The following is a 112,317-nucleotide window of genomic DNA, read 5'->3' on the forward strand; positions in this document are numbered from 1 at the left end:
GCCCATCAGGGCCCTGACCTACAGGCGGCAGCATGATCAACAGGCAAGCTTAGCACCGCCGCAAACCTGTCCGGGAAATGGGGGCCTCCTCAGTCTGAGCTTGCCCCCGGATCATCCGGCCCGCTGGCGCGGACCAGCTTGAACCCGAGATCGTGCCGGCTGTCTGTCGTCCGCGGAACGCGGCAGCCCCGGCCTGCTGCAGCCGGATCGCCCCGGCCGGGCCCGCGGCGGCGAGTTCGGGCCGCCAGCCCTTCAGCTGCGGCGGCGTCATGCCGAGCTCGCCTGCGACGCCGGCCTGGGTGGCGCCCGGCCCGGACAGGCAAGCGGCGGCCTGCTCCTTGAACCCGGCGGCGGAATGCCGGCGGGGCTGCCTGCACATGTGGGGTCCCTCTCTCTGGGAATAATGTAACGCCCAGTCCGGCGGTCGGGGGCAAGGGCACTAGAGACGCAACGGGAATTCCGGAACTGGCGCTTCAGTCGCAGCGCACTGACATGCCGCCGTCGACGACAATTTCCGTCCCGGTGACGAAGCGCGCCTCGTCCGAGGCAAGGAAAAGTGCAGCGTTGGCAGTGTCGCGGCCATCGCCCATCCAGCCCAGGGGAATGCGCGCCAGCCGCTGCGCCAATAGCGCATCCACGTCGCCGCCGGCGCGCTGGCGCGCCAGCCGGGCCTCGACCATCGGCGTGTGCAGCTGGCCAGGCACCACGGTATTCACCCGCACGCCGCGGGGCGCGTATTCCACCGCCGTGACCCTGCCGAACTGGATCACCGCCGCCTTCGCGGAAGCATAGGCCACCTGCGCGGCCCCGGTCCAGCGCAGGCCCGAGGTCGAGGCGGTGTTGACGATTGCGCCAGAGCGCTGTGCCGCCATCTGCGGCAGCACCGAACGGCAGGTCAGGTAGACGGATTTCAAGTTGAACGCCATCTGCCGGTCCCAGTCCTCCTCCGGCAGCTCTGCCGCCCCGCCCCGGACCGAACCGCCGACATTGTTGACGAGGATGTCGACCTTGCCGAAGCGGGCGATGCAGGCGGCCACCATGGCTTCGACGGCCGCGCCGTCGGTGACATCGCACAGATGCGGCTCCGCCTCGCCGCCTGCATCGCGGGTGCGGGCCAGGGTCTCGTCCATCGCGTCGGCGCGCAGATCGACCGCGAAGATCTTCGCGCCTTCTTCTGCGAAGCGGATGCAGGCGGCGCGGCCGTTGCCCCAGCCGGGTCCGACGCAGCCCGCTCCGGTGATGATGGCCACCTTGCCGTCGAGCCGCCCGGTCATGCAGCCGCCCCGAAGCCGTAGAGCCGCCCTGGATTGCCGACGAGCAGCCGCCCGAGGGCCTCCGGACCCGGAGCGATCGCGGCGAGCGTATCGACCAGCACGCCGTCATCAGGCGGTGCGGCGCGGAAATTCGGATGCGGCCAGTCGGTGCCCCAGATGGTGCGGTCCGGATAGAGCTCGACCAGCTTCGCGGCGAAGGGCGTGGCATCGGCATAGGGCGGCTCCCCGGCCGAGCAGCGCTCCGATCCCGAGACCTTCAGCCAGACATGATCCCTTTCTCCCAGCCGGACCAGCTCCCGGAAGGGCGCCTGGTCCATGCCGCGCCTCGCCTCGATCCGCCCCATGTGGTCGATCACCACCGGGCAGGGCAGCTCCGCCAGCACTGGCGCGAGTCCGGCAATCAGCCCTGGCTCCATGTGGATCAGAAGCTGCCAGCCGTGATCTGCCAGGCGCGGGGCCAGCGCCCGCAGCTGGTCCGGGCCGGCGCCGGGGGCGAGGTGGGACATGTAGTTGAAGCGCAGCCCGCGGAAGCCCTGCGCGTGCAGCCTCCGGATCGTGGCATCCGGGATCTCCGGCGGGGCCAGCGCGATGCCGAGACAGCGGCCGCGCCGGGCCGCCAGGGCATCGGCCACGGCCGAATTGTCATGGCCATGGCAGCCGGACTGCACGATCACGCAGCGCTCGAAGCCCAGCAGGTCATGCAGCCGGAACAGCTCTTCCTTGGGCGCGTCGCCGGGCTTGAAACCGCTTTCAGCCGCGTAGGGAAAGCGAGACACCGGGCCGAAGACATGCACATGGCAGTCGGTTGCCCCCTCCGGCAGCTCCAGCTCGGGCGCGCTGCGGTCCGGGTTCCAGGTGATCGGGGCGTCGTTCATGTCAGTTCCTTCGGAGCGTCGCGCGGCGGGGAGATGCGGAACACGTTCAGCGTGGCCGAGATCAGCGTGTAGTAGCCGATGACCCCCACCAGATCGACGAGCCGCCGGATCCCGAGCACCACTTCGGCCTCGGCATAGAGGTCGTCGGGCACGTTCCGCGTGGCCAGGACCGAGACGGCGACAGCGTGGGTCACGCGCTCCTCGGCATCGGCATAGGGCGGTTCGGCGCCGGTGCGCAGCGCCTCGACCAGTTCCGGCGAGAGACCGGCCTCCAGCGCGGGCGGCTTGTGGGCATGCCACTCGTATTCCGCGTTCCAGTGCCGTGCCATGGCAAGGATGGCCAGCTCGCTCAGCCGCGGCTCCAGCGAGCTGTCATAGCGGCAGTAGCGCCCCAGCTCCTGCGCCCTGGCGGCAAGCTCCGGGCGGTGCAGCCACACGGCAAGCGGACCGCGCACGCCGCCGCGCGGCCCCGAGGCGATGGCGTCGTGGATCTCGCGCTGGCGGGCATCGTAGCCCGCCGGATCGGGCGCGGCGAGACGCTGTTCGGGCCAGTCGGTCATGTCGGGGCCTCCGTTGCCTTGAATGCGGGTTCGGCATCGGCAAAGCGCGCGAGCCAATCGGCCAGGCCGGGGCAGCGGCCGCGCCAATCCACCGGCGCGCGCCAGTCCAGATAGCCGAGCGCACAGGCCAGCGAGATTGCGGCCGCATCGGTCCGGTCCGGGTCGGGCGGCCGCGCCGCAAGCGCCGAAAGCCCGCGCTCGACCTTGCCGCGCTGATGCGCCAGCCATTCCTCCGAGATCTTCTCCGCATTGCGGAAGCGCCCCTCGTAGACCATGAGCAGCGCCGCATCGGTGATGCCGTCGGCAAGGCAGGCCGCCGTCAGGCATCGGAAGCGGGCGCGCCCGGCGCGCGGGATGAGACAGCGGTCCCCGGAAAGCGCATCGAGGAATTCCAGGATCACCCGGCTGTCGTAGAAGGTCTCGCCATCGGCCATCAGGCAGGGCATCTTGCCCAGCGGGTTCTGCCCGCGCAGGTCGTCCGCAGGATCGCGGGTGTCGGCCGGAACCAGCTCGATACGGTCCGTCAGCCCCAGCACCTGTGCCGCCATGCGCACCTTGCGCCCGTAGGGAGAGGTCAGCGTGGTGCGCAGGACCGCACGCCCGCCCTGCCCTGCGCCACGGAGCGCTGGGGGCTGTTCCAGGGCCGCGCTCACAGCATCGTCTCCGGCAGGAAAAGGGCGATCTGCGGGACGAGGCAAAGCAGCACCAGCATGGCGAAGCCCGCCAGCACGAAAGGCAGCAGCCCGCGGAACACCTGCTCGAGCGACACCCGTCCGTTCGAGGCCGATTGCACCACGAAGCAGTTGATCCCGACCGGCGGCGTCACCGCGCCGATCTCGACCAGGAGCACGACGAAAATGCCGAACCAGATCGGGTCGAAGCCGAGATCCATCATTACCGGATGGGTGATCGGCAGGGTGATCGCAAGCAGCGCCGGCGCGTCCATCATCATGCCGAGCGCGAGGTAGATCAGCGAGACCAGCAGCACGATCACCCAGCGGTTCACCTCCAGGCCGGCCAGGGTGCCGCCGACCGCATTGGCGACGCCCGAGAGGGCGAGGAATTTCGAGAAGACCAGGGCGCAGATCAGGATGCCGAAGATCATCGCCGAGGTCTGGATGGTCTCAAGCAGGGTCCTGCGCAGCTCCACGCCTGCAAGCCCGCGATGGCGGATGACCGCCAGCAGGAAGGTGGCGAATGCGCCGATCCCGCCCGCCTCGGTCGGGGTGAAGATGCCGGCATAGAGTCCCGCCACGATCAGCAGGATGATCAGCACCAGCGGTCCGGCCAGCTTCAGCGAGGCCAGCTTTTCCCGCAGGGTGAAGCGATGGCTTTCGCGCGGCGCGAGGCCCGGATTGCGCAGCACTGTCAGCCAGATCGCGAGGCACAGCACAAGCGCGAAGACGATGCCCGGAAGGAAGCCCGCGATCAGCAGCGCGCCGATCGAGCTGTCGGTGAGGATGCCGTAGACCACGACCAGGGCCGAGGGCGGGATCATCACCGCCAGCGTGCCGGCGATGGCGATCGAGGCGGAGGCGAGGCTCTTGTCGTAGCCGCGGTCGAGCATCTGCGGCAGCGCCAGCTTGGTGAAGACGGTCGCCGTGCCCACCGAGGAGCCCGAGGCCGCGCCGAAGGCCGCCGCGCCGAGCGTCGTCGAGATGGCCAGGCCGCCGCGCAGGTTGCCGAGCCATTTCGTGGTGGCCTCGAACAGGTCCTCGCCCAGCCCCGCGCGCATGGCGAAGAAGCCCATCAGCAGGAAGAGCGGGATCACCGAGAAATGGAAGCTGTGGGTCGTGTCGAAGAACACCGTGCCGAGCATCGCCGTCGCTGCCTTGACGCCCACGATGGAGGCGAGGCCGAAGGCGCCCACGAGGCCCAGCACCACCATGACGTTGATTCCGAGGAGGATGCCGCCGAACAGCCCCGCCACGCCGATGCCGCCGATCAGGAGCGAACTCATTCCATCACCTCGCCGGAGCCGTCTCCGAACTTGCCGCCGAGCGCCGCCCAGACGGCGTCGAGCAGGTACTGGACCGCCAGCAGCGCGAGGCCGAAGCAGACGGCGAACTTGACCGGCCAGATGGGGAAGCGGATCGAGCCGCGCTCCAGCTCGCCGATGGCGAAGCTCTTGGCCGCCATCATCCAGCCTGCATGCGCGGCCCAGGCGAAAAGCACGAATCCCGCCAGCATCGCCAGCACGTTGGCCGCCCGCGCAAGGCGCTCCGGCAGGCGCCGGGTCAGCAGGACGACCTTGATATGGCCGCCATGCATCTGGGTCAGCGCGAGCGACATGAAGATGATCAGCGGCAGCGCGCTTTCGGTCAGTTCCAGCGTCCCGGTGACCGGCCGGTTGAAGAGGTAGCGCATCGCGACATTGGCCACGACCAGCAGCATGACCGCGAAGATCAGCACGCCGGCAGCTGTTCCGCATAGCGACAGGAACGCGCCGTAGCGGCGGCGCAGGGTTTCGAGCTTGTGCATCTCTGGGATTCTCGCGAGAGGGAGGGTCCGCGCCGTGACGGAGCACGGCACGGGACCGGTCCCGTCCGGATCAGGACGGCGTGTCGAAATCGAAGCTTTCCGCGATCTCCTCCGCAGGCACGCCGAGAGCATCGGCCTTGCCGATCCATTCCTGCCGCACCTCCTGCACCCCGGCATCGTCGAGCACGCCCAGCAGGTCTTCCTTCGGGAAGGGGATCACCTCGACGCCGAGTTCGCCTTTCCACAGCTCGCGCACCCGCGCTGCGTCCTCGTCCAGAACCCGGGCATATTCCACGAGATAGTCCTTGCCGAGCTGGTCGATGACTCCGCGGGTCTCGTCATCCATCGCGTTGTAGCTGTCGAGGTTCATCGCCAGCAGATGTCCGAAGGACGCCCCGAGCGGCACTTCGACATAGTACTTGGCCACCTCGTCGTATTTCCAGCCGCGCGCCAGCGCCGGGCCGATCGGCGTGCAGTCGATGATCGAGCGCTGCAGCGCCTCGTACGCCTCCGAGGTGGCGATCGAGACCGGCGACGCGCCGAGCGCCTCGATCAGCTTCGGATAGGCGAAGCCGTAGGACCGGATGCGCAGGCCCTTCATGTCCGCTGCGCTCTTCACGGGCTTGGTGCAGAGAAGGCCGTAATCCTCGAGCGGCCGGAAACCGAAGGCATGAAGGTTCTGGTTTTCGAGTTCCGCGGAAAATTGCGGATAGGTCGCATGCATCTTCTCCATGAACTGCCCGACCTCGAGCGAGTTCATCGGCTGCGGGATGAAGAACCCGACGGCGTTGTTCAGCGGCAGCAGATCGGGAAAATAGGGGGTGATGATGTCGCCGAAGTCGCCCACCCCAGCGGAGAGCGCCTCGGGGATCTCGCGGGTCTTCGCGACCGATCCGCCCCAGAACACCTCGATGGAATGCATGCCCTCCGTGCGCTTGGCAAACTCGTCGACGAGCCATTGGGTGGTAACCGCCTGCGCGTCGCCCGCTCCCTGCGGCTTGAAGGTGATCCACTTGTAGGTATCCGCCTGCGCGGCACCTGCGAGACCGGCAGCCGCCACGAGCGCAAGCGCCGACGACCGCAGAATTGCGTTCAGAGACATGGTTCCTCCCAGAAATGCGGGCCTTCCTCCGTGCCCGTCTGCCGCGATCCTGCGGAACCGCGAGACATAACGCAAATACCGTAATTAGATAATTCCGATGCCGTTGCGGCATGGCTCAGCGCCAGATGCCGGCCTCGACCAGCCCGCCGACGATGTCGCGCACCAGCGTTTCGACCACCTGGATCGCCTTCTTGCCCTGCTGGTCGGCCTTGGTCGCGGTGCAGAGCGTCCACGCCATCCGCGGCTTGGTGATCGGGCGGGCGTCGAGCGTGCCGTTCTGCACCTCGGACAGCACGCCGCCATAGGTCAGGATCGAAAAGCCATGCCCGTGCCGGACCAGAGATTTCAGGTGCCAGACCCCGTCGGCCCGCTGCACGATGTTCAGCCCGGCGCCGATCGCGTCGGCATGCTTGTCGACGAGGATGCGCAGGAAATTCGGCCGACTCGGCATGATCAGCGGCATCGCTGCCGCTTGGGCCAGGGTGTAGCTGTCCTGCCCCAGCGCGCCGCGCGGACCGATCAGGTAGAGATGCTCGACCAGCAATTCGCTGGTGGCGATGTCGCCCCGCAGCGGCGCGTCATGCATCACCGCAAGCCCGATCTCGCCCTGCGAGAGCTTGTGCTCGAGCGCGTTGGAGAACCCTTCGACGAAGCGCAGCTCGATTTCCGGGTATTCGGCCTTCACCCGCGACAGGAGCGGCGGCAGGATGAATTCGCCCGGCGTCGGCGGCATGCCGACCACCACTACGCCCTGCGGCCGCTCGGCATGGGCGGTAACGTCGTGATGCGCCTGGGCAATCTGCGCCATGACCGCATAGGCCCGGCGCTGCAGGATCTCGCCCGCATCCGTCAGTTCCATGCCGCGCGCCGTGCGGTTGAACACCTTCAGCCCAAGCTCGCTTTCCAGCCGGGCGATCTGCCGGCTGAGCGCGGGTTGGGCGACGCGCAGGCGTTCGGAGGCGCGGGTCATGTTCTTCTCCTCCGCTACGCAGAGGAAATAGCGCAGGGTGCGCAACTCGGGCTGCCAGTCGCGCAGCATGCTTCCGGTCTCGGCCATGTCCTCCTCCCGCCTTCCTGCTGCCCGGCCGGGTGCATTGCCGGCGGCGGACGGATCGCGGTCAGGTGTCTCTAGCATCCGGCCGCCGGCCATGGAACGGCAGATCGCCATCCTGCAGATGCGGCTCGCTTGCTCAGGGCCAGGCGGCGAAGGTCTGTCCCTGTGCCTCCGTCTTCCGCGCGGCCTTGCGGAAGGCGGCCGGGGTCTGGCCGGTCTCGCGCTTGAAGAACCGCGAGAAATAGGCCGGGTCGGCGAAGCCCAGGCGGAAGGCGACCCGCGACACCGGCATGCCGGTATTGGTCAGCAGTTCCGCCGCTTCGCGCAGCAGGATCCCGTGCAGGTAGGCACGCGGCGAGAGGCCGGTCGTCCGCTTCACCGCCGAGCCGAGCCGGTCCCGGCTGACCTGCAGTTCCCTGGCATAGGCCTCGACCGGCAGATGGTCCCGGGCGCGCTGCGCGGCGAGCCGGATGAAGCGTTCCGACAGCCCCTGCGGCGCGCCGCCGGGAGTGACGAGGTCCTTGCGCGCCAGGCGCCAGAGTTGGAGCAGCAGCAGCGACAGGTAGTGCGAGGCTGCGATTTCCGCGCCGGGCTCGGCGCTCTGACGTTCGCGGGAGAAGTCCTCGAGCAGGCCGGCCACGGCGCCGGACGGGTCCGCCGCGAGGTCGAGATCCTGCGACAGCGTGCGCTGGATCTGCCCGCCGATCGGCGTCGCCGGAAGGGCCTGCAGCAGGCTGGCGGACGGAATCGACAGCAGGCCGCCCCTGGCGCCGCTCTCGGCCACCAGTTCCCGGCCGGCCCGGCCTGCCCACCACAGCAGCCGCGGGCCGCTGTGTTCGGGCTCAGCGTCGCTGCCGGCGGCGCGCAGCCGGACCTGGCCGTAATCGAGCAGCAGCAGATGCGCCGCCCCTTCGGCCAGGCCGAAGGCGATGCGGGAGAGCGGGCTCCTGATCGGGTGCAGCCTCGGAGCCGGGCGGCGCGGCGGGGACAACCTTTCTGAGATCGGCATGATGCGCGGATGCTGGGCCGGCCAGCCGAAAAAATCAATCGCCAGTGCAAGAAATGGCCGCGCCAGTGCATTTATGCGGTCCGCCTCCCCGATCTAGGGTGAGAGCCAGCTTTGCAGGACCCCGGAACAAGGGGCCGCCGGAGCGGAGGAGGGCCGGGTGCAGCCGGCCGAAAGGGAGGATCAGATGACAGCCATTTCGCGGCGCGCAGCCCTGCGCGCAGTTCCCGTCGGCATGGCAGCGTGCCTGGTGCTGGGCACCGGTGCCGCGGCAGCGGACGACGCCACGGTGAAGATCGGCTACGCGGTGGCCCGGACGGGACCGAATGCGACCGGCGCGGGGATCACGACGATCCCCAATTACGAGCTGTGGGTCGACACGGTGAACAAGGCCGGCGGGCTCAAGATGCCCGATGGATCGCAGCGGATGATCGAGGTGGTGGAGTACGACAACCGCTCCTCCAACGAGGACCTGGTCCGCGCGATCGAGCGGCTCGCCTCGCAGGACAAGGTCGACCTGATCCTGCCGCCCTGGGGGACCGGCGCCAACCTTGCCATCGCGCCGCTCATGGCCCGTTTCGGCTATCCGCAGCTGGCCGTGACGGCGGTGACTGACAAGGCGCCGGACTTCGCCGCGCGCTGGGAGCGCAGCTTCTGGATGCTGGGCGGCGGGCATGACTACGCGGCCGGGCTGGTGGACGTGCTCAGCCAGGCGCGCGATGCCGGAACGATCAACGGCAAGATCGCGGTGGTTTCGGTCGCGGACGGGTTCGGCATCGACCTGATCACCGGCGCCCGGCCGGCCTTCGAGGAAGCCGGGTTCGAGCTGGCCTATGACAAGACCTATCCGCTGGGGACCTCGGATTTCGCCGCGATCATGAGCGAGGCGCAGGCCTCGGGCGCGGACAGCTTCGTCGCCTTTTCCTATCCGCCGGGCTCCTTCGGCATGACCAAGACGGCGCAGTCGATGGGCTACAATCCGAAGGTCTTCTACATCTCTGTCGGCGGCGCCTTCCCGATCTATCCCGGCGTTGCCGACGGCAAGGCCGAGGGGGTGATGGCGATCGGCGGCGTGGATGCGGACAGCCCGGCGATCATGGACTATTTCGCGCGGCACGAGGCCTTCGCCGGCAAAGCCCCGGACAGCTGGGCCTCGGCCATCACCTACGCCTCGCTGGAGATGCTGGCGCAGGCGGTCGAACGCGCCGGGCTCGATCATGCGGCGCTGGCCGGGGAGCTGTCCACCGGCAGCTTCGACACGGTGATCGGCGAGGTGAAGCTGGAGGACAACCAGCTGCGCGACCTCTGGTGGGTCGGCCAGTGGCAGGGCGGCGCCTTCCGCGCAGTGAACCCGGCCGGCAAGGAAGGCGCTTCGGTGCCGATGATCCCCAAGCCCGACTGGTGACCTCCCGCGGTCCGCATCGCCGGGCCGCCCCCGTCCTTCCAAGGTATCCCAATGCTGACGACCACGCTCATCCTCGGCCTCGTTCTGGGCGGCACCTATGCGCTGCTCGCCCTCGGGCTGACCCTGCAATACGGCATCGCCCGGATCATGAACCTCGCCTATGGCGAATTTGCCCTCGCCGCCGCCTTCCTCGCCGTCGCGCTGTTCCAGGGCATCGGCCTCTCGCCGCTCCTGTCTCTGCCCGGCATCGCGGCAGCGGGCTACGGCGCGGGCTGGCTGCTCTACCAGGTGATGATGCGGCCCCTGGTGGCGCGCTCGGGCGGCGGAGGGCGGCTGGAGACCGACAGCATCCTCGCCACGTTCGGCCTGCTCTTCCTGCTCCAGGGCGGGCTGCTCCTGGCCTTCGGCGCGGATTTCACCTCGATCTCCCATCTCGAGCGCGGGGTGGACGTCTTCGGCGTGCCGGTTGCGGCGAACCGGCTGATCGCCTTCGCCATCTGCGTGCTCGCCGGCGGAGCGCTGGTCGCGGCGCTGAGGTTCACGCGCTGGGGGCTGGCAATGCGCGCCGTGGCGCTGGCGCCCGGCTCGGCACCGCTCGTGGGCATCGACGTCAACCGCGTCGCGCGGCAGGGCTTCGCGCTCGGCGCCGCGCTGGCCGCGACCGCCGGGGCCTCGATCTCCATGTACCAGACCTTCTCCGCGACCGGCGGGGTGGTCTTCACGATGAAGGCGCTGGTGATCGTCATCATGGGCGGTGTAGGCAATGTGCCGGGCGCGCTGGCCGCGGGCTTCGCCCTGGGGCTGATCGAAACCTTCGTGGCCACCGCCATCGATCCCGGCCTGACCCTGGCCGCGACCTTCGCCCTCTTCCTCGGCGTGCTGCTCTGGCGGCCGCAGGGCCTGTTCGGAGCCCGCACATGATCCGCCTTCTCCTGCCCCCCGCCGCGCTCGCGCTGCTCGCCGTCTGGCCCATGATGGTCTCGGATTACGGCCTTGGCCTCCTGATCGGCGCGGCGACCTACGTGACGCTGGCCTCGGCCTGGGCGCTCTTCTCGGGACAGACGCATTACGTGTCGCTGGCCACCGTCGCCTTCTACGGCACCGGCGCCTATGCCGTCGCCGTGCTGAACGAGGCACTGCCCTACCCTGCCGTGCTCCTCTGCGCGGCGCTCGCGGGTGCAGCGATGGCTCTGGCGGTCGGGCTTTCCACGCTGCGGCTGCGCGGCGTCTATTTCGTGATCTTCAGCTTCGGGCTGGCCGAGCTCGTCCGCCAGCTGATCACTTGGTACGAGGTCAATGTCACCGGCACGCTCGGGCGCTACATCTTCCTCGATGTCACCGCCCGCGGCATCTACTGGCAGATGCTTGCCCTTGGCGCCGCCACCATCGCGCTCACCGCCTGGATCAACCGCAGCCGGCTCGGCATGGCGCTCCGGGTGATCGGCGACGACGAGGAGGTCGCGGCACATTCCGGAATCAACCTCGCGCGCACCAAGCTCGCGGCCTTCGTGCTTTCGGCGGTGATCCTGACGCTGGCCGGGGCGATCACCTCGCCGCGCTATGTCTATGTCGAGCCCTCGATTGTCTTCAATCCGACCGTCAGCTTCCTGACCGTGATCATGGCGCTGCTCGGCGGGGCGAACCGGCTCTGGGGCCCGGCGCTCGGGGCAGTGCCGCTGTTTCTCGCCTTCGAATGGCTCTCGGCGCATTTCCCCGACACCTATCCCGTGCTGCTCGGCCTCCTGTTCATCGGCGTCGTCTTCCTCGTGCCGCAGGGCATTCTGCCTGCCGCCGAAAGGCTCATGCGGCGGAGGGCCGGGGCATGAGCTTCCTCGAAATCATCGGAGCCGAAAAGCGCTTCGGCGGGTTGCGGGCAGTGGACGGCGTGTCCTTCGCGCTGGAACGCGGCGAGATTGCCGGGCTTCTCGGCCCGAACGGCTCGGGCAAGACGACGCTGATCAACCTGATCTCCGGCGCGCTGCCGATGAGCGCGGGCGAGATCCGGCTCGGCGGGCGGCGGATCAGCGGGCTCGGCCGCGACCGGATCGCAAGGGCGGGCGTCGCGCGGACCTTCCAACTGGTGCGCATCCTGCCCTCGCTGAGCCTGCGCGAGAACGTGATGATCCCCGCCGTCTTCGGCCGCAGGGCGCATTGGGGCCGCGAGGCGGAGCGGGTCGCGGCCGGGGCGCTGGACCTGGTCGGGCTTTCGGCACGCGCCTCCGCTTCCGCCGGGGATCTCACCTATATCGACCAGAAGCGGCTGGAACTGGCCCGCGCGCTCGCCGCCGAGCCGGAGCTGCTGCTGCTCGACGAATGGCTTGCCGGGCTGAACCCGACCGAGCTGGCCGAGGGCGTGGCGCTGATCCGGAGGCTGCAGGGCGAGGGGCTGGCGATCCTGATGGTGGAGCACATCCTCGACGCGGTCCGCGCGCTCTGCCCGCGGGTCGTGGTGATGAATTCCGGTCGGCTCATCGCCGACGAGGCGACGGCGGCCGCGCTGTCGGACCCCAAGGTGATCGCTGCCTATCTCGGGGAGGAGGCCGATGCTTGAGATCCGCGGGCTGACCGTCGCCTATGGCAAGCATGTCGCGCTGGAAGACGCCTCGCTAGACGTGGAACAGGGCCGCATGGTGGCCATCCTCGGCGCCAACGGGGCAGGCAAATCCTCGCTTCTCGGCGCGATCGGCGGCCGGGTGGTGCCGGTTTCGGGCAGCATCCGCTACCGCGGCCGTCCCCTGCTGGGCATGGCGCAGCACCGCCTCGTCGAGGAGGGCATCGCGCTGGTGCCGGAAGGGCGCGGCATCTTCCCGGCGCTGCGCGTCGAGGAGAACCTGCGCCTCGGCGCCTTCCCGGCCCGCGCCCGCCAATGCGCGGCCGAGCGGATGGAAGAGGTCTTCGCGCTCTTCCCGAAGCTCGCCGAGCGCCGCCGCCAGATCGCGGGCACGATGTCGGGGGGCGAGCAGCAGATGGTCGCCATCGGCCGCGCGCTGATGTCGAAGCCGGACCTGCTGCTTCTCGACGAGCCGTCGCTGGGCCTCGCGCCGATCGTCACCCGCGAGGTCTTCGCCGCGCTCGCGCGCATCCGCGCCACCGGCCTGACCATCCTGATCGTCGAGCAGAATGCCCGCGCCACGCTGGAGCTTGCCGACCATGCCTATCTCGTGGCGGCCGGCCGGATTGCCGGCTCCGGCCCCGCAGAACGCATCAAGTCCGACCCCGCAGTGATCCGCGCCTTTCTCGGCGGATCCCCCGCGGCGGCCGAATAGGAGAAGACCCCCGATGGAAAAGCTCGATCTCTATGTCAACGGGCGGCATGTCCCGGCCGAGGACGGCCGCAGCTTCGCGCGCGCCAACCCGGTGACCGGCGAGGTGGTGACCGAGGCTGCCGCCGCCTCCCTGGACGACGCCGCGCGGGCGGTCGATGCCGCCGCAGCGGCCTTCGCCGGCTGGTCCGCGACAACGCCGGGCGAGCGCCGCCGGATGCTGCTGGCAGCGGCGGACTCGCTGAAGGCGCGGGCCGACGGCATCGTGCTGGCGATGAAGGAGGAGATCGGCGCGACCGAGGCCTGGGCGCGGTTCAACTGCATGCTGGCTGCCGACATGCTGGTCGAGGCCGCCGCGCTGACCACCCAGATCAAGGGCGAGATCATCCCCTCGAACCGGCCCGGCTCCACCGCCATGGCGGTGCGCCAGCCTGCGGGCGTTGTTCTGGCCATGGCGCCCTGGAACGCGCCGGTGATCCTCGGCGTGCGCGCCATCGCCACGCCGCTTGCCTGCGGCAACACGGTGGTGATGAAGACCTCCGAGCTTTGCCCGCGCGTCCATGCGCTGGTGGTCGAGGCGGTGGCCGAAGCGGGCCTGCCGCCGGGGGTGCTGAACGCGGTCTCGAACGCGCCGGAGGAGGCTCCGGAGATCGTCGCCGCGCTGATCGCCCATCCGGCGGTGCGGCGGGTGAACTTCACCGGCTCCACCCGGGTCGGGCGCGTCATTGCCGAACTGGCCGGGCGGCACCTGAAGCCTGCGCTGCTGGAGCTCGGCGGCAAGGCGCCGATGATCGTTCTGGAGGATGCCGATATAGATGCCGCCGCCGCCGCCGCGGGCTTCGGCGCCTACATGAACCAAGGCCAGATCTGCATGTCGACCGAACGGATCATCGCCGTCGGAACTGCCGGGGACCGCTTCGCCCGTGCCTTCGCCGCGAAGGTGGAGAGCCTCCCGGCAGGCGATCCGCGCCAGGGCGACGCGCCGCTGGGCTCGCTTGTCAACCCCGAGGCAGCGGACCGGATCCGGTCGCTCGTCGCCGATGCCGTGGACAAGGGCGCGACCCTGATCGGCGGCGGCGGCCAGGGTCCGATGCTGAACGCCGCGGCGCTGGACCATGTCGGCCCGGACATGCGCCTCTACGGCGAGGAAAGCTTCGGTCCCGTCGTCGCCATCATCCGCGCCAGCTCCGTCGACGAGGCGGTGCGCATCGCGAATGAAAGCGAGTTCGGCCTCTCTGCCGCGGTCTTCGGGAAGGACATCATGGAGGCCCTGGCCGTCGCCCGGCGGATCGAGAGCGGCATTTGCCACGTCAACGGCCCGACGGTACATGACGAGGCGCAGATGCCCTTCGGCGGCGTGAAGGCCTCGGGCTACGGCCGGTTCGGAGGGACTTGGGGCATCGCCGAATTCACCGAACTGCGCTGGATCACCCTGCAGGACGGAGACCTGCACTACCCGATCTGACGGGCCGCCTGCCTAAGGGGGAGACCCTGCCGTCCGGAGCCCCCGCCCGGGCCTGCTGGTCGGCGCTGATGCAACCGTCTCCAAATTCGGATGGCTGCGATCCCACCTTGGCACCTCGATGCCCTCGGGGGGCGGTTGCATCATCAGCGCCCCGCCTGGTCCACGGCATCTTGCCCGCTGCCGATAGGGGCGACGGAGAGGACGTGATCGCCGGCAATCTCGGAGTGCCGCAAATGCAGGTGGCCGCCGCGATCGCAGCGGCCCGGGAGCGCATGGCATCGAAGACGCCCAAGCAGGGCACGGGCAGGATCGCGGCCCCTGGCGGTGGCGGCCTGATGCCGATGGCACGCTTCATCCAGCAGGAGGCGGTGTTCCTCGGACACTTGCTGCGCGGCGCTGGAGAGCTGCCCGCCGACGCCCGGCACGCCTGGGCGGCAACGACGCTCGGCCGGTCCGGCCGCCACCGCCAGCAGCTGTAGTTCTCCGGCAACGGGCCGGCGGACGACTGGCTCCGCGTGTTTCCCGCGGCGATGCCTGCCTGCCCGCTGTTCGTCACGACCTCCTGTCCACAGGACCTCGGTCCCGAGGTCGCCCTTGCCGCGTGGCGCGGGGAACTCGGACCGGACCCCGACGCCCGGATCGTCTGCACCAAGCCCGCCACGTCCCGTTCGGCGTCGGCCCGCGGGACAGTGGCGATACACGGGACCGGAAACTGGGGCCAGCCACGCGTTCGTTCGCTGCGCTGCGGTTCGCAGCGTTCTGCATCGCTGCCGCCGGGGCTGCCAGGGGCAAGGCTCCAGGCTGGCGCCCTGCCTGATCACGACCTGCGGGAACCCAAGGCGGATCGTCTTGGAACGACCGCCCGCGAGGCGCCGCGGCCGGAAAATTCCTGAAACTGCGGCGGCGCCGGAGATTGGAAGAGGGCGACGTCCCTGATCGACACGAATTTCAGCATCGTGTCAACGCTGACCGGGATGCGCGCCTGCGTCACCGTCTTGCAGCAGCTCCAAGGCCCGGAGCGCAAGCGCCCCGACATCCGAGCCGAATTCGGGATTCGATCGCATGAGTGCTGCTGCGCGGCGGTAGCCGTCGAGCGCGCGGATCCGGAGCTCCATCGCCTGGACGTCCGAGGCACTGCGAGTCCGAGACCCGAATTCCTCCCCGCCCCGGACGATCCTGCCGCGGGCAAGCGCCGGAGCGACGCGGCGTTCGCAGCGGCAGGCTCCCCTCGCTCCGGCAAGACCGCAATGCGACGAGACGAAGGCGGTCACCCGGTCGCGCGCCCGCTTCAGGCGCTGCCGGTGGGTAGCGGGCGGAACCTCCGACACGGCGGCGGCCTCGGTCTCGTTCATTTCGAACACCTCCGCGAGAAGATAGGCCATGCGCTGCTCGCGGCCTAGACAGGACAGCATGGCCAGTGTGCAGCCGATCTTGACCTCCTTGATCGCCAAGGCCTGCTCGGCCTCGCTCAGACCGGCCTCTTCGAGCGGGGCAGCCCCGTCGGCCAGATCCGCGGCGAAGGAATCGAAGGTGAGCCGCATCGCCTCCACCCGTCCGCGGCGGCGCTCGTGCACGAGATGGCGGACGGCCACCCTCATGGCCCAGCCGCCGGCCGCTCCGGGCTCGCGCAGCGTGCCCAGGTGAGTGACGATCTTGATCAAGATTTCCTGCGCAGCGTCTTCGGCATCCGTGTGGTTCGCGAGCATGCGCAAGGCAAGGTTGTAGACCGGCCGCTCGGCGGCGCGGACGATGCCCTCGAGGGCGGCGCGGTTTCCCTCCCGCGCCGCCAGCACCTGTGCCGGATCAAGCGTGATCATGCCTCCAGGAGCTCCTTCAGTCCGGCCAGTTCGCCCGCGAGGATCGCCATCTGTTCGGACAGCGCGCCCTCCAGCGCCTCCAGCGGCACGGGCGGGGCCATCAGCACGAAGGAATACACCGCCCTGTCCGGCCCGTCGGCGGTGACCCGTGAATAGGCGGCTCCTTCCGACCCGTCCGGGAAGGTCATGTGCCAATCGACCGTGCCGCTTCCGCGGCTGGCGACCGTTCTCAGCCGGATCGGCACTTCGCCCGCAGGAGTCGCAAGATCGGCGCTCTCGCCGTCCGCCCGGCGGAAGGCGTTGGTCCATTCCGGCAGGTTTTCCGGCCGGGCAAGGAAATCGAACACGGCGGCGGCGGGGCGGCCGATGGAAACGGATTGCACGTCGAAGGTCTTCATTTCTTCATCCTGTCTGGTCGCAGACATCCACTCGGTCTGCAGATAGGCAAGAGGCGCGCGGCCCGAAACCGTGACAGGATTTCTGCCTTCCTCCCGAAGTCAGCCGGGCAGCTTTTCCTTCAGCAGCGCGATGAAGGCGCGCAGCCCTGCCGGGACGTGGCGGCGGCCGGGATAGTAGATGCACAGGCCCGGTTCCGGCGGGCAGAACTCTTCCAGGACCAGCCGCAGGCGGTCGGCATCCAGCGCCTCGCGGACCACGGTCTCGGGCAGGAAGGCGATGCCGAGCCCAGCCATGGCTGCCTCGGCCATCACGGCATTGTTGTTGAGCGTCAGGACGCCCGGCACGTCCACCGTCTCCGCCCGGCCGTGCCGCTCGAACTCCCACTGGTAGAACGACCCGCCGGGCAGCCTCTGGCGGATGCAGCGATGCGCGGAGAGATCCGCCGGAACCTGCGGCGCCGGGTGCTGCGCGAGATACCCCGGCGCGGCCACCGCGACGAAGCGCAGGGGCCCGGCGAAAGGCACCGCGATCATGTCCTGCGGCACCGCCTCTGCGAGGCGGACGCCCGCGTCGAAGCCCTGCGTCACGATATCGACGAAACGCCCGTCGATCGCCAGGTCGAGCTGCATGCGCGGATAGCGCTCGAGGAAGTCCGGCACGACATGGCGCAGCAGGATCCGCGCGGCCTGCTCGGATGCGTTGATCCTCAGCGTGCCGCCGGGCTCGCCGCGCCTTTCCGCGAGGTCGGCGAAGATCTCGTCGAGATCGCCCAGCACCGGCAGGATCCGCGACAGCAGGTCGGCCCCCTCGCCGGTCAGCGCGACGCTGCGCGTGGTCCGGTTCAGCAGGCGGATGCCAAGGCGCTGTTCCAGCGTCCGCAGCGTATGGCTGAGCGCCGAGCGCGAGACGCCGATCTCTTCGGCGGCACGGCTGAAGCTGCGGTGCCGGGCCACCGCGGCAAAGGCGAGAAGATCGGGAAGGGGCGGGCTATTTGTCAAATTTTCTTCACCAGGCAATGCAATTCATGAACCATACCGGCATGAGCTGGCGGGCACCAGATGGAGAGGACCGACAAGCAAAAGAGGTTCGACATGAAAACCTGGCTCATCACCGGCGCGGCAAGCGGTTTCGGGCGCGCCATGACGGAACAGCTGCTGGAACGCGGCGACCGCGTGATCGCTACCGTGCGGCGCCCCGGCTCCCTGGCTCTCGGACACCGCAACCTGACAGTGCTGCATCTCGACCTGACGGATGCCGCGTCTATCGAGGCAGCCGTCGCGGCCGCCTTTGCAACCGGGCGGATCGACGTGGTGGTCGGCAATGCCGGCTACGGGATCTTCGGGGCCGCCGAAGAACTGGACGCGGCTGCCATCGACCGCCAGATCGCCACCAACCTGACCGGCGCAATCGCCTTCATCCGGGCCGTGCTGCCGCATCTGCGCGCCCAGGGCGGGGGGCGCTTGCTTCAGGTCTCCTCCGAGGGCGGCCAGGTCGCCTATCCGGGCTTTTCCGCCTATCACGCATCAAAATGGGGGATCGAGGGCTTTGTCGAGGCAGTCTCCCAGGAGGTCGCCTCCTTCGGGATCGAGACCCTGATCGTCGAGCCGGGCCCGACGCCGACCGAGTTCATCGGCGCGATCGACATGGCCCCCACGCTGACGGAATATGACGCCACGGCGGTGGGCATGGTGCGCAGCTCGCTGCGCAATCTTGCGGACGGCAACAGCAGCGAGAGCTTCGCGCGTCTCGCCGATCTGGGGCGCAGCGTCGGGGCGATCATCGCCGCCGCAGATGCCGCCGCGATGCCCCGCCGCCTGGCGCTCGGCAGCACCGCCTACGGCAATATCCGCGCAGCTCTGGCCGCCCGGCTGGAAGAGCTGGACGCCTACCGCGAGGCGGCGCTCGCCGCCGATTGACCCGACAAGCGGCGCTGCCTCCGGAGGCGGCGCCGCAAATGGCGCGCACCTGACGCGAACGTCATGGGCTGAAACCATTTCCGCCCTGTTGCGCGGCAGCCTGGGCCCCAAGTCTTCCGCAACGGACCATGACCCGGAGCGTTGCCAATGAAAATGGACAAGACTGCCCTGCCCTGCCCCGCCTTCGATGCCAGTGCCGCAGGACGCCCGATCAGGCGCCGCCGCCTGCTTTCGGCAGCGGCAGCCGCCGCGGCATGGGCCGTGCTGCCGGTCTCCGTCGGCGCGCAGTCCGCGATTCAAATCCGCTTCGGCGACGGCTGGCAGCGGCTGGATTTTCCTGGCCTGAAACCGACGCGCTACGAGTTCGGCGGAACGGCGCTGTCGATCGCGGGCGATGCCTCTTCCTCGCTGATCTACCTGGCCGCTCCGGAGTCCGCCCGGACTGCAAGCCGCGCAAGCTGGTCGTGGTCGGTCAGCCGCAGCGTGCCGCCGACGGATCTGGGCCGGAAGGGCGGCGACGACCGCAACATCTCGCTCTATTTCGTCTTCATGGATGCGGCCTCCGCGGAGCGGCTCGGCCCCGGCACGCCGCCGCAGCGGCTGCTGCGCAACCGTTCGGCGCGCGTGCTCCTCTATGTCTGGGGCGGCAGCCATCCGCCGGGCAGCCGCCTGCCCAGCCCGTATCTGCGCGGCCGCGGCGTCACCATCGTCCTGCGCCCGGCCGGCGCGGGGCAGGCCATCGAACAGGTCGACCTGGCCGGCGATCATGCGGCGGCCTTCGGCACGGTGCCGGAACGGCTGGTCGGCCTCGCGGTTTCGGCCGACAGCGACGACACCGGCACAGCGCTGCGCGCGCGGCTCTCGGTCCTGTCGCTCAGCTGAGCGACAGGACCGGCCCGCCCGCGGCCACGGCATCCTCGCGGTCATGGCTCACGAGCAGCGCGGGGATTGCGGCCCTGCGTATGGTCTCGAAGGTGAATTGCCGGATCGCATGGCGCCGCTCGGGATCGAGCGCGGAAAACGGCTCGTCGAGCAGGACCGCCCCCGGTTCGGCCAGAAGCGTCTGCATCAGAGCCGCCCGCGCGCGCTGTCCGCCTGACAGGGTCGCCGGATCGCGGCCGCCCAGTCCGCCGAGGCCGGCCTGCTCCAGCGCTTCGGCAACCGCCGCGCGGCGCGCCTTGCGCCCGCGGAGGCGCGGGGCGAGCCCGAAGGCGAGATTGTCCGCGACCGAGAGATGAGGGAAGAGCACCGCTTCCTGGAACATCATGCCAATGCCGCGCCGTTCGGCAGGCAGGCCGGAAAGGTCGCGCCCGCCGAGGATGATCCGGCCGGAAAGGCGGAAGCCGCGCTCCATATGGCCGCCGGCCGCTGCAAGCAGCGTCGATTTTCCCGCACCGGAGGGTCCCGTGATGCAGGCGGTTTCGCCCGGGGCGACCTCGAGATCCAGCGGTCCGAAGAGCCTGCGCCCGCCGGGTGCGGCCACGGCAAGAGATGCCAGGACGAGGCTCATGCCGCGCCTCCGAGACCGCGCCGTTCGCGGTGCAGGATCGCCGGGACGGCCAGAGCGGCGAGAAACGCGCCCCAGGGCAGCAACGCCTGCAGCACCGCATGGACCGCGGCCACGCGCCGGTCGGAGCCCGAGGCGAGCGCGACCGCTTCGGTGGTCAGGGTCTCGATCCTGCCGCCGCCCAGGAAGAGCGTCGGCAGGTATTGCGCGACCGAGACGGCGAAACCGACGGCTGCGGCGGTCAGGAGCGGCGCCAGAAGGACCGGCAGCTTGACCCGCCAGAGCCTCCGCCACGACCCTGCGCCGAGCGCCGCGGCGCTGCACTCGAGCCGTGGATCGGCCGCCTCCCAAGGACCCTTGAGAGCGATCATCAGATAGGGGAAGACGAACAGCCAGTGCCCCCATATCACGGCTGCCAGCGGCGGCAGCGGCGCGCGGATCATCAGACCCGAAAGGCCCGTCAGGAAGGACAGCTGCGGCAGGAGGAGCGGCACATGGATCGCCGCGGCGAGCCAGCGGTCCCGTCCGCGGCGTCCCAGCCTGTCCGCGCTTTCCAGCCAGGCGACCGCCGCCGCCAGCGCCAGCCCGGTCGAAGCGAGGGCGATCAGCGCCGAGGCCCCCGCCGGCCAGCCCCATCGCCCGGCATCCAGCCAGTGGCGCCAGGTCAGCTGCGCGGGAAAGAGTTCCGGCCAGCGCCAGGAGAAGGCTGCGGACCAGACCAGCAGGGCGGCCAGCGCAAGGAAGGCCATGAGGACGATGCCGGCAGACGCAGCCGGCAGCAGGGCCAGGGTCCGGCCGGTCCCGCGCAGCCGGTGGCCCCGCCGCAGGAACGCCCTGCCCGCGGCCCCCGCGATCCGTGCCAGGACCGCAGCTGCCGCGAAAGTGCCAGCCAGCAGGACCAGCTGCAGAACACCGCCCGCAGAGGCTGGCAGCAGCGCCTGCAAATCCGGGTCCGAGGAAAGGCGGGCGATCATCACCGGCAGGGTCGGCGGTGCGGAAGGTCCGAGGATCAGCGCCATGTCGACCACCGAGACCGAGAAGGCCAGCACCACCATGACCGGCAGCCGGATCTGGGGCCAGAACTGCGGCAGCAACACCCAGAGCCAGACCGCCGTCCGCCCGTATCCCAGCGCCCGCCCCGCCGCCATCTGCGCGCCAACCGGGATCCGGGTCAGCGCCGCGGAGAACATCAGCAGCAGGAAGGGCAGCTCCTTTGCCGTCAGCCCGAGGATCAGGGCGAGGCCGAGCGGATCGCCGGTCGTGGCGATGTCCGGCGGCCGCGCCCAGCCGAGGAGCGGGGCCAGCGCACGGGCGATCCAGCCCGAGGGCGCCAGCACGAAAGCCAGCCCGATGGCGATGGCGGCATGCGGCGCGGCAAGCAGCGGCGCGAGGACCCGGCGCAGCCCGCGCGCCGCACCCCTGCCATGGAGCGCGGCCAAAGTGCCGGTGGCGAGCAGAAATGAAAGCCCGGTCGCCGCCATGCCCGTCCACAGCGCCAGCAGCACGGCCCGGCCGAGACCCGGCATCTCCAGCAGCTCCCGCCAGGGCCGGAGATCGGGACCGTGTGCGCCGATCGCCGGGAAATGCCCGAAAGCGGCGGCAATGCCATGGCCGAGCCCGAGCAGGACCGGCAGGCCGAGACCGCCGAGAATGGCCGTTCCGGCAACCGCGCGCAGCAGGCCGCCGGAGGTCATCGCGCGTAGCGCCGCTGCCATTCCGCTTCCAGCTGCGTCATCCAGCCGGGCGCGGGCTCCGGCAGGACCGGGCCGAGGTCTTCGAGCCGCGGCAGGGCCGGGCCGGAGGGCAGCGCCGCGAAGTCCGCGCGGGCCTGCGGGGCAAGCTTGCCGGGATCGAGCACCGAAAAGGCGCCCAAAACGCGGATATCCTGCATATGCGCCTGCACCTCCGGATCGAGCAGGGCATCGGCGACGACCTTGGCGCCTTCGGGATTGGCGGCGTTGAAGGGAATGACGACGAAGCTGACATTGCCGATGCTGCCCTTCGCGGGAACATGGACGCGCACGCTTGGCGGCAGCAGCCCGTCGCGGATCGCTGCCGCCGCCGAAGCCGGGTCGAAGGACATCGACAGGTCGATCTCGCCGTCATTCAAGAGCTGCCGCTGGGCGAACTGGCTGGCCGGAAAGGACGTGCCGCCGCGCCACAGATGCGGGCGCAGCGCATCGTACCAGTCCCAGAGCGGGGCCGTGGCCGCGGCGAAGGTGGCATCCGTCGGCGGAACCGACAGGTCGGTGCCCTCCGGCGCCAGCTCGGCCAGCGCCTGCTTGAGGAAGGTCGCGCCCATGAAATTCGCCGGGTCGGGATGGGTGATCCGCCCCGGATGGGCCGCCGCCCAGTCCGGCCAGCCCGCCATCTCCGCAGGCGGCGGGCCGATCCGCGCCGTGTCATGGAGGAAGACGAACTTGGCCAGCCGCCAGGGCGCCTCCAGCCCCTCCACCGGGACCGTGAAATCCGTGACATTGGCCGATCCCGGCGACAGATCCAGCCAGCGCGCATTCGGCAGGCTGCCGGCGAAGGGCCCGTAGAGCAGCCCCTGTTCCTTCATCGCCGCGAAATTCGGGCCGTTGATCCAGATGAGGTCGACCGAGCCGCCGCTGCCGCGCCCGGCTGCCTTCTCGGCCAGCACGCGGGCCACCGCCTCGGCCGTGTCGCCCAGCTTGACATGGCGCAGCGTCACGCCATGCGCCGCCTCCACCCGGTCGCCCACCCAGGAAATGAAGGCATTGGTGCGCTCGTCCCCGCCCCAGGCATGGAAGTGGACCGTCCGGCCGCGCGCCGCCTCCAAAGTGGCGTCCCAGTCATCCGCGCTGGCAATGGCCGGAATCAGCGCAAGAAACGCGGCCGTGATGAAGCTCTTCATGGAAATCTCCTTGGCAAGGGGTCAGCGGAAGGCCGTCCAGCCCATCCGCCAGCGCAGCAGCGTCGTGATGGCGCAGGCGGCGGCGAAGCTCCAGGCGAGCACCGGGAACGCCTGCGGCAGCAGGCACATGGCAAGAAAGACCGCGATGGTCTCGAATCCCTCGGTCAGCCCGCCGAGATAGTAGATGCCCTTCTGCGGAAAGGCGGGCGACGCCCCGCCGCGGCGCGCGGCGATGGCGGCGAAGGCGAGAAAGGATGATCCCGTCCCCGAGAAGGAGGCGATCAGCGCGGCCGCGGGCAGCGCGTTGGCGGCCGGATCCTGGATGGCGAAACCGAGCGGGACCAGTGCGTAGAACAGGAAGTCGAGCGAGATGTCGAGAAAGGCGCCGCGGTCGGTCGGGCCATGGATCCGCGCCACCGCTCCGTCGAGACCGTCCAGCAGCCGGTTGGCCGCAATCAGCAGCGCAGCCGCCGTCCAGGCCCCGCAGGCCAGCGCCGGAACGGCGAGCAGCCCGACGAGGAACCCGGCGATGCTGACTGCATCGGCACCGGTTCCGCGGGCGGCCAGCCATTGCGCCGGAGAGCGCAGCACCGCCCGCTGCAGCGGAAGGAGACGTGCATCGATCATCCGCGCCTCCAGCGGTGGAACCGCTCCAGCAGCGCCAGGGCCCGCGGGTCGACATGGCCGCGCCGCCAGCGGCCTGCCGCCGCCTTGTTGGCCTCGGTCCAGGTCGGATAGACGTGGATCGTGCCGAGGATCCTGTTCAAGCCAAGCCCGTGCTTCATGGCTGTGAAGAATTCGACGATCAGCTCGCCTGCATGCGCGCCGGCGATCGTCGCGCCGAGGATGCGGTCCCTGCCCGGCACGGTCAGCACCTTGACGAATCCCTGTGCAGCCCCGTCGGTGATCGCACGGTCGAGCCCCGCCAGGTCGTAGCGCGTGACCTCATGGGGGATACCCTGCTCCGCCGCCTCGGTCTCCGACAGCCCGACCCGCGCGACCTCGGGGCTGGTGAAGGTGGCCCGGGGAATGACCCGGCAATCCGCCTTGAACCGCTTCAGCCCGCCGAACAGCGCATTGACTGCGGCGAACCAGGCCTGGTGCGAGGCCGCATGGGTGAACTGGTACGGCCCTGCGACGTCGCCCGCCGCGAGGATGTTTGGATAGCGGGTTTCCAGATAGGCATTCGTCCCGATGGTGCGGCCGGCCGGGATGCCCAGCTCCTCGAGGCCGAAACCGGACAGGCGTGCGCTGCGGCCGACGGCGACGATGATCTCGTCGAAGCCGATCCGCCGGGTGCCGCCGCCGTGCTCCACCTCTATCCATTTGCCGCCGTCGATGCCGCAGGCGGTCGCCTTGCATCCGGTCAGGACCGCGACTCCATCCGCCTCCAGGGACGCCGCCACCAGGTCGGATACCTCCGGGTCCTCGCGGCCCATCAGGCGCGGGGCCATCTCGATCTGGGTGACGTCCGACCCGAGCCGGGCGAAGGCCTGGGCCAGCTCGCAGCCGATAGGTCCGCCGCCCAGAACCACCAGCCGGCGCGGGGCCGCGGGTCGGTGACGCAGGCGGGACCAGAGCGTGTCGGATGTCAGCGGATCCACGCGCTCCAGTCCCGGGAGCGGCGGCAGCACCGGCGCGGCCCCCGTGGCGATGATGATGGCGCGGCTGGTGATGCTCCGGCGCCGGCCGTCATTGCCCGCGATCTCGACGGTCCAGGGATCGGCAAGCCTGGCGCGGCCCTTGATCACCTCGACCCCCAGACCGGCATAGCGCTCGGCGCTGTCATGCGGCGCGATGGCCGCAACGGACGCATGGACCCGCTCCATCACTTTGTCGAAGGGCACCTTCGGTTCCGCATCGGCGAGGCCCCAATCCGAGGCATGGCGCATCTGATGGGCGAGATCCGCGCTGCGGATCAGGGTTTTGGACGGAACGCAGCCGTAATTCAGGCAGTCGCCGCCCATTTCCCCGGCCTCGACCAGGGTGACACGAGCCTTCGTGGCCGCCGCGACATAGGCCGAGACAAGGCCGGCGGAACCGGCGCCGATCACGACGAGATTGCGGTCGAAGCGCTTGGGCCGCGTCCATCCGGCGTAGATCCGGCGGCGGCGCCAGACGCCGAGCGCGCCGCGGGCGGCCCAGGGAAACAGCGCCAGGGAGGCGAAGGAGGCCAGCATCGGCGCGGAGACGATGCCCGACAGGCTTTCCAGATCTGCCAGCTGCATGCCGGCATTGACGTAGACCGCCGTGCCCGCGAGCATGCCCGCCTGGCTGACCCAATAATAGGTCCAGGCGCGGATCGGGGTCAGTCCCATCAGCAGGTTCAGCGCGAAGAAGGGCACGACCGGCACCAGCCGCAGCGAGAAGAGATAGAAGGCCCCGTCCCGGGCCAGCCCGGCCTCGATCCCGTCCGCGCGCCGGCCGAGCTTCGCCCGCACCCAGTCCCGCGCAAGGTAGCGCGCGGCGAGAAAGGCGAGCGTCGCGCCGACGGCCGAAGCGAAAGAAACCAGAACCAGCCCCTGCCAGAACCCGAAGAGCGCGCCGGCGGCCAGCGTCATCCAGACCGCCAGCGGCAGAGACACAGCGGTGGTGGCGACATAGGCCAGCAGGAACAGACCGGCCGTGGCAAGCGGGTGCGGCTGCCGCATGGCGGCGATGCCTTCGAGCCGGACGCGCAGACCGGCCAGATCCAGCTCCTGGCCCGGCAGGAGCCACAGCAGGACTGCAACGATCCCGGCAAGCAGGAGAAAGAGAACCGGCTTCGTCATTCGCGCAATCCTTGCAGGCACATCCGTCTGCGAAGGTCTGGCAGCGCGGAGCTGCAATCTCAAATGACGCGGAATTACATGGCCGTCAGAAATGCTACAGGCCGGCCGGCGCCCGTGCCCGGCGCCGGGTTCCGGATGCCTGCCCCGGCCGGCTCATGGCGAGGGCAGACCTGGACGCCCGGGAGGAATGCGCCGCTTGCCTTCCGGGAACGGCTGCCCCCGGAAACAGGGCTGTTGCCTCGCAGTTTCCGGACCGCGGCAAGGCGGCGGATCCCGCGCAGGCGATCAGGTGACGGGCTTTGTGAACAGGATCCATTCGGAAGCATCGACCTCCCAGTCGCCCTTCACGACCGGACGCCGCGCCACCTCGCGATAGCCTTTCGCGGAATAGAGCCGGAGCGCATCGTGATGCGTGTCTTCGGCGATCAGGCTGACCGCAGCGTGCCCCGACGCTGCCGCGACTGCCTCCGCAAGGGCCAGAAGCGCGCTGCCCAGTCCGCGGCCGCGGAATGCCTCGTACGTGGCCAGCACGTTCAGGTACCACGACCCCGGCGCCAGCGCCTCCAGTTCCAGCAACGGCACGAAGATCGGCGGCGTGTCCGGGTCGATCGGCCCGGGCGTCTCCTCGGCCGGGTAGCCCAGAAGACAGGCAGCGGCTTCGCCGCCGATCTCCGCAATCCAGGCATTGCGGAAGGAGAAATTGCCGCTCTCCCGTGCCGCCCGCTCCCTGCCGAAGGCCCAAGGGTCGCCATCCGGGCCAGCCGACTTGCGCCAGAAATGCAGCGGCAGGTTGTCAGCTGCCATGTTGATGAATCGCGTCAGATCGTCCGCATCCGATGCCGTGGCTTCCCGGATCAGCATTCCCGTCCATTCCCTGTCCATGGCGGCGCGCTCCGCGCTGCCGGAGCCCCTGCATCGGTCATTTCCCGCAGCGCCGCCAGCCCCCTTTTCGGATGCGCGCCGCCGGGCCGATGGTCGGCCTTGCCAGCTTCGCGGCGCCGCCATAGGACGGAGCGACGATCCCAGAGCACTCTTGGAGGAGTGACATGAGCGACATGGTTTTCCGCTTTCCCGAACCCGGCCCGGAGCCGATGACGGCCGATCTCGACGGCTGGACCAAGGTGGAGGGCGAGCCCGGCATGAAGACCTGGGTCCAGCATACCTCGATCGACGGCAGCGTGATCAGCGGCACTTGGGAAGCCACGCCGGGAACCTGGCATGCGAGCTACAAATTCTACGAATTCGTGCACCTGATCGAGGGCCGAATCGTGATCACCCCGGATGGCGGGGCGCCGGTGATGCTCGGTCCGGGAGACGGCTTCGCGGTCGAGCCCGGCTTCGAGGGAACCTGGAAGATCGAGGCCCCTGTCCGGAAGCATTTCTGCATCAAGCTGAAGTGACGCCGCGGCCGTGCCGCCGGGGCCCCTTGCCGGGACCGGCGGCACGGCGCGCGATCCCGGCCGGCGCCGTCCCGGGCGCGGCCCTTCCCGAAACATCCAGGGCCCGCGATGACGACACCCGACCTGATCCTCACCCATGCCCGCATCCTGACGATGGATGCGGACCGGCCGCGGGCAGATGCCGTAGCCATCGCGGACAGCCGGATCGCCGCCGTGGGCAGCCATGCCGAGATCGCGGCGCTGGCCGGTCCGCGGACCCGGACCATCGACGCTTGCGGCCGCACCGTGCTGCCCGGCTTTTTCGAGAGCCACCTGCATGTCGGGCTCGGCGGCGCGGACCTGTCGCATCTGCATGTCGGTCACCTGCAGGGCGCCGAAGCGGTCGGCGCGGCCTTCCGCGACTTCGCCGCGCGCCATCCGGCCCAGCCGCTCCTGATGGCGCAGGAGGCAGGCTACGGCATCCTCGGCAAGCCCGCCACGCGCCATGACCTCGACGCGATGATCGCCGGCAGGCCGATCGCAATGATGGCGCCGGATCTGCACACGGTCTGGGCCAACACGGCCGCGCTCGAAGCCGCAGGCCTCCTGCACGGCGCGCAGATGCCTCATGGCCACGAGGTCGTCATGGGCGCGGACGGTCTCGCCACCGGCGAGCTGCGCGAGTTCGAGGCCTTCGGCCCGCTGATCCGCTTCGCCGGCGAAGGGCGCATCAACCTGGGCATCTCGACGGGAGAGGAACCCGATCCCCGGCCCACGGCTGGGGAACGCGCCGCCGACAAGGCACTGATCCTCGCGGGCATGCGCCACTGCGCAGCCCATGGCGTGACCAGCCTCGTCAACATGGACGGCAACCGCTACACGCTGCAGCTCCTCGCCGAGATGCAGGCGGAAGGCACGCTGCTCCTGCGGGTCAATGTGCCATTCCATTTCAAGCCCCACATGGACATCTCCGCGCTCGGCCGCGCTTCGGCGATGGCGGAGGAATTCGAAGGCGACTGGATCAGCTCGGGCTTCGTCAAGCTGTTCATGGACGGCGTCATCGACAGCCGCACCGCTTTCCTGCTGCAAGACTACCCGGACCAGCCGGGGCACCGCTCGGAACCGCTATTCGCGCCGGAGCGCTTCGCCGGGATTGCAGCCGAGATCGACCGGCGCGGGCTCCAGATCGCCGTCCATGCCATCGGCGACGGCGCGGTGCGCACGGTGATCGACGGCTACGAGGCCGCGCGGAGGGCGAACGGCCCCCGCGACAGCCGCCACCGGATCGAGCATATCGAGCTGATCGACCCGGAGGACGTCCCCCGCCTCGGCGCGCTCGGCATCACCGCCAGCCTGCAGCCGCCGCATGCGCCCGGAGCGATGGATTTCCCGCTCCAGCCGACGCTGGACCGGATCGGCAGCGGCCGCTGGAGCGACGCCTACCTGTGGCGCAGCCTGGCGGAGCACGGTGCGGCCGTCGCCTTTTCCAGCGACTGGCCGGTCAGCGACGTCTCGGTGCTCCGCGGCATCGCCGCAGCCCTGACCCGCGCCCCCTATCCCGGCGCAAGGGACGAGCGGCTGGGTCTCATGGAGACCTTGCGCGCCTATACTGCCGGAGGCGCCTGGGCGGCGCATCGCGAACATGTCACCGGGACCATCCGGCCGGGGCTGGCAGCCGATCTGGCCGTGCTCGGCGGCGATATCGAGGCAACCGAACCGGCGGGGATCCCTGCTCTTGGCATCGACCTGACGATCTGCGGCGGCCGGATCATCCATGACAGCGGCGCGCTGAGCTGACGGCGAGGGCGCGGGCCTACGGATCGTGCCCTGCCGTGGCGTTCCCGGCCATGACCGCCTCCCGAGGAAGGTTTGCCGCGATCCCGCCGCTGCACGCCGACGCCGCCGGGGGCGGCTGCAGGATCACGGCCGGTCCCGTCCGGCTAGCCGCGGAGCGGCACGGGGGGCAGCGCCGCCTCCAGGCGGGGTGCGGCGAAGTCGATGAAGGCGCGGAGCTTCTGCGGGACCGGGCCGGGGCGGTAGAGCAGGCTCACCGGCCAGGGCTCCGGTTCGCAGCGCTCCAGCAGGATCTCCAGCTGCCCGGCAGCCAGCGGAGCGGCGATCTGGTAGGACAGCACGCGCGCCATCCCCAGCCCGGCGGCCGCGGCGCCGACCGCCGCTTCGGCGGTGTTCACCGACAGGCGTGCCCGCACCGGCACGGCGCGGGCGTCCCGGCCCGCGCCGAGATTCCAGCGGCCGGAGGCCGCCAGGCTGCCGAAAGCGATGCAGTCGTGGTCTGCCAGCGCCTCCGGGCTGTCCGGCCGGCCCCGCGCGGCGAGATAGCCGGGGGCGGCGCAGAGCACGCGGCGCACCGTGCCGAGACGTCGGGCGCGCAGGCTGCTGTCCGGCAGGCGGCCGATGCGGATCGCGGCGTCGATGTTCTCGTCCTGCAGGCTCACCGGTCGGTCGGTCTGCTCCAGCCGGATGGCGACCTCCGGATAGGCCTGCAGGAAGGCCGTGGCCGCAGGCAGGACATGCAGCCGCCCGAAGACGATGGGCGCGGTCAGGGCCAGCTGCCCGCGCGGCGCGGCGAACTCGCCCGAGGCGGCGCGCTCGGCCTCGGCCACGTCCTCCAGCACCCGGCGGCAGGCGGCGACATAGGCGCTGCCCGGATCGGTCAGCGACAGCCCGCGCGCCGAGCGGTGCAGCAGCGCGGTGCCCAGCCGGTCCTCGAGCTCGGCCACCCGGCGGCTGACCGTCGCCAGGGGCAGGCGCAGCTGCCGTGCCCCCGCCGAGAGGCTGCCCGCATCGACGCAGGCCACGAGGATCGCCATGGAGTCCAGTCTGTCGGCCATGTTCCCATTTTCCGGAAGGGTGCCTTCCGAAATTACCGCCTTCCGCCGGAATCCGGAAGGTCTATCCCGGGGACATCGATACCAGGCCGGAGGAAAATCCCATGTCCCGCATTGCCGTCCCCGCCTCGGCCGAGGCCGCCCCCGACGCCCCCCGCCCCCTGCCGGAACAGGTGAAGGCGCAGCTCGGCAGCATGCCGAACCTGTTCCGCCTGGCCGCCGCCAGCTTCGCCGCGCTCGAAGGTCCTCCCGGTCTCTTCGGGGCACCCGGCAAGGGCCGCCTGCCCGCCGCCGCCGCCGCCCGCGAACGCATCGCGCTGGCCATCGCCGAGTTCAACGGCTGCGGCCTCCCGGCTCACGCCTGCCTGGCCGCCGACTTCGCCAAGCAGCCCCCAGAGGACATCGCCGCCAACCGCCGGGGCCGCTCCTCCGGCCCGAAGGCCGATGCCGCCCTGGCCTTAGCGCTGAAGGTCGCCGGGGCGCGCGGCCGGGTCTCCGATGCCGACCTCGCCGCCGTGCGCGCGGCAGGCCACGGCGAGGCCGAGGCGACCGAGTTCGTCCGGAACGTCGCGCTGAACATCTGGACCAACTATGTCAACGAGGTCGCGCAGACCCCCATCGACTTCCCCCTGGCCGAAGGCGCCGCCGCCTGATCCCTCCCGGCGGCGGGCCTGCCCCTGCCGCCCCTTTCCCGAAGGAGACTGCCGATGACCCGTCCCCCGCTTCCGCCCTTCACCGCCGAAACTGCCGCGCAGAAGGTTCGCCTTGCCGAAGATGCCTGGAACGGCCGCGACCCGGAAAAGGTATCGCTGGCCTATGCGCCGGACAGCCGCTGGCGCAACCGCAGCACCTTCCTGGCCGGCCGCGCCGAGATCGTGGCCTTCCTGGCCGCCAAATGGCTGGCCGAGCAGGACTACCGGCTGATCAAGGAGCTCTGGGCATTCACGGAAAACCGCATTGCCGTGCGCTTCGCCTATGAATGGCAACGCGCAGATGGAGGCTGGGTGCGCTCCCACGGCAACGAGAACTGGGAATTCGATGCCGGGGGGCTGATGGCGGTGCGCCATGCCAGCATCAACGACCTGGAAATCGCCGGGACCGACCGGCTGTTCCGCTGGCCGCAGGGCCGCCGCCCGGACGGCCATCCCTCGCTGAGCGATCTGGGCCTGTGAGCGCGGGGCCGGACATCGTCTTCACGGATGCGGTCAAGGCGCAGCAGGCTGGCCGCGGCGCGCGCGGCCTCCATGCGCGGGCGGCGGAGACACGCCCTTGGCCCGATGCGGTGACGCCGGATCCGGCGCGCTCCATCGAAGCGCAGGCCAGCGTCTTCCTCGGCACGGCGGGCGCGGAGGGACAGCCCTGCATCCAGCACCGCGGCGGCCCGCCGGGCGACCTCGAGGTGCTGGACGGCGGGAGGCTGGGCGCCGCCGATCGCGGGGGCAACCGGCAGTGCATCACGCTGGGCAACCTCTCCGGGAACCCGCGCGCGGTGCTGTTCCCGATCGACCATGCCGGGCGGCAGCGGATCAAGATCTGGGGACGCGCGCAGGTGGTCGAGGACGACCCGGAACTGCTGGCTCGGCTCGGAACCGGACCGGACGCAGCGAAGGCGGTGCGCGCGACCCTCTTCGGGATCGAGGCTTGGGACGCGACCTGCCCGCAGTACATCCCCCGGCGCTTCGATGAGACCGAGGTCGAGAACGCGCTGAGGTTCCGCGACGCTCGCATCGCGGAGCTCGAGGCCAGGCTGGCGCAGATGGCGGAAGCCGGCGGGGGCTGAGACCCACAGGTCATCGCTTGCGGAAGGCCGCAGCCTTCGCGCGGTTGCCGCAGACCTCCATGGAGCACCAGCGCCGCCGGTGATTCCTGCTGACATCCAGGAAATAAAGGGTGCAGGCCGGCGCCTCGCATTTCCGCACATGCCGGAAATCGGCCTCGGCAACCAGCCGGGAGGCGGCGAGGGCGATCCGGACGATCAGGTCCGCCGGACGGACCAGCGGCTGATGCGCGGTCAGGCGGAAGGAGCCCTGCCTCCCGGCTGCCGCCTCATCGGCCACCTCGATCCGGAAATGGTGGTGCCCAGTGGCCAGGATGCCGTTGAGCACCGGAATGATCGGCTCGCCGGCATCGGCCATCTCCGCGCCGCTGGCCCGTTCGACAAAGCCCCGCAGCGTCTCGCGAAGGGCGGCGATCTCCCGCCGGGTCCGCTCCAGCTCCTTCTGCATTCCGCCGGTCCGCAGCGGCCGCAGCTCCGCCTCCGTGGCCAGTCCGGCCGCAACCAGCCAGTCCAGCAGCGACGGGCCGGTATCCAGCCAGTCGAAGCGGATCGAGCGGGGCGTGGCAACCGTGTTGAGGAAATCCAGCGCCGGGGTCTCCCCGACGAGGAAGGGAGCGGGTCTGGCTTCTTTCGGCATCTGGTCCTTTCCGGCGCCGCGGGGACCGGCGCAACTTTTCCATGATAACCTATGAATCCAGACTTTGACAGTTATGACCGCTCCTTTCCGGTAACGACAATGTAACCACTGAAATCGCCTTTAATAGGTTATTTGAGTAACCACTCAAATATTGTTTGAGTGGTTATCTTCAGAAAGGACACTCCCATGCGATTGCTTCCTGCCGGAGCCGCGGCCCTGGCCCTCGACGGGCCTGCGCCGCTCCCAGCCGCCGCACCTGGCCCGTCTCGGCATGTCACCTTCCATACCCTCGATGTCGGTGGCATCCCCGTCTTCTACCGCGAGGCGGGTCCCGGGGACGCGCCGGTGCTCCTGCTGCTTCACGGATTCCCGTCCTCGTCGCACATGTTCCGCGACCTGATCCCGCTGCTCGCGGACAGCTTTCGCGTGATCGCGCCCGACTATCCCGGCTTCGGACAATCCGGAGCTCCTGACCCGTCGGACCATTCCTACGATTTCGGGACTCTGGCCACGGCGATGGATGCCTTCGCCGAAGGGCTGGGCCTGACCCAATACAGCCTTTACATGCAGGATTACGGCGGTCCGGTCGGGATGCGGATGGCCATGCTGCACCCCGAGCGGATATCCGGGCTGATCGTACAGAACGCCACCGTACATGCCGAAGGCTGGGCGCCGGAAATCATGGCGCAGTTCGCTCCGTTCTGGGCCGGGCGCAGCACGGAGACCGAAGCGCCGCTGCGGACGTTCCTGTCCGCCGGGACGACCCGCTGGCAGTACGAACACGGCAGCACGCGGACCGGCCGGCTGAACCCCGACGCATGGACAAGCGATCAGGCCGGGCTCGACCGGCCGGGCAATGACGCGATCCAGCTCGACTATCTCTGGAACTACCAGGCCAATGTCGCCGCCTATCCAGACTGGCAGGATTTCCTGCGCCGCACGCAGCCACCGGCACTGATCGTCTGGGGCCGGAACGATCCGGTCTTCACCCTCGATGCGGTGGCCGGCTGGCAGGAGTTGCTGCCCGCGGCCGAGACCCGGCTCTATGACGCCGGGCATTTCGCGCTCGAAACCCATGCCACCGAGATTGCCGCCGACATCCGCGGCTTCCTGGCCCGCTGACCTCCCCGAAAAGGAACCTCTTCCATGACGACCATTCTCCATATCGCCGCCTCCCCGCGCGGCGCGGCATCGCAATCGGCAAAGCTGGCCGAGACCTATCTGGACGCGCGCCGGGCCGCGGAGCCGGGTGTCGGCATCGACCGGCTCGACCTGTGGCAGGCGGAGCTGCCGGAATTCGACGGCGACAAGGCGGCTGCCAAGATGACCTTCTTCGGCCAGGGCGAAATGGACGGACCGCGGCGGAGTGCCTGGGACCAGATCACCGCCATTGCCGGACGTTTCATCGAAGCGGACGAGTACGTGCTGTCAGTGCCGATGTGGAACGGCGGCATCCCCTACAAGCTGAAGCAGTATATCGACATCATCACCCAGCCGGGTCTGCTTTTCGGGTTCGATCCGGAGAACGGCTACCGCGGGCTGCTGGAGGGACGGACGGCGCGCGTCTTCTACACGGCCGGGGTTTATTCGCCGGGCGCCCCCGCCCGCTACGGGGCTGATCATCACTCGACCTATCTCGGCTGGTGGCTGGACTTCATCGGCGTAGCCCAAGTTGAGACGGTGCGGCTGCAGCCCTCGCTGATGACCGCAGATCCGGCCGGAGACCAAGCGCGGGCCCTGGCAAGGGCCGCGGAGCTGCCGCTGCAGATGGCCTGAATTGCCGACACGACTTCGGAGGGCAGCACACAGGCAGCCCTCCGGTTCTCATACGGGAAAGCAGCGGCCAGGCGCGGCGGTTTTGGGGTTTCGGAAATTCTTTCTGCCGTCGCCTGCCGCCTCCAATATGTCCTGCAGCCATGAGACGACCTTGCCGCACAAAGGGGGCGGGATTCTCCTCATGAAGCCAGTGCAGTAGCCGGACGTCATGAGCAGGCCGCCGAAGCCGACGTGCGGGACCGCCAACTGGAACGCGTAGCGAGCCGTTGCAGCACCAACGGCGAGCGAGGCACTGGGGCGGCGCGGATCGCTGGCCGTCTGGTTCGATCCGCCGATGCAGCGGGACGCGGTGCCGTCCGGACGGCGCGGCGGCCCGCAGTCCCATAGCAAATGAGGAGGCTCAGGACATCGTCCGGACGGCGATTTCCCCGGGGAGTGCGATCTGGCCCTGTCTCAGCCTCAAGGTTCTCCTCGGACTCCCGCTTCGCCAGTCCCCCGGCTTCGTGCCGAGCCTGCTGAAGTGTCCGGGCCGGGCTGGTCCGTGCCGGACGTCAGCCCCCTTTCCCGTCGGAAGAGCGGGACGGGTCCGTGGCGCCGCTGGCGCCGCGAAAGTCCGTCGGACCTTGGATGTCACTGTCCCGTATCGCGGCTCCAAGGGCGCGCTTGACCTGCTCGTCCCCTCTCGGGCAGCGGACAGCACCGGCGTCGAGGTCGAGGGCGAATGGCACAGCCGCAGGCATGGCGGCCCGAAACGGCGCATTCGCGGTGCCGCTCGGACCGGTGGCGCGGCCCGCCCACGGCGGAAGATCCACCTGGGGATCGACGAGGAGACCTTGGAAATCCGCTCGTGGAGGTCAGCTCCGGCGCCGCGCCGATGCTGCCGGAGCTCCTCAAGCAGATCGGCCTGGATCGGGAAATTGCAACCGTCACCGCCAAGTTGCCGATGGATGCGCCACCGGTCCGAGCACCGCTGGCGGCGCTTGCGGTATGCGCCTGCCACGACGCCATCGCCGCCCGCGGTGCGGCAGCTATCCTCCCGCACCGCCGCAACGCGCGGCCAAGGAAGCCGGACACCGCCGGGGCCCGGGCCCGGAACGAGACCCTGCGGGCATCCAAGCGCCTCGGCCGGACGCTCTGGAGGAACTGGAGCGGCTGCCACCGCCGCAGCAGGGCGGAGATATGGGCCGGATCGGGAAAAGGTCCGGAGGAGCGTTGCCCCGGCGACTGAATGAACTGCGCGAAGTTGCTGGGCCAGAGCGGCGGATGTCCGCTTGTCACCGGCTTCGGACCGATGGCAGCGCGATGCCTCGCCTTCGGCCGCCAGGCGGCAAAGGTCCGGATCCGCGTGGCGGTCCCCAACCTCTTCGGGACGCTCGGGATACCGGTCACCGCCGCCCTGGGGCAAGTGCGCCCGGGGCAAGGGGAGCTGCGGCCGCCAGCCGATTTGCGCAACAGCGCCTCATGTAGCGGAAATTCACATGGTCCGCATTCCGGATCTCAACCAGTGGAGCACGACACGGCGCATCGACTGCATGGCGCGCGCATAGTTGAAATTCGGGAACATGACGTTCCGGAACAGGGCTCCGTCGAGAAAAGTCGAGATCATTGTCGCTGTATCCGCCGGATTGGCATCCGCGAACGTGCCCTCGGCGATGCCCTGCTGGATTGCCGCCTTCAGGATTTCGGCCTCGCGTTCGTAGAAGGCGCGGATCGCGCGGTCGGCGACCGGAGTCCGCTTGCCCGTGGAAGCGTAGTCGAGGCTCATCCGCGCCACCTTCTGCAGCGCCACGAACTGGCGGATATGCAACTCGATCCAGCTGGAGATCACCTCCTCCGGCGAGCCTGCCCGCTGCGCGATGCCGTCGAAATGCGAAAAGGCCTCGGCGACAACGCGGGCGATCGTCTTCATGAAGAGATCCTCCTTGTTGTCGAAATAATAGTAGAAATGCGACGGGTTGAACCCGCTCGCCTCCGCGATGTCCTTGATCCGCACGGAGGAATAGGACCGCTCTGCGAAAAGGTCGAGCGCGGTGCGGCACATGACATCCGGCGGCGATCCCGGTGTCGGCTGGTAGCTGTCGTCGAATTGCGCAGCTTCGGTCTCGAGCGCCTTCTTCCGGGCCATGTCCCCTGCCTCTCCGGACTGCCGTCCCTCTCAGCCCTGGATATACCAGGTCGTCGTTCCACCGCCGTCGACGACGAGGTCCTGCCCGGTAACATAGCCAGCCGTTGCAAGATAGAGCACGGCCTGTGCGATTTCCGCGGGGGCTGCCGCACGCGGCAGCGGAAGCCGGTCGACCTCGGCGGCCAAGGCGGGCTCGGCCTCGCGCCAGCCGCTTTCCGGGTCGCGGACCGGGCCGGGAAGGACGGCATTGGCGCGGATGCCGAAGGGCGCCCATTCCACCGCCATTTGCCGGACGGCAGCGAGCACGGCGGATTTCGACGGTCCGTAGGCGCCGTTTCCGGGGTAGCAGCGCAGCGCCGAGGCTCCGGCAATCGCGATCACCGCACCGCCGCCATGGTCCTTCATATGCCGCGCCGCTTCGGTGCCGACATGGAAGAAGCCGCGGGTATGGACGGCAAAGACTTGGTCCCAGTCCTCGCTGGACAGCTCCAGGAGATGCCCCGGCGCCGAGGTGCCCGCGTTGTTGACGACCAGCCCGAGCCCGCCCAGCCCGGCCACCGTGGCGGCGATGCCCGCGGCGACGGAGGCCCGGTCGGTAAGGTCCATCTCCACCGCGAGGGCGCGGCGCCCGGTGGCGGCGATCTCCGCGGCCAGCGCCTCGGCCGGGGCGGCATGGCGGCTGTAGCTCAGCGCCAGATCGGCCCCGGCCCCGGCCAGACGGCGGGCAATCGCGGTGCCGATCGGGCTGGCCGCGCCGGTCACCAGCGCCACGGTGTCGGCCAGCGGTTCCGAGGGATTGGTCATGTCTGTGTCTCCTGTTCGGCCGCGGCGATGCTTTCGCCGCAGAGAAAGCCCCAGGTCAGGTTGGGGCCGAGCGTGGTTCCGGACCCGGCAGCGCGGGTGCCGATCGGGTTCGCCATGGCCAGCCCGCAGGCATAGAGCCCGGGGATGGCGCGGCCATCGGGGCGGAGCACCCGCCCGCCGCCATCGGTCATCGGCCCGCCCTTGGTGCCGAGGAAGCTGAGGTTGAAGGGCAGCGCGTGGAACGGCGCCCGGCGGAGCGGCGCCATGCGGCGGATCCCGTCGGGGCGCCCGGTGAACGGGTCGAGATGGCGGCCGAAGGCGTCATCCGTCCCGGTCTCGGCTCCGGCGCTGTAGCGGGCGACAGTCTCCGCCAGAGCCGCGGGCGGCACCGAGATGCGGGCGGCCAGCGCCTCGGGACTCTCCGCGGTGACATGGATCCCCTGCCCGTGGCGGCGCAGAAGATGGCGCATCACCGGGCTCGACCGCAGGGTGGCCTCATCGAAGACCAGCCAGGCCGGAAGGTGCCGCGGCTGGCCGTCCGGCCCGCGCTCTGCCAGCACCTCGCCGAGATTGAAGAGGTATTCGTTGACGAAGCGCCGCCCGTCGCGCCCGATCAGCAGAGCACCCGGCTCGCGGTGGTGGAAGGTGCCGATCGGCAGCGCCGCGCCGCGGAGCCGCGCCGGGAGCGCAGGCGCGATATTGGCCTGATCCATCCGCGCCATCTGCGCGCCGGCCGCCTCGGCCATCCGCTGGCCGCAGCCCAGATTGCCCGGGGCGGAGGCGATCAGCCCGAGCGGCCCGGCGAAATGCGCGGCGCGGCGGGCCTCGTCGCGCTCGAACCCGCCGGTGGCGATCACCACATGGCGGGCGGCGATCTCCCGCAGGCCCTCCGGCGTCATTGCCGCAACGCCTGTCACCCGTCCGTCCGTCATCAGCAGTTCCGCCGCGCGCCAGCCGGTGCGGATCGCGCCGCCCCGGGCCAGCAGCGCCGCCGCCAGCCCCGAGACCAGCGCCGTGCCCTGTGCCCGCTTCCCGCGCAGCACCCGCCAGGCGAGCTGCGGCAGCCGCGCGGCGACGGCCCGCGCCGGACGGTGCCAGGGATCAAGGGCGCGGGTCTCCTGATAGGTGAAGACATGCGGGATATGCGGCGGCTGCAGCGGCAGCGCGCGGAGCTGCGCCAGCGGCAGGGTCGAGACCATCCGCCCGCGCGCCTTGCCGCCCGGCAGACCGGGATAGGGGTCGCTGTCGTCCGAGAGGGCAAAGCGCAGCGCCGTTTGCGCCTCCAGAAACCGCAGCATCCGCGGCGCGGCTCCGGCAAAGGCCTGCCAGCGCGGCGTCTCGGTCTCCGCCCAGCCCGGCGGGGCGGCCGCGGCCAGATAGGCCGCCGCTTCCTCCGGGCTGTCCGCGATCCCGGCCGCCTGCGCCAGATGGTTGCCGGGCACCCAGAGCCCGGCACCCGACATGGCCGTGGTGCCGCCGATGACGTCCTGCGCCTCCAGCACCATCACCCGGAGCCCGGCCGCCGCCGCCCGCAGCGCCGCCATCAGCCCGGCCCCGCCGGAGCCCAGCACGACGGCGTCCCATATCTCTGCCATCAGGAGAAGCCGATCACCGCACGCGGCCGGTAGGGCTCTTCGAGATACGCCACCTCTTCGGAAGACAAAGACAGCGACAGCGCCGCCGCGGCATCGTCGAGCTGCTCCGGTTTCGTCGCGCCCATCACCGGCGCCACGACCGGCTCCTTCTGCCAGAGCCAGGCCATGGCGATCTGTGCCGGTTTCACCCCGCGCCGCGCGGCCAGCTCGACCACCCGCCCGGCGATCGCCAGCTCTTCGGGAACTTCGGCGGCATAGAGCGCGGGGGTATAGCCGTCCTGCGCCGAACGTACCGAGGCCTCGCCCCAGGGCCGGGCTAGACGGCCGCGGGCCAGCGGGCTCCACGGGATCACGCCGATCCCGGCATCGCGGCAGAACGGCAGCATCTCGCGCTCTTCCTCGCGGTAGAGCAGGTTGAGGTGGTTCTGCATCGCGACGAAGGGCGCCCAGCCATTGGCCTTCTGGATCCCCACCGCCTTGGCGAGCTGCCAGGCGAACATCGAGGACGCGCCGAGATAGCGCGCCTTTCCGGCCTTCACCACGTCATGGAGCGCCTCGAGCGTCTCCTCGACCGGAGTCGCATAGTCCCAGCGGTGGATCATGTAGACATCGACATGGTCGGTGCCGAGCCGCCGGAGCGTGCCGTCGATCTGGTCCAGGATCGCCTTGCGCGAGAGCCCCGCGCCGTTCGGGCCGGGCCGCATCCGGTTGAAGACCTTCGAGAGGATCACCACCTCGTCGCGCGGCACCTGGGCGATCACCTGGCGGCCGAGCACCTCCTCGCTCTGGCCCGCCGAATAGGCATTGGCCGTGTCGAAGAAGTTGATGCCGAGATCGAGCGCGCGGGCGTAGAACGGCTTGCTCCCTTCCTCGTCGAAGAGCCAGCCATGTTTCGCATCCGGGCCGTTGACGGTATAGCTCATGCAGCCAAGGCAGATGCGCGAGACCTCAAGGCCGGTGCGGCCGAGCTTCATGTAGTCCATCAGACCGTCTCCCCGATATGGTCGCGCACATAGTCGGCCAGCTGCCAGACCGGTTTCTCCAGATGGCTGAGGCGCCCGGGCTCGGCCAGCCGCGAGGCCGCGCCGATCTGCTGGAGCGTGTTGACCGAGACATCCTCGCCCGCGATCACCGCGCCGTTTTCCTTGGCCTTGGCCATCATGTCCTGGAACTCGGGCAGCTCGGCGGCCTCGCGGCGCACCAGATGCAGACGCACCCACCAGGTGTCGTTGACGCCGCGCGGCAGGATCGAAGTCCAGCGCACCGCATCGACCGACGTGCCGATCAGGTTCATCGGGAAGACGTGGTAGAGGTTGCCGGTGCGGATCTGCGCGTCGCTCCAGCCGTCGAAGACCGGCAGGCCGGATTGCAGGTTGGTCTCGGTCGGCAGGTCGGGCCGGAGCGGATGGCGCAGCGTGACGAAGGCCTGATCCGGATCGGCCATGTCCTCGCCCCAGCTCAGCCGACCGGGATTGTGCGGCTCCAGCGTCTTCGCATGGGCGCCGATATGGTGATAGCACTCCATGAAGGTCTCGACCGCGATCTTCCAGTTGAACGGACAATGGAACTGGGTCTCGTAGCCGACGATCAGCTCGTCGACCGGGATGTTCGACCATTCCGCGATCATGCCTTCCATCTTCGGCGCCAGCGGTTCGGCATCGCCGGAGAAGTTGATGTAGATGGTGCCCAGAACGATCTCGGAGCGCACTTCGGGCAGCTTCATCTTCTTCGAGTCGAAATTCCGCGCCTGCTCCATGAAGGGGGCGGTGCGCAGGTTGCCTTCGAGGTCATAGCCCCAGCGGTGGAACGGGCAGGAAAACAGCTTGGCATTGCCCGAGCCCTCGACCACCGGCGCCCAGCGGTGCAGGCAGACGCGGGAGAGCACGCGGATGCGGTCGCGGCCCCGGACGACGACCAGCGGCTCGCCCATCACCTCGATGGAGACATAGTCGCCCACCTCGGGCACCTGCGCGACATGGGCGACGGCCAGCCAGCCGGGGCGGAAGATGCGCTCGCATTCCAGATCGAAGAAGGCCTGCGAGGTATAGGCGGCGGGCGGCAGGGTCTCGCTGTCTTCCAGCGTCTGGCCGCGCCCGGCATGGACGGCCCGCAGGATCTCGGGCAGCGCGGGCTGGGCCATGCTGCCGATGGAGGCATAGTCGGTCATCTCGGATCCTCGTCTCAGGTGGCGGCCAGTTCGGGCGTCTTGGCCAGCAGCGGCATCACCTCGGCGCCGAAGCGTTCGAGCGAGCGGGCGGCCATGGAAAGCGGCATGTCGCCGAACTGGAAGAAGGTGTTGTAATGCGTGATCGGCAGCGCCGCGCATTCCGCGGCGATGCGTTCCGCGACATGCTCGGGCGGGCCGATGATGATGTTCTGCGCGATGGTGTCGAGCGACGGCTCGTCCGGCAGCGGCGGCGCGTCGATCATCGCACCGGTGCGGACGATCTCGCGGCCGCGCAGCCCCGCGGCCATGCGCCCGACGAAGCGGGCGCAATCGGCGGCCTTCAGCGCGTCCTCGCGGCTGTCGGTGACATGGATGTATTGCTGCACGCCGAGGCGCTGCATCGGCCCGAGCCCGGCCGCCTGCCATTTCGCCGCCGTGGCATGGCCCATCTCGATCAGCGCGGGCGAGCCGCGGAAGCCCGCGGTGATGAAGGGCGTCGCGCCAAGCGGGGCCAGCCGCTGCAGGATGCGCGGATCGCCCCCGGTGACATAGACCGGCGGCAGCGGGCGCTGGCGCGGATGCAGGAGCACCGGCGTCTCGGGCAGGCCAAGCGCGGCGGCGGGGGCGCCGACCTCCTCGCCGGTCAGCGCCGCCTCGAGCACATCCCAGTATTTCAGGAAGATATCGGCCCGGGCGGTGACATCGGCGCCGTAGCGCTCGAACTCGAAGGGCTGGTAGCCGGTGCCGACGCCGAGAACCAGACGGCCGCCGGAGAGCTGGTCGACCAGCGCGATCTCCTGCGCCACCCGCATCGGCTGGTAGAGCGGCAGCACGATCACCGCAGTGCCGAGCCGGATGCGCGAGGTCGCGCCCGCGAAATGTGCCGCCATCATCAGCGGCGAGACCGAGAGCGAATAGTTGGTGAAATGATGCTCGGCGAACCAGGCGGCGGAGAAGCCGATCTCCTCGGCCAGGCGCACCATGACGCGCGTGTCTTCGAGCACGCCCGGCACGCCGCCGGGATGGTCGCGCAGCGACATCAGGTTGAACAGTCCGAATTCCACGGGAAATCTCCGCCGTCTCAGGTTTCGCGCGGCGTGTGGCCGCGGTTGTAATGCGCCTCGATCCGCGACTGCACCGCCGAGAGCACGGTCGTGGCCAGCAGGTACCAGGCACAGGCGACCAGCAGCAGCGGGATGGTCTGGAAGGTGCGCGAATAGATCGTCTGCACCGAGTAGAGCAGGTCCGACAGGGCGACCATCGACACGATCGAGGTGTTCTTGAGCATGCCGATCGTCTGGTTGCCGGTCGGCGGCACGATGAAGCGCATCGCCTGCGGCAGGATCACCAGCCGCATCGTGCGCGCGGGGCTCAGCCCCATGGCGGCGGCCGCCTCGCGCTGGCCGCGGCCGACACTTTCGAGCCCGGCGCGCACGATCTCGGCCATGTAGGCACCTTCGTTCAGCCCGAGCCCGAGGATCGCCGCCGTGTAGGGCGTGATCAGGTCGTTGAACGAGCCTTCGAAAAAGGTCAGCCCGGTGAACGGAATTCCGAACGCATAGCGCGGATAGAGCGCGGCGAGATTGTACCAGAAGATCAGCTGCACCAGCACCGGCGTACCGCGGAAGAACCACAGGTAGGCGGCCGAGAACGCCCGGAAGGGCAGCACCGATGACACCCTCATCACCGCCAGGATGATCCCCAGCACCACGCCGATCGCCATCGTCACCACGGTCAGCCACAGCGTCGTCAGAAAGCCGCGGATCACGGTCGGATCGAACAGGTACTGCCCGACCACCGCCCACTGGAAGCGCTGGTTCGTCGCCACGTCCTGCAGCGTGGCCAATGCGAACACGGCGAAGACCGCCCAGGCGAGGATCTGCAGCCGCGGCACCTTGCGGGCGGCACGGCCACCCCCGGCCGGAGGCCTCTTGGGCGGCAGGAGCGCGTGGCGGACGAAGGCTGTGCTGGCAGGCATGGTGGGTCCCGTCATCTCGGAAAGGCCCGCCCCCACAAGGGGGCGGGCAGCGCGCGTCAGTCGCGCGGGTTGGTCGTGGTCATGTTGATGCCGAACTCGTCGAGCGCGGCATGCGGGATGTCCCATTTCTCGAAGATCGCGTCATAGGTGCCGTTCTCGCCCAGCACCTTCAGCGAGGCGAGCAGCGCCTCGGCCAGCTGGTCATTGTCCTTGGAAACGATCGCGCCGAGATAGTTCTGCTTCTCCAGCGGGTTGGAGATGGTGCCGATATCGATGGGGTTGTTCTTGCGGATTTCTTCGACGGAGCTTGCCGCCGAGAGCGCGAAGTCGATCCGTCCGGCGAAAAGCGCCAGCAGCACGGCCGATTGCTGCGGGTACTGGCCGACCTCGATGGCCGGCAGGTCCTGATCGGTGCACCAGGCGGACAGAGCCTCCAACTTGGTGACGAAATCGGTGCCGGTCTGGCCGGCCGCGGTCTGGCCGCAGAGCGATTTCGGATCGCCCGCGACGATGTCCGGGTTGTCGGCGACATAGTAGAAGGCGTTGCCGTAATCGAGGCTGGTATTGACGAACTGGACGACCTCCTCGCGCTCGACGCGGTCGGTGATGCATTCCATCGCCATGTCGTAGCGGCCGCCCTCGACGCCGGGGATCAGCCCGCCGAAATCGATCGAGACCGGCTCGACCTTGGTGCCCAGCACCTGCGCCATCGCGTCCCACAGGTCGACCTCGAAACCGACCATGGTCTTGCCGTCCTCGAGGAACCACTGGCAGGGCGGGTAGTGCGCGTCGGTGGCCAGGTCGATCTTGCCCTTCTCCTTGATGGAATCGGGCAGCATGTCGTGCAGTTCGGGAACGGCCTCCTGGACGGGAATGTCCTGCGCGGCGGCGGGCATCGCGGCGGCGAGGGCGAGTCCCCCGAACAGGGCGGCTTCGGTCAGTCTGCGGGAAATCATGTCGGTCTACTCCATGCTGGACGGGGGTGCCGCACCATGTCTTGCGCGGTTCTGATTTGAATTATGGTTCAATCTTTGCGGGCCGACGGTTTTTCCGGGCAAGGTTTCCCGAGGTCCGCCACCGAGGAAAGCCGGACTGTTTTCGAAGTGCCGAAAACTTCACCGGCATCCGGAGCCGAACTTTCAAAAGATGTGCGGAAAATGCCGGAATCTCCGTATATTCGACAAACTTATGGTTTAAAAGGATTTTTATATGGGATTTCTGGCTGCGCCGATCCGTCTGGCACAAGTTCCAGGCCCAGTATTTTCGCCCAAAATTCGGTCCATTGCCGGTAATCCCGCCATTTCAAAGGATATTTCAGAGATACTTCCGACCGCTCCCGGACTGGCCGGGCCGGACAATCCCAGCGCGGCAATGTTTTTGTTTGAATAGATTTTCAAAATCAGTCTAGCTTGCCGCCAAGCGCCCCGAGCGGCGCGCAGCAATCCCATCAAGGAGACCCCGATGACACTGGACGAGGCGATTGCCCGTTTCGAGGCGGAGCGCGAGAAGATCTGGTTCGAATCCCCCGAGGACATCCTGGCGCTCGGCCGCGGCGAGGTTCCGCGCGGCACCGGCGCCCGCGGCCAGTACCTCTCGACCATCATCTTCGCCGAGGGCGAGGCGCGCACCTTCGCCGACGAGATGCTCTGGGGCATCATCCGGGTCTGCGAGGATACCGAGGCCGACCTGAAGACGCTGCAGGCGCTGATCGACCAGATCATCGGCTACAAGGCGTCGTTCTTCGACTTCGTGTCGATCCCCTCGGCCGCCGAGATGACCCGGCTCTATGTCGATGCCTCGAAGCTCTGCGAGACCACCGACGACCTCAACCGCCTGACCCAGGCCGCGCTCGGCTATGCCAACCGGCTGCACATGTGGGTCGACTACATCCTGCCCTGGGGCCTCGGCAACGCCTTCCCCCGCAAGAAACCCGCCACCGCCTGAGCCCGAGGACGACCCATGTTTCTGATCATGAGCATCGACGACACCGACATTTGCAAGATCGAGGTCTGGGAGGACAAGGTGCCCCAGCTCTGCGAGCAGTTCCGCCAGAAGCTGCCGATGACCTCGATGCTGCAGCACGGCAAGCTGCTGGGCGACCTGGTCTTCTTCACCATGCCGATCGTCGCGCCCTGGGAGAACAGGTACCTGACCGAGGATGTCGGCAAGGAGCGCAAGGCGAAATACGGCAGCCCCGCAGGCGGCGTCTGCTTCTACTCGCCGCGCCAGCAGTTCTGCGTCGTCTACGGCGACGAGGCCTCCGACGAGCCGCTGCCGATCTCCTATATCGGCGAAGTGGTCGAGGGCTCGCTGGAACTGAAGGTCGCCGGGCTCGAGACCTGGTTCGACCAGAGCCGCCGCGTCACCCTGCGCATCGCCGCCTGACCCATCCGAAATCCGGGAGACTCCGAATGACCGCGTATAGCGACGCCGAGCTGAAGGACCTGCAATCGGCGCTGGAGGCCAAGGGCATCCGCTACCTGATGGGCGCCTATGTCGACATCCATGGCGTCCAGAAGGGCAAGGTGGTGCCCATCGGGCATCTGAAGCACATGGCGCATGGCTCCGAGCGCTACACGGGCTACGCGCTCGACGGGCTCGGCCAGGCACCATCGGATGACGAGATCACCTCGGTCCCGGATTTCGGCCATATCATCCAGCTGCCCTGGGAGCCCAAGGTGGCCTGGATGCCCGCCGACAACGAATTCCAGGGCGCGCCCTATCCGCTGGCGCCCCGCAACGTGCTCAAGCGCGTCCTGGAAGAGGCCGCCGGGATGGGCTTCGGCTTCAACCTCGGCATCGAGGCCGAGATCTTCCTCCTGAAGAAGGAGGCCGACGGCTCGCTTTCGGTGCCCACCGAGAACGACACGCTGACCAAGCCCTGCTACGACCTGCGCAGTTTCATGGACAATTTCGGCTGGCTCGACCAGATGGCCGGGACCATCGACGCGCTCGGCTGGGATCTCTACTCCTTCGACCACGAGGATGCCAACGGCCAGTTCGAATTCGATTTCCGCTTTGCCGATGCGCTGACCATGGCGGACCGGTTCACCTTCTTCCGGATGATGGCCAAGCACTATGCCGAAGAGCGCGGACTGATCGCCACGACCATGCCCAAGCCCTTCGCCGACAAGACCGGCAATGGCGCACATTTCAACATGTCGCTCTTCGACCTGGCCACCGGCGCAAATGCGTTCGAATGCGACCCGGCCGACGATCCGCGCGGGCTGGGGCTGACCGAGACCGGCTACCATTTCATCGGCGGCATCCTGAAACACGGCCGCGCGCTCTGCGCGACCTTCGCGCCGACGGTGAACAGCTACAAGCGGCTGGTGCGCCGGGGCGCGATGGCGGGCTTCAGCTGGGCGCCGGTCTTCAACTCCTACGGCTCGAACAACCGCACCAATTCGGTCCGCATTCCGCAGGGCGGCGGCCGCTGCGAGAGCCGCAATGCCGATGGCGCGGTGAACCCCTATCTCGCGGCGGCAATGGTGCTGGCGGCGGGGCTCGAAGGCGTGCGCGAAAAGATCGACCCGGGCAGCCCGAACGAGGACAATCTCTACGAGCTGAACGACGCCCAGCGAGCCGCCCGCGGCATCGAGTTCCTGCCGCAGACCTTGCTGGAGGCGGTCGAGGCCTTCGACGCGGACCCGCTGACCGCGAAGGTGCTGGGCGAAGAGCTGAAGGCCGAGTTCATCCGCTACAAGACCGCGGAATGGAACGAGTACCACCTCTCCGTCTCCGCCTGGGAGACGGCGCGCTACAGCCACATGTTCTGATGCTGCCGCCGCTGCAGCACCTACATCTGGGCGATCTCCCGCTTTCGGGCGGGGGCGTCCTGCCGGATGCGGTCCTGGCCTACAGGGTCTGGGGCCGCCCCGCCCCCGACGGCGGCAAGGTCATCCTGATCCCCAGCCACTACACCGGCACCTCCGCCTCGCCTGCGGGGATGATCGGGCCCGGACGGGCACTCGACCCGGAGCGTCTCTGCATCATTGCCACCGACATGTTCGGCAACGGCAACGCCACCTCGCCGAGCCATCTGGCGGACCGGGCGGCGCGCCTCGCTTTTCCGCTCGTGTCGATCGGGGACAATGTCGCGGCCCAGGCGCGGCTCCTGGCGCATCTGGGCGTGGAGCGGCTGGCGCTGGTCTATGGCTGGTCGATGGGCGCAATCCAGGCCTGGCACTGGGCGGCGCATCATCCCGGACGGGTCGACGCCATCCTGCCGGTCTGCGGCTCAACCGGCGCCTGGCCGTTGAACCGGGTGTTCCTTGGCGGGCTGCGCGCCACGCTCCGCGCCGATCCGGCCTTTCTGCGCGGCGATCCGCGCCCCGAGGCGGGGCTGCGCGCTTTCGGCCGGGTCTATGCCGGCTGGGTCTATTCGTCGGCCTTCTGGCGGGACGAACTCTGGCGCGGACTGGGATTTGCCTCCGCTGAGTCGCTTCTGGCCTGGTGGGAGGACGACCATCTCGGCTGGGACGCCCATGACCTCGCCGCGGTCCTGGAAACCTGGGCCGCCGCCGATCCGCAGGCGCTGGCGCCGCTGCTGCCGCGCATCACGGCACGGGCCATCGCCATGCCCTGCGACACCGACCGGTATTTCACGCTGGAAGAAAACGCCCTCGACCGCGCCGCCGTGCCCGGAGCCGAGCTCAGGCCGCTCCGCTCCGACCTGGGCCATGTTGCCGGGGCGCCCGGCCGCCACGCGGCGGAAACCGCGGAGATCGAACGCGCCCTCCGGGACCTTCTGGAAGCGGCCGGCTGAGCCGGCGATCACTCGCTTGCGCGGGGCAGCGTGACGGTCAGCCGCGTGCCGCTGCCATGCGACGGATCCAGCGACAGCTCCAGCCCGTTTTCGGCGCAGAGTTCGGCGATGATGGCCAGGCCCAGACCGCCGCCCTCCGAAGCCGGTCCCTTCTCGCCGCGCTCCAGATAGCGCGCGAAAGCCTCCGGCGCCATGTGCGCGCCGTCATTCGCCACGCTGACCGAGGCCTCCTCCGGCGTCGCCGCCAGCATCAGCGAGACCCGGCTGCCGCCGGAATGGCGGATCGCGTTGACCGTCAGGTTGGACACGATCCGCATCACCGCGAGCGCCGGCACGCGGGTGAGGATCCCGGCCCCGCTGACGTCCAGCGCGATGCCGCGCTGCTCGGCCTCGTCGCGGAACATGTCGGCCGCCGCACGCAGGACCATGCCGAGATCGTAGGCCTCGGCCGGGTCCGCCGCCGTCCCGGTTCCGCCGCCCGCGGCGAAGGCCCCGGCCAGCCGGTCGAGATAGCCCATTGCCTCGGCCACCGCCTCTTCCGTCCGGTCTTCGGCGCGCTGCCGCAGCAGCAGCCGCAGCGCCGCCAGCGGCTGCTGCAGGTCATGCGAAGCCGCTGCCAGATCCTGCCGCGCCCGCGCCGCGCGCCGCATCGCCTCGGCATAGCTGCGCTCGGACTGCAGCAGCGCCGTGCTTAGCTCGGCCTCCTTGCGCGACGCTTCGATCTGCGCTGCCATCGCCGCCTGATGCGCATGGTGGAGCCGCGCGACCTGCATCAGCAGCAGGGCCATCAGACCCCCGCCAGCCGCCAGGTAGCACAGGCGCAGCATCGTCTCCGGGCCGGCCCAGGCAGGCGTTGCCCCGGCCGCGGCCGCAAGCTGCAGGACCGAGCCCGCCGCCAGAACGGCGACGGCGACCCAGAGCCCGGTCCGCCGCTGCAGGGGCGAGAATTCCGACCAGCCGGGCAGGCTCCAAGCGATTGCCGCGAAGGTTCCTAGCCAGAGCACCAGCCCGCCCGGCACCACCAGGACCGGATGGGCGAAGGGGACGGCGGCAAGATGCAGCAGGCTCGCCGCCAGGGCCGCGCGGATCGCCGTCCGCGCCCGCAGCCCCAGCGAGTCCCGCCCCGCCCGCAGCGTGGCGAGATAGCCGAAAGCGGCGGCCACGAGGATCAGCGGCATCGTGGCGTTGAGGTTGAAGAGCGGCGCTTCGGGCCAGAGCCAGCGGAAGAACTGCCCCTCGGCCTGAGCCACCACGGCGAGGTTCAGCCCCAGCATCGCCGCGAACCACAGCCCCGTTGCGTTGCGCATCACCAGGCAGAAGCCGGTGAAGCAGGCGAGAATCGCCAGCGTGGCGGTATAGAACACCGCATCGCCCTGAGCGGTCGCGCCGAGATGCGCCGCAGCGCCCGCCGGTCCGGCAAGCCAGAGCGGCAGCCGGCTGAAGCCGAGGGGGCGGTAGCCGACGGCAAGCTGCACGGTTTCGCCGGGCTGCACGGCGACCGGGGCCGAGACCAGCTTGCGGCTCTCGACCGGACGGGTGCCGAAGCCCAGCCGGAAGGAAGCGCCGAGCAGCCGCTCGGGCGCCGCCCCCCCGCGGATCGCGAGGATTTCCAGCTCGCCCGCGGCAGGCAGTTCGGTGCCGATCTGCCAGGAAGCCGGACCGGGACCGGCGTTTGCCAGCTCGGCCACCGCCCAGAGCTTCTGCCAGGTCATGCCGAGATCGAGCACATCGCCGCCAGGCCGCCCGCCCCCGCCCGCGGCGAAGCGCGGCGCCACCTCCTCCCAGGACGTGCCGGCGGGAAGCCCGGCAAGCACGCGGAACGCGGAAGCGGGAAGCGCGGCATCGGCTCCGGGGCCGAGCCCCAGCGGCGCTTCCGGCGCTTGCGCAAGGGCAATTCGGGATGCCAGAACCGCAGTCAGCGTCACCGCAAGGACCAGCCGCAGGAGGAAGGGGCCCCGCCATGGCAAGGACGCCGCCATTCTCAGCGATCCTCGCCGACGATCACCAGATCGTCCGTCTCGGGCTGCGCAGCCAGCTCGATGCCGACCCGGAATTCGAGGTCGCGGCCGAAGTGGCGGACGGGCTGCAGGCCATCGTCGAGACCCGCAGGCACCGTCCCGACCTGCTGCTTCTCGACGTGCAGATGCCGCTGGCCGGCGGTGTCGAGGTGATCGTCGAGGTGCGCCGCTGGAGTCCGGAGACGAAGATCGTCGTGCTGACCGGCATCGCCTCGCCCGGTCTCGTCGCAAATATCGTCGAGGCGGGGGTGGAGGGCCTGTTCTCCAAGCGCGAGGATCTCGCGCCGCTCTTCGATGCGCTGCCGCTGATCATGCGCGGCGGGCGCAAGGTGGCGCCGTTCTTCCTGGACCTCCTCGGCCAGGGCGAAGAAACCGCGGGACTGACGATGCGCGAGCGGCAGACGCTCAACATGATCCTCGCGGGCCGCTCCAACAGGGAAATCGCGGCCGGGTTCGGAATCAGCGTCAAGACGGTCGAGAAACATAGGACCAGCCTTATGCAGAAGCTCGGCGTGAATTCCATCGCGCAGTTGCTGGCGGTGGCGCTCCGGGACGGGCTGATCGACCCCTCGCAGGAGCTGTGAAACGCGCCGCACCCGGCAGGAACCGGGTGCAGGCTGGCGGAGGGATGCGGCCATCAGAAGATGAAATCCGAGGCTCCGAGGTCGGGTGCGCCGCGCAGCATGACCGAGAAATCGGCCGAGCCGTCGCCGTCGAGATCGGCCTCGACCCAGGTGCGGCCGTCCGCCTCGCAGCTGCGCAGTTCCCCCGCGGTGCCGCTGAAGGCCGCGTCCGCGATGAAGACCAGCGCATCCTGGGCATCAGTGGCGGGGACCGCGTCCATGGCGGACAGGTCGATCACGTCGCTGCCCTGCTCGAAATCGCGGATAACGTTCCGCGCGCCGTCCGCATCGGCGCCGGTGAAGACGAAGGTATCCGCCCCCGCGCCGCCGGACATCTTGTCGGCGCCCGCGCCGCCCTCCAGGACGTCCCGGCCGTAGCCGCCGCGCAGCACGTCGTCGCCCGCGCCGCCCGAGAGGACATCGGCATTGAAGCCGCCCTGCAGCTTGTCGTTTCCGCCGCCGCCCGAGAGCGTGTCGTTCTCCATCCCGCCGCGCAGCTTGTCATTGCCCGCGCCGCCCGAGAGCACGTCCGCGCCGTAGCCGCCTTCGAGCTTGTCGTCGCCCGCGCCGCCGTCCAGCGTGTCGGTGCCGATCCCGCCGCGCAGGCTGTCATTGCCCGCGCCGCCGAAGATCCGGTCGCGCCCGACGTAGCCCTCGATCGCGTCATCCCCGTCCCCGCCGATCAGGACGTCATGGCCGGAGGTGCCGCCGAGCGCGCGGGTGCCGCCCGAATGGCCGATGGTCCGGACGGCGGTGGCACCGTCAATGCCGAAGGCGGCATCCTCGAAGATCAGTGTCTCGGCGTTGACCACAGTGTCGGTTTCGCCGCCGTGGATCACGGACAGGGAGCCGTCGGCGTTGAAGACGAATTCCGCCTCCGCCACCCCGGCCGCGAAGAAGACCGCATCATGGCCTGCGCCGCCGTCGTTGACGTCGTTGCCTGCGCCGTCGACCAGGATGTCGTTGCCCGCGCCGCCGTCCAGAATGTCGTCGCCCTGCCCCGCCGAGATCACGTCGCCGGTGCCGAAGCCCAGCAGCGTCGAGACCGCCCCGGCAATGTCATTGCGGCCGAGCACCAGATCGGCGCCGTCACCGCCTTCGTCCAGCAGCACCGCGAGGATGCCGCCCTCGCCCAGAAGCCGCCCGGTCAGGGCCTGCTTCAGCTCCTCTGCCGCGCCTTCGATCCCGCCCCCGTCCAGGACCGGCAGGATCGCCGCGGCCACGCTGTCGATCGGGCCGAACATGCCGGCCGAGGGCAGCATGCCGGAGATCTTGTCGGCGACCCCCTGCAGCATGCCGGTGATGCCGGTCTTGTCGAGGATCGGGTCCAGCACCGGATCGATGATCTTCGAGATCAGCCAGTCGGCCTTGTCCAGCACCCATTCGAAGGGCTTCAGCGCATCGGCAACCTTCCCCAGTGGGCTGAAGAGCGGGTTCAGGGCCGAGATCATGTCCGACAGCTGCGCGGAGGCCGATGCCAGCGTGCCCGCGATCTGCGACAGCGGATTGGCCGCCGTGACCAGCGCCGCGGCCTTGGCGGCCACCGCGTCGAGCGCATTCTGCACCGCGCCGAGATCGCTGCCGTCGAGTCCCTCGACCATCCCGCGGATATCGGCCAGCGTGGCGGCCTGGACTCCGTCCAGCAGCCCCTCGTCGATGTCGAAGGCGGCCGCGGCATCCTTCAGGCTGTCGAGCACGGAGCCGATGTCCGCGGCGCTGTTGTCCAGCGGCAGCTCGACCGCGGACAGCACCTTCTGGACCCCGCCGATGGCGGTGGCGATCCCGGCATAGGCCTCGTCGGTGTCCTCGGCCGATTTCCGCAGCTCCCCGATGCCGTCCTCCACCTTGTCGATCACCTTGCCCAGCAGGCTGACGATCTTGCCGGCCGGACCGAATTTCGACAGCACCTTGACGACCATCTTGAGGTCTTCGACCTTCTCCTCGGCGTCCTTGATGTCGTTGTGGAAGTTGCTGGCCGCGTCGGCGGCGTCCTTCGCCTCGCCCAGCACCCATTGCACCGCGCCGATTGTGCCGAGCGCGCCGGCGATGCCGGTGGCGGTGTCCGAAAGCTGGTCTGCGAGCTCTTCAACTGCGTTTTTGCGGGTCATGTTCCGTCTCCCCCTGGGCGTGTGTGTGCATGTCCAAGGGCTACCGCCCGGGGGTCTCCGATCGTATGGGGTCAACACCCCAATTTGTCCTGGCGGGCAGGCCCGGGGCATCTGCACCGCGCCGCCTGTCCTGTAGAAAACAGTATATGTAACAACCAGTTGTCGGAGCATCGATTGACAGTTCCGGCGCCCTGTGCAGCTATGGGCACCGGCAGCGCGGGGAGATTCAGGACGTGCCAAACATGATGCTCGAAGCGCGCGGCCAGGCAGAAGGCGCCGCCCTGGACATTGCGGTCGAAGCGGTTGCGCGGGTCAATGCCGCCTCCGCCCAGAACGGCGTGTCGATCCTGCGCGGTATCGCCCTGCGCAATGCCGGAACCGCTCCGCTCGAAGGGCTGACCGTCACCGCGGAGTGCCGCCCCGGCCTGATCCGGCCGAAAACCTGGACCGTCGACCGGCTGGCCTCCGGAGAGACGCTGGCGCTGCCGCAGCTCGACACGCCGCTCGATCCCGCGCTGCTCGGCGGGCTCAACGAGGCGGAGCTGGGCGAGCTCGCCGTCACCGTGCATCGCGGCGGCGACCTGCTCGGCCGGGCCGTGCGTCCGGTCGAGATGCTGGCGCGCGACGAATGGGGCGGGCTGGGCGAGATGGCGCCCCTGCTGGCCGCCCATGTCTCGCCCAACGAACCGGCGGTGGCTGCGGTGCTGAAGGAGGCGTCCGTCCTGCTCGAGGCTGCCGGGCATGACGGCGCGATCGACGGCTACCTGTCGAAGGATCCGGGCCGGGCCTGGATGCTGGCCGGCGCGGTCTGGTCGGCGCTGACCGGTCTGGGACTGAGTTATGCCGTGCCGCCTGCCTCCTTCGAGACCGCCGGCCAGAAGATCCGGGACCCGGGCCGCATCCGGGCCGAGGGGCTGGCCACCTGCCTGGATAGCGCCCTGTTCCTGGCGGCCTGCCTGGAGGCGGCCGGGCTGAATCCCGTCGTGCTCTTCGCAGAGGACCATGCCTGGACCGGCCTCTGGCTGACGGAGCGCGATTTCGGCGCGGCGACGGAACCGGACGTGGTCGCGGTGCGCAAGGCGGCGGATGCCCGCGAGTTCGTCATGCTGGAAACCGTGCTGCTGGCCAGGCGGCCGAGCGTGGGCTTCGAAGAGGCCGCCGCCGCCGGGCGCGATCTGGTCGCCGAGCACAACGAGCATGCTTTCCGCATGGCGGTTGACATCTCGCGCGCCCGCGCCGCGCGGATCCGGCCGCTTGCCTCGCACCGCGCGGAAGAGGCGGCGGAGGCCGAGACCCCGGCCAGTCCGGCCGCCCTGCCCCGTCCGCTCGATCTCGGGCGGCTGCCGGGCGACCTGGCGGAGGCCGAGCCGGAGACCGCCGCCGGCCGGATCTCGCGCTGGCAGAGGAAGCTCCTCGACCTGTCGCTGCGCAACCGGCTGCTGAATTTCCGCGACACCCGCCAGACCCTGCCCTTCCTCTGCCCGGACGTGCCCGCACTCGAGGACCGGCTGGCCGCTGGGCAGAAATTCCGCGCGCTGGCGCTGCAGGACGAGGATCCGGCCGGATCCCGCGACCTCGCCCCCGGCGAGCAGGCGGCGCTGATGGCCGAGGTCGCGCGCGACGCTTTCGGGAAGGGCCAGATCGCCGTGCCGCTCGACGGCAAGGAGACCCAGGCGCGGCTGGTCGAACTCTACCGCCGCGCCCGCAGCGACCTTGCGGAAGGAGGCACCAACACCCTGTTCCTGGCCGCCGGCTTCCTGCGCTGGAAGCGGACGGAGGGCGACACGAAGACCTACCGGGCGCCGCTCCTGCTGATTCCGGTGAAGATCTCGCGCCGCTCGGCCCAGTCGGATTTCGTGATCGAGCACCACGAAGACGACATCCGCTTCAACGCGACCCTGCTGGAATTCCTAAAGCGCGATTTCGACCTCGCCATCCCCGAACTGGAAGGCGAACTGCCCCGCGACGGCAGCGGCCATGACCTGCCGATGATCTTCGACATCCTCCGCCGCAGGGTCCGCGACGTGGCCGGGTTCGAGGTGGCGGAAGAGCTGGCCCTGTCCACCTTCTCCTTCGCCAAGTTCCTGATGTGGAAGGACCTCGTCGACCGCACCGACAGCCTGCGCGAGAGTCCCCTGGTGCGCCACCTGGTCGACGGGCCGGAAGAGGCCTTCCTGCCGCCGGGCGCGCCCGGCCTTCCCGGGCCGCAGGAGGTCGACCGCCGGATCGCGCCGAAGGACCTCTTCGCGCCGCTCCCGGCGGATTCCTCGCAGCTTGCCGCCGTTCTGGCCGCGCAGGAGGGGCATGACTTCGTGCTGATCGGTCCTCCCGGCACCGGCAAGAGCCAGACCATCGCCAACATCATCTCGCAATGCCTCGGGCTGGGGAAGACCGTGCTCTTCGTCGCCGAGAAGGCCGCGGCGCTCGACGTGGTGCAGCGGCGGCTTTCGGCCAGCGGGCTGGGCGATGCGGTGCTGGAGCTTCATTCCGCCAAGGCGGACCGCAAGACCGTGCTGGGCCAGCTCGGCCGTGCCTGGGACCGCGCCGCTGAGGCGCCCGAAGGCGAATGGCTGCAGGTCACGGAGGAGCTTGCCGTCACCCGCGACGGGCTGAACGCCTATGTCGGAGCCCTGCACCGCAAGGGACGGCAGGGCTTCAGCACCTATCAGGCGATCGGCCGGGCCGCAGGGAACCCGCAGCCCTTCGCGCTGAGCTTCGAGGGCAAGGACGCGCATGACGCGGAAAGCTACGCCCGGCTGCGCCGCATCGCCGCCACGCTGGGCCGCTGCCGCGAGATCGTGGCCGGACGCCCGGCCCTGCCGCTGGTGTCCGCCGGAGACTGGTCATTTGCCTGGCAGGCGGAGCTGCTTGCCCGCACCGCCGGCCTGCGTGCCGCCGCGGGGGCGCTGGCGGACTCCGCGGCCGCGGCCGCCCGGCTGGCAGGGCTGTCAGACGGCGTTCTGGCGCCGGCCGGGATCGACCGTCTGGGCCGGCTCGCCGAGGCGGCCGCGGGAACCGAGGACGTGACGACCTCGCTGCTGCTCTCCGCCGAAGCGCTGGAGCGCGAGGCGGCGGCGTTCGGCGCCGCCTTGACGGCCCATGGCGCGGCGGTTGCGGGGCTGGCCGCCAGCTATCCGCTGGACCGGCTCGGCACGCTGCCGCTGGAGACGCTCGATGCCGACTGGCGGCGGGCGCAGGCGAAATTCTGGCCGTTCTCCTGGTTCGCGAAATCCTCGGTGCGCAAGCTCCTGCAGACCTATGCCACCGGCGGCCGGGCCGATCCCGCGCGCGACATCGCGGCCCTCGCCGAGGCGAAGCGGCAGGCGGCTGTGCTGGCTGCCTCAGCGCTGGCCGCGGCACCGGCCCTCGGCGGGACGGCCACCGATCCGGCGCGGCTGGCGCGCTGGACCGCCGAAGCCGCCGCCCTCCGTGCCGCGCTCGGCGCGCTGGCCCCGGAGGCGGAGGATCCCGCCCGCTGGCAGGCCGCCCGCGATGCCCTCGCGGCCCGTGCCCCCGGCGCGCTGGCCGAGGCCCTGGCCCGGCTCCGCACCGATCTGGAGGCCTTCCGTCCCGCCCTCGGCGCCTTTGCCGAGACGGCCGGGTCCGCGCCGGAGATGGCGCCGGACGCGCTCTGCGCGGCGCTCGATGCGCTGGAGGCCCAGAAGGACCACCTGGCCGACTGGACCCGCTGGGTTGCGGCGCGCGGCGAGGCGGAGGCGGCGGGACTCGCCCCGCTGGCCGAGGCGCTGGAGGCCGGGCTGCTTGGCAGCCCCGCGGCCGAGGCGTTCGAGGCGGCCTATGCCGCCTGGTGGCTGCCGATGGCGATGGATGGCGAGCCGCTCCTGCGCGGATTCTCGCACTGGGCGCATGAAGACGCGATCCGCCAGTTCCGCGCGCTCGATGCCCGCGCCGCCGAAATGGCGCCGGGCCAGGTGATGGCGCGGCTGCGCCACGGCCTGCCTGCGCGCGATGCGGTGCCGAGGAAATCCGAGCTCGGCGTGCTGCGCCACCAGCTGGGCCTGCAGCGGCCCAGCCTGCCGATCCGCGCGCTGATCGCGGAAATGCCGGAAAGCTTTCCGCGGCTCGCCCCCTGCGTGCTGATGTCCCCGCTCTCGGTCGCGCAGTACCTGCCGCCGGGACAGGCGGCCTTCGACCTGGTGATCTTCGACGAGGCCTCGCAGATCACCACCTGGGACGCGGTCGGCGCCATTGCCCGCGGCCGCCAGGCGATCATCGTCGGCGACCCCAAGCAGCTGCCGCCCACCAATTTCTTCGGCCGCAGCGACGACGGCGACGAGGACCTGCCGGAGATGGAGCGCGACATGCCCTCGATCCTCGACGAGGTTTCCGCCGCAGGCGTGCCGACGCAGCAGCTGAACTGGCACTACCGCAGCCGCGACGAGTCGCTGATCGCGTTCTCGAACTGGCACTATTACGGCGGCCGGCTGGTCACCTTCCCCTCGCCCGACCCCGGCGCGGGCGCGGTGCGGCTGCACCAGATCGGCGGCACCTACGGGCGCGGACGCGGGCGCACCAACGAAGCGGAGGCGCGCGCGGCCGTGCGGCTGGCCATCGACCGGCTCTCGGCATGGGCGGAGCTGCCCGAAGCGGCGCGCCCGACGCTCGGAGTGATCACCTTCAACGCCCAGCAGCAGGGGCTGATCCTCGACCTCTTCGACGAGGAACGCCGCCGCGACCCGCGGCTGGAATGGTTCTTCGAAGATGCCCGCGACGAGCCGGTGATCGTCAAGAACCTGGAAAACATCCAGGGCGACGAACGCGACGTGATGCTGTTCTCGGTCACCTTCGGACCGGATGCGGCCGGCAAGCTGTCGATGGCCTTCGGCGCGCTCAACGGCGACGGCGGCGAGCGGCGGCTGAACGTGGCCGTCACCCGTGCGCGCCGGGAACTCCATGTCTTTGCCTCGCTCGATGCCGACCAGATCGACCTCGACCGGACCCGCGCGCTCGGCGTCGCCCATCTCAAGGGCTTCCTCGATTTCGCTGCGCGGGGGCCGGAGGCGCTGCCGGCCCAGGACGAGGGGTCCCGCGGACCTGCCGAGAACGGCTTCGAGGCGGCAGTGATGGCCGCGCTGGCGGCCAAGGGCTGGGACGTCCGCACCCAGATCGGCGTCTCGGGATTCCGCATCGATCTCGGGATCATCCATCCCGACCGGGCGGGAGCTTTCCTCGCCGGGGTGGAATGCGACGGCGCGAGCTATCACAGTTCGGCCACGGCGCGCGACCGCGACAAGATCCGCCAGGCCGTGCTGGAAAATCTCGGCTGGACGATCCTGCGGGTCTGGTCGACCGACTGGTTCCGCAGCCCGGGTCCGGTGGCCGAGCGGCTGCACGAGGCGCTGGCCGCGCGGCTGGAGGCGGACCGTGCCGCGCGCGCGCAGCCGGCGGAAGAGGCGGAGGAGATCCTGCCCTGGGAGGATGCCGTGCCGGATCCCGAGCCTGCGGAGACCCTTCCGGCACTCGCTGCACCGGAACGCCGCGCGCTCGAGGGCACCGTGCTCGAGGCCGATCCGGAGCGGTTCTTCGATCCGTCCTACGACGCGGTTCTGGCCGCGCTGGTCGCCGAGATCGCGGCGGCCGAGGGCCCTCTGCCGCTGGCGCAGCTGGCCCGGCGGATCGCGGCCCTGCATGGCTGGCAACGGACCGGGCGGCGCATCGCGGACCGGGTCCGCGGCGCGCTCGGCGAGGTGGACCTGCATGCCGAGGACGCGGCGGAATTCGTCTGGAGCCGTGGCAGCCATGCTCTCCGCGTGCCATTCCGCAGCCAGCCGGAGCGCGACCTGCGCGACATTTCCCGCGCCGAGATTGCCGCGCTCTGCGACGCCAATGCCGGGGCGCTGGAGGCCGCTGCCGATCCGGCGGCCGACCTCTCGCGCCTCGCCGGGGTCCAGCGGCTCTCCCCGGATCTGCGGCTCCACTTGGAGTCCTGCCTCGGCTGGTGGCGCGCCACGCAGGCAGGCTGAACCGCCTGCGCGGCGGGCAGCCCGGCCCGCCGCCGAATATTCTTCTGTTTCGCGCGCAGATACGGGCTTTTCCCCCGCAGAGCCCGTGCCATCATGCAGCGGCCGCCCCGTGCGGGCGGTCCATTGGCAGCAAGGCGCAAGGAAAGACGGCATGGCATCGGCGGAAAGTCTGGAGAGCGGAACCGGCGCGGGGGCGCCCGGCCCGGACCAGATGATGATCGACAGTTTCCTGGCGACCGCGCACCGCGTGGCGCCGGAGCACCGGCCGCTGCTGCACGAGCTGGCGGTCGGCGTGTTCTGGCCGCATCGCGGCCGCGATCTGGACCTGATGATCCGGCTCGGCGAGGGCTATGTCGCCACCGACGCGATCGGCCGGGCCATGGGCTCGGTGATGCATTTCCCGGCGGAGGACGAGTTCAGCTTCCTCGGCATGATGGTGGTGGCGCCGCGGCTGCGCTCCTATGGCACCGGGCGCTGGCTCATGCGCATGGTGATGGCCGAGGCCGCGGGCTGCGACCTCCGGCTGACCGCGACCAAGGCGGGCTACCGGCTCTACGAAAGCGAAGGGTTCGAGCCGCGCGGCCTCGTGCGCCAGCATCAGGGCCGGGCGCGCGCCATCCATGCGCCCGATCCGGTCCCCGGGGTCGAAATCCGCAAGCTCGCCCCCGGCGACGCGCCCGCGATCCGCGCGCTCGACGCCCATGCCTACGGCGCCAGCCGGACCGCGGCGCTGGACGTGTTCCTGGGCATCTCCGAAGGCATCGCCGCGGTGAAGGACGGCGAGGTCATCGGCTATGCGCTGATGCGCGATTTCGGCCGCGGCAAGGTGATCGGCCCGGTGGTGGCCACCGAGGACCGCATCGCCATGCAGATGGCCGCGCCCTTCATCCTGGCGAACGAGGGCAAGTTCCTGCGCATCGACACGCTCAGCGACAGCGCGGTCTTCGGCGCCTTCCTGGCCGCGGCCGGCCTCGGCGTCTACGACACGCTGTCGGAAATGGTGCTGGGCGCGCAGCGCCGCGCCATGTCCGGCCCGCAGATCTTCGGGATGGCCTCTCACTCCTTCGGCTGAGCCGGCCCGGACGGGACCGCGCCGCGGCAGCGGCACGGCGCGCGGCAGTCAGGACAGCCGGTCCTTCAGCCCGAACCACAGGCCCACCAGCGGCAGGAACCACGGCTCGCCGACATGCATCGGGATGGGCGGCCAGTCGAGCCCCTGCAGCGGGTTGGTGCCGGTGCGGCCCATCGCCAGGTCGGCCAGGCTCTGGCCCACCAGCGTCGACATCTGGGCACCGTGCCCGGAATAGCCCATGCCGTAGATCATGCCGTCGGCCTCGCCGGCACGCGGATAGCGGTCCTTGGTCATGCCGACGAGCCCGCCCCAGCAATAGTCGATCTGCACGTCCGACAGATGCGGGAAGGTCCGCGCCAGCGAGGCGCGCAGGATCTCGCCCGATTTGGCGTCTGACTGCTGGTCGGACACGGCCGAGAACCGCGCCCGGCCGCCGAAGATCAGCCGGTTGTCGGGGCTCAGGCGGAAATAGTTGCCGATGTTCAGCGAGGTGACATAGGTGCGGTTGCCGGGCACGGTCGCCGCGATCTCGGCTTCGCCCAGCGGCCGCGTCGCGATGATGAAGGAGCCGACGGAAATGATCCTGCGGCGGAAATAGCCGAAGGGCGCGCCCTTCACCGACCCGCCATAGGCGCCGGTCGCGGCGATCACCCGGTCCGCCTCGATGGTGCCCTTGGGCGTGGCGACCTTCCAGCCCGATCCGGATTTCTCGCGGGCGGTGACCGGCGCGTCCTCCCAGATCTTCGCGCCGTGCCGCGCAGCGGCCTCGGCCAGGCCGTGCACGTAGCGGCCCATATGCATCATTGCCGTCTTCTTGTAGAGCGCGCCGCCGTGGAAGCCGCCGCCGCCGACCTCGGCCTCCAGCCCCTCGCGCGGGATCCAGTCGGTCTCGGGATCGACCTCGCGCGCGATCAGCTCGATATTCGCCTTCAGCCCGTCGGCATGGGAGGCCTTGGAGGCCAGCTTCAGCTTGCCGCAGCGGCGGAAACTGCAGTCGATGCCTTCCTCGGCGATCAGCGCCTCGATCATGTCGATCGAGCGGTCATAGGCCTGGTAGAGCGCATGCGCCCGTTCCGCGCCCAGATGCGCCTTGGCCGAGGCATAGCCATGCGCCACGCCGTTGTTGAGGTGCCCGCCGTTCCGGCCCGAGCCGCCGGCGCCGACATGGCCCGCCTCCAGCAGCGCGACCGACACGCCTTCCTTCGCCAGCTTGCGCGCCGCGTTCAGTCCGGTGAAGCCGCCGCCGATGACCACGACATCGAAACGTCCCGAGACCGGGGCGGTTTGCGCGGCCCCGAAACGGGGCGCGGTATCATGCCAGTAGGATGTGAATTTCACTTCCGTCTTCCTTCCGGGACCCGAGCGGCGGTCCTGTCGATTGCGCTCGCTCCGACCCTAGCAGGCACCACCCCGCGCCGGATTCCGGCTTTGCCCCGGTGAAGGCAGGAAATGCCGTATCGGGCCGGCGATCCGGCAAGTCCTGCCGCCACCGCGCGGGATTCAGCCGCCCCCTGCGCCCTGTCCGGGCGATGTTCGCCCCGCCAGACCGACCCTGACAGGATTCCCGCGATGACCCTCCTCCTCCCCGTCGACACCGCCCCCGCTTCCGAGCCGCGCTGCACCGACGCCGCCGAAGACCGCCTGATCGAGGGCAAGCCCTCCTACAAGACCTGGGATCTCGACGCCGCGCTGGCCGAGGCGGCGCCCTGGGGCAAGATCCGCACCGGCATCTGGGAAGCCACGCCGGGCACCACCGTGTCGCTGAAGGGCGAAACCTTCGAATTCTGCCACATCCTGTCGGGCCACTGCCGGATCAGCGAAGACGGCGGCGAGAGCCATGACTTCGGCCCCGGAGACAGCTTCGTGATGAAGCCGGGCTTCACGGGCCGCTGGCAGACCATCGAGACGGTGAAGAAGATCTTCGTCATCGCATCCTGATCCGAAATTCCGCACAATCCAGCCGGAGCACATCATGCTGTCCAACTCCCTGGTCGAACTCGACCGCCGCCACCTGATCCACCCCGTCTCCTCCTTCCGCGGCCACGAATCCCGCGGCGTGCGCCTGCTGAACTCCGCCAAGGGCGCGCAGGTCACCGATGCCGAGGGCCGCACCCTGATCGACGGCTTCGCGGGCCTGTGGTGCGTGAACGCGGGCTACGGCCATGAAAGCATCGTCGAGGCCGCAGCCGAGCAGATGCGCCGCCTGCCCTATGCCACAGGCTATTTCGACCTCGGCACCGAGGCACCGATCCGTCTGGCCGCCGCGCTGGCGGAGCTGGCGCCGGGCGACCTGAACCACCTCTATTTCTCGCTCGGCGGCTCGGACGCGGTCGACAGCACGATCCGCTTCGTGCGCTACTACTGGCACGCCAAGGGCGAGGCGCAGCGCGACCAGTTCATCTCGGTCGAGCAGGGCTATCACGGCTCCACCTCGCAGGGCGCGGGCCTGACCGCGCTGCCGGCCTTCCACGAGGGCTTCGGCCTGCCCTTCGCCTGGCAGCACAAGATCTCGTCGCACTACGTCTACCGCAACCCGCTGGGCCAGGACCCGCAGACCATCATCGACGCCTCCGTGGCCGAGCTGAAGGCCAAGGTCGAGGCGATCGGTCCGGAGCGCGTCGCCGCCTTCTATGTCGAGCCGATCCAAGGCTCGGGCGGCGTGCTGGTTCCGCCGAAGGGCTGGATCAAGGCGATGCGCGATGCCTGCCGCGAGCTCGGCATCCTGTTCGTCGCCGACGAGGTCATCACCGGCTTCGGCCGCACCGGCCCGGCCTTTGCCTGCGAGGAAGAGGGCATCGTGCCGGACATGATGACCACCGCCAAGGGCCTGACCTCGGGCTATGTCCCGATGGGCGCCGTGTTCATGTCGGACCATGTCTACGAAACCATTGCCGAGGGCGCGGGCGCCAAGGCGGTGGGCCACGGCTTCACCTACTCGGCGCATCCCGTCTCGGCCGCCGTCGCGCTGGAAGTGCTGGCGCTCTACCAGGGCGGTCTGTTCGAGAACGGCCGGAAGATGGGCGAGCGGCTGATGGCGGGCCTTGCCACGCTGGCGGACCACCCGCTGGTCGGCGATGTCCGCGGCCGCGGCATGCTGGCCGCCGTCGAGCTGGTCACCGACAAGGAGAAGAAGACGCCGCTGCCCGCCGCCGTGCAGCCCGCGACGCGTCTCTTCGACCGCGCCTGGGAGAAGGGGCTGATCATCCGCTCCTTCGCCCAGGGCATCTTCGGCTACGCCCCGCCGCTGTGCTGCACGCCCGAAGAGATCGACGCCATCGTCGAGCGCACCCGCGCCGTGCTGGACGAGACGCTGGAAGACCCGGAAATCCGGGCGGCCATGGCCTGATGGCGCTGCTCTATCTCGAGCCGGACGGCCGCATGGCCGTCTGGGCGGAGATCTTCGCAGGGGCCGGGGAGCAGTTGCTTCCCGGCCCCGATGCCGTCGGGGATCCCGCCCTTGTCACGCACATGGCCTGCTGGGTGCCGCCTGCCGACCTGTCGGCCTATCCCAACCTGCGCGTGGTGATCAGCAAGGTGGCGGGCGTCGACCGCATGCCCGTCCTGCCCGAAGGCATCCGGCTCTGCCGCATGGTGGCGCCGGGGATCGAGGCGATGGTGCGCGACTACGTGCTGATGGCCGTCCTGATGCTGCATCGCGACATGCCGCGCTATCTCGACCAGTCCGTGCGCGGCCGGTGGGAGGCCGCGGCCACGACACGGGCGAAGGACCGCCGCATCGGAATTCTCGGACTCGGCCGCACCGGCCGGCTGGTCGCGGAGACGCTGCGCGATCTTGGCTTCCGGGTCTCCGGCTGGAGCCGCTCGGGCACCGGCCCCGAAGGCGTCGACTGCTACGCGGCGGATGGGCTTGGCACCTTCCTCGCGCAGAGCGACATCCTCGTCTGCCTGCTGCCGCTGACCGCGCAGACGCGCGGCATGCTCGGGGCCGGACTCTTCGCGCAGCTGCCGCAGGGCGCCGGGCTGGTCCATGCCGGGCGCGGCGAGCAGCTCGCCATGGACGACCTGCGCGCGGCGCTCGGCAGCGGACAGCTCGGCAGCGCGATGCTCGACGTCACCGACCCAGAGCCTCTGCCCCCGGACCACTGGGCCTGGCGCGATCCGCGGGTGATCGTTACCCCGCATGTGGGCGCATACACCCCCGCGGACGAAGGCGCGCGCCACGCGCTGGCGGTGATCCGTGCCGACCGCGCCGGACTGCCCCTGCCCGGCGAAGTGGACCGCCAGAAGGGCTACTGAACTCCACCGACGATTGTGCCGTGGCAGGGCCGAATTCGGAAGAATCTGCCACGGCGCGCGGCACCTTCGGAACGCGGGACTGCCCCGGGACAGGCAGGATGCAGTCCAGAGGCCCGATCCGGGGCGTTCCGCCCGACGCGCAGCCCGCCGGATGCCCCGCAGCATTTCCTGCCGCCGACCGAGGTCGCGGCATAGCCGAAAGGACCGCCGCAATGGCACGACCCGCCCCGAAACCGCTGACCGAGTTCCGCTATGTCACCTTCGACGTCGTCGGCACGCTGATCGACTTCGAAGGCGCCATCAAGCAGGGGCTCGCCGAGATCGCGGCCAAGGCAGGCATGGAGATCGACGGCGAGGCCGCGCTGTCGGTCTACCGCGACGCCCGCTACGAGCCGGAGGCGCTGCGCTTCCCCGACGACCTCGGCCGCTGCTACTCGAAGATCGCCGCCGCCTTCGGCCTGCCGGACACCGAGGAAAACCGCCAGCACATGATCGATACGGTCGGCGAGGCGAAGCCCTTCCCCGACAGCGCCGAGGCGATGGCCAAGCTGAAGGCCCGCTACAAGCTGATCGCGATGACCAATGCGCGCCGCTGGGCCTTCGAGAAATACGCCGAGAAGCTGGGCCAGCCGTTCTGGGCGGGCTTCACCACCGACGACACCGGCTGCGAGAAGCCGGACCCGGACTACTTCCGCCAGGTCTTCGCCCATGTGGAGAAGGACGGCGGCAGCAAGGACGACATCCTGCACACCGCTCAGAGCCAGTACCACGACATCGGCATCTCCCGCGAACTGGGCATGACCAATGCCTGGATCCAGCGGCGCCACGCCCAGAAGGGCTATGGCGGAACGATCGAGCCGAAGGAATTCACCGAGCCGGACTACCACTTCCACGCGCTGATCGAGCTGGCCGAGGCCGCCGACGAGGCCGCGAAGACCGCCGCCTGAGCCGCGGGACGCCACGCCAAAGGCCGAGGGCGGCACCAGACCGCCCGGCCCTCCACCTCTCCAGACAGGGAAATTCGAGATGACCGACAGACTGCCGACCAACTGGACCTCCCGCGATGATGCCATGGTGGAAAGCGCGATCCGCCGCGGCGCCACCCGCCACGACCTCCTGCGCATGCTGATGGCCTCGGGCGTCACGCTCGCCGCGGGCGGCACGCTGCTGGGTTCCGCGACCCGCGCCGTCGCCGCCACCCCGGTTTCCGGCGGCTCGCTGCGCGCGGCCGGCTGGTCCTCCTCGACCGCCGACACGCTGGACCCGGCCAAGGGATCGAACACCACGGACTATGTCCGCGCCTGTTCCTTCTACAACCGTCTGACCTTCCTCGACGAGACCGGCCTGCCGCAGATGGAGCTGGCCGAGGCCGTCGAGACCACCGATGCAAAGACTTGGCAGATCAAGCTGAAATCAGGCGTCGCCTTCCACAGCGGCAAGACGCTGGATGCCGATGACGTGGTCTGGTCGCTGAAGCGCCATCTCGACCCGGCCACCGGATCGAAGGTCAACGCAATCGCCGCGCAGATGGCCGAAATCGAGGCCGTCGACCCGCTGACCGTCAAGATCGTCCTGGCCGAGCCCAATGCCGACCTGCCGACCATCCTGGCGCTGCACCACTTCATGATCCTCGCCGCGGGCACGACCGATTTCACCGCTGCCAACGGCACCGGCGCCTTCACCTGCGAAGTGTTCGAGCCCGGCGTGCGCTCGGTCGGCGCGAAGAACCCGAACTACTTCAAGCCCGAAGGCCCGTACCTGGACTCGATCGAGTTCATCGCGATCTCCGACAACAACGCGCGGATGAACGCGCTGCTGTCGGGCGATATCGGCCTCGCCGCCAAGATGAACCCGCGCTCGATGCGGATGCTCGACGGCAAGCCCGGCATCGCCAACTACGTGACCACCGCGGGCAACTACACCAACCTCAACATCCGGCTCGACCTGGAGCCCGGCGCCAAGGCCGGCTTCGCCGAGGGGATGAAGCACCTGATCAACCGCGAGATGATCCAGAAATCGGTGCTGCGCGGCTATGCCGATATCGGCAACGACCAGCCGGTGCCGACCAACAACCGCTACTTCAACACCGAGCTGGAGGCCCCCGCATTCGACCCCGAGCGCGCCAAGCACGCCTTCGAGAAGGCAGGCCTTCTGGGCACCGAGATCCCGATGGTGGCCTCGGATGCCGCGGCCTCCTCGGTCGACATGGCGACGATCGTGCAGCAGGCCGGCGCGGAAATCGGCATGAAGCTGACCGTCGACCGGGTGCCGAACGACGGCTACTGGTCGAACTACTGGCTGAAGGCGCCGGTGCATTTCGGCCACATCAACCCGCGCCCGACGCCGGACATCCTGTTCTCGCTGCTCTACGCGTCGGATGCGCCCTGGAACGAGAGCCAGTACAAGTCGGAGAAATTCGACGCGATGCTGAAAGAGGCCCGCGGCCTGACCGACGAGGCCAAGCGCAAGGAGATCTACTGGGATCTGCAGGCGATGGTGTCGAACGGGGCCGGGACGATCATCCCCGCCTACATGGGCAACATCGACAGCTTCACCGACAAGCTCATGGGCATGAAGGACAACCCGCTGGGCGGCCTGATGGGCTGCGCCTTCGCCGAGTATGTCTGGCTGGCCGCCTGATCCACGCAACCGGACCCGCGGGACACCGCGGGTCCCCGCCATCGCAGGAGGCGCGCCTTGCTCCGATCCCTGACCTTCTACATCCTGATCGCCCAGAGGCTGGGCATTGCGGCGGTGACGCTGGTCATCGTCTCCTTCGCGGTGTTCTTCGCCACCGAACTGCTGCCCGGCGATGTCGCCCAGGTCCTGCTGGGCCAGGCCGCGACCGACGAGGCCGTGGCCGGGCTGCGCCAGGCGATGGGGCTGGACCAGCCCGCCATCTGGCGCTTCCTGGGGTGGATGGGCGGGCTCGCCACCGGCGATTTCGGCATGTCCTATGTCAGCAACATGCCCGTGGCCGAGCTGATCGCCGACCGGCTGGCCAATTCGCTGCGCCTGGCAGCCGTGACAACGGCGATCTCGGTGCCGCTGGCGCTGGCGCTGGGGATCGGCGCCGCCATGTGGCAAGGCTCGCTCTTCGACCGGATCGTGTCGATCCTGACCATCTCGGTCATCTCGGTCCCCGAATTCATGGTCGCCACGCTGGCCGTTCTGGTCTTCGCGGTCTGGCTGGGCTGGCTGCCGGCGCTGTCCTACGGCGCCGAGACCGGCAGCATCGGCGCGATGCTCAAGGCATATGCCATGCCGGTGATCACGCTGGGCTTCGTCGTCTCGGCGCAGATGATCCGCATGACCCGCGCCGCGGTGATCGAGACGATCAACACCCCCTATGTCGAAATGGCCCTGCTGAAGGGCGCCTCGCGCCGCCGCATGGTGCTGGGCCATGCGCTGCCGAACGCGCTCGGCCCGATCGCCAACGCGGTTGCGCTGTCGCTGTCGTATCTCGTCGGCGGCGTGATCATCGTCGAGACGATCTTCAACTATCCGGGCGTGGCCAAGCTGATGGTCGACGCGGTCTCCACCCGCGACCTGCCGCTGATCCAGTCCTGCGCGATGATCTTCTGCGTCAGCTACCTGCTGCTGATCACCATCGCCGACCTGACCGCCATCCTGTCCAACCCGAGGCTGCGCCGATGATCTCCGTTCTCCGAACATCCCCGCGCCCGGGCGGCACCGGCCCGTCCTGGCGCTTCAACTGGGTCGGCCGCATCGGCCTCGCCATGATCCTGTTCTGGGCCGTCGTCGCCATCTTCGCGCCGATGATCGCCCCCTATCCGATCGGCGAGATCGCCGACTGGGACTATTTCGGCCCGATGAGCGGCCAGTTCTGGCTGGGCAGCGACTATCTGGGCCGCGACGTGCTCAGCCGCATCCTGGTGGGCTCGCGCTACACCGTCGGCATCTCGCTGGCCGCGGTCTTCGCCGCCTGCGCGGGCGGCGTGATCCTCGGCATGGTCGCCGCGGTGATGGGCGGGCTCTTCGACACGCTCCTGTCGCGGCTGCTCGACGCCTTCAACGGCATCCCCTCGCTGCTCTTCGGCCTCGTGGTCGTGGCCGCGGTCGGCTCGTCGATCCCCGTGCTGGTGCTGACGCTCGCAGCGATCTACCTGCCCGGCGCCTACCGCTTCGCCCGCGCCCTGTCGGTCAATGTCAACGCGATGGATTTCGTCACCGTCGCCCGCGCCCGCGGCGAGCGCACCCCCTACCTGATCTTCCGCGAGATCTTCCCGAACATCCTCGGCCCGGTGCTGGCGGATCTGGGCGTGCGCTTCGTCTTCATCGTGCTGCTCCTGTCGGGCCTGTCCTTCCTCGGCCTCGGCGTGCAGCCGCCGAATGCCGACTGGGGCGCGCTGGTGCGCGAGAACATCGAGGGCCTGTCCCTCGGCGCGCCCGCGGTGATCTTCCCCTGCATCGCCATCGCCACGCTGACCATCTCGGTCAACATGTTCATCGACAACCTTCCCAAGAAGATCCGCGACAGGAGCGAATGATGACGCAGCAGCCCCTCGTTTCCGTCCGCGGCCTGCGCATCGGCGCCGTCACAGATGCCGGCCGCAAGGTCGAGATCATCAAGGGCCTCGATTTCGACATCCATCCCGGCGAGATCGTCGCGCTGATCGGCGAGAGCGGCTCGGGCAAGACCACGACCGCGCTGTCGCTGATGGGCCATTGCCGCCCCGGCTGCGCGATCACCGGCGGCTCGATCCGCGTCGGCCGCCATGACGTCGCCACGATGAGCGAAAGCGCCCGCGCCCATCTGCGCGGCACCGAGGTCAGCTACGTTCCCCAGTCGGCTGCGGCCGCCTTCAACCCGTCGAAGCGGATCATGGAGCAGGTGATCGAGATCACCGACATCCACGGGCTGATGCCGCAGGCCGAGGCCGAGAAGAAGGCGGTCGGGCTGTTCCGCGCGCTCGCCCTGCCCGATCCCGAAACGATCGGCACGCGCTATCCGCACCAGGTCTCTGGCGGGCAGCTGCAGCGGCTTGCCGCCGCCATGGCGCTGATCGGCGATCCGGAACTGGTGATCTTCGACGAACCGACCACCGCGCTCGACGTGACCACCCAGATCGAAGTGCTCAGGGCCTTCAAGTCGGTGATGGCCGCGGGCCGCATCGCCGGGGTCTATGTCAGCCACGACCTTGCCGTCGTGGCGCAGGTCGCCGACCGGATCATCGTGCTGAAGGGCGGCGAGATCCAGGAAGAGGGCGGCACCGACGACATCCTGCACCGTCCCGCGCATCCCTATACCAAGGCGCTCCTGGCCGCCTTCGAGCCGGTGCCGCATGTCCCGGCCGCGCGCGGCAAGGCGCCGGACGAAGCGCCGATCCTGCAGGTGGAGCACCTCTTCGCGGGCTATGGCGCGGTCCGCAAGGGCGAGCCGGACGTGAAGATCCTCAAGGACGTGACTTTCCGGATCGAGCGCGGCAAGAACCTCGGCGTGATCGGCGAGAGCGGATCCGGCAAGTCGACGCTGGCCCGCGCCGTGGCCGGCATCCTGCCCGCCTATCGCGGCGCGATGAAATTCGACGGGGCCGAGCTGCGCCCCGACCTGCAGTCGCGCAGCAAGGACCAGCTGCGCCGCTGCCAGATGGTGTTCCAGCTCGCCGACACCGCGCTGAACCCGGCACAGTCGATCGAGGCGATCCTGTCGCGGCCTCTGGCCTTCTACCACGGGCTGTCGGGACGGGCGAAGGCGGCGCGGGTCGCCGAGCTTCTCGACATGGTGCACCTGCCTGCCGCCATGCGGCACCGCCTGCCGGGCGAGCTGTCGGGCGGACAGAAGCAGCGGATCAACCTCGCCCGCGCGCTCGCGGCCGAACCCGAGCTGATCCTCTGCGACGAGATCACCTCGGCGCTCGACACGGTGGTCGCCGCCGCGATCCTCGACCTGCTGAAGGAGCTGCAGACCGAACTGGGGCTGAGCTACATGTTCATCAGCCACGACCTCTCGACGGTGGAGGCGATCTGCGACGAGGTGCTGGTGATGCTGAAGGGCGAGGTGGTCGAACAGCTGCCCGCCGCGCGGATGGCCGCCGATGCGCAGCACCCCTATTCGCGGCTGCTGATCTCCTCGGTGCCGCAGCTCGATACCGGCTGGCTCGCGGGGCTCGACCGCACGGGCTGATCAGGCGAAGGGGTTGGAAATGCGCAGGCGGCCTTCGACCAGGAGGCCGTCCTGCATGTCCTCGCTCAGGAGCGTGTCGCAGCCGTCGGCAAGGGCGGCCGCGACGATCATGGAATCGTAGACCGAGAATCCGTAGCGCGCCCCCAGCGCCCGGCCGATGTCATGGACGTCCGCGGTCAGCGGCAGCACGCGGCACACCCGGCGGATGCCGTGCAGGAACTCGTCCGCCTCGTCCCGGGTCATCCGCGCCTTGCGCAGGCAGTTGACCAGCGCTTCGTTCAGCACCTGCACGCTGATCGTGCCGCCCCCGGCCAGAACCGCCTCGGCGCGCTCCGCTTTCGGCCCCTCGTCCAGCAGGTAGAGGATCACGTTGGTGTCGAGGAACCGTCCCGGCATCGCCGCCTAGCGCCCGGCCGCCTCGTCGCGCCCCAGCCGCTCGGCGGCAGGCAGCCGCCCGCGGAACTTGCGCAGCCCGGCGAGGATCTCCTCGGGCCGCTGGTGGCGCCGCACCTCCAGCCCGGCATCGCCCGCGACCAGCTCGATGTCGTCGCCCTCGCGCAGGCCCAGCTCGCGCACCAGCTCGGCGGGCAGGCGCACGGCCAGCGAATTTCCCCATTTCGCGATCTGCATGCTCCGCTCCTCCGCGCATGGATATACATGTGGAATGTATATCCCTCCTGCCCTTTCCGCAAGGGCGCGGGGGAGGGGCCGGGGAGGGGGCAGTCCCCCTCCCCGCCTCACAGCCGCTCGCCGAACAGCCGGTTCAAGGGCGCCTGGCTCTTCACGAACGGGGTCTTGATCACCACGAAGCTGAAATACTTGTCGATGCCCACGTCGCGCTCGACCAGCCCCTCCATGATCGTCTGGTAGTCGACGATGCCGGCGGTGATGAATTTCACCAGGTAGTCGTAGCCGCCCGAGACCAGGTGGCATTCGACGCAGCTGTCGATCTTCTCCACCGCCTCCTGGAAGCGCGCGAAATCGATCTGGCGGTGGTTCTTCAGGGTGAATTCGGTGAAGACGGTCAGCGTCTCGCCCAGCTTCGCCATGTCGATCTGCGCCGAATAGCCGGTGATGTAGCCCGCCTTCTGCAGCTTCTTCACCCGCATCAGGCAGGGCGAGGGCGACAGCGCGACGAGATCGGCCAGCTCGACATTGGTGATCCGGCCGTTCTTCTGCAGCTCGGCAAGGATCCTGATGTCGATCCGGTCCAGCTTCTCTCCCGCGCCCATCTTTCCAGCCCCTGCCTCGGATTTGGGCAGGAATGGCGCCCCCGCCACCCAGCTGTCAAGCCGTTTCCGTTAGCGCTTGCAGCGGCGCAATCTTCTGCGCCAGAGAGCCCTGCGCAGCGTTTCGTGCCGTTTGCCGCCCCGCCTTCGGCAGCATCGGCGCCGGGACATGCATAGTATCGGGCCGGAACAGACTGACCGTCCGGCCGACTGCCAAGGAGAAGAGAATGACGACCTACAAGCTTGCCCTGATCCCCGGCGACGGGATCGGCGTGGACGTGACCGACGCGACGATGAAGGTGCTCCACGCGGCAGCGGCGAAATTCTCCTTCGCGCTGGCATCCGAGACCTTCCCCTGGTCCTGCGAATACTACCTGGAGACCGGCACGATGATGCCCGCCGACGGGATCGCGGTGCTGAAGGGCTTCGACGCGATCTATCTGGGCGCCGTCGGCTGGCCCGCCACCGTGCCGGATTCCGTGTCGCTGCACGGTCTGCTGCTGCCGATCCGCAAGGAATTCCGGCAATATGCCAACATCCGCCCGCACCGGCTGCTGCCCGGCGTCGAGGGTCCGCTGAAGTCGGAAGGCTTCGACATTCTCTGCATCCGAGAGAACACCGAGGGCGAGTATTCCGGCGCCGGCGGCCGCGTCCACCAGGGCCAGGACAACGAAGTCGCGGTCGAGACCTCGGTCTTCACTCGCACCGGCGTCGAGCGCATCCTGCGCTTCGGCTTCGAGCAGGCCCGCGCGCGCCGCAAGCACCTGACCTCGGTCACCAAGTCGAACGCGCAGAAATACTCGATGGTGTTCTGGGACGAGGTCACCAGGGAACTGGCCGCCGAATATCCCGACGTCACCGTCAGCCACATGCATATCGACGCGATGGCCGCCAAGATGGTGATGGCGCCCGAGCAGCTCGACGTGATCGTCGCCTCGAACCTCTTCGGCGACATCCTCACCGATCTGGGCGCCGCGATCCAGGGCGGGCTGGGCTTCGCGGCTTCGGCCAATATCTGCCCCGACCGCTCGGGACCGTCGATGTTCGAGCCGGTCCACGGCTCCGCCCCGGACATCGCGGGCCGGAACATCGCCAACCCGATCGCCGCGGTCTGGTCCGGCGCGATGATGCTGGACCACCTGGGCGAGACCGACGCGGCCAAGGCCGTCCTGGCCGCCATCGAGGTCGCGACCGGCAAGGGCATCGGCACCCGCCCGGGCAGCCATTCCACCGACGAGATCACCGCGGCAATCCTGACCGCCCTGGAGGCCTGAGACATGACCCTCGACACCCTTCCCGGGCTGCGCGCCCAGCTTGCCGACCCGGACCTGTTCCGCGAGGCGGCGCTGATCGGCGGGACCTGGATCGCCCGCCCCGACATGGAAGTGACCGACCCGGCCACCGGCGAGGCGCTCGGCACCATGCCGGACTGCACCGCCGCCGAGACGGAAACCGCCATCGCCGCGGCCGAGGCCGCCATGGTCGAATGGCGCGCCCGCACCCATGCGGAACGGGCCGACATCCTGATGGCCTGGCACGACCTGATGCTGGCCCATGAGCAGGACCTGGCACGCATCCTGACCGCCGAGCAGGGCAAGCCGCTGGGCGAAGCGCTCGGCGAGATCCGCTACGGCGCGTCCTTCGTGCGCTGGTTCGCCGAGGAAGCCCGCCGGATCAACGGCACGATCATCCCCTCTCCGGTAAAGGGCAAGAAGATCCTCGCCATGAAGGAGCCGGTCGGCGTCTGCGCGATCATCACGCCGTGGAACTTCCCGAACGCGATGATCACCCGCAAGGTCGCGCCGGGCCTCGCCGCGGGCTGCACCATGGTGATCAAACCCTCGGACTTCACCCCCTATTCGGCGCTGGCGCTCTGCGTGCTGGCCGAGCGGGCGGGCATCCCCGCGGGCGTGCTGAACTGCCTGACGGGACGCCCGGAAGCGATCGGCGGCGCGCTGACCGCTTCGCCGGTGGTGCGCAAGCTCTCCTTCACCGGCTCGACCCGGGTGGGCGCGCTGCTGGCGGAGCAATGCGCGCCGACGCTGAAGAAGATGTCGCTGGAACTCGGCGGCAACGCGCCCTTCGTGGTCTTCGACGATGCCGATCTCGACCTGGCGGTCGAGGGCGCGATGGTGTCGAAATTCCGCAACGGCGGCCAGACCTGCGTCTGCGCCAACCGGCTGCTGGTGCAATCCGGCGTCTATGACGCCTTCGTCGAGAAGCTCTCCGCCAAGGTCGATGCGCTGAAGGTCGGCGCGGGCACCGAAGAGGGCACCGATATCGGCCCGATGATCAACGCCGCCGCGATCGCAAAGATCAGCGCCCATGTCGAGGACGCGCTGGCGAAAGGCGCCGAGCGCGCCACCGCGAAACGCGATCTCGACGCGCGCTTCGCCGATCCGGTCGTGCTGAGGAACGCCACGATCGAAATGCGGCTGGCGGGCGAGGAGACCTTCGGTCCCGTCGCCCCGGTCTTCCGCTTCGAGACCGAGGAAGAGGCGCTGGCCATCGCCAACGGCACGCCCTTCGGCCTGGCCGCCTATTTCTACACCTCGGACATGGCGCGGGCCTTCCGCTTCGGCGAGGCGCTGGAATTCGGCCTGATCGGCGCGAATACCGGGGCAGTCAGCCATGCCGAGGCGCCCTTCGGCGGCGTCAAGGCGTCCGGCCTCGGCCGCGAGGGCGCTCAGGAGGGCATCGAGGAGTACCTCGAGACCAAGGCCTTCCATCTCGGCGGGCTCTGACCCTGGCACGGACCATGCTCCGACCGGAGCATGGTTGCCGTACACCCCCCACTCCCTGACCGTCCCGGTCCCGGCTGGCTTGCCCGGCTGGAACCGGGGCGCCACCGCGGCCACGTTCCGGGGCAGATGATCTGCCTGCCCGGGGCGGACGAAAACCGCCTCTTCCTGGTGGAAAGCGGTCTGGCCCGCATCTGCCTGAACGGCGGCGCCAAGGATCTGACCATCGGCTATCTCCGCCCCGGCGGCATCTTCGTGACCCATACCCGCGCCTGGGTCGAGGCCTTGGAGCCCACCCGCGTGATGAGCTGGCCGGTGCGCGACCTGCTGGGGCTGATCGCACGGGAGCCGGAATTCGCCGTCGCCGCGCTGCGCGAGATCGGATCGGTGCTGCATGGCGCGCTGGACCTGATCGAGGATCTGGCCTTCCGTCCGGTCGAGGCGCGGCTGGCCCGGTTCCTGCTCTCCGAGACGCGCGCGCAGGGCGGCGCGCAGATCGCCCTGCCGGAACGGACCGAGAAGCTCGCCGAAGCGCTCGGCACTTCGCGGCAGACGCTGTCGACCCTCGTCACCCGGCTGGTTCGCGACGGGGTGATCGCGCGGCACGGCCGCAGCGGCGTCACCGTGCTCGACCCCGCGCGGCTGGAGGAAATTGCGGTTCTGTCGTCCGGCTGACAGAATCTCAGCCGCGCCGCAGCTACGGTCGTCCCCAGTCACAGACCAGGAGACAGCCCCATGACCGCCACCCAGACTGCAAGCGACCGCTATGTCAGCTTCTGCGGCATCGATTGCGACGGCAATGCCCGCCGCATGATGCTGCATCTCGACGCCGCCATGGCGCAGGGCGCCTCGCAATGGCGCACCTATTTCGAGAGGAAGCTCGCCGAGAAGGCCCGGATGGGCGTCGACGACCTGTTCTTCGTGGGCAGCCAGGTGAACTGCCTGCGCGCCTATCTGGAGGAGGTCGCCGACGCGCCCGGACTGGCGCTGCTCGACGACCTCGAGGAGACCTGCTGCTGACCGCTCAGAACCCGCTGGCCGCGAGGAACGCGATCCAGGCCGACATGAAGGCGCCGCAGACCAGGGTATAGGGCCCGTTCCAGACGAGCCCGACCCGCCGCGCCGAGACCTTGCCGAAATCCGCGACCAGCAGCGTCGAGGCGGTGAAGGGCGAGGTCGCCCCCGACAGCGCCCAGCCGGAGGTGATTGCCACGACCATTGCCGCCGGGGTGACGCCGAGCGCCTCCGGAGCCGGCAGCAGCGGCCCGATCAGCGAAACGGCGAGGATCGGGTTCATGCCGATCTGGCCGGTGAAGGGCACGAACCAGAAAAGCGCGACCAGCAGGACCGGCGCGGGGATCACCGTCAGGTCGATGCCGCTCGCCGCCATCAGCGGCGCCGCGATATGCCCGCCCATCGTGCCGATGAAGGCCGCCATCACCAGCAGGACGGTCTGGTCCTTGAGCTTCGGCATGTCCGAGAAGGCGAAGCTGCGCGCGCGCGACAGCGCGTATCGCGGGTCGGGCGTCGCGCCGGGCGCCTGGAAGGCCGCCCAGATCAGCGCGATCAGCGGCACGATCGCCATGACCGCGCCGACGATCCGCACGCCGGTGGCGACATGGACGACGGCCGTCGTGCCCGCCAGAAGCGCCAGCAGGATCAGAAGCGGCCTCATCTTCTGGCCCCAGCCGCCTTCGGCCTGCCCGCGCGGCGGCGGGGCGACGGTCAGGCGCGGCTTGAAGATTGTGTCGAGCGCCCAGCCGATCCCGGTGAAGAACAGCACGCCCGCCAGGGAATAGGGCAGCACCGCCGCCCAGGAAGCGCCGGGCACGATGCTCAGCGTGATGGCGGAGGCGAAGGACAGCGGCGACCATGGCAGGGTCGAGACGAAGCCGCGCTGGATCGCGACCAGCATGCGGCGGATGCGGTGGCGGCGGATCTCGGGGTCGGGCTCCTTGTTCGCGGCCTCCGTGGCCAGCGTTCCGAGCAGCGCGATGCCGCCGTAGATCAGGATCAGCCCGAAGAGGTGGCCGCCCACCGTCAGCGCCAGATAGCGCCGTCCGGGCGGCTGCGCAGCGAGGAAGCGGCCGCATTCGACGATCGGTTCGGACCCGCTGGCAGCGGCGCGCATCGCGTTGATCGCGGTGAAGAAGGCGGCGATGAAGCCGCCCTTGGCCACCGCGTTCAGCACGGTCGGCTCCCAGTCGGACTGGAAGGCTGCCGAAACGAAGACCAGCAGGAGGCCGATGATCATGAAGGCGCGGCTGGTCCAGCTGATCCCGGGCCAGAACACCGCCCCGGCGGACAGAGCGAAGGCGCCGGACAGGACGGAGAAGGCGAAGAGCCCGGTGAATTCGCCTAGAATGCCTGCGGCCAGCGCTCCGGCCAGCAGCGCCCCGCCCATGCGGGTCAGCCCGGGAGAAATCGGTCTTACCATGCCGGGGCCGTTCCGGCGGAGGCTGCGCGCGCCCTGCTCATCAACTTGTCTTCCGATCGCAACTTTTAACCAACAGCCCTTGCATGGCGCAAACGCAGGCCCGTGGAAACCCTTCCCGCCGCCCCGGCGGCGGGAAGCAGCCATGCGCCTCAGTCGAAGCTGAGGAAAGCCTCGGCCGCGGCGATCGGCGGCGCGGCGCGCAGCCCGGCCAGATCCGGACCCGGCGTCGCAAGGTCCGGCAGGCCCGCGATCACCGCCTCGATCTCCGCCGCGACGGCCAGGAGCTGCCGGTCGGCATGGCGGCGGCCGACGACCTGCAGGCCGAAGGGCATGCCGTTGGCGTCCATGCCGCAGGGAATGGAGATCGAGGGCAGCCCGGCCACCGTCGTGGCATAGGCCAGCGCCAGCCAGTGGTAGTAGGTCTTGGTCGGGACGCCGTCGATCTGCTCCGGGTAGAGCTCCCGCCAGGGCCGCGGGCTGACCGTGATCGCCGGGCTGATCAGCACGTCCCAGTCGCCGAAGAAGGCTTGCCAGCGGCGGTGGTACTCGCCCTGCGAGATCAGCGCCCGCGCCACGTCCTCGCCGGAATAGCTGCGCCCCTCCAGCACGTTGTCGCGCACGTTCGGGCCGACATGCTCGGGCGCGCGGTCCAGGAGCTCGGCATGGACGCCGAGGAAGGAGATGCCGCGCAGCACCCCGAAGATGCGGTCGGCCGCCCGGCAGTCGGGCGCGGCCTCGTCCAGCGCGCCGCAGAACGGCGCGATCTGCGCCACCGCCTTGCGGAACTGGTCGCGCACGGTGGATTCCGTCGGCGCGAAGCCGAAATCCTCGGTGGCGGCGATCTTCAGCGAGCCCAGGTCGACTTTCGGCAGCGCCGCGAAGCCCGCCGGGTCCCACGCGGTGCGCCCGCCGACCTCGATGGCATAGGGATCGTCCGCGCCGGGGCGCGACATGACCGACAGCATAAGCCCGGCATCGGCCACGCTGCGCGCCATCGGCCCGGAGGTGGAGAGCGGCATCCATGCGGTGGCCCGCGCCTCGCCGGGCACAACGCCCGGGCTGGGGCGGAAGCCCACCACGCCGCAATGCGCCGCCGGATTCCGCAGGGATCCGCCCATGTCCGAGCCGGTGGCCAGCGGCGCGTATCCGCAGGCCAGCGCCACCGCCGAGCCGCCCGAGGAGCCCGCGCAGGTCTTGGTCACGTCATGCGGGTTGCCGGTCGCGCCGTAGACGAGGTTGCGGGAATTCGCGCCCGCGCTCCATTCCGGCACGTTGGTCTTGCCCATCGGCAGCGCGCCTGCCGCGGCCAGTTCCGCCACAGGCGCGCCGTCCTTCTTGGGGACGTTGCCCCTGTAGGCGGTCGAGCCGAAGGTGGTCGGCAGCCCGGCCATGTCCTCCATGTCCTTCACGGCGAGCGGCAGACCGTGCAGCGCGCCCAGCGGTCCGCCGGCCGCCACCGCGGCTTCGGCGGCCTTCGCCCCGTCGCGCAGCCGGCCGAAATCCCGCGCGGGCATGGCGTTCACCGCATGGTCCAGCGTCTCGACCCGGGCGATGCAGGCATCGGCCAGCTCCACCGGCGAGAGCGCACGCCTTGCGATGAGGCGGCGCGCCTCGATGGCGCCGAGATCGGCGGGATCGGTCGCGGTCATGGTCAGGTCCTTCATGCAGGCTCTCCCTCGGCGAGGGCATCGCCCCATGGGGAGAAGGTTTCCGTGGTTCCGGAATTGTAGCCGCCTTCGCGCAGCACCGCCGCCGGGCAGGCGAAGGCATAGGGAAAGGGCAGCCTTTTCGCCAGCGCGACCGGCCATTTCTCCGCCAGCCCCCGCGTCACCGGACCGTCCAGCCGCTCGTCGGCCACGACGGTCTCGCCGCCGGAGACGTCGAGCCGCGGCGCCTCGACCGCCTCCTGCAGGGTTGCGCCGGTTTCCAGCAGCTGCGCCGCGATCTGGCCGACGGCAGGCATGATCTTGCGGCCGCCCGAGGCGCCGAGCGCGAAGCGGCGCCCGCCCGTCTCTCCCAGGACCGGGCAGACATTCATCAGGCACCGCTTGCCCGGCGCCAGAGAGTTCGGCTTGCCCTGCTCGGGGTCGAACCACATGATGCCGTTGTTCAGCACGAGGCCCGTCGAGGCCGAGACCGTGCGCGAGCCGAAGATCGACAGCAGCGTCTGGGTCATCGACACCATGTTGCCATTGCGGTCCACGACCGAGAAATGCGTGGTGCAGCCCGGCGCCTTGGCGGACTCGTGGTCGCCCATGCCGGACAGCCTGCGCGCATAGGCATCGCGGATCGCGCCTGCGCGCGCGACATGGGCGGCGGGCGTTGCGGCCTCGGACGCCCCGTAGACGGCCTGCCATCCGCCCATCGCATCGGCCAGAGTCGGCCCGGCGGTCAGGCCGGGAACGGCCAGGACGCGGCCCTTTCGGTAGGGGATTTCCAGCGGGTCGGCCCAGTCCGGTTCGTAGCCCGCAAGGTCCTCTGCCGTCAGGAAGCCGCCCTTTGCGGTCACGTCCTTGACCAGCGCGGCGGCAATGTCGCCGCGGTAGAAATCCTCGGCTCCGGCCTCGGCCAGCCGCTGCAGCGTCGCGGCCATGCCCGACTGGTCGAGCCGCACGTCGGCCAGCGCCGTCCAGCCGAAGATCTTCGGCCATTGGCCGTCTTCGAGGAACATCGCCGCCGCATCCGGGTCCCTTGCCAGCTCCTGCGCGGAGGAGGCGATGATCAGCGCGGCGTACCAGTCGACCTCCATGCCCTGCCTGGCATGGGCGATGGCCGGCTGCAGCAGCTCGGACCAGGGCATGCGGCCGAAGCGGCCATGCGCCGCCGCGATCCCGGCCACGGTGCCCGGCACCGCGACCGAGCTGGCGCCGATGATGTTGCGGTCCTCCACGACCGACTCCCAGGGGAACAGGTCCGAGGCCTTGCCCGCGCCGGAGAGCGGGTAGTGCCCCACATCGAGCGAAGCCGAAGAGCGCATGCCGTAGGTCAGCGCATGGCCCCTGCCCTCGCCTTCGCGCCAGAGCATCATCGCGCCGCCGCCCATCGGGCCGGACATCCAGGGCTCCAGAACGCCGATGGCGAAGCTCACCGCGACCGCGGCATCGACCGCGTCGCCGCCCGCGGCCAGAACGTCGGCCCCGGCCTGCGCGGCCAGAACGTGCTGCGCGGCGACGACGCCGCCCTCTGCCGAGACGACGCCCGGCTTGACGGTCACCTGACTGCGGGAAAACGATCCTGACATGGTCTCAGCCTCCGAATTTCATGGGGAAGGGACGCAGCGCGCCGCGCATCTCTTCATAGGCCTTCGCCATCCGCAGCGCGCCCATGTCGTCGAAGCGGTGCGCGGCGATCTGCAGGCCGAGCGGCACGCCGTTCGAGTCGTAGCCGCAGGGCAGCGACGAGACCGGCTGCTCGCTCATGTTGAAGGGCACGGAATAGCTGATGTGGTCCATCGCCCGCGCCGGGTCGTTGGTCGGATAGCCCCATTCGGCCGGGAAGCTGATATGCGGCGAGAGCGGCGCCAGCACGAAGTCGAAGGGCTTGGTCGCCTCGACGGTGCGGCGGCGGATCTCCACGGTGGCGGAATAGGCGTCGAACACCTCTGCCCCGGTGAAGGATGCGCCGTGCGAGGCATATTCCAGGAAGAGCGGCAGCACCTTGGCGCGCTGCGCTTCGCTGAGCTTGGCCAGGTCCTGTGCGGCGCGGGCCAGCCAGAAATTGTCGAGACCCTTCAGCAGCTCCGGCGTCATCCAGGGATCCAGCGGCTCGATCACGGCACCTGCTGCCTCGAAGAGCTTCGCCGCCGCCTCGACCGGGGCGACCACCTCCGGGTTCACCTCCATGCCGCAGCCGGGGTAGAGCTGCAGGCCGATCTTCACGCCCTTCAGATCCATGCCCAGATCCATCCAGTCGATCTCGGCCTGCGGCAGGTTGCGGTAGTCGCGCTCTTCCGGATCCGGCCGCGACAGCACCGCCATCATCAGCGCCGCATCTTCGACCGTGCGGGTCATAGGCCCGGCACAGCGTCCCATGTAGGGCGGGTCGATGTTGATCCGGCCCAGCGAAGGCTTCAGCCCCATGAGCCCGCACCAGGCCGCCGGGAAGCGGACCGAGCCGCCGATGTCGGTGCCGATATGCAGCGGCCCGTAGCCCGCCGCGCCGCCCGCGCCCGCCCCGGCCGACGACCCGCCGGGGTTCATCGCCAGGTTCCAGGGGTTGCGGGTCAGCTCGTGGATGCTGGACAGCCCCGAGGACATCGCGCCGAATTCCGGCATGGTCGTCTTGCCGAGGATCACCGCGCCGGCCTCTCGCATCCGCGCGGCGGGCGGGGCATCCTTGGCCGCCGGGATCAGCGGCGTCGCGGCGGTGCCAATCGGCGAGGGCGTGCCGACGGTGGCGATGTTCTCCTTGATCGTCGCGGGGACGCCGTCGATGCTGATCCCGTCCTTCTCAATCGGGGTGCCCGCCCGCCAGCGCGCCTCGGAGGCCCGTGCCATCTCCCGCGCGCCTTCGGGGTCGAAGATGTAGAAGGCGTGGATATGCGGCTCGCAATGCTCCACCTGGGCGATCACCGCCTCGGTCACTTCGACCGGGGACAGCGTTCCGGCACGGTAGCCGGCAACCAGCTCGGTCGCGGTCAGCCCGAAAAGGGCGGTGGTGGTGGTCATGGCAGGGTCCTCGTCACTGTCGGAGCCGGCACGCGGAACAGTGCCGGGAAAGCGTGCCAGATCAAATTGGCGAGTCGGGCACGCTGTATTGATTGTTGATACACTTTTATCATAGAATGATCAGACCGACCCGGTAAACGATTTGCTCAGGGCGTAAGCAGATACATTTCCAAAATTGAGCCCCATGGAGGCCCCATGATGAAATTTCAGGCAGAATGCGAACGGGCGGGCGGGCCCCGGCGGAGGCGCGGATGACCGGCTATGTCCGGCGCGGACCGGCCCCGGAACTGCCCGACGAGTCCGACCCGCTCTTCGTGCGGGCGGTCGGACGGGCCATGACCGTGCTCTCGGCCTTCCACGATGCCGAGCACCCGCTGAGCCTGACAGAGATCGCGCGCTCCGCGGATCTCGACCGCTCCACCACGCAACGGCTGGTCCATACGCTGCGCAAGCTGGGCTACATTTCGCGCGACCGGCATGACCGGGGCTTCGTTCCGGGGCGGCGGATCTACGACCACATCTTCGACGCGATGCGGCTCGATCCGCTGGTGCAGCGCGCGGTCCCCTACCTGCTGGATCTGCGCGGCACCGTGACCGAGCGGGTGGATCTGTCGCTGCTCGACGACACGCGGCTGATCTATGTCTCGCGCCTGCAGCCGAAGCGCGAGGTGCCGCACGACCTGATGGTCGGGCTCTCGGTGCCGGTCTGCTCCACGTCCGGGGGCTGGGCGGTGCTGTCCCGCCTGCCCGAGGAGGAGGCCCGCGACATCATCCGCCGCTCCGAGCGGCAGAGCTACACGCCGCGCACCCTGACCTCCGAAGAGGCCATCATGGCCGAGGTGCAATTGGCGCGTGAACGCGGCTATGCCATTGCAAATGAACAGCTTCTTCCAGGAGAAATCGGCATTGCCGCGGCTGTGACGGATGCCGCGGGGCGGCCGATCGGCGGGGTGACGATAACCGCGCTCCTGTCGGACTGGACAGCGGAGGAATTCGAGCGCGCGGTCGCGCCCAAGCTGATGCAGACGGTGCGGGCGCTGAGCCGGATCTAGACCGGCTCCAGCCCGCACCATTCGGCGATGAAGAGCGCAATGGCCAGCGTGACGCGGCGCAGCGACTCGATCTCGACCCATTCGTCGATGCCGTGCAGCACGCCCGCGACGGGACCGTAGTTCAGCGCCGGGATCCCCTCGTAGAGCGCATGGACCCGCGCATCGAGATAGGCAGGCATGACATGGCTGCCCATCGGCCGGCCGGCCGCGGCCTCGTGCGCGCGGCCCAGCACCGCCTCGGCCTCGCTGCCCGGCGCCAGTTCGTAGCCCTCGGCCATGAACCCGTTCCAGATCAGTTTCGGCGGGTTTTCAGACAGGTAGGGGTCTTCAGACGCAATCTCGCGCAGGTGCCGCTCGATCTCGGCGGCGCATTCATCCGCCTTCCAGCCCGGCAGCAGCGAAATGCGGAAATCAACTGCCGCCGCGGCCGGCACGGAGGACGCCCATTCGCCGCCCTCGATCTTGCCGACATTGAGGTTGATCGGCTTCGCCAGCCCGGCGAAAAGCGGGTTCTCGCCGCGCCTCGCGTTCCAGATCCGCTCCATCTCGCGCATCTCTCCGATGATCCGGATGGCCGCGTCGATGGCGTTCTGGCCCTCTCCCATCTGGCTGACATGGCAGGGAATTCCGGAGAATTCGATGCGGAACCAGATCACCCCGGTATTGGCGCGCACCAAGCTTTCGCCGGTGGGTTCGGGGATCAGCGCCGCCTCGGCGCGGTAGCCGTGCAGATGGGTCATCAGCGCGCCGTTGCCGGTGCTTTCCTCCTCGATCACCGACTCCAGGTAGAGCGTCGCGGCAGGCTGCCAGCCGCAGGCGCGCAGCGCATCGAGCGCGAAGATGGCGCAGGCCAGACCCGATTTCATGTCCCCCGCACCGCGCCCGTACATGCGCCCGCCGCGGATATCCGCCTCGTAGGGCGGGCTGGTCCACAGCGCCTCGGGACCGGCAGGAACCACGTCGACATGGCCCTGCAGGATGAGCGAACGCCCGGTCTCGGCCCGCGGACGGTGGATTCCGGTCACGACCGGCGCATCGGAATGCTGCTCGCTCCACTTCCCGGCGCCGGGATGGGCTTCCAGCGCCGCGCGGTCCATGGCGAACCGCTCCATTGCGAGGCCGCGGCGCTCCAGCTCGGCGAAGACCAGCTCCTGCATGGCATGTTCGGAGCCGCGCTGCGACGGCTGCCGCACCAGTTCCTGCGTCAGCGCGATCTGGGCGTCGAACCCGGCATCGACCGCAGCCGCGACGCTTTTCTGGAGGTCGGAGGGAAGGGTCTGATGCAGCGTCATGGCAGCGTCTCCGCAAGTCGGGAACTCGCGCGACACTGGAACCGCGCGGACGCAAAGGTCAATTCCCGGCTGCCCTGCCGCGGCGTCGCCGCGGCCTGCCGCCGGGCCGGAAACCGGCGCCGGAGCGGGTCCCCGCCGGGCCCGGCGAAGAAGTGAGCAAATTTTGGGCAGTTTGAAAAAACTTCATCCCGAAAGGGGGTTTCGCTTGGGTCCGGCCGCGCCCCGTGCCGTTCTGTCGCCACATCCCCGACCCAGCGGGGAGCGAAAGAAAACGTCCCCGATGGGCGTCAACAGAGAGGTACGATCATGACCGCCATTTGGAGTGGCCTGCGCAGCGGAATCGCCGCGGCGACCGCCCTGACGATGACCACCGTCCTGCCCGCCTTCGCCGAGACCACCATCACCGCGGTGATGCATTCCGGCCTGCGCGTGCTCGATCCGGTCATCACCACGGCGCATATCACCCGCGACAACGCCTTCATGATCTTCGACACACTGGTCGCTCAGGATGCCGATTTCGTCGTCCAGCCCCAGATGGCGAATTTCGAGGTGTCCGAGGACGGGCTGACCTACACGTTCACGCTGCGCGACGGCCTGAAATGGCATGACGGCGGCGAAGTCACCCCGGCCGACTGCATTGCCTCGATCAAGCGCTGGATGCAGCGCGACGGCGGCGGCCAGATGATCAATGCCCGGATGGAAAGCCTGGAGGCCACCGGCGACAAGAGCTTCGCGCTGACGCTCAAGGAGCCCTTCCCCTACACGCTGGAAGCAATGGCGAAACCCTCCGGCCTCGCGCTCTTCATGATGCCGGAGCGGCTGGCGAACACCCCCGCCAACGAGCCGATCCCGGAGATGATCGGGTCCGGCCCGTTCAAGTTCGTGCAGGACGAGTTCCAGCCCGGCGTGAAGGTCGTCTACGAGAAGAACGAGGACTACGTCCCCGCCCCGGGTCCGCAGAGCTGGTTCGCCGGCGCCAAGGACGTCAAGGTCGACCGCGTCGAATGGGTGACCATGCCCGACGCGCAGACCTCGCTGAACGCGCTGATGAACGGCGAAATCGACTTCCTCGAACAGGTGCCGGTCGACCTGCTGCCGCTGCTCGAGGGCATGCCGGGCATCGAGTCCAAGGTGCTGGCGCCGCTCGGCGGGGTTTCGATCGGCCGGATGAACTTCCTCTATCCTCCCTTCGACAACCCGAAGATCCGCAAGGCCGCGGAAATGGCGCTGAGCCAGGAAGACGTGCTGACCGCACTGATCGGCAACCCGGACTACTTCAAGGTCTGTGGCGCGATCTTCGGCTGCGGCACGCCCTTCGAGTTCACCGACGGGTCGGAGAGCATCACCTCGGGCGGCGACATCGAGGGCGCCAAGGCGCTCCTGGAAGAGGCCGGCTATGACGGCACGCCCGTCGTGCTGATGCAGCCCACCGACGTCGTCACGCTGACCGCACAGCCGATCGTTGCGGCACAGGCGCTGCGCGAGGCGGGCTTCACCGTCGACATGCAGCCGATGGACTGGCAGACCCTCGTGACCCGCCGCGCCAGCCAGGCCGCGCCGTCGGACGGCGGCTGGAACCTGTTCTTCACCAACTGGATCGTGCCGGAAGTCTCCAACCCGCTGGGCAACATCATGCTGCCGGGCCGCGGCGACGCCGCCTGGTTCGGCTGGCCGACCGACGAGGAGATCAACGGGATGCTGGACGATTTCGCAAACGCCTCGGAGCTCGGGGACCAGAAGGCGATCGCCCAGAAGATCCAGGCGCATGTGATGGAGAACGTGAACTACATCCATCTCGGCCAGTACTTCAACCCGTCCGCCTGGAGCGACAAGCTCTCCGGCGTCGAGGAAGCGCCCTTCCCGGTCTTCTGGGGCCTCGAGAAGAACGGCTGACCCCAGCCTGACCATTGCCCCGGCCGGACCGACCGGCCGGGGCCCGCCGACCGAAGGAGCCCTGGATGCCCGTCTATTTCCTCCGCCGCGTGCTTGCCGCCATTCCGGTGATGCTGGTCGTGGCCGTCTTCGTCTTCCTGCTCCTGCGGCTGACGCCGGGCGATCCCGCCGCCGTCCTCGCAGGCGACATGGCGACCCCCGAGCAGCTGGAGAAGATCCGCGACTCGCTGGGCCTGAACGACCCTCTCTACGTCCAGTTCTTCCGCTGGATGGGCGAACTGCTGACGGGCGATTTCGGCACTTCGCTGATCTCCAACCAGCCGGTGATCGACCTCGTTGCCGACCGGATGTGGCCGACGATCTGGATCGCGCTGATCACCATCACCCTGTCGGTCATCGTCGCCGTCCCGATGGGCGTCGTCGCCGCCTGGAAGCACCGCAGCTGGATCGACCACCTGGTGATGACCTTCTCGGTGCTCGGCTTCTCGATCCCGGTCTTCGTGATCGGCTACCTGCTGATCAAGCTCTTTGCGCTCGATCTCGGCCTGCTGCCGGTGCAGGGCTATGTCGCGCCTTCCGAGGACTTCCCGGGCTTCGCCGCCCGCGCCGTCCTGCCCGCGCTGACGCTCGCCTCGATCTACATCGCGCTGATCGCGCGGATGACCCGGGCGAGCCTGCTTGACGTGCTGGGCGAGGACTATGTCCGCACCGCCCGCGCCAAGGGCCTGACCGAGACCCGGGTGCTGTTCCGCCACGCCCTGCGCAACGCCGCCGTCCCGGTGATGACCGTGATCGGCACCGGCTTCGCGCTGCTGATCTCCGGCGTCGTGGTGACCGAGAGCGTCTACAACATCCCCGGGCTGGGACGGCTGACCGTCGACAGCATCTTCGCCCGCGACTACCCCGTCATCCAGGCGCTGATCCTGCTAACCTCGGGCATCTATGTCCTGGTCAACCTGCTGATCGACCTGTCCTATTCCTTCCTCGATCCGCGGATCCGCTACTGATGGCCGAGAAAACAATGCGTGGAGCCTTCCCCCTCTCGACCCGGGCCATTTTCGCCAAGATCGGCATTGCGCCGCTGCTGGCCGCCCTGGTGCTGACCCTGATCATCCTGGCCGCGGTCTTCGCGCCCTTCGTGGCGCCGCATGACCCGATCTACCAGAACCCGATCATGCGGCTGAAGCCGCCCTCCGCCGACTACCTGCTCGGCACCGACAATTACGGCCGCGACCTGCTCAGCCGGGTGATCTGGGGCGCCCGCGTCTCGCTGGTCATCGGAATCGGCGTGACCATCCTGGCGGTCGTCCTTGGTCTCGCCATCGGCCTCGTCTCCGGCTTCTTCCGGGTGGCCGACGCGATCATCATGCGGATCATGGACGGCCTGATGGCCATGCCTTCGGTGCTGCTGGCGATTGCCATCGTGTCTCTGATGGGCGCCTCGATCTGGACGGTGATGGCCGCGATCACCATTCCCGAGATCCCTCGCGTGGTCCGGCTGGTGCGCTCCATCGTGCTCTCGGCGCGGGAGGAACCCTATGTCGAGGCGGCGATCTCGATGGGCACTTCCCTGCCCCGCGTGCTGTGGCGCCACCTGATGCCCAACACCTTCGCGCCGCTGACCGTGCAGGCCACCTATGTCTGCGCCTCGGCGATCCTCACCGAGGCGATCCTCAGCTTCCTCGGCGCCGGCGTTTCCACCGAGACGCCCACCTGGGGCAACATCATGGCCGAGGCGCGGATCTACTTCCGGCTGAAGCCCGAACTGATCTTCTGGCCGGGCCTGGCGCTGTCCATGTGCATCCTGTCGATCAACCTGCTCGGCGACTGGGCGCGCGACGTGCTCGATCCCCGCATGGGCAAGAGGGAGGCGTGACCATGCCCGTTCTCGACATCAGGAACCTCACCGTTTCCATCGACGCCAAGGACGGCGCCTCGGTCGTCCGCGACATTTCCATCACCATCGAGCCGGGCGAGACCGTCTGCCTCGTGGGCGAATCCGGCTCGGGCAAGTCCGTCTCCTCGCTGGCGACGATGGGGCTCCTGCCCAAGGGCGCGCTGAAGGTGACGAAGGGCGAGATCCTGCTCGACGGCGAGGACATGCTGACGCTGTCCCCGGCGCAGCTGCGCGACCGCCGCGCCACCCGCATGTCGATGATCTTCCAGGAGCCGATGACCGCGCTCAACCCGGTGATCAAGGTCGGCGAGCAGATCGCCGAGGTGCTGGAGGCGCATACCAAGCTGTCCAATGCCGAGAGCCATGCCAAGGTCATGGACATTCTCGGCCAGGTCGGCCTGCCGGACATCGAGCGCATCGCGAAAAGCTATCCCCACCAGCTTTCGGGCGGCCAGCGGCAGCGGATCATGATCGCCATGGCGCTGATCCTGGAGCCGCGCCTGCTGATCGCCGACGAACCGACCACCGCGCTCGACGTCACCACGCAGCTGCAGATCCTGCGGCTCATCAAGGAACTTCAGGAAAAGCACGGCACGGCCGTCCTCTTCATCACCCATGACATGGGCGTGGTCGCCGAGATCGCCGACCGGGTCTACGTGATGAACCGCGGCGACATGGTCGAATCCGGCAAGGTCATGGACATCCTGGCGGCCCCCAAGATGGACTACACGCGGCGGCTGCTGTCCTCGGTCCCCTCGCTGGTGCCGCGACCCGCCCGCCCCGCGGCCAGCGCCAAGATCGCGCTGCAGGTCGTGGAGCTGAACAAGGTCTATGGCGGCGGCGGCTTCCTGTCCAAGTCCGCCGGCACCCATGCCGCGAAGGCGGTGAATTTCGACCTGAAGGCCGGCCGCACCCTCGGCATCGTCGGCGAAAGCGGCTCGGGCAAGTCCACCGTGGCGCGCTGCGTCATGCGGCTGATCGATCCCAGCTCGGGCGGCATCCGCGTCGGCGGGCAGGAAATCGCGGATCTGACCCCGCGCGGCCTGCATCCGTTCCGCAAGCGGCTGCAGATGGTGTTCCAGGATCCCTACCGCTCGCTCAACCCGCGGCTTTCGATCGAGGAATCGATCATCGAAGGGCCGATGAACTACGGCATGCCGCGCGCCGAGGCCGTCGCCAAGGCCGACGAACTGCTGGAGCTCGTGGGCATGCCCGCAGGCTCGGCCAAGCGCTATCCGCACATGTTCTCGGGCGGGCAGCGCCAGCGCATTGCCATCGCCCGCGCGCTGGCCATGGAGCCGGAGCTGCTGGTCGCGGACGAGGCGGTCTCGGCGCTCGACGTCTCGGTGCAGGCGCAGGTGCTGGACCTGCTGGCCGAGATCCAGGAGCGCACGCAGATCGCCATCCTCTTCATTACCCATGACCTGCGAGTCGCAGCCCAGATCTGCGACGAGGTCGCGGTGATGAAGCGCGGCGAGGTCGTCGAATACGGCCTGACCGCCGATGTGCTGGGCGCGCCGCAGCACGACTACACCAAATCGCTTCTGGCCGCTGCGCCGGGCCGGGACTGGGACTTCCCCAATTTCCGCCCCGTGGCCGCCTGACTTTAGGAGACCCAACGTGCCCCGCATCGCTATCGGCGGTTTCCTGCACGAAACCAATACCTTCGCCCCTTCGAAGGCCACCTTCCAGGATTTCGTCCATGGCGGCGGCGCAGGCCGCATGCTGAAAGGCGAAGAGATCCTGGAGGAACTCGGCGACGTCAATGCCGCCATCTCCGGCGCGATCCGCCACGGGAAAGCCAAGGGCTGGGACCTGATCCCGACCATCTTCGCCGCGACCTCGCCCTCGGCCCATGTCACCTGCGACGCCTTCGAGCGGATCGCGGGCGACCTGATCGACGGCATCGCCGCGGCCATGCCTCTGGACGGCGTGTTCCTCGACCTGCACGGCGCGATGGTCACCGAACATCTCGATGACGGCGAAGGCGAGCTGCTGTGCCGCCTGCGCGACCGGATCGGCCCGGATATTCCGGTGGTGGTCTGCCTCGACCTCCATGCCAATGTCACGGCGAAGATGTTCGACCGCGCCGACGTTCTGGAAAGCTACCGCACCTATCCGCATGTCGACATGGCCGAAACCGGCCTGCGCGGTGCCCGCGCCCTGTCGAACATGCTGGATGGCAGCCGTCCCGCCAAGGCGATGCGGGTCGCGCCCTACCTGTCGGCCATCGCCTGGCAATGCACCTCCGCCGAGCCAGCCAAGGGTCTCTACGCGCAGATGGAGGCGCTGGCCGTAGAGAGCCGCGCGATGAGCTTCAACATGGGCTTCCCGGCGGCGGACTTCCCCGAATGCCAGATGACGGTGCTGGCCTATGGCGCGGGCGCGGACGCGGCCGCCGACACGCTGATGGCCGCCATCGAGGCCGCGGAACCGGCCTTCCGCGGCAAGGTCTACGCCCCGGACGAGGGCGTGGCAGAGGCGATGCGGCTGGCCGAAACCGCCGCCTCGCCGGTGGTCATCGCCGACACCCAGGACAATCCGGGCGCCGGCGCCGACAGCAACACGACCGGCATGATCCGCGCCATGGCTGCGGCGGGCGCAAAGGGCGCCATCGGCAATCTCTATGACCCTGCCGCTGCCGCCGCTGCCCATGAGGCGGGCGCAGGGGCGACCCTGACGCTCGCCATCGGCGGACAGTCGGGCGTGCCCGGCGATGCGCCCTTCGAGGCCCGGTTCACGGTGGAATGTCTGTCCGACGGCGAGTTCACCGCCACCGGCCCCTATTACCGCGGCAAGAAGATGAGCATGGGCCCCTCGGCCTGCCTGCGCCTCGGCGACCTCAGGATCGCCGTGGTCTCGGCCAAGGCCCAGATGGCCGACCGCGGCATGTTCCGCCAGGTCGGCATCGTGCCCGAGAAGGAACCGATCCTGATCGTGAAGAGCTCCGTCCATTTCCGCGCCGATTTCGAGCCGATCGCCGCCGCGCTGCTGACCTGCGCCGCGCCCGGCCCTATGGCGGTCGATCCCGGGGACCTGCCCTGGGAACGGCTCCGTCCCGGCCTGCGCATGGGCGCAATGGGCCCCGCATTCCAACCGCAAGACACCGACACGAAGGAGACCGCAAATGCCGGTCATTGATGGCATCGCCGCCTTTGCCGACGAGCTGACGGCGATCCGCCGCGACTTCCACGAACACCCCGAGCTGGGCTTCCAAGAGATCCGCACCTCCGGCATCGTCGCCGAAAAGCTGGCCGAATGGGGCATCGAGGTCACCAAGGGCCTGGGCAAGACCGGCGTCGTGGGCGTGCTGAAGGGCACCAAGCCGGGCCGCACCATCGGGCTGCGCGCCGACATGGACGCGCTGCCGATCCACGAGGAAACCAACCTGCCCTGGTCGTCGAAGACCCCCGGCGTGATGCATGCCTGCGGCCATGACGGCCACACCACCATGCTTCTGGGCGCGGCGCGCTACCTGTCGGAAAACCGCGATTTCGCGGGCACGGCGGTCTTCATCTTCCAGCCGGCCGAGGAGGGCCTGGGCGGCGCGCGGGCGATGCTGGCCGACGGGCTCTTCGAGAAATTCCCCTGCGACGAGATCTACGGGATGCACAATGCCCCGCATCACCAGCCGGACCTGGTGCAGGTGAAGAAGGGCGCGGCCATGGCCGGCTCGGATTTCTTCGACATCAAGATCACCGGCCGCGGCAGCCACGGCGCGCGCCCAGAGGATTCCAAGGACCCGGTGGTGATCGCCACCGCGCTGGTGCAGCAGCTCCAGTCCATCGTTTCGCGCAATGTCGCGCCGACCAGCCCGGCCGTTGTCTCGGTCACGAAGATCCACGCGGGCGACGCCTATAACGTCGTGCCGAACACCGCGGAACTGGGCGGCACGATCCGCTTCTTCGACACCAAGGTCGGCGAGATGATCTCCGAGCGGATGCGCGCCATCTGCGCGGGTGCCGCCACCGCCTATGACGTCGAAATCGAGGTGGACATCCGCAATGTCTTCGACGTGCTGGTCAACGACGACAGCCTGTCCGAGGCGATCCTCGCCGCTTCGGGCGACGTGGTCGGCGCCGAGATGTCCGGCCTGACCACCGAGCTGGTCATGGGCTCCGAGGATTTCGCCGACATGCTGCGCGCGGTGCCGGGCGCCTATTGCACCATCGGCCATTCCGGCGGCATCCCGGTCCACAATCCGGGCTTCACGCTCGATGACGCGATCCTGCCGGTCGGCGCCTCGATATACGCCAATCTCGTCACCCAGCGGGGCGCAGCGGCATGACCACCTGGAAAGACCTAGACTTCGACACCGACGGGATCATCGACGGCCTGAAGCCCTGGATCGAGTGCGAAAGCCCGACCTGGGATGCCACCGCCGTCGACAGGATGATGGACCTCGTCGCGATGAAATGCGCCGAGCTCGGCGCCACGGTGGAGCGCATCCCCGGTGTCATGGGGCTCGGCGGCTCGGTCCGCGCGCGCTTCCCGCATCCCAAGATGGGCGAGCCGGGCATCATGATCACCGGCCATTTCGACACCGTCCACCCTGTCGGGACGCTGGCGAAGAACCCGTTCCGCCGCGAGGGCGGCAAGGTCTACGGGCCCGGCATCCAGGACATGAAGGGCGGCAACTACATCACGCTGGAGGCCATCCGGAAGATCCAGGAAGCCGGCATCGAGACGCCGCTGCCGATCGTCGCGCTCTTCACCCCCGACGAGGAAATCGGCACCCCCGCCACGCGGCAGCTGATCGAGACCGAGGCCAAGCGCGCCAAATACGTGCTCTGCCCCGAGCCCGCGCATCCCGACAACGGCGTCTGCACCGGGCGCTATGCCATCGCGCGGTTCAACCTGGCCGCCGAGGGCAAGCCCAGCCATGCCGGCGCCAACGTCAAGGGCGGCATCTCGGCGGTGCGGGAGCTGGCCAAGCGGATCATCGAGATCGAGGAGATGACCAGCGAGGACTGCACCTTCTCCTGCAACAACATCCATAGCGGCCAGTGGGTGAACTGCGTGCCTTCCTTCGCCTCCGCCGAATGCCTGTCCATGGCAAAGGAGCAGGCGGATCTGGATGCGGGGATCGAGCGGATGCTGGCGCTGACCGGCGAACGCAACGGCGTGCGCTTCGCCGTCACCCGCGGCGTCACCCGCCCGGTCTGGGAGCCGGGCCTCGAAGGCACGATGTTCCTCTACGAAAAGGCGCGGGCGATTTCGGAGGAACTCGGCTTCGACATGCCCCACCGCAGCCAGGGCGGCGGCTCCGACGCGAACTTCACCGGCGCGCTCGGCATTCCATCGCTGTGCTCGCTCGGCGTGAAGGGCGACGGGCTGCATACCCTGAACGAGCATATCGACGAGGATTTCATCGTTCCGCGCACCCGCATGATGGCGGGCATGCTGACAACCCTCGCCTGACCCTACGCTCCGTCCGGCAGCCGCAGATCGGCAAGCTGGGCGGAGATCGCCTCCGCCGGGTAGGAGCCGAGCTCGGGCAGCTCCGCGATGATCAGCGCGGGCGGCGTCCCGGCCGCGGCCACCACTGCCCCGTCCGGTCCCGCGATCACCGAGCCGCCGCCGAAGGCCAGCCCGCCATCGTCCCCGCAGTAATTCGCATAGGCGACAAAGGCCCCGTTCTCGCAGGCCCGTGCCGGGACGAGCAGGCGCTGGACATGCTCGTAGCCCGCCGGGTTCGCGGTCGGCACCAGGATCGCCTGCGCGCCTCGCCGGGCAAGGCCGCGGGCATGTTCCGGGAACTCGATGTCATAGCAGATCAAGAGGCCGAAGCGCCGTCCGCCCAGTTCGAACAGCGGCGGCGGGGCGTCTCCGGCACGGAAGCTCGCCCGCTCCATCTCGCCGAACAGCTGGATCTTGCGGTAATGCGCCAGGACGGTCCCGTCCGGCCCGATCGCCGTGGCCGCGTTCCAGACATCCTCGCCGTCCCGCTCGGCCCAGCCGAAGACCAGCGCGACCCCGTGCGTCCGGGCAAGATCGGCCGCGGCCATCTCCCACGGACCGCCGCGCGGCTCGGCCTCGGCGGCATGGCGGGCGGGACAGTTGTAGCCCGGCAGCAGCAATTCGGGCGCAACCAGCAGCCCTGCACCGGCAGCAGCGGCAGAGGCCATGGCGGCCTCGAGCGCGTCGAGGCGCTCCTCTGCGGTGGTCAGGTCGGCTTGCATCTGCAGGAGGGCGAGTTTCATGCCCCAGCCTTACAGCCGAACGCTCCGCCGGGGAAGCGATCGCAGGCGGCCCTGACCCCGCGCCCTGCGGCCGGTTGGCACGTCGCCATTCGCCGCGTGCCGGGCAACACTTCTGCGTGAAGGGCCGCCAGAGCCCGCGACACATGACCGACAGGGATTTCCGCATGCTGCGTTCCACTCTTTCCGCCCTCGCCCTTGCCGCCGTGGCCCTGCCCGGCCTCGCCGCTGCCGAACCGCTGAAGGTCGGCGTCCTCTTGACCCTTTCCGGCCCGCCCGCCGTTCTGGGCGAACATGCCCGCGACGGCGCGCTGCTGGCGCTGAAGAAGCTCGGCGGCACGCTCGGCGGCATGGAGGCCGAATTCCTGGTGACGGATGCCGAAGGCAAGCCCGACATCGCCGCACAGAAGGCCCGCCGCCTCGTCGAAAGCGACGGCGCGGAATTCGTGATCGGGCCGATCTTCTCCAACGTCATGGCTGCGATCGCCGGGCCGGTGACCGAGGCGGGCGCCTTCCTGCTTTCGCCGAATTCCGGTCCCTCCGTGCTGGCCGGCGAGGGCTGCAACACCGATATCTTCGTCGTCTCCTACCAGAACGACCAGCCCGACCAGGTGATGGGCGAATACGCCAACGGCGCGGGCTACGGCAACGTCGTGCTGATCGCGCCGAACTACCAGGCCGGCATGGACCATCTGGGCGGCTTCAAGCGCACCTACGAGGGCACCGTCACCAGCGAGCTGCTGACCCAATTGGGCCAGCTCGACTATTCCGCGGAGCTGGCGCAGATCGCGGCCTTCCAGCCGGATGCGGTCTATGCCTTCCTGCCCGGCGGCATGGGCGTGAACTTCGTCAAGCAATATGCGCAGGCCGGCCTGTCGGGCATTCCGATGATGTCGAGCTTCACCACCGACGAGACCACGCTGCCGGCCATGCAGGACGCCGCGCTGGGAATGTATTCCTCGGGCTCCTGGGCGCCGGATCTGGACGTGCCTGGCAATGCCGAGTTCGTCGCGGAGTTCATCGCCGAATACGGACGGGTTCCCGCCAGCTACGCCGCCTATGCCTATGACACGGTGATGCTGATCGACGCCGCCGTCGCAGCGGCAGGCACCGAGGACCGCGACGCGCTGCGCGAGGCGCTGAAAACCGTCGATTTTCCGACCGTCCGCGGCAAGTTCTCCTTCGGCGCCAACCAGTTTCCGGTGCAGGACTTCTACCTGACCGAGGTCGTGCAGCGCGAGGACGGCGCCTATGCAACGTCGGCCAAGGAGCTGGTCGTGGCCGATTACGTCGACGCCTATGCCGGCGCCTGCACCGCCGACTGATCCCTGAAGGCGGGCCCCGGCCCGCCCCATGCGCATGGCCAATCTCTTCCTGCTCCAGCTCCTCAACGGGGCGCAATTCGGCATCCTGCTGTTCCTCGTCGCCGCCGGGCTGACGCTGGTCTTCGGGATCATGGATTTCATCAACCTCGCCCATGGCGTGCTCTACATGCTGGGCGCGTACCTGATGGCGATGTTCGCGCTGGCCACGGGCAGCTTCTGGCTCGGCCTTCTACTGGCCCTCGGCGCGACGCTGGCTGTGGGGCTGGTACTGGAATGGGCTGTCTTCCGAAGGCTCTATGACCGGCCGCATCTCGACCAGGTGCTGGCGACTTTCGCGCTGCTTCTCATCCTGTCCGAGGGGGTGAAGATCCTCTGGGGCTCCGCCCCGCTCAACGTCGCCATGCCTGAGCTGCTTTCCGGCTCCGTCCCCCTGGCCGGTCCGCTGCGCTATCCTGTCTACCGGATCGCGATCATCGCCGCAGGACTGGCCACCGCGCTCGGCCTCTGGTGGCTGATCACCCGCACCCGCGCGGGGATGCTCTTGCGCGCCGGCGCGTCGAACCGGCCGATGGTGGCCGCGCTCGGCGTGGACATCTCGCGGCTCTTCATGCTGGTCTTCGCCCTCGGCGCGATGCTGGCCGGTTTCGCAGGCGCGCTGGTCTCGCCGGTCCTCTCGGTCGATCCCGGCATGGGCGACCAGATCCTGATCCTGACCTTCGTCGTGATCGTCATCGGCGGGGTCGGCTCGGTGAAGGGCGCCTTCGCGGGCGCGCTGCTCGTCGGCATCGTCGACACGGTGGGGCGCATCTTCGGGCCGATCTGGCTGAAGCTCGTCATGGATCCCGCCGCCGCCGCGCAGGCCGGGCGGGTGCTGGCGCCGATGCTGATCTACCTCCTGATGGCCGCGGTGCTGAGCTGGCGGCCCAACGGGCTCTTCGGGCGGCCGTCATGAGCGCCGCGCCGAAAGCCGCCATCGCGCTCCTCGTCCTGATGGCGCTGGTCCCGCCCCTGGCCGCCGCAATCGGCGACCCGTTCCTGACCGTGATCGCCACCCGCATGGCGGTCTTCGCCATCGCCGCGCTGTCCTTGGACCTGATCCTGGGCTACGGCGCCCTGGTCAGCTTCGGCCATGCCGCCTATCTGGGCCTCGGCGCCTATGCCGTCGCAGTCTGCGCGCGCCACGGGATCACCGACCTCGTCGTCCAGATGGCCGCCGGGGCCGGGGCCGCCGCCGTCTTCGCCGCGGTCTCCGGGGCGATCTCGCTGAGGACCCGCGGCATCTATTTCATCATGATCACGCTCGCCTTCGGGCAGATGGCCTATTTCTTCTTCGTCTCGCTGTCGGCCTATGGCGGCGATGACGGCACATCGCTGGCCGCGCGCTCCACCCTGCTGGGCCGGGACTGGCTGGAGAACGACACTGCCTTCTTCTACGTGGTGCTCGCCTGCCTCGCGCTCGCCTATGGCGGGCTGCACCGGCTCGTCCATGCCCGCTTCGGCCGGGTGCTGATCGGCACGCGGGAAAGCGAGCTGAGGATGCGCGCGATCGGCTACCGGCCCTTCCGCTACCGGCTGGCCGCCTACGTGATCTCGGGGATGATCTGCGCGGTTGCGGGCGTTCTGCTGGCGAACCAGACCGAATACGTATCGCCCGCCTACATGGCCTGGACGCGCTCGGGCGAGCTGATCGTCATGCTCCTGCTCGGCGGGATCGGCACGCTGGCGGGCGCCATGGCCGGGGCGCTTGTCACCGTCGGGCTGGAGGAACTGCTGGCCGGCTGGTCGGAGCACTGGCGGCTGGGCTTCGGCCTGATCCTTCTGGCGGTGGTGCTGTGGTCGCCGGCCGGGCTGGCCGGGCTGGTGCGCCGCCTGCTTCCGGGGGACCGGGCATGACGCTTCTTCAGGTTGAAAACCTGCGCAAATCCTACGGCGCGCTCGCTGTCACCGACGGCCTGTCGCTGTCGGTGGCAGAGGGCGAACTGCATGCGATCATCGGCCCGAACGGCGCGGGCAAAACCACGCTGATCGCCCAGCTATCCGGACAGCTCGCGCCCGACAGCGGCACCGTGCGCTTCGGCGGTGCAGACATCACCCGGCTCGACATGGCATCCCGCGTCCGGGCCGGGCTGGCGCGGAGCTTCCAGATCACCACGCTGATGCCCGCCATGACCGCGCTGGAGAATGTCGCGCTTGCCGTGCAGGGCCGCTCGGGCAGCTCCTTCCGCTTCTGGCGGCCAGTGGCGCGGGAGGCGGCGCTGAACGATCAGGCGATGGACTGCCTGGCGCAGGTGGGCCTCGCCGACCGCGCCGGGCGGCCGGCTGGCGCAATGAGCCATGGCGAGAAGCGGCAGCTGGAGCTCGCCGTGGCGCTGGCCTGCCGCCCGCGGCTGCTGCTTCTCGACGAGCCGCTGGCCGGGACCGGCCCGCAGGAGGCAGAGGTTCTGGTCGGCCTGCTCGCAGCGCTGAGGGGCGAGGTGACGATGGTGCTGATCGAGCATGACATGGAGGCGGTCTTCGCCCTCGCCGACCGTGTTTCGGTGCTGGTCTACGGGCAGATCATCGCCAGCGGCACGCCGGGGGCGATCCGGCAGGACCCGGCAGTCCGGGCCGCCTATCTGGGGGAAGAGGCATGCTGAGGGTCGAGGGGCTGGAGGCCGGCTACGGCTCGGCGCAGGTGCTGTTCGGCATCGATCTCGCGGTAGCCGAGGGCGAGGCGGTCACGCTGCTGGGCCGCAACGGCATGGGCAAGACCACGACCATACGCACGGTCTTCGGCCTGATCCCGGCGCGCGGCGGGCGGGTCACTGTATCGGGCCGCGACCTGACCGGCGCGGCGCCGCACCGGATCGCGCAGGCCGGGCTGGGGCTGGTGCCCGAGGGCCGCCAGATCTTCCCCACGCTGACGGTCGAGGAGAACCTGGTCGCCACCGCCCGCAGCGACGGGCCGCCGCGCTGGACGCTGGCCCGCATCTGGGAGCTGTTCCCCCGCCTCGCCGAGCGGCGCCGGAACATGGGCGACCAGCTGTCGGGCGGCGAACAGCAGATGCTCGCCGTGGGCCGCGCGCTGATGACCAATCCGCGGCTCCTGGTGCTCGACGAGGCGACCGAGGGTCTGGCGCCGCTGATCCGCGAGGAGATCTGGTCCTGCCTGATCCGGCTGAAAGCCGAGGGCGAGGCGATCCTCGCGATCGACAAGAACCTTGCCGCGCTGTCGCGCTTCGCCGACCGGCATGTCGTGATCGAGAAGGGCCGCACGGTCTGGACCGGCAGCACCGCCGAGCTTGCCGCGGCACCCGGCATCGCCGAGCGCTACCTGCATGCCTGACCGGCTGCGACGGCAACGGACGTTGCAGGCACCCCATGGCAGCGTTAACAGGTTGCGGACGCGCAGCCCGAGGACCCTCCCATGACGCTCGAAATGATCCTGCTGGTGATCGCCGCCTTCGTGGTCGGCCTGTCGAAGGGCGGGCTGGCGGCCGCCGGCGCGCTGGCTGTGCCGATGCTGACCATCTGGATGGATCCGCTGACCGCGGCGGCCTCGCTGCTGCCGGTCTACATCGCCTCCGACATCATCGCCGTCGCGATCTATCGCAAGCAGCCCTCCTGGGCGAACCTGCGCATCCTCGTCCCGGCCTCGATGGCCGGGGTCGCGCTGGCCGCGCTGGTGGCGCCGCATGTGCCCGTGGCCGCGGTCACGCTTCTGACCGGGACGATCGGGCTGGCCTATGTCGCGCAATCGGTGCTGATGCCCCCGCCCGACGTGCCGCACCGCGCGCGGCTGGGGCGCGGCCTGTTCTGGGGCCTGCTCACCGGCGTCACCAGCTTCATCTCGCATAACGGCGCGCCGCCCTTCACCGCCTATGTCCTGCCGCAGAAGCTGCCCAACCTGGCCTTCGCCGGCACGGCAACGATCGTCTTCGCCGTCGTGAACCTCTGCAAGCTGCCGGCCTATCACGAGATCGGCCTGACCGGCGGGCTGTCGCTGCGCATGCTCGTGCCGCTGATCGGCGTGGCCATCGCGGGCGCCTTCGCCGGGCGCTGGATCGTCGGGCGGCTGCCGCAGAAGGTCTATTCCGCGGTGATCCGGTCGCTGCTGGGCGTGGTCTCGGCCTATCTCTGCGTGATCGCAGCGATCGAGCTGGCCTGAACCGCTTCGTCCCGGACCGCCAGCGCTTCGGCGAGCGTCATGCGGCTGCGCGTGCCGATCTCAGCGGCGGGCCGCGGAAAGTCCGAGCGGAAATGCGCGCCCCGGCTTTCCTCGCGCAGGAGCGCGGCGGCCACGATCAGCGTCGCGGTGGCGGTCATGTTGAGGAGCGGGCGGCAGCCCGGCTGGGCGGCCTCGACGGCGGCGATCTCGCGGAGCGCGCGGCGCAGGCCCTGCGCATCGCGGATCACGCCCGCGCCCGCGGTCATCGCCAGCCGCAGCCGCCGGACGAGCTGCGGGCCCGGCGGCGGCGCAGCGCCAAGGGGCGGCAGGGAGACCTCGGGCGCCTGCGCAGCGGACGGCAGGCAGGAGGCGATGTCGGCGGCACAGCTGCAGCCGTAGACCAGCGCCTCCAGCAGGCCGTTGGAGGCCAGCCGGTTGGCACCGTGCAGGCCGGTCGACGACGCTTCGCCGCAGACCCAGAGCCCCGGCAGGGAGGAGCGGCCATGCCGGTCGGTCTCCGCCCCGCCGATATGGTAGTGCGCCGCCGCCGCCACCGGAATCGGCTGCGTGACCGGGTCGATGCCGGCGGAAAGGCAGGCCTGCGCCACCGCCGGGAAACTGGAGAGGATCGCCCCGCCCAGCACCGCACGGGTGTCCAGAACCGGGCGGCGCCCTGCCTGCCCTTCGGCGAAGACCGCGCGGGCCACCACGTCGCGGGGGGCCAGCTCCGCATCCGGATGGGCGCCCGCCATGAAGCGGATGCCGGCATGGTTCAGCAGCACGGCCCCCTCGCCGCGCAGCGCCTCGGTGGCAAGCGGCGCGGGGTCGTGCCCCACGTCGATCGCCGTCGGGTGGAACTGGACGAATTCGGCATCCGCGATCACGGCGCCCGCGCGGGCCGCCAGCCCGATCGCCTGGCCGCAGATCCGCGGCGGGTTGGTCGTGACCGCATAGAGCCCGCCCGAGCCGCCGCCGGCGAGCAGGACAGCGGGCCCTTCGAGACGCACCGGCTCCGACGCGCCGCCAGCCGCCAGCATCAGCTCGACCCCGGCCACGCGGCCGTCCCGGACCAGCAGCCCGCTGGCCATGACGCCTTCCATCACCTGGATCGAGGGCGCGGCGCGGACCTGCAGCGCCAGCGCGCGCATGATCTCGGCCCCGGCCTGGTCGCCCTTCACCCGCACCACCCGCGCCATGGAATGCGCCGCCTCGCGCGACAGGACATAGCCGCCCTCCGCCGTGCGGTCGAAGGGCGTGCCCAGATCGGTGAGATCGAGAATGTGCCGCCGCGCCGCCGCGGTCACCGCTGCGGCGACCTCCGGATCGACGGTGCCTGCGCCCGCGCGGATCGTGTCGATGGCATGCGCCTCGGGGCTGTCGGGCGCGGCCATCGCCGCCGCCACGCCGCCCTGCGCCCAGGCCGAGCTTGCCCCTTCGCCCAGCGGATCGGGCGAGATCATCAGCACCGGATGCGGTGCCAGCGCGAGCGCGGCATAGAGCGCGCCCAGACCCGCGCCGACGATGATCACCCGCTCGGTGGCAAGCGTCTCCATCCGCGGCTCAGGCGGCCATCTTGCGGCTGAGATCGATCATCCGCTCGACCGCGATCCGCGCCTTGGCGGCCACCTCCGGGTCGACCTCGACCGCGCCCTGCATGGTGTGCAGCGACCACAGCACCTTCTCCAGCGTGATCATCTTCATGTAGGGGCACATGTTGCAGGGGCCGACGAAATCGACCTCGGGATGCGCGTCGGAGATGTTCGAGGCCATCGAGCATTCGGTCACCAGCATCGCCTTGGCAGGCCGTTCGCGCGCGACGAAATCGATGATGCCCGAGGTCGAGCCGGAATAATCGGCTTCGGCGACGACATCCGGCGGGCATTCGGGATGGGCGATGATCTGCGTGCCCGGGTTCCACTCGCGGAAGTCGCGCAGATCCTGGGCGGTGTACTGTTCGTGCACGATGCAGGAGCCTTCCCACCACACGATGCGCTTGTGCGGCACCTGACGGGCGACGTTCTGCGCCAGGTACTGGTCGGGGGTCATGATCACCGTGTCGGCATCGAGCCCGGCGACGATCTGAGCGGCGTTCGAGGAAGTGCAGCAGATGTCGGAGGCAGCCTTCACTTCGGCGGTGGTGTTCACGTAGGTCACGACGGGCGCGCCGGGATAGCGGCGGCGCATCTCGGCGATGCCCTCGGGCGTGATGCTTTCGGCCAGCGAGCAGCCGGCTTCCATGTCGGGGATCAGCACCGTTTTCGACGGGTTCAGGATCTTCGAGGTCTCGGCCATGAAATGCACGCCGCATTGCACGATCACGTCTGCGTCGACCCGCGTCGCCTCCACGGCGAGCTGCAGGCTGTCGCCCACCACGTCGGCGATGCCGTGGTAGATCTGCGGCGTCATGTAGTTGTGCGCCAGGATCACCGCGTTGCGCTCGCGCTTCAGCCGGTTGATCGCCTCGACATAGGGGGCGTGCACCGCCCAGTCGAAGGGCGTCACGACGCGGCCCATCCGGGCATAGAGGCCGCTCATGGCCTCGGCCCTCTCCATCGAAGGCGCCAGGTCATAGTGCCGGGCAAGCTCCGCGCGGTCGACGGTCAGTTCCTGCATCGCGATCATCCTCATTCCGGGCATCCCCTGCTGTCGCGGAGGCGGTCCCGGACCCCTTTAAATTGCCAGTGCATGCGGAAAGTGCGGTCCCGTCTACACCATGGGGAAAGCGGCGAACAAGGTTGATTTGAGGGCTTCTCCTCACATTCACGGCAGAAAGTTGCGCAAAATTCCCTTTTTTGTTTGCGTAGATACGGAAAATCCGGCCTAAGGCAGAATCATCCTGCGCCGCCATTGCCATTGCCCGAGAGCCGCGCGATCAGGGCCGCGGCGGCGCGGGTGCGGTAGCGCCCGGGATGGGTCAGCAGCGCGAAGGCGCGCTCGGGCCGCGGCGCCCAGCCAACCTGCCGGACCGAGACCGTGCCGCGCGCATCGGCAAACTCCACCGCCCGGCGCGACAGCATGGCAAGGCAGTCGCCGGCGGCCACCGCCGACAGGATCGCTTCGTTCGAGGGCAGCTCCAGCGCCACCGGCAGGTCGGCCACGGAGAAGCCGAGCTCGCCGAGGTGATGCTCGAATTCCGACCGCGTGCCCGAGCCGGTCTCGCGCAGCACCCAGGGAAAGGCCAGGTAGTCGCTGCCGCGGATCTCCCGCCCGGCCAGCGGATGCCCGGCGGAGAAGACCAGCACCAGCTCGTCGCGCGCCACCACCTGCCGCGTCAGTCCGTCCTGCGGCACGTCCCCCTCGACAAGTCCCAAATCGGCATGGCCTGCCATCACGGCGGCGGCGACCTGCGCAGTGTTGCCGGTCTCCAGGCTCAGCTCCACCAGCGGATGCGCGTCGTGATAGGCCATGAGGTAGGGCGGCAGCCAGTAGCTGGCGACGGTCTGACTGGCATGGATGCGCAGCCGCCCCAGCGTCTTGCGCGACAGGTCGTTCAGCATCAGCTCCGCCGATTCAGCCTGCGCCAGCACCGCCTGCGCCGCCGCGGTGAAGCGCGTCCCGGCCTCGGTGATGCGGATGCCGCGGCCGATCCGGTCGAACAGCTTCACGCCGTGCTGCGCCTCCAGCGCCGCGATGGCCGAGGACACGGCGGATTGCGTCAGGTTCAGCTGCCCGGCGGCGCGGGTGACATGCCCCTCGCGGGCGACGGCCAGGAAGATGCGGAGCTGGTCGAGAGTCATGGCCAATTCATAAGCTCGTCCGATCGTTCCGACAAATACAATCCGTTATACGGATCAGTTGCTGCAAGGCAATATGGGCCCCATAGCGTGAGAGGTGCCCATGTCCGATGTCTCCCTGCCGCAGAACGCGGCCCCCCGATCCCTTGCCCTGCTTCCCGGCCTCGGCCTTGCCGCCGCCATCGCCCTTGCCGCCATCGCCCTGCAAAGGGTCAGCGGCATCGCGGCGCTCAGTCCGCTGATGGTCGCCATGGTGATCGGCATGGGGCTGAGGAACATCACCGGCGTCCATGCCGGGCTGGCCCCCGGCATCGCGTTCTCGCTGAAGAAGATCCTGCGCTTCGCCATCGTTTTGCTCGGCTTCCAGCTGACCCTGGCGGAGATCGGCGAAATCGGCATCCGCGGTGTCGCCGTCGTCGTGCTGACGCTGGGCGCGACGCTGGCCTTCACCAAGGCGATGGGCCGGGTGCTGGGCGTCGAGGAGCGGCTGGCGGAGCTGATCGCGGCCGGCACCTCGATCTGCGGCGCCTCGGCGGTGATCGCCTGCAACACCGTGACCCGCGGCCGCGACGAGGACGTGGCCTATGCCATCGCCTGCGTGACCGTCTTCGGCTCGCTCTCGATGATCCTGTTCCCGCTGCTGGCCGGGCCGCTCGGCCTCGCCCCGCAGGACTTCGGCCTCTGGGCGGGCGCCTCGATCCACGAAGTCGCGCAGGTCGTCGGCGCCTCCTTCTCGGGAGGCGAGGCGGCGGGCCAGGCCGGCACGGTCGCCAAGCTGTCCCGCGTGATCCTGCTCGCTCCCGTGATCCTGTCGCTGGGAATGCTCGCCCGGCGCCGCTCCGGCGGCGACGGCGCGGCCACCGTGCCGGTGCCGTGGTTCGTCTTCGGCTTCCTCGCCGTGGTCCTGCTGAACTCCGCGCTGCCCCTGCCCGAACATGTCCGCGGCCCGGCCGTCGCCGCGACCACCTTCCTCCTGGCCATGGCGCTGGCTGCGATGGGACTGGAGACCGACATCCGCAAGCTCCGCCGCGAGGGCCTGCGCCCGCTGGCGCTCGGCGCGGCCGCATGGATCTTCATCTCCGCCACCGGGCTGGGGCTGGTCCTGATCCTCTGATCCGCGGGAAGGCTTGACCTGTGCCCCTGCCGGTGGAAAGCCGGAGGGGCGCAGACAGGACACCAGAGATGAACGAGCACCCCTTCCGCCCCCATTCCAGCCATTGGGGCACCTTCCACGCAAGGCACACCGCGGACGGGCTGGAGATCCGGCCCTTCGAGGGCGATCCCGATCCCTCGCCGATCCTCGCCAACATCCCTGCCGCGCTGACCCATCCCGCCCGCCTGACGCAGCCGCTGATCCGCCGCGGCTGGCTGGAGCGCGGCCCCGGCCCCGACAAGATGCGCGGGCACGAGGATTTCGTGGCCGTTCCCTGGGACGAGGCGCTGGACATCGCCGCGGCCGAGATGAAGCGTCTGGGCGCCGGTCCCGGCCTGCCCGCGGAGGTGCCCGGCCGGCATGTCTTCGGCGGCTCCTACGGCTGGTCCTCGGCAGGACGGTTCCACCATGCGCAGAGCCAGGTGCACCGCTTCCTCAACATCGCCTTCGGCGGCTATGTCGCCTCGGTCGACACCTATTCCTCGGCGGCGGGCTCGGTCATCCTGTCGATGACCTGGGGCCATCCGATCTCGATGATGATGGAACAGCCCTTCTGGACCGAGATCGCCGAAGACACCGAGCTGCTGATCGCGTTCGGCGGCATTCCGGTCCGCAATCTCGCGGTGAGCCCCGGCGGCAACAGCCAGCATGTCGCCCGCCCCTCGCTGAAGGCCGCCGCCGCGCGCGGCTGCAAGTTCGTCTCGGTCAGCCCGCTGGCCGACGACATGGACGAGCTGCCCGGCCTGACGCGGATCGCGCCGCGTCCGGGCACCGACGTCGCATTGATGCTCGGCCTCGCGCACACCCTGGCCACGGAGGGCCTTGCCGACCGCGCCTATCTCGACCGCTACACGACCGGCTATGACCGCTTCCTCGCCTATCTGACGGGCGAATCCGACGGCACGGCGAAGACGCCGGACTGGGCTTCCGCCATCACCGGAGTTCCCGCCGGCGAAATCCGCGCCCTCGCCCGGCAGGCCGCGGGCAGCCGCACCCATGTCTCGGTCGCCTATGCGCTGCAGCGCGCGCGGAACGGCGAGCAGCCGGTCTGGGCCGCCATGGCCCTCGCCGCGATGCTCGGTCAGAGCGCGGAACCGGGTGGCGGCTTCTCCTACGGACTGGCGTCGATCGGCAATGTCGGCAAGCGCAAGCTCGCCGTGCCGCTGCCGACATTGCCGCAGGGCGAGAACCGCTCGGGCGACTTCATTCCGGTCGCCCGCATCGCCGAGCTGCTGCAGAATCCCGGCAAGTGCTACACCTACAAGGGCGAGACCCGCGAATATGCCGATATCCGGCTGGTGTACTGGGCGGGCGGCAACCCGTTCCACCACCACCAGCACCTGGGCAACATGCGCGAGGCCTTCGCCTGTCCGGACACGGTGATCGTCCATGACAGCGTCGGCACCGCCTCGGCCCGCCATGCCGATATCGTCTTCCCGGTCACGGTCACGCCCGAACGCGCCGATATCGGGGCCTCGGCCAACGATCCGTTCCTGATCCCGATGCCGCAGCTGGCGGCCTCCCTGGCCGGCCCGCGCCACGACTACGACGTCTTCTCGGCGCTCTCGGAACGGCTGGGCTGCGCCGACGGCTTCACCGAAGGCCGCAATGCGGGGGAATGGCAGGAATGGATGTACGAGCGGACCCGCGCGGCACTGGCCGAGCGGCAGCTGCCCGCGCCGGATTTCGCGGCGTTCATGGACGGCGGCATCCTCGAGCTGCCCGTCTCCGACGCGCCCACGCGGCTCTCGCGCTTCCATGCCGATCCGGAGGCGAACCCGCTCGATACGCCGAGCGGAAAGATGGAGCTGTTCTGCGATGCGGTCGAGGCCGCGGGCCTGCCCGGCCACCCGGCCTGGCTGCCGCCCGAGGAATGGCTGGGCGCCGATCTGGCGGCCGAGCATCCGTTCCAGCTGGTCGCCAACCAGCCCAGGGGCAAGCTCCACAGCCAGCTCGATTTCGGAGCGGCCTCGATGGCCACGAAGCGAGGCGGGCGGGAGGTGGCCCGGATGAACCCGGATGACGCCCAGCGGCTCGGCATCGGCGACGGCGACGTGATCCGCATCTGGAACGGCCGCGGCGGGCTGCTGGCCGTCGCCGCGCCCGCCGACGGGGTCCGCGAAGGCATCGTCCAGCTTTCCACCGGAGGCTGGTACGCGCCGGTCGAGCTGCCGGAGGTGGGGCTGACCTGCGTCAACGGCAATCCGAATGCCGTGAGCTCCGATATCGGCGCCTCGCTGCTCAGCCAGGGCTGCGCCGGGCAGCTGTCGCTGGTGTCGGTCACCCGCTGGGAGGGCGAGGTTCCGTCCGTGGTGCCGCAGGAGGCGATCCTCCCGCGGCCGTGATGCGGGCAAGGTGACGCGTGCAAATCCCGCCCGGAGGGACTAGCTGGGAAACATCGACCGCGCCGGGCGCCTGCTGCCCGGCGCCCTGGCCAGACCCGGACCTGACATGACCCTGCTCGACATCGCGGCGCTCCTGCTTGTTGTCGCCAGCGGCTTCGGCGCGCTGAACTACTTCTTCCTCCGCCTGCCCCATTCCATCGGCATCATGGTGATCGCGCTGGCCAGCTCGCTGGTGCTGCTCGGTCTCGACCGGCTGATCCCCGGTCTCGGCATCGCCGACCACGCCTCGGCCCTGGTCGGCCGGGTGGAGTTCTCGGACACGCTGCTCGACGGCATGCTCGGGCTGCTGCTCTTCGCGGGCGCGCTGCACGTGCCGATGGCGGAGCTCAAGCGGCAGGCGCCGGTGATCCTGGTCATGGCCACGCTCGGCGTCGCGCTCTCCGCGGCCGTGATGGGCGCGGGGCTGAGCTGGCTGACCGGCATGCCGCTGCTGGTCGCGCTGACCTTCGGCGCGCTGATCTCGCCCACCGATCCGGTCGCCGTCCTCGGCGTGCTGCGCACCGCGGGCATCCGCAAGGATCTGGAGATCCAGATCGCGGGCGAAAGCCTGTTCAACGACGGTGTCGGCTATGTCGCCTACCTGATCCTCGTCGCGCTGGCCTTCGGATCGGGCGGCGGCGAGGTCACCCCTTCGGGCGCGGCAGTCCTGTTCCTGCGCGAGGCGGCCGGCGGGCTGGCGCTCGGCGCGGTTCTGGGCTGGGGCACGTTCCAGCTGATGAAGCGGATCGACGACTGGCAGCTGGAGGTGCTGATCACCCTGGCGCTGGCCTTCGGCGGCTATGCGCTGGCAGAGCGCCTGGGCGTCTCCGCCCCGATCATGGCAGTGGTTGCGGGACTGCTGACCGGGGATGTCGGCCGCGCCTACGGCATGAGCGAGGAGACCCGCGGCCATGTCGACGCCTTCTGGGCGCTGGTCGACGAGGCGCTGAACGCGGTGCTGTTCTGCCTGATCGGCTTCGAAATCCTCGCCATCACGCTGGATGCGGACATGGGCACGACCATCGCGCTGTCGCTGGCCCTGGCGCTCGGCGCGCGGCTGGTCGCGGTGGCGGTGCCGCTTGTGCTGCTGCACCCGTTCCGGCGCATGCAGCATGACATGGTGCCGATCATGACCTGGGGCGGGATCAAGGGCGGCCTCTCGGTCGCGCTTGCCCTGTCGCTGCCCGACAGCGAATGGCGTCCGGTGATCCTCGCCTCCACCTACGTGATCGTGGTGGTCTCGATCATCGTGCAGGGCCTGACCGTCGGGCGGCTGGCGCGCTGGCTGGCGCGGCGCGGCTAGGCCCGGGGCAGCGCCTGCAGCTCCGCCATCGACATGACATGGCAGTAAATCATGTTGATGACGCGCAGCTCGTGCTCGTGCAGCTCCATCGTGGCGGCGGCGCAGCAATCCTCGACCACCAGCACCTCGAAGCTCTCGTCGGCGAGGCTGCGCACCGTCGAGGACACGCATTGATCGGTGAAGATGCCTGCGCAGATCACCCGCTCGATGCCCATGTTCGACAGCACCATCCGCAGGTTGGTACCGGTCAGCGCCGAGTCCGTCGTCTTGGTCACCACGATCTCGTCCGCCATCGGTCCGACGGCATCCACGATCTGGCTGTCTTCGCGGTCCTTGGGCAGCAGCAGGTAGTTGAAGCCGGGCTTCTTCTGGCTGAGGGACCGGTCGCGGCCGTCCTCCTTCAGGCAGGCGATGCGGGCATGGATCACCTCGATCCCCTGTCCCCGCGCCCAGTCCTGCAGGGCACGCGTGTTGGGGATGACGGTGCCGTGCATCCGCTCGAAGAAGGGCGCCCAGCGGGCGGCCTCCCCGGCGTCATCCGGCACCTCCAGGTAGGTGTTTTGGATGTCGATGCACAGGAGCGCGGTCCTGCCCGGGGCCAGCGCGATGTCCGCGGGCTCCTCGGCGGTTTCGTAGTAGAAGCTGCGCCAGTCGGTTTTCCAGCCCATCAGATTTCCGCGATGGCCTCCAGGCTCTCGGGCAGGATCTGTCCGCCATCGACGACGATCTGCTGGCCGGTGATGTAGGCCGCCTCGTCGGAGGCGAAGAAGAGCGCCGCATTGCCGATATCCTCGACCGCGCCCAGACGCTTCAGCGGGATCGAGGCGGCCATGGTCCTGAGGTAGTCCTCGCCCAGATCCTGCAGCCCTTCGGTGATGATGTTGCCCGGCATCACCGCGTTGATCGTGGTGTTGTAGCGGGAAAGCTCCATCGCCGCCGTTTTGAGGAAGCCCAGCTGTCCCGCCTTGGAGGCGCCGTAATGCGCCCATCCGGGAAAGCCGGTGACCGGGCCGGTGATCGAGGAGGTGACGATCACGCGGCCCTTCCCGGCCTTCTCGAAGACGGGGATGCAGGCCTTCACGCAGAGGAAGGTGGATTTCAGGTTGGTCGCCATCACGCCGTCCCAGTCCTCGGGCGACATGTCGAGCATCTTCACCTGCGGGAAGATCCCGGCATTGGCGCAGAGGATGTCGACCCCGCCGAACAGCTCCGCGGTGCGCTCGACCATCGCCTTGACGCTGTCCCAGTCGGCGACGTCGCAGGGCAGCCATTCGGCGGTGCCGCCCGCCTCGCGGATTTCGGCGGCGGCCAGTTCCGCGGCTTCGGCCCCGCGCGCGGCGATCATCACCTTGGCGCCTTGGGCGGCAAAGACCTTGGCGATCCCCTTGCCGATGCCTTTCGAGCCGCCGGTCACGATGACGGATTTTCCTGCGATGGATGTCAGCATTCCGGTATTCCCTGTCGTTTAGGTCGTTGGCCGCAGGCGCTTCAGCGCCCAGGCGAGGATCAGCCCCAGTGCCACCAGCGCGGCGGAACCCGCCACGGTCAGCATGCCGACGGTCGGCACCAGCGGCGAATAGCCCGAGATCATCTTGGCGAAGAGCCATTCCGGCAAAGTGCTGTCCGCCCCGGTGGTGAAGAGCGAGAGCGGGAAGTTGCCCCAGCTCAGCAGGAAGGCGAAGAGCCCGGCAGAAACCACGCCCGGCATCAAGAGCGGAATGGTGACTTCGCGCAGCACCTGCCATTGCGTCGCCCCCATGTCGCGCGCGGCTTCCTCCAGCGCCGGGTCGAAGCTGAAGGCGCGGATCGAGACGATCAGCGTCGCGATCGGCGCAATCCAGACCAGATGCGCTATGATGGCGGTTTTCCAGGACGGCACGATCCCGAGCGCGTTGATCCACATCAGCAGGGCGAGACCGAGGACGGTCTGCGGGAAGAAGATCGGCAGCAGGATCAGCTTCTGGAACGGCTTGCGGAAGCGCCAGGAATAGCGCGCGAAGGCCAGAGCGCCGAGGAAACCGACGACCATCGACGACACGGTGACGATCCCGGCAACCTTCAGCGAGATCCACAGGAGGTTCTGCACCGTGTCCGAGGCCAGCGCCTCGCCGTACCAATCCGTGTTGTACTTGCGGATCGGGAAGCTGAGATAGCGGGCCTTCGAGACCGAGGCGAGCCCGACCGAAACCAGCGGCAGGTAGAGGAAGGCGAGAATGAGGATGCCGTAGGCGAGCAGAGCAGCGGAGGCGAGGCGCGAGGTCTTCATGATTTGCGCCCCATCATCGCGTCGAGATCGGCCTTGGAGATAGCCCAGATCGCCAGCGTGCCGATGATCGCGATCAGCACCATGGCGAGCGCCGAGCCCAGGGGCCAGTTCTGGCCATAGGTGAAGGCGGTCTGGACCTCGTCGGCAATGGTGATGACCGCGCGGCCACCCAGGAGCTTCGACTCCGCCATGGCGCCGGCGGCAAGGACAAAGGTCAGGAGCGAGCCCACGAGGATGCCGGGCATCGCCAGCGGCAGCTCGATCTCCTTCAGGATCTGCCAGCGCGTCGCGCCGAGGTCGAAAGCCGCCTGCCGCGCGTCGTCCGGCACCATGGAGATGCCCTGCGCCAGCGGGAAGAGCATGAAGGGCAGATAGACATAGACCAGCCCGAAGACGATCACCGGCACGTTGTAGAGGGGCGCATCGAAGCCGAAGCCGGTCCAGCTGCGGACATAGCCCTCGATCAGCCCGCCCTTCATCAGCGTCAGCACCCAGCCGAAGAGGCGGATATTCTCCGACACGAACAGCGTCATCACCACGCCGATGGTCAGCACAAGCGTGAAGCGCTTGAAGACCTTGGCCATCGCGTAGGCGAGCGGCCAGCAGATCACCAGGAGGATCAGGGTCGCGAGCGCCGCAAGGACCAGCGACCAGGCGACGGATTTCCAGTAGCCCTGCGCCAGCACCGTCCGGTAGGCGGAGAAATCCGGCATATGGGTCAGTTCGAAGACCTTCTCGGGCATCGTGGAGAAGCCCGCGACAAGGACGATCGGCGCGAGGAAGGTCAGGCCGAGGAAGACCGACAGGGGAAGCGCATAGAGAAGCCCCAGCTGCCGCTCACGCTGCCGCATCTTCGGCCTCCGCGATTGCGTGCACGGCGGAGATATCGCAGCCGAGGCTGACCGGCGCGCCCACGCCCGCCACCGCATCCTCGCGCAGCACCTCGACGGTCAGCTCCCCGGCCGGGCTGTCGATGCGGTACTGCACCCGCGATCCCAGCAGGTATTCCGCCGCCACCGTGCCGCTGAGGATCAGGTCGGCGGATTGCGGCGCCAGGCGCAGGCTCTCCGGCCGGATGACCAGCGTGCCGCTCTGCCCGGCAAGCGCCGCCTGCGCGGCCGGGGACAGCTCTGCCCCCGCGACCGTGCCCGCCGACAGGGAGAGGAAGTTCACCTCCCCCATGAACTCGGCGACGAAGGGCGAGACCGGGCGGGCGTAGATTTCTTCCGCGGGCGCGATCTGCTCGAAGCGTCCGGCGCGCATGATGGCGATGCGGTCGGACATGACCATCGCCTCTTCGAGGCTGTGGGTGATGTAGATGAAGGTCTTGCCGGTGCGGCGGTGCAGGTCCTTCAGTTCCTTCTCCAGCGTCTTCCTCAGCCGGTAGTCGAGCGCCGACAAGGGCTCGTCGAAGAACAGGATCTCGGGGTCAAAGGCCAGCGCGCGCGCCAGCGCCACGCGCTGCTTCTCGCCGCCGGAACATTGCTGGATGCGCTTGGAATAGTAGTCCCGCGGCAGGCGCAGCAGGTCCAGCAGCTCCAGGGCGCGCTCCTTGCGCACCGCAGGCTTCACGCCGCGCAGCTTCAGCGGGAATTCGATGTTCTGCCCGACCGTGCGGTGCGGGAAGAGCGCCAGCGACTGGAACACCATGCAGGTCGGCCGCTTGTTGGCGGGGATCACGTCGATGCGTTGGTCGCGCAGCCAGATTGCCCCGTCGGTGGGGTCGTCCATGCCGACGAGCAGCCGGATCAGCGTCGTCTTGCCGGAGCCGGAAGGGCCGACGATCGCCAGGAACTCGCCCTCGGCGACATCGAGGTCGACGCCGTGAAGCGCGGTGAAATCGTCGAAGGTCTTGGTCAGCGCGGAGATGCGCAGGATCGGGGATGCGTCGGACATGGCGGCACTTTGCAAGGGGGCCGCCCGCGCGGGCGGCCCGGAACAGGTCAGCCGCGGCGCGCGGCGGTGTAGATTTCCATCAGCTTGTCGTAATCGGCGACGGAATCGTATTCGACCGAATTGGCGGATTCCTCCTCCAGCGTGTCCCACTGGATCGCGTCGAGCTCGTCCTCGTCCCATTGCGCGAAGACCTCCGGATCGCCCATCTGCGCAACCGGGTTGTAGGTGCCCTCGGCAAAGCCCACGGCCTTGCAGATCTCGGGCTGCTGGACGAATTCCAGGAAATCCGAGGCCAGCGGCGACGGATCGGGGTTGTTCACCAGCGAGGTCAGCTCGGCCCAGACCACGCCGCCCTTGCCGTCGATCGGACCGGAGGCCGGGGTGATGCCGCGGATGTTGGTCAGGCCGTCGAGACGCGCGGGCGAGGCGGTATAGGTGCCACCGGTGAAATAGGCGTCGATCTCGCCGTTGATCAGCGCGGTGTTCATCGCCACCAGGTCGTCGCTCATCAGCTTGGAGCCTGCGAAGATTTTCGCCGCGACATCGGTGAAGGCCTCGAAGCCTGCATCGTCGAGCGGCTTGAACGGGTTCAGATCCGCCGTCAGGCACATGTGGATCAGGTTCCAGTTGTCATAGGTCAGGATGCCGTAGCGTCCCGCCATCGCCGGGTCGAGGAACAGCTTCCAGCCCTGCTCCTCCGCCGTCGCGCGGCTGATCTTGTCGGTGTTCACGACGAAGGAAAACGGCCCGTAGCGCTGCGGCATGCCGATCAGCTCGCCGTCCTCCGCGAAGGCCAGCGGATAGGGCGGGCTGCCGTATTCCGGGGTCATTTTCTCGAAGAACGGCATGAACCGCTCCTTGTC

General features: G+C 69.3%; 101 protein-coding genes and 1 pseudogene (1 of these 102 only partly in view). 53 read left to right on the plus strand and 49 right to left on the minus strand.

The genetic code is table 11. The features are described from left to right. Positions 1-473 precede the first annotated feature (473 nt). The 9 genes from HCC78_RS03900 to HCC78_RS03940 all read right to left on the minus strand — a co-directional run bounded on the left by HCC78_RS03900 (position 474) and on the right by HCC78_RS03940 (position 8,355). On the minus strand, positions 474-1,274 hold the full coding sequence (locus HCC78_RS03900; protein ID WP_172327432.1) for an SDR family NAD(P)-dependent oxidoreductase: 801 nt from the start codon (positions 1,272-1,274) through the stop codon (positions 474-476). Then, positions 1,271-2,149: an amidohydrolase gene (locus HCC78_RS03905; RefSeq protein ID WP_172327433.1), complete on the minus strand. Its 879-nt coding sequence runs from the start codon at positions 2,147-2,149 to the stop codon at positions 1,271-1,273. Before HCC78_RS03905 ends, HCC78_RS03900 begins: the two co-directional genes overlap by 4 nt. Further along, positions 2,146-2,709, minus strand: a complete 564-nt coding sequence (locus HCC78_RS03910) for a carboxymuconolactone decarboxylase family protein (protein ID WP_172327434.1) — start codon at positions 2,707-2,709, stop codon at positions 2,146-2,148. The genes HCC78_RS03905 and HCC78_RS03910 overlap by 4 nt, the downstream gene beginning before the upstream one ends. Next, the gene (locus HCC78_RS03915) at positions 2,706-3,362 is read right to left on the minus strand and encodes a glutathione S-transferase family protein (RefSeq protein WP_216671017.1); all 657 of its coding nucleotides are present in this window, start codon (positions 3,360-3,362) and stop codon (positions 2,706-2,708) included. The genes HCC78_RS03910 and HCC78_RS03915 overlap by 4 nt, the downstream gene beginning before the upstream one ends. Beyond that, positions 3,359-4,669 (minus strand): TRAP transporter large permease, encoded by a 1,311-nt coding sequence (locus tag HCC78_RS03920; RefSeq protein WP_172327435.1) that lies wholly within the window; start codon positions 4,667-4,669, stop codon positions 3,359-3,361. The genes HCC78_RS03915 and HCC78_RS03920 overlap by 4 nt, the downstream gene beginning before the upstream one ends. Continuing rightward, the gene (locus HCC78_RS03925; protein ID WP_172327436.1) at positions 4,666-5,190 is read right to left on the minus strand and encodes a TRAP transporter small permease subunit; all 525 of its coding nucleotides are present in this window, start codon (positions 5,188-5,190) and stop codon (positions 4,666-4,668) included. Before HCC78_RS03925 ends, HCC78_RS03920 begins: the two co-directional genes overlap by 4 nt. A gap of 70 nt (positions 5,191-5,260) precedes the next feature. Then, positions 5,261-6,292: a C4-dicarboxylate TRAP transporter substrate-binding protein gene (locus HCC78_RS03930; protein ID WP_172327437.1), complete on the minus strand. Its 1,032-nt coding sequence runs from the start codon at positions 6,290-6,292 to the stop codon at positions 5,261-5,263. A gap of 115 nt (positions 6,293-6,407) precedes the next feature. After that, on the minus strand, positions 6,408-7,349 hold the full coding sequence (locus HCC78_RS03935) for a LysR family transcriptional regulator (RefSeq protein ID WP_172327438.1): 942 nt from the start codon (positions 7,347-7,349) through the stop codon (positions 6,408-6,410). 133 nt (positions 7,350-7,482) lie between these two features. Continuing rightward, positions 7,483-8,355: an AraC family transcriptional regulator gene (locus HCC78_RS03940; protein ID WP_172327439.1), complete on the minus strand. Its 873-nt coding sequence runs from the start codon at positions 8,353-8,355 to the stop codon at positions 7,483-7,485. A 184-nt stretch (positions 8,356-8,539) separates the two neighbouring features. On the opposite strand from HCC78_RS03940, the gene HCC78_RS03945 reads away from it, so the two are divergent. The 7 genes from HCC78_RS03945 to HCC78_RS03975 all read left to right on the plus strand — a co-directional run bounded on the left by HCC78_RS03945 (position 8,540) and on the right by HCC78_RS03975 (position 14,964). Next, on the plus strand, positions 8,540-9,757 hold the full coding sequence (locus HCC78_RS03945; protein ID WP_172327440.1) for an amino acid ABC transporter substrate-binding protein: 1,218 nt from the start codon (positions 8,540-8,542) through the stop codon (positions 9,755-9,757). A 51-nt stretch (positions 9,758-9,808) separates the two neighbouring features. Continuing rightward, positions 9,809-10,678, plus strand: coding sequence for a branched-chain amino acid ABC transporter permease (locus HCC78_RS03950; RefSeq protein ID WP_172327441.1), 870 nt, complete (start codon positions 9,809-9,811; stop codon positions 10,676-10,678). Then, on the plus strand, positions 10,675-11,583 hold the full coding sequence (locus tag HCC78_RS03955) for a branched-chain amino acid ABC transporter permease (RefSeq protein ID WP_172327442.1): 909 nt from the start codon (positions 10,675-10,677) through the stop codon (positions 11,581-11,583). Before HCC78_RS03950 ends, HCC78_RS03955 begins: the two co-directional genes overlap by 4 nt. Then, on the plus strand, positions 11,580-12,308 hold the full coding sequence (locus HCC78_RS03960; RefSeq protein ID WP_172327443.1) for an ABC transporter ATP-binding protein: 729 nt from the start codon (positions 11,580-11,582) through the stop codon (positions 12,306-12,308). The genes HCC78_RS03955 and HCC78_RS03960 overlap by 4 nt, the downstream gene beginning before the upstream one ends. Beyond that, entirely contained in the window at positions 12,301-13,023 is a 723-nt protein-coding gene (locus HCC78_RS03965) for an ABC transporter ATP-binding protein (RefSeq protein ID WP_172327444.1), read from the plus strand. Before HCC78_RS03960 ends, HCC78_RS03965 begins: the two co-directional genes overlap by 8 nt. Before the next feature lie 13 nt (positions 13,024-13,036). Continuing rightward, on the plus strand, positions 13,037-14,485 hold the full coding sequence (locus HCC78_RS03970; RefSeq protein WP_172327445.1) for an aldehyde dehydrogenase: 1,449 nt from the start codon (positions 13,037-13,039) through the stop codon (positions 14,483-14,485). 203 nt (positions 14,486-14,688) lie between these two features. Beyond that, positions 14,689-14,964, plus strand: a complete 276-nt coding sequence (locus HCC78_RS03975) for a hypothetical protein (RefSeq protein ID WP_172327446.1) — start codon at positions 14,689-14,691, stop codon at positions 14,962-14,964. Positions 14,965-15,444: 480 nt separating this feature from the next. Here the strand turns inward: HCC78_RS03975 and HCC78_RS03980 are convergent, their stop codons facing one another. From HCC78_RS03980 to HCC78_RS03990, 3 genes are all read right to left on the minus strand, one after another. Beyond that, a complete protein-coding gene (locus HCC78_RS03980; protein ID WP_172327447.1) occupies positions 15,445-16,302 on the minus strand; it encodes an RNA polymerase sigma factor in 858 nt (285 codons plus the stop codon). Then, positions 16,299-16,700 carry an SRPBCC family protein gene (locus HCC78_RS03985; protein ID WP_172327448.1) on the minus strand — a complete coding sequence of 134 codons (402 nt, stop codon included), beginning with the start codon at positions 16,698-16,700 and terminating at the stop codon, positions 16,299-16,301. The genes HCC78_RS03980 and HCC78_RS03985 overlap by 4 nt, the downstream gene beginning before the upstream one ends. 99 nt (positions 16,701-16,799) lie before the next feature. Then, positions 16,800-17,699 carry a LysR family transcriptional regulator gene (locus tag HCC78_RS03990; protein ID WP_172327449.1) on the minus strand — a complete coding sequence of 300 codons (900 nt, stop codon included), beginning with the start codon at positions 17,697-17,699 and terminating at the stop codon, positions 16,800-16,802. A 93-nt stretch (positions 17,700-17,792) separates the two neighbouring features. Between HCC78_RS03990 and HCC78_RS03995 the strand changes: the two genes are divergently transcribed. Together HCC78_RS03995 and HCC78_RS04000 are read left to right on the plus strand one after the other, a co-directional pair. Next, the gene (locus HCC78_RS03995) at positions 17,793-18,617 is read left to right on the plus strand and encodes an SDR family oxidoreductase (protein ID WP_172327450.1); all 825 of its coding nucleotides are present in this window, start codon (positions 17,793-17,795) and stop codon (positions 18,615-18,617) included. Positions 18,618-18,764: 147 nt separating this feature from the next. Then, a complete protein-coding gene (locus tag HCC78_RS04000) occupies positions 18,765-19,499 on the plus strand; it encodes a DUF3047 domain-containing protein (RefSeq protein ID WP_253949023.1) in 735 nt (244 codons plus the stop codon). Here the strand turns inward: HCC78_RS04000 and HCC78_RS04005 are convergent. From HCC78_RS04005 to HCC78_RS04030, 6 genes are all read right to left on the minus strand, one after another. After that, positions 19,492-20,127 carry an ATP-binding cassette domain-containing protein gene (locus HCC78_RS04005; protein ID WP_172327451.1) on the minus strand — a complete coding sequence of 212 codons (636 nt, stop codon included), beginning with the start codon at positions 20,125-20,127 and terminating at the stop codon, positions 19,492-19,494. The genes HCC78_RS04000 and HCC78_RS04005 overlap by 8 nt on opposite strands. Further along, positions 20,124-21,839, minus strand: a complete 1,716-nt coding sequence (locus HCC78_RS04010; RefSeq protein WP_172327452.1) for an ABC transporter permease — start codon at positions 21,837-21,839, stop codon at positions 20,124-20,126. Before HCC78_RS04010 ends, HCC78_RS04005 begins: the two co-directional genes overlap by 4 nt. Continuing rightward, positions 21,815-23,002, minus strand: coding sequence for an ABC transporter substrate-binding protein (locus HCC78_RS04015; RefSeq protein ID WP_172327453.1), 1,188 nt, complete (start codon positions 23,000-23,002; stop codon positions 21,815-21,817). The genes HCC78_RS04010 and HCC78_RS04015 overlap by 25 nt, the downstream gene beginning before the upstream one ends. 21 nt (positions 23,003-23,023) lie before the next feature. Beyond that, positions 23,024-23,629, minus strand: coding sequence for a CDP-alcohol phosphatidyltransferase family protein (locus HCC78_RS04020; protein WP_172327454.1), 606 nt, complete (start codon positions 23,627-23,629; stop codon positions 23,024-23,026). Beyond that, the gene (locus tag HCC78_RS04025) at positions 23,626-25,773 is read right to left on the minus strand and encodes an FAD-dependent oxidoreductase (RefSeq protein ID WP_172327455.1); all 2,148 of its coding nucleotides are present in this window, start codon (positions 25,771-25,773) and stop codon (positions 23,626-23,628) included. The genes HCC78_RS04020 and HCC78_RS04025 overlap by 4 nt, the downstream gene beginning before the upstream one ends. 285 nt (positions 25,774-26,058) lie before the next feature. Further along, complete coding sequence (locus HCC78_RS04030; protein ID WP_216671018.1) at positions 26,059-26,634, minus strand: GNAT family N-acetyltransferase; 576 nt, start codon at positions 26,632-26,634, stop codon at positions 26,059-26,061. 185 nt (positions 26,635-26,819) lie between these two features. Between HCC78_RS04030 and HCC78_RS04035 the strand changes: the two genes are divergently transcribed. Beyond that, complete coding sequence (locus HCC78_RS04035) at positions 26,820-27,173, plus strand: cupin domain-containing protein (protein ID WP_172327457.1); 354 nt, start codon at positions 26,820-26,822, stop codon at positions 27,171-27,173. Positions 27,174-27,281: 108 nt separating this feature from the next. After that, positions 27,282-28,949, plus strand: a complete 1,668-nt coding sequence (locus HCC78_RS04040; protein WP_172327458.1) for an amidohydrolase — start codon at positions 27,282-27,284, stop codon at positions 28,947-28,949. 143 nt (positions 28,950-29,092) lie between these two features. Here HCC78_RS04040 and HCC78_RS04045 read toward each other — a convergent pair whose 3' ends face one another. Continuing rightward, positions 29,093-30,004 (minus strand): LysR family transcriptional regulator, encoded by a 912-nt coding sequence (locus tag HCC78_RS04045; RefSeq protein WP_216671019.1) that lies wholly within the window; start codon positions 30,002-30,004, stop codon positions 29,093-29,095. Positions 30,005-30,105: 101 nt separating this feature from the next. Here HCC78_RS04045 and HCC78_RS04050 point away from each other — a divergent pair, with 101 nt between their 5' ends. From HCC78_RS04050 to HCC78_RS04060, 3 genes are read left to right on the plus strand one after another with little or no spacing between them, the layout of a single operon-like run. After that, positions 30,106-30,654 (plus strand): carboxymuconolactone decarboxylase family protein, encoded by a 549-nt coding sequence (locus tag HCC78_RS04050; protein WP_172327459.1) that lies wholly within the window; start codon positions 30,106-30,108, stop codon positions 30,652-30,654. Positions 30,655-30,708: 54 nt separating this feature from the next. Then, positions 30,709-31,173 carry a nuclear transport factor 2 family protein gene (locus tag HCC78_RS04055; protein ID WP_216671020.1) on the plus strand — a complete coding sequence of 155 codons (465 nt, stop codon included), beginning with the start codon at positions 30,709-30,711 and terminating at the stop codon, positions 31,171-31,173. Continuing rightward, entirely contained in the window at positions 31,170-31,781 is a 612-nt protein-coding gene (locus HCC78_RS04060; RefSeq protein ID WP_172327460.1) for a pyridoxamine 5'-phosphate oxidase family protein, read from the plus strand. The genes HCC78_RS04055 and HCC78_RS04060 overlap by 4 nt, the downstream gene beginning before the upstream one ends. Before the next feature lie 10 nt (positions 31,782-31,791). Here the strand turns inward: HCC78_RS04060 and HCC78_RS04065 are convergent, their stop codons facing one another. Next, positions 31,792-32,415 (minus strand): CGNR zinc finger domain-containing protein, encoded by a 624-nt coding sequence (locus HCC78_RS04065; RefSeq protein WP_172327461.1) that lies wholly within the window; start codon positions 32,413-32,415, stop codon positions 31,792-31,794. 186 nt (positions 32,416-32,601) lie between these two features. On the opposite strand from HCC78_RS04065, the gene HCC78_RS04070 reads away from it, so the two are divergent. The 3 genes and pseudogenes from HCC78_RS04070 to HCC78_RS04080 all read left to right on the plus strand — a co-directional run. Next, entirely contained in the window at positions 32,602-33,537 is a 936-nt protein-coding gene (locus HCC78_RS04070; protein WP_172327462.1) for an alpha/beta fold hydrolase, read from the plus strand. Between the two features lie 24 nt (positions 33,538-33,561). Continuing rightward, positions 33,562-34,191, plus strand: coding sequence for an FMN-dependent NADH-azoreductase (locus HCC78_RS04075; protein ID WP_172327463.1), 630 nt, complete (start codon positions 33,562-33,564; stop codon positions 34,189-34,191). A 292-nt stretch (positions 34,192-34,483) separates the two neighbouring features. Further along, a pseudogene (locus HCC78_RS04080) lies at positions 34,484-35,593 on the plus strand (transposase); the annotation flags it as partial. 72 nt (positions 35,594-35,665) lie between these two features. Here HCC78_RS04080 and HCC78_RS04085 read toward each other — a convergent pair. The 8 genes from HCC78_RS04085 to HCC78_RS04120 are packed head-to-tail and all read right to left on the minus strand — an operon-like array spanning position 35,666 to position 43,816. Next, on the minus strand, positions 35,666-36,316 hold the full coding sequence (locus HCC78_RS04085) for a TetR/AcrR family transcriptional regulator (protein ID WP_172327464.1): 651 nt from the start codon (positions 36,314-36,316) through the stop codon (positions 35,666-35,668). A gap of 30 nt (positions 36,317-36,346) precedes the next feature. Further along, positions 36,347-37,120 carry an SDR family NAD(P)-dependent oxidoreductase gene (locus tag HCC78_RS04090; protein ID WP_172327465.1) on the minus strand — a complete coding sequence of 258 codons (774 nt, stop codon included), beginning with the start codon at positions 37,118-37,120 and terminating at the stop codon, positions 36,347-36,349. Then, positions 37,117-38,715 carry an FAD-dependent oxidoreductase gene (locus HCC78_RS04095; RefSeq protein WP_172327466.1) on the minus strand — a complete coding sequence of 533 codons (1,599 nt, stop codon included), beginning with the start codon at positions 38,713-38,715 and terminating at the stop codon, positions 37,117-37,119. Before HCC78_RS04095 ends, HCC78_RS04090 begins: the two co-directional genes overlap by 4 nt. After that, the gene (locus HCC78_RS04100; protein WP_172327467.1) at positions 38,715-39,698 is read right to left on the minus strand and encodes an aldo/keto reductase; all 984 of its coding nucleotides are present in this window, start codon (positions 39,696-39,698) and stop codon (positions 38,715-38,717) included. Before HCC78_RS04100 ends, HCC78_RS04095 begins: the two co-directional genes overlap by 1 nt. Next, positions 39,698-40,882 (minus strand): aromatic ring-hydroxylating dioxygenase subunit alpha, encoded by a 1,185-nt coding sequence (locus tag HCC78_RS04105; RefSeq protein WP_172327468.1) that lies wholly within the window; start codon positions 40,880-40,882, stop codon positions 39,698-39,700. Before HCC78_RS04105 ends, HCC78_RS04100 begins: the two co-directional genes overlap by 1 nt. 14 nt (positions 40,883-40,896) lie before the next feature. Further along, positions 40,897-41,946 (minus strand): LLM class flavin-dependent oxidoreductase, encoded by a 1,050-nt coding sequence (locus tag HCC78_RS04110; RefSeq protein ID WP_172327469.1) that lies wholly within the window; start codon positions 41,944-41,946, stop codon positions 40,897-40,899. Between the two features lie 17 nt (positions 41,947-41,963). Then, positions 41,964-42,860, minus strand: coding sequence for an amino acid ABC transporter permease (locus HCC78_RS04115; protein ID WP_172327470.1), 897 nt, complete (start codon positions 42,858-42,860; stop codon positions 41,964-41,966). Between the two features lie 56 nt (positions 42,861-42,916). Further along, entirely contained in the window at positions 42,917-43,816 is a 900-nt protein-coding gene (locus HCC78_RS04120) for an ABC transporter substrate-binding protein (RefSeq protein ID WP_172327471.1), read from the minus strand. 505 nt (positions 43,817-44,321) lie between these two features. Between HCC78_RS04120 and HCC78_RS04125 the strand changes: the two genes are divergently transcribed. Genes HCC78_RS04125 through HCC78_RS04140 form a run of 4 tightly spaced genes read left to right on the plus strand, consistent with a single transcriptional unit; the run spans position 44,322 to position 47,628 of the window. Continuing rightward, positions 44,322-44,804 carry a hypothetical protein gene (locus tag HCC78_RS04125; protein ID WP_172327472.1) on the plus strand — a complete coding sequence of 161 codons (483 nt, stop codon included), beginning with the start codon at positions 44,322-44,324 and terminating at the stop codon, positions 44,802-44,804. 15 nt (positions 44,805-44,819) lie between these two features. After that, on the plus strand, positions 44,820-45,245 hold the full coding sequence (locus HCC78_RS04130; protein WP_172327473.1) for a DUF3830 family protein: 426 nt from the start codon (positions 44,820-44,822) through the stop codon (positions 45,243-45,245). 26 nt (positions 45,246-45,271) lie between these two features. Next, positions 45,272-46,639, plus strand: coding sequence for a type III glutamate--ammonia ligase (gene glnT, locus HCC78_RS04135; protein WP_172327474.1), 1,368 nt, complete (start codon positions 45,272-45,274; stop codon positions 46,637-46,639). Continuing rightward, positions 46,639-47,628: an alpha/beta fold hydrolase gene (locus HCC78_RS04140; RefSeq protein WP_172327475.1), complete on the plus strand. Its 990-nt coding sequence runs from the start codon at positions 46,639-46,641 to the stop codon at positions 47,626-47,628. The genes glnT and HCC78_RS04140 overlap by 1 nt, the downstream gene beginning before the upstream one ends. Before the next feature lie 8 nt (positions 47,629-47,636). Here HCC78_RS04140 and HCC78_RS04145 read toward each other — a convergent pair whose 3' ends face one another. Beyond that, entirely contained in the window at positions 47,637-49,607 is a 1,971-nt protein-coding gene (locus HCC78_RS04145; protein ID WP_172327476.1) for a HAMP domain-containing sensor histidine kinase, read from the minus strand. Between HCC78_RS04145 and HCC78_RS04150 the strand changes: the two genes are divergently transcribed. Beyond that, positions 49,589-50,230 (plus strand): response regulator transcription factor, encoded by a 642-nt coding sequence (locus HCC78_RS04150; RefSeq protein ID WP_172327477.1) that lies wholly within the window; start codon positions 49,589-49,591, stop codon positions 50,228-50,230. The two genes, HCC78_RS04145 and HCC78_RS04150, sit on opposite strands and share 19 nt — an antisense overlap. A 53-nt stretch (positions 50,231-50,283) precedes the next feature. Here the strand turns inward: HCC78_RS04150 and HCC78_RS34600 are convergent, their stop codons facing one another. Further along, entirely contained in the window at positions 50,284-52,377 is a 2,094-nt protein-coding gene (locus HCC78_RS34600) for a calcium-binding protein (protein ID WP_172327478.1), read from the minus strand. Between the two features lie 242 nt (positions 52,378-52,619). Between HCC78_RS34600 and HCC78_RS04160 the strand changes: the two genes are divergently transcribed. After that, positions 52,620-58,361, plus strand: coding sequence for a DUF3320 domain-containing protein (locus HCC78_RS04160; protein ID WP_172327539.1), 5,742 nt, complete (start codon positions 52,620-52,622; stop codon positions 58,359-58,361). 151 nt (positions 58,362-58,512) lie between these two features. Continuing rightward, a complete protein-coding gene (locus tag HCC78_RS04165) occupies positions 58,513-59,433 on the plus strand; it encodes a GNAT family N-acetyltransferase (RefSeq protein WP_172327479.1) in 921 nt (306 codons plus the stop codon). Between the two features lie 48 nt (positions 59,434-59,481). On the opposite strand, the gene HCC78_RS04170 is transcribed toward HCC78_RS04165, so the two are convergent. Then, positions 59,482-60,771: an FAD-dependent oxidoreductase gene (locus tag HCC78_RS04170; RefSeq protein WP_172327480.1), complete on the minus strand. Its 1,290-nt coding sequence runs from the start codon at positions 60,769-60,771 to the stop codon at positions 59,482-59,484. A 231-nt stretch (positions 60,772-61,002) separates the two neighbouring features. Between HCC78_RS04170 and HCC78_RS04175 the strand changes: the two genes are divergently transcribed. The 8 genes from HCC78_RS04175 (at position 61,003) to HCC78_RS04210 (ending at position 69,838) form a co-directional block, all read left to right on the plus strand. Then, complete coding sequence (locus tag HCC78_RS04175; protein ID WP_172327481.1) at positions 61,003-61,371, plus strand: cupin domain-containing protein; 369 nt, start codon at positions 61,003-61,005, stop codon at positions 61,369-61,371. 34 nt (positions 61,372-61,405) lie between these two features. Then, complete coding sequence (locus tag HCC78_RS04180; protein WP_172327482.1) at positions 61,406-62,779, plus strand: aspartate aminotransferase family protein; 1,374 nt, start codon at positions 61,406-61,408, stop codon at positions 62,777-62,779. Then, positions 62,779-63,690 (plus strand): glyoxylate/hydroxypyruvate reductase A, encoded by a 912-nt coding sequence (locus HCC78_RS04185; RefSeq protein ID WP_172327483.1) that lies wholly within the window; start codon positions 62,779-62,781, stop codon positions 63,688-63,690. The genes HCC78_RS04180 and HCC78_RS04185 overlap by 1 nt, the downstream gene beginning before the upstream one ends. A gap of 212 nt (positions 63,691-63,902) precedes the next feature. Continuing rightward, on the plus strand, positions 63,903-64,637 hold the full coding sequence (locus HCC78_RS04190) for an HAD-IA family hydrolase (protein WP_172327484.1): 735 nt from the start codon (positions 63,903-63,905) through the stop codon (positions 64,635-64,637). A 79-nt stretch (positions 64,638-64,716) separates the two neighbouring features. Beyond that, entirely contained in the window at positions 64,717-66,330 is a 1,614-nt protein-coding gene (locus HCC78_RS04195) for an ABC transporter substrate-binding protein (protein WP_172327485.1), read from the plus strand. Positions 66,331-66,387: 57 nt separating this feature from the next. Continuing rightward, positions 66,388-67,347: an ABC transporter permease gene (locus HCC78_RS04200; protein WP_172327486.1), complete on the plus strand. Its 960-nt coding sequence runs from the start codon at positions 66,388-66,390 to the stop codon at positions 67,345-67,347. Then, positions 67,344-68,201, plus strand: coding sequence for an ABC transporter permease (locus HCC78_RS04205; protein ID WP_172327487.1), 858 nt, complete (start codon positions 67,344-67,346; stop codon positions 68,199-68,201). Before HCC78_RS04200 ends, HCC78_RS04205 begins: the two co-directional genes overlap by 4 nt. Further along, a complete protein-coding gene (locus HCC78_RS04210; RefSeq protein ID WP_172327488.1) occupies positions 68,201-69,838 on the plus strand; it encodes an ABC transporter ATP-binding protein in 1,638 nt (545 codons plus the stop codon). Before HCC78_RS04205 ends, HCC78_RS04210 begins: the two co-directional genes overlap by 1 nt. Here HCC78_RS04210 and HCC78_RS04215 read toward each other — a convergent pair whose 3' ends face one another. The 3 genes from HCC78_RS04215 to HCC78_RS04225 form a co-directional block, all read right to left on the minus strand. Next, entirely contained in the window at positions 69,839-70,234 is a 396-nt protein-coding gene (locus tag HCC78_RS04215; RefSeq protein ID WP_172327489.1) for a PIN domain-containing protein, read from the minus strand. It abuts the gene before it with no gap. Between the two features lie 6 nt (positions 70,235-70,240). After that, complete coding sequence (locus HCC78_RS04220; protein ID WP_172327490.1) at positions 70,241-70,468, minus strand: AbrB/MazE/SpoVT family DNA-binding domain-containing protein; 228 nt, start codon at positions 70,466-70,468, stop codon at positions 70,241-70,243. A gap of 107 nt (positions 70,469-70,575) precedes the next feature. Then, on the minus strand, positions 70,576-71,070 hold the full coding sequence (locus HCC78_RS04225; RefSeq protein ID WP_172327491.1) for an Lrp/AsnC family transcriptional regulator: 495 nt from the start codon (positions 71,068-71,070) through the stop codon (positions 70,576-70,578). Positions 71,071-71,294: 224 nt separating this feature from the next. Here HCC78_RS04225 and HCC78_RS04230 point away from each other — a divergent pair, with 224 nt between their 5' ends. The 4 genes from HCC78_RS04230 (at position 71,295) to cowN (ending at position 74,828) form a co-directional block, all read left to right on the plus strand. After that, positions 71,295-72,341, plus strand: a complete 1,047-nt coding sequence (locus tag HCC78_RS04230; RefSeq protein WP_172327492.1) for a tartrate dehydrogenase — start codon at positions 71,295-71,297, stop codon at positions 72,339-72,341. A gap of 3 nt (positions 72,342-72,344) precedes the next feature. Continuing rightward, a complete protein-coding gene (locus HCC78_RS04235) occupies positions 72,345-73,811 on the plus strand; it encodes an NAD-dependent succinate-semialdehyde dehydrogenase (protein WP_172327493.1) in 1,467 nt (488 codons plus the stop codon). A gap of 126 nt (positions 73,812-73,937) precedes the next feature. After that, positions 73,938-74,483 carry a Crp/Fnr family transcriptional regulator gene (locus HCC78_RS04240; protein WP_253949024.1) on the plus strand — a complete coding sequence of 182 codons (546 nt, stop codon included), beginning with the start codon at positions 73,938-73,940 and terminating at the stop codon, positions 74,481-74,483. Between the two features lie 60 nt (positions 74,484-74,543). Further along, a complete protein-coding gene (cowN, locus tag HCC78_RS04245) occupies positions 74,544-74,828 on the plus strand; it encodes a N(2)-fixation sustaining protein CowN (RefSeq protein ID WP_172327495.1) in 285 nt (94 codons plus the stop codon). A 4-nt stretch (positions 74,829-74,832) separates the two neighbouring features. On the opposite strand, the gene HCC78_RS04250 is transcribed toward cowN, so the two are convergent. The 4 genes from HCC78_RS04250 to HCC78_RS04265 all read right to left on the minus strand — a co-directional run bounded on the left by HCC78_RS04250 (position 74,833) and on the right by HCC78_RS04265 (position 80,912). Beyond that, positions 74,833-76,245, minus strand: coding sequence for a hypothetical protein (locus tag HCC78_RS04250; protein ID WP_172327496.1), 1,413 nt, complete (start codon positions 76,243-76,245; stop codon positions 74,833-74,835). 149 nt (positions 76,246-76,394) lie between these two features. Continuing rightward, positions 76,395-77,909 carry an amidase gene (locus tag HCC78_RS04255; RefSeq protein ID WP_216671021.1) on the minus strand — a complete coding sequence of 505 codons (1,515 nt, stop codon included), beginning with the start codon at positions 77,907-77,909 and terminating at the stop codon, positions 76,395-76,397. Next, on the minus strand, positions 77,906-79,486 hold the full coding sequence (locus HCC78_RS04260; protein ID WP_172327497.1) for a gamma-glutamyltransferase: 1,581 nt from the start codon (positions 79,484-79,486) through the stop codon (positions 77,906-77,908). Before HCC78_RS04260 ends, HCC78_RS04255 begins: the two co-directional genes overlap by 4 nt. 4 nt (positions 79,487-79,490) lie before the next feature. After that, positions 79,491-80,912: an amidase gene (locus HCC78_RS04265; RefSeq protein ID WP_172327498.1), complete on the minus strand. Its 1,422-nt coding sequence runs from the start codon at positions 80,910-80,912 to the stop codon at positions 79,491-79,493. Positions 80,913-81,163: 251 nt separating this feature from the next. On the opposite strand from HCC78_RS04265, the gene HCC78_RS04270 reads away from it, so the two are divergent. Continuing rightward, positions 81,164-81,964, plus strand: coding sequence for an IclR family transcriptional regulator (locus HCC78_RS04270; protein WP_172327499.1), 801 nt, complete (start codon positions 81,164-81,166; stop codon positions 81,962-81,964). On the opposite strand, the gene HCC78_RS04275 is transcribed toward HCC78_RS04270, so the two are convergent. Continuing rightward, positions 81,961-83,256 (minus strand): ArgE/DapE family deacylase, encoded by a 1,296-nt coding sequence (locus tag HCC78_RS04275; RefSeq protein WP_172327500.1) that lies wholly within the window; start codon positions 83,254-83,256, stop codon positions 81,961-81,963. The two genes, HCC78_RS04270 and HCC78_RS04275, sit on opposite strands and share 4 nt — an antisense overlap. A 306-nt stretch (positions 83,257-83,562) precedes the next feature. Between HCC78_RS04275 and HCC78_RS04280 the strand changes: the two genes are divergently transcribed. The 7 genes from HCC78_RS04280 to HCC78_RS04310 all read left to right on the plus strand — a co-directional run bounded on the left by HCC78_RS04280 (position 83,563) and on the right by HCC78_RS04310 (position 92,467). After that, positions 83,563-85,149: an ABC transporter substrate-binding protein gene (locus HCC78_RS04280; protein ID WP_172327501.1), complete on the plus strand. Its 1,587-nt coding sequence runs from the start codon at positions 83,563-83,565 to the stop codon at positions 85,147-85,149. Between the two features lie 65 nt (positions 85,150-85,214). Further along, positions 85,215-86,156 carry an ABC transporter permease gene (locus HCC78_RS04285; RefSeq protein WP_172327502.1) on the plus strand — a complete coding sequence of 314 codons (942 nt, stop codon included), beginning with the start codon at positions 85,215-85,217 and terminating at the stop codon, positions 86,154-86,156. Next, the gene (locus tag HCC78_RS04290; protein ID WP_172327503.1) at positions 86,156-87,025 is read left to right on the plus strand and encodes an ABC transporter permease; all 870 of its coding nucleotides are present in this window, start codon (positions 86,156-86,158) and stop codon (positions 87,023-87,025) included. Before HCC78_RS04285 ends, HCC78_RS04290 begins: the two co-directional genes overlap by 1 nt. Before the next feature lie 2 nt (positions 87,026-87,027). Beyond that, positions 87,028-88,650 carry an ABC transporter ATP-binding protein gene (locus HCC78_RS04295; RefSeq protein ID WP_172327541.1) on the plus strand — a complete coding sequence of 541 codons (1,623 nt, stop codon included), beginning with the start codon at positions 87,028-87,030 and terminating at the stop codon, positions 88,648-88,650. Positions 88,651-88,666: 16 nt separating this feature from the next. Next, the gene (locus HCC78_RS04300; protein WP_172327504.1) at positions 88,667-90,187 is read left to right on the plus strand and encodes a M81 family metallopeptidase; all 1,521 of its coding nucleotides are present in this window, start codon (positions 88,667-88,669) and stop codon (positions 90,185-90,187) included. After that, positions 90,174-91,334: a M20 aminoacylase family protein gene (locus HCC78_RS04305; RefSeq protein ID WP_172327505.1), complete on the plus strand. Its 1,161-nt coding sequence runs from the start codon at positions 90,174-90,176 to the stop codon at positions 91,332-91,334. Before HCC78_RS04300 ends, HCC78_RS04305 begins: the two co-directional genes overlap by 14 nt. Beyond that, positions 91,331-92,467 carry a M20/M25/M40 family metallo-hydrolase gene (locus HCC78_RS04310; RefSeq protein ID WP_172327506.1) on the plus strand — a complete coding sequence of 379 codons (1,137 nt, stop codon included), beginning with the start codon at positions 91,331-91,333 and terminating at the stop codon, positions 92,465-92,467. The genes HCC78_RS04305 and HCC78_RS04310 overlap by 4 nt, the downstream gene beginning before the upstream one ends. Before the next feature lie 2 nt (positions 92,468-92,469). Here HCC78_RS04310 and HCC78_RS04315 read toward each other — a convergent pair whose 3' ends face one another. Continuing rightward, entirely contained in the window at positions 92,470-93,249 is a 780-nt protein-coding gene (locus HCC78_RS04315; RefSeq protein WP_172327507.1) for a carbon-nitrogen hydrolase family protein, read from the minus strand. Positions 93,250-93,413: 164 nt separating this feature from the next. On the opposite strand from HCC78_RS04315, the gene HCC78_RS04320 reads away from it, so the two are divergent. The 6 genes from HCC78_RS04320 to HCC78_RS04345 all read left to right on the plus strand — a co-directional run bounded on the left by HCC78_RS04320 (position 93,414) and on the right by HCC78_RS04345 (position 98,718). Further along, complete coding sequence (locus tag HCC78_RS04320; RefSeq protein ID WP_172327508.1) at positions 93,414-94,571, plus strand: ABC transporter substrate-binding protein; 1,158 nt, start codon at positions 93,414-93,416, stop codon at positions 94,569-94,571. A gap of 34 nt (positions 94,572-94,605) precedes the next feature. Next, positions 94,606-95,523, plus strand: a complete 918-nt coding sequence (locus HCC78_RS04325; protein WP_172327509.1) for a branched-chain amino acid ABC transporter permease — start codon at positions 94,606-94,608, stop codon at positions 95,521-95,523. Next, the gene (locus HCC78_RS04330) at positions 95,520-96,464 is read left to right on the plus strand and encodes a branched-chain amino acid ABC transporter permease (protein WP_172327510.1); all 945 of its coding nucleotides are present in this window, start codon (positions 95,520-95,522) and stop codon (positions 96,462-96,464) included. The genes HCC78_RS04325 and HCC78_RS04330 overlap by 4 nt, the downstream gene beginning before the upstream one ends. Next, complete coding sequence (locus HCC78_RS04335; protein WP_172327511.1) at positions 96,461-97,207, plus strand: ABC transporter ATP-binding protein; 747 nt, start codon at positions 96,461-96,463, stop codon at positions 97,205-97,207. The genes HCC78_RS04330 and HCC78_RS04335 overlap by 4 nt, the downstream gene beginning before the upstream one ends. After that, positions 97,201-97,896, plus strand: a complete 696-nt coding sequence (locus HCC78_RS04340) for an ABC transporter ATP-binding protein (protein ID WP_172327512.1) — start codon at positions 97,201-97,203, stop codon at positions 97,894-97,896. Before HCC78_RS04335 ends, HCC78_RS04340 begins: the two co-directional genes overlap by 7 nt. An 81-nt stretch (positions 97,897-97,977) precedes the next feature. Beyond that, positions 97,978-98,718: a sulfite exporter TauE/SafE family protein gene (locus HCC78_RS04345; RefSeq protein ID WP_172327513.1), complete on the plus strand. Its 741-nt coding sequence runs from the start codon at positions 97,978-97,980 to the stop codon at positions 98,716-98,718. Here the strand turns inward: HCC78_RS04345 and HCC78_RS04350 are convergent. The 3 genes from HCC78_RS04350 to HCC78_RS04360 all read right to left on the minus strand — a co-directional run bounded on the left by HCC78_RS04350 (position 98,682) and on the right by HCC78_RS04360 (position 102,455). After that, complete coding sequence (locus HCC78_RS04350; protein WP_172327514.1) at positions 98,682-100,271, minus strand: L-aspartate oxidase; 1,590 nt, start codon at positions 100,269-100,271, stop codon at positions 98,682-98,684. The two genes, HCC78_RS04345 and HCC78_RS04350, sit on opposite strands and share 37 nt — an antisense overlap. 7 nt (positions 100,272-100,278) lie before the next feature. After that, on the minus strand, positions 100,279-101,331 hold the full coding sequence (gene nadA / locus HCC78_RS04355; RefSeq protein WP_172327542.1) for a quinolinate synthase NadA: 1,053 nt from the start codon (positions 101,329-101,331) through the stop codon (positions 100,279-100,281). A gap of 218 nt (positions 101,332-101,549) precedes the next feature. Further along, positions 101,550-102,455 carry a LysR family transcriptional regulator gene (locus tag HCC78_RS04360; RefSeq protein ID WP_172327515.1) on the minus strand — a complete coding sequence of 302 codons (906 nt, stop codon included), beginning with the start codon at positions 102,453-102,455 and terminating at the stop codon, positions 101,550-101,552. Positions 102,456-102,555: 100 nt separating this feature from the next. On the opposite strand from HCC78_RS04360, the gene HCC78_RS04365 reads away from it, so the two are divergent. From HCC78_RS04365 to HCC78_RS04375, 3 genes are all read left to right on the plus strand, one after another. Further along, positions 102,556-103,566, plus strand: coding sequence for a YeiH family protein (locus HCC78_RS04365; protein ID WP_172327516.1), 1,011 nt, complete (start codon positions 102,556-102,558; stop codon positions 103,564-103,566). 68 nt (positions 103,567-103,634) lie between these two features. Beyond that, positions 103,635-105,950 (plus strand): molybdopterin-dependent oxidoreductase, encoded by a 2,316-nt coding sequence (locus tag HCC78_RS04370; RefSeq protein ID WP_172327517.1) that lies wholly within the window; start codon positions 103,635-103,637, stop codon positions 105,948-105,950. Positions 105,951-106,056: 106 nt separating this feature from the next. Then, a complete protein-coding gene (locus HCC78_RS04375; RefSeq protein ID WP_172327518.1) occupies positions 106,057-107,292 on the plus strand; it encodes a sodium:proton antiporter in 1,236 nt (411 codons plus the stop codon). Here the strand turns inward: HCC78_RS04375 and HCC78_RS04380 are convergent. The 6 genes in view from HCC78_RS04380 to HCC78_RS04405 are tightly spaced (at most 47 nt apart) and all read right to left on the minus strand, a layout consistent with a single transcriptional unit that may run on beyond the window. Beyond that, positions 107,289-107,960, minus strand: a complete 672-nt coding sequence (locus tag HCC78_RS04380; RefSeq protein ID WP_172327519.1) for a cysteine hydrolase family protein — start codon at positions 107,958-107,960, stop codon at positions 107,289-107,291. The genes HCC78_RS04375 and HCC78_RS04380 overlap by 4 nt on opposite strands. Next, positions 107,960-108,739: a 3-oxoacyl-ACP reductase FabG gene (gene fabG, locus HCC78_RS04385; protein ID WP_172327520.1), complete on the minus strand. Its 780-nt coding sequence runs from the start codon at positions 108,737-108,739 to the stop codon at positions 107,960-107,962. Before fabG ends, HCC78_RS04380 begins: the two co-directional genes overlap by 1 nt. Before the next feature lie 18 nt (positions 108,740-108,757). Beyond that, a complete protein-coding gene (locus HCC78_RS04390; protein WP_172327521.1) occupies positions 108,758-109,558 on the minus strand; it encodes an ABC transporter permease in 801 nt (266 codons plus the stop codon). Next, entirely contained in the window at positions 109,555-110,409 is an 855-nt protein-coding gene (locus HCC78_RS04395) for an ABC transporter permease (protein ID WP_172327522.1), read from the minus strand. Before HCC78_RS04395 ends, HCC78_RS04390 begins: the two co-directional genes overlap by 4 nt. Then, complete coding sequence (locus tag HCC78_RS04400; RefSeq protein WP_172327523.1) at positions 110,396-111,454, minus strand: ABC transporter ATP-binding protein; 1,059 nt, start codon at positions 111,452-111,454, stop codon at positions 110,396-110,398. Before HCC78_RS04400 ends, HCC78_RS04395 begins: the two co-directional genes overlap by 14 nt. A 47-nt stretch (positions 111,455-111,501) precedes the next feature. Next, positions 111,502-112,317: the 3' portion of a PotD/PotF family extracellular solute-binding protein gene (locus HCC78_RS04405; RefSeq protein ID WP_172327524.1), read on the minus strand. 318 nt of this gene lie beyond the right edge of the window; 816 of the gene's 1,134 nt are visible here — the last part of the coding sequence; its start codon lies beyond the right edge, outside the window; the stop codon is at positions 111,502-111,504.

It is taken from the genome of Mangrovicoccus sp. HB161399 (assembly GCF_013184745.1).
Lineage (GTDB): Bacteria > Pseudomonadota > Alphaproteobacteria > Rhodobacterales > Rhodobacteraceae > Mangrovicoccus.

What these genes read in the sequence shown, in the direction of transcription:
- HCC78_RS04180 (WP_172327482.1), top strand. Translation starts at nt 61,406, where the DNA reads ATGCTGTCCAACTCCCTGGTCGAACTCGACCGCCGCCACCTGATCCAC.
- HCC78_RS04360 (WP_172327515.1), bottom strand. Translation starts at nt 102,455, where the DNA reads ATGACTCTCGACCAGCTCCGCATCTTCCTGGCCGTCGCCCGCGAGGGG.
- HCC78_RS03950 (WP_172327441.1), top strand. Translation starts at nt 9,809, where the DNA reads ATGCTGACGACCACGCTCATCCTCGGCCTCGTTCTGGGCGGCACCTAT.
- HCC78_RS03900 (WP_172327432.1), bottom strand. Translation starts at nt 1,274, where the DNA reads ATGACCGGGCGGCTCGACGGCAAGGTGGCCATCATCACCGGAGCGGGC.
- HCC78_RS04340 (WP_172327512.1), top strand. Translation starts at nt 97,201, where the DNA reads ATGCTGAGGGTCGAGGGGCTGGAGGCCGGCTACGGCTCGGCGCAGGTG.
- HCC78_RS04090 (WP_172327465.1), bottom strand. Translation starts at nt 37,120, where the DNA reads ATGACCAATCCCTCGGAACCGCTGGCCGACACCGTGGCGCTGGTGACC.
- HCC78_RS04250 (WP_172327496.1), bottom strand. Translation starts at nt 76,245, where the DNA reads ATGGTAAGACCGATTTCTCCCGGGCTGACCCGCATGGGCGGGGCGCTG.
- HCC78_RS03965 (WP_172327444.1), top strand. Translation starts at nt 12,301, where the DNA reads ATGCTTGAGATCCGCGGGCTGACCGTCGCCTATGGCAAGCATGTCGCG.
- HCC78_RS04140 (WP_172327475.1), top strand. Translation starts at nt 46,639, where the DNA reads ATGCTGCCGCCGCTGCAGCACCTACATCTGGGCGATCTCCCGCTTTCG.
- HCC78_RS04380 (WP_172327519.1), bottom strand. Translation starts at nt 107,960, where the DNA reads ATGGGCTGGAAAACCGACTGGCGCAGCTTCTACTACGAAACCGCCGAG.
- HCC78_RS03940 (WP_172327439.1), bottom strand. Translation starts at nt 8,355, where the DNA reads ATGCCGATCTCAGAAAGGTTGTCCCCGCCGCGCCGCCCGGCTCCGAGG.
- HCC78_RS03925 (WP_172327436.1), bottom strand. Translation starts at nt 5,190, where the DNA reads ATGCACAAGCTCGAAACCCTGCGCCGCCGCTACGGCGCGTTCCTGTCG.
- HCC78_RS04255 (WP_216671021.1), bottom strand. Translation starts at nt 77,909, where the DNA reads ATGAAGGACCTGACCATGACCGCGACCGATCCCGCCGATCTCGGCGCC.
- HCC78_RS04265 (WP_172327498.1), bottom strand. Translation starts at nt 80,912, where the DNA reads ATGACCACCACCACCGCCCTTTTCGGGCTGACCGCGACCGAGCTGGTT.
- HCC78_RS04305 (WP_172327505.1), top strand. Translation starts at nt 90,174, where the DNA reads ATGCCGGTCATTGATGGCATCGCCGCCTTTGCCGACGAGCTGACGGCG.
- HCC78_RS03980 (WP_172327447.1), bottom strand. Translation starts at nt 16,302, where the DNA reads ATGATCACGCTTGATCCGGCACAGGTGCTGGCGGCGCGGGAGGGAAAC.
- HCC78_RS04280 (WP_172327501.1), top strand. Translation starts at nt 83,563, where the DNA reads ATGACCGCCATTTGGAGTGGCCTGCGCAGCGGAATCGCCGCGGCGACC.
- HCC78_RS04025 (WP_172327455.1), bottom strand. Translation starts at nt 25,773, where the DNA reads ATGACGAAGCCGGTTCTCTTTCTCCTGCTTGCCGGGATCGTTGCAGTC.
- HCC78_RS04050 (WP_172327459.1), top strand. Translation starts at nt 30,106, where the DNA reads ATGTCCCGCATTGCCGTCCCCGCCTCGGCCGAGGCCGCCCCCGACGCC.
- HCC78_RS03960 (WP_172327443.1), top strand. Translation starts at nt 11,580, where the DNA reads ATGAGCTTCCTCGAAATCATCGGAGCCGAAAAGCGCTTCGGCGGGTTG.
- HCC78_RS04330 (WP_172327510.1), top strand. Translation starts at nt 95,520, where the DNA reads ATGAGCGCCGCGCCGAAAGCCGCCATCGCGCTCCTCGTCCTGATGGCG.
- HCC78_RS04215 (WP_172327489.1), bottom strand. Translation starts at nt 70,234, where the DNA reads ATGCCGGGACGGTTCCTCGACACCAACGTGATCCTCTACCTGCTGGAC.
- HCC78_RS04015 (WP_172327453.1), bottom strand. Translation starts at nt 23,002, where the DNA reads ATGAAGAGCTTCATCACGGCCGCGTTTCTTGCGCTGATTCCGGCCATT.
- HCC78_RS04010 (WP_172327452.1), bottom strand. Translation starts at nt 21,839, where the DNA reads ATGGCAGCGGCGCTACGCGCGATGACCTCCGGCGGCCTGCTGCGCGCG.
- HCC78_RS04275 (WP_172327500.1), bottom strand. Translation starts at nt 83,256, where the DNA reads ATGACGCTGCATCAGACCCTTCCCTCCGACCTCCAGAAAAGCGTCGCG.
- HCC78_RS04205 (WP_172327487.1), top strand. Translation starts at nt 67,344, where the DNA reads ATGATCTCCGTTCTCCGAACATCCCCGCGCCCGGGCGGCACCGGCCCG.
- HCC78_RS04005 (WP_172327451.1), bottom strand. Translation starts at nt 20,127, where the DNA reads ATGAGCCTCGTCCTGGCATCTCTTGCCGTGGCCGCACCCGGCGGGCGC.
- HCC78_RS04230 (WP_172327492.1), top strand. Translation starts at nt 71,295, where the DNA reads ATGACGACCTACAAGCTTGCCCTGATCCCCGGCGACGGGATCGGCGTG.
- HCC78_RS04315 (WP_172327507.1), bottom strand. Translation starts at nt 93,249, where the DNA reads ATGAAACTCGCCCTCCTGCAGATGCAAGCCGACCTGACCACCGCAGAG.
- HCC78_RS04160 (WP_172327539.1), top strand. Translation starts at nt 52,620, where the DNA reads ATGATGCTCGAAGCGCGCGGCCAGGCAGAAGGCGCCGCCCTGGACATT.
- HCC78_RS04240 (WP_253949024.1), top strand. Translation starts at nt 73,938, where the DNA reads ATGATCTGCCTGCCCGGGGCGGACGAAAACCGCCTCTTCCTGGTGGAA.
- HCC78_RS04085 (WP_172327464.1), bottom strand. Translation starts at nt 36,316, where the DNA reads ATGGCCCGGAAGAAGGCGCTCGAGACCGAAGCTGCGCAATTCGACGAC.
- HCC78_RS04350 (WP_172327514.1), bottom strand. Translation starts at nt 100,271, where the DNA reads ATGGAGACGCTTGCCACCGAGCGGGTGATCATCGTCGGCGCGGGTCTG.
- HCC78_RS04045 (WP_216671019.1), bottom strand. Translation starts at nt 30,004, where the DNA reads ATGGCCGACAGACTGGACTCCATGGCGATCCTCGTGGCCTGCGTCGAT.
- HCC78_RS03905 (WP_172327433.1), bottom strand. Translation starts at nt 2,149, where the DNA reads ATGAACGACGCCCCGATCACCTGGAACCCGGACCGCAGCGCGCCCGAG.
- HCC78_RS04295 (WP_172327541.1), top strand. Translation starts at nt 87,028, where the DNA reads ATGCCCGTTCTCGACATCAGGAACCTCACCGTTTCCATCGACGCCAAG.
- HCC78_RS04055 (WP_216671020.1), top strand. Translation starts at nt 30,709, where the DNA reads ATGACCCGTCCCCCGCTTCCGCCCTTCACCGCCGAAACTGCCGCGCAG.
- HCC78_RS04310 (WP_172327506.1), top strand. Translation starts at nt 91,331, where the DNA reads ATGACCACCTGGAAAGACCTAGACTTCGACACCGACGGGATCATCGAC.
- HCC78_RS04325 (WP_172327509.1), top strand. Translation starts at nt 94,606, where the DNA reads ATGGCCAATCTCTTCCTGCTCCAGCTCCTCAACGGGGCGCAATTCGGC.
- HCC78_RS04000 (WP_253949023.1), top strand. Translation starts at nt 18,765, where the DNA reads ATGAAAATGGACAAGACTGCCCTGCCCTGCCCCGCCTTCGATGCCAGT.
- HCC78_RS04375 (WP_172327518.1), top strand. Translation starts at nt 106,057, where the DNA reads ATGACCCTGCTCGACATCGCGGCGCTCCTGCTTGTTGTCGCCAGCGGC.
- HCC78_RS34600 (WP_172327478.1), bottom strand. Translation starts at nt 52,377, where the DNA reads ATGACCCGCAAAAACGCAGTTGAAGAGCTCGCAGACCAGCTTTCGGAC.
- HCC78_RS04370 (WP_172327517.1), top strand. Translation starts at nt 103,635, where the DNA reads ATGAACGAGCACCCCTTCCGCCCCCATTCCAGCCATTGGGGCACCTTC.
- HCC78_RS03985 (WP_172327448.1), bottom strand. Translation starts at nt 16,700, where the DNA reads ATGAAGACCTTCGACGTGCAATCCGTTTCCATCGGCCGCCCCGCCGCC.
- HCC78_RS03955 (WP_172327442.1), top strand. Translation starts at nt 10,675, where the DNA reads ATGATCCGCCTTCTCCTGCCCCCCGCCGCGCTCGCGCTGCTCGCCGTC.
- HCC78_RS04130 (WP_172327473.1), top strand. Translation starts at nt 44,820, where the DNA reads ATGTTTCTGATCATGAGCATCGACGACACCGACATTTGCAAGATCGAG.
- HCC78_RS04290 (WP_172327503.1), top strand. Translation starts at nt 86,156, where the DNA reads ATGGCCGAGAAAACAATGCGTGGAGCCTTCCCCCTCTCGACCCGGGCC.
- HCC78_RS04105 (WP_172327468.1), bottom strand. Translation starts at nt 40,882, where the DNA reads ATGACCGACTATGCCTCCATCGGCAGCATGGCCCAGCCCGCGCTGCCC.
- HCC78_RS04285 (WP_172327502.1), top strand. Translation starts at nt 85,215, where the DNA reads ATGCCCGTCTATTTCCTCCGCCGCGTGCTTGCCGCCATTCCGGTGATG.
- HCC78_RS04185 (WP_172327483.1), top strand. Translation starts at nt 62,779, where the DNA reads ATGGCGCTGCTCTATCTCGAGCCGGACGGCCGCATGGCCGTCTGGGCG.
- HCC78_RS04235 (WP_172327493.1), top strand. Translation starts at nt 72,345, where the DNA reads ATGACCCTCGACACCCTTCCCGGGCTGCGCGCCCAGCTTGCCGACCCG.
- HCC78_RS04165 (WP_172327479.1), top strand. Translation starts at nt 58,513, where the DNA reads ATGGCATCGGCGGAAAGTCTGGAGAGCGGAACCGGCGCGGGGGCGCCC.
- HCC78_RS04065 (WP_172327461.1), bottom strand. Translation starts at nt 32,415, where the DNA reads ATGCCGAAAGAAGCCAGACCCGCTCCCTTCCTCGTCGGGGAGACCCCG.
- HCC78_RS04125 (WP_172327472.1), top strand. Translation starts at nt 44,322, where the DNA reads ATGACACTGGACGAGGCGATTGCCCGTTTCGAGGCGGAGCGCGAGAAG.
- HCC78_RS04395 (WP_172327522.1), bottom strand. Translation starts at nt 110,409, where the DNA reads ATGCGGCAGCGTGAGCGGCAGCTGGGGCTTCTCTATGCGCTTCCCCTG.
- HCC78_RS04075 (WP_172327463.1), top strand. Translation starts at nt 33,562, where the DNA reads ATGACGACCATTCTCCATATCGCCGCCTCCCCGCGCGGCGCGGCATCG.
- HCC78_RS04175 (WP_172327481.1), top strand. Translation starts at nt 61,003, where the DNA reads ATGACCCTCCTCCTCCCCGTCGACACCGCCCCCGCTTCCGAGCCGCGC.
- HCC78_RS03970 (WP_172327445.1), top strand. Translation starts at nt 13,037, where the DNA reads ATGGAAAAGCTCGATCTCTATGTCAACGGGCGGCATGTCCCGGCCGAG.
- glnT (WP_172327474.1), top strand. Translation starts at nt 45,272, where the DNA reads ATGACCGCGTATAGCGACGCCGAGCTGAAGGACCTGCAATCGGCGCTG.
- HCC78_RS04145 (WP_172327476.1), bottom strand. Translation starts at nt 49,607, where the DNA reads ATGGCGGCGTCCTTGCCATGGCGGGGCCCCTTCCTCCTGCGGCTGGTC.
- HCC78_RS04225 (WP_172327491.1), bottom strand. Translation starts at nt 71,070, where the DNA reads ATGGGCGCGGGAGAGAAGCTGGACCGGATCGACATCAGGATCCTTGCC.
- HCC78_RS04190 (WP_172327484.1), top strand. Translation starts at nt 63,903, where the DNA reads ATGGCACGACCCGCCCCGAAACCGCTGACCGAGTTCCGCTATGTCACC.
- fabG (WP_172327520.1), bottom strand. Translation starts at nt 108,739, where the DNA reads ATGCTGACATCCATCGCAGGAAAATCCGTCATCGTGACCGGCGGCTCG.
- HCC78_RS03995 (WP_172327450.1), top strand. Translation starts at nt 17,793, where the DNA reads ATGAAAACCTGGCTCATCACCGGCGCGGCAAGCGGTTTCGGGCGCGCC.
- HCC78_RS04400 (WP_172327523.1), bottom strand. Translation starts at nt 111,454, where the DNA reads ATGTCCGACGCATCCCCGATCCTGCGCATCTCCGCGCTGACCAAGACC.
- cowN (WP_172327495.1), top strand. Translation starts at nt 74,544, where the DNA reads ATGACCGCCACCCAGACTGCAAGCGACCGCTATGTCAGCTTCTGCGGC.
- HCC78_RS04260 (WP_172327497.1), bottom strand. Translation starts at nt 79,486, where the DNA reads ATGTCAGGATCGTTTTCCCGCAGTCAGGTGACCGTCAAGCCGGGCGTC.
- HCC78_RS04120 (WP_172327471.1), bottom strand. Translation starts at nt 43,816, where the DNA reads ATGATTTCCCGCAGACTGACCGAAGCCGCCCTGTTCGGGGGACTCGCC.
- HCC78_RS04070 (WP_172327462.1), top strand. Translation starts at nt 32,602, where the DNA reads ATGCGATTGCTTCCTGCCGGAGCCGCGGCCCTGGCCCTCGACGGGCCT.
- HCC78_RS04270 (WP_172327499.1), top strand. Translation starts at nt 81,164, where the DNA reads ATGACCGGCTATGTCCGGCGCGGACCGGCCCCGGAACTGCCCGACGAG.
- HCC78_RS03930 (WP_172327437.1), bottom strand. Translation starts at nt 6,292, where the DNA reads ATGTCTCTGAACGCAATTCTGCGGTCGTCGGCGCTTGCGCTCGTGGCG.
- HCC78_RS04035 (WP_172327457.1), top strand. Translation starts at nt 26,820, where the DNA reads ATGAGCGACATGGTTTTCCGCTTTCCCGAACCCGGCCCGGAGCCGATG.
- HCC78_RS04115 (WP_172327470.1), bottom strand. Translation starts at nt 42,860, where the DNA reads ATGCCTGCCAGCACAGCCTTCGTCCGCCACGCGCTCCTGCCGCCCAAG.
- HCC78_RS04095 (WP_172327466.1), bottom strand. Translation starts at nt 38,715, where the DNA reads ATGGCAGAGATATGGGACGCCGTCGTGCTGGGCTCCGGCGGGGCCGGG.
- HCC78_RS04220 (WP_172327490.1), bottom strand. Translation starts at nt 70,468, where the DNA reads ATGCAGATCGCGAAATGGGGAAATTCGCTGGCCGTGCGCCTGCCCGCC.
- nadA (WP_172327542.1), bottom strand. Translation starts at nt 101,331, where the DNA reads ATGCAGGAACTGACCGTCGACCGCGCGGAGCTTGCCCGGCACTATGAC.
- HCC78_RS04195 (WP_172327485.1), top strand. Translation starts at nt 64,717, where the DNA reads ATGACCGACAGACTGCCGACCAACTGGACCTCCCGCGATGATGCCATG.
- HCC78_RS04020 (WP_172327454.1), bottom strand. Translation starts at nt 23,629, where the DNA reads ATGATCGATGCACGTCTCCTTCCGCTGCAGCGGGCGGTGCTGCGCTCT.
- HCC78_RS03945 (WP_172327440.1), top strand. Translation starts at nt 8,540, where the DNA reads ATGACAGCCATTTCGCGGCGCGCAGCCCTGCGCGCAGTTCCCGTCGGC.
- HCC78_RS04345 (WP_172327513.1), top strand. Translation starts at nt 97,978, where the DNA reads ATGACGCTCGAAATGATCCTGCTGGTGATCGCCGCCTTCGTGGTCGGC.
- HCC78_RS04335 (WP_172327511.1), top strand. Translation starts at nt 96,461, where the DNA reads ATGACGCTTCTTCAGGTTGAAAACCTGCGCAAATCCTACGGCGCGCTC.
- HCC78_RS04030 (WP_216671018.1), bottom strand. Translation starts at nt 26,634, where the DNA reads ATGCTGATCCGGGAAGCCACGGCATCGGATGCGGACGATCTGACGCGA.
- HCC78_RS04210 (WP_172327488.1), top strand. Translation starts at nt 68,201, where the DNA reads ATGACGCAGCAGCCCCTCGTTTCCGTCCGCGGCCTGCGCATCGGCGCC.
- HCC78_RS04365 (WP_172327516.1), top strand. Translation starts at nt 102,556, where the DNA reads ATGTCCGATGTCTCCCTGCCGCAGAACGCGGCCCCCCGATCCCTTGCC.
- HCC78_RS03935 (WP_172327438.1), bottom strand. Translation starts at nt 7,349, where the DNA reads ATGGCCGAGACCGGAAGCATGCTGCGCGACTGGCAGCCCGAGTTGCGC.
- HCC78_RS03910 (WP_172327434.1), bottom strand. Translation starts at nt 2,709, where the DNA reads ATGACCGACTGGCCCGAACAGCGTCTCGCCGCGCCCGATCCGGCGGGC.
- HCC78_RS04390 (WP_172327521.1), bottom strand. Translation starts at nt 109,558, where the DNA reads ATGAAGACCTCGCGCCTCGCCTCCGCTGCTCTGCTCGCCTACGGCATC.
- HCC78_RS04320 (WP_172327508.1), top strand. Translation starts at nt 93,414, where the DNA reads ATGCTGCGTTCCACTCTTTCCGCCCTCGCCCTTGCCGCCGTGGCCCTG.
- HCC78_RS04150 (WP_172327477.1), top strand. Translation starts at nt 49,589, where the DNA reads ATGGCAAGGACGCCGCCATTCTCAGCGATCCTCGCCGACGATCACCAG.
- HCC78_RS04040 (WP_172327458.1), top strand. Translation starts at nt 27,282, where the DNA reads ATGACGACACCCGACCTGATCCTCACCCATGCCCGCATCCTGACGATG.
- HCC78_RS03920 (WP_172327435.1), bottom strand. Translation starts at nt 4,669, where the DNA reads ATGAGTTCGCTCCTGATCGGCGGCATCGGCGTGGCGGGGCTGTTCGGC.
- HCC78_RS04100 (WP_172327467.1), bottom strand. Translation starts at nt 39,698, where the DNA reads ATGGACTACATGAAGCTCGGCCGCACCGGCCTTGAGGTCTCGCGCATC.